Origin of the sequence: Pseudocitrobacter corydidari (genome assembly GCF_021172065.1) — a bacterium.
Lineage (GTDB): Bacteria > Pseudomonadota > Gammaproteobacteria > Enterobacterales > Enterobacteriaceae > Pseudocitrobacter > Pseudocitrobacter corydidari.
This window is the reverse complement of sequence record NZ_CP087880.1, coordinates 2,181,407-2,296,749: the sequence shown is the minus strand read 5'-3', so window position 1 is coordinate 2,296,749 and position 115,343 is coordinate 2,181,407. Positions and strand designations below refer to the sequence as shown.

105 protein-coding genes, 7 tRNA genes and 1 riboswitch (2 of these 113 running past the window's edge) are annotated in these 115,343 nt (G+C 53.4%); of the genes, 66 read left to right on the top strand and 46 right to left on the bottom strand.

Annotation, left to right across the window (positions count from 1 at the left end; translation table 11 throughout):
* Both G163CM_RS10680 and G163CM_RS10675 read left to right on the top strand, forming a co-directional pair.
* Positions 1-1,155, top strand: the 3' portion of a protein-coding gene (locus tag G163CM_RS10680) for an oligosaccharide MFS transporter (RefSeq protein ID WP_231828151.1). 111 nt of this gene lie to the left of the window's left edge; 1,155 of the gene's 1,266 nt are visible here — the last part of the coding sequence; its start codon lies beyond the left edge, outside the window; its stop codon occupies positions 1,153-1,155.
* 72 nt (positions 1,156-1,227) lie between these two features.
* On the top strand, positions 1,228-2,358 hold the full coding sequence (locus G163CM_RS10675) for a glycoside hydrolase family 88 protein (protein ID WP_231828364.1): 1,131 nt from the start codon (positions 1,228-1,230) through the stop codon (positions 2,356-2,358).
* Between the two features lie 197 nt (positions 2,359-2,555).
* Here the strand turns inward: G163CM_RS10675 and G163CM_RS10670 are convergent, their stop codons facing one another.
* Positions 2,556-3,839, bottom strand: coding sequence for a citrate synthase (locus G163CM_RS10670; protein WP_015965320.1), 1,284 nt, complete (start codon positions 3,837-3,839; stop codon positions 2,556-2,558).
* 204 nt (positions 3,840-4,043) lie between these two features.
* Entirely contained in the window at positions 4,044-4,151 is a 108-nt protein-coding gene (locus tag G163CM_RS23545; RefSeq protein ID WP_420851427.1) for a hypothetical protein, read from the bottom strand.
* Positions 4,152-4,477: 326 nt separating this feature from the next.
* Here G163CM_RS23545 and sdhC point away from each other — a divergent pair, with 326 nt between their 5' ends.
* The 8 genes from sdhC (at position 4,478) to sucD (ending at position 14,216) form a co-directional block, all read left to right on the top strand.
* Positions 4,478-4,882 carry a succinate dehydrogenase cytochrome b556 subunit gene (gene sdhC / locus G163CM_RS10665; RefSeq protein ID WP_015965319.1) on the top strand — a complete coding sequence of 135 codons (405 nt, stop codon included), beginning with the start codon at positions 4,478-4,480 and terminating at the stop codon, positions 4,880-4,882.
* A complete protein-coding gene (gene sdhD / locus G163CM_RS10660) occupies positions 4,876-5,223 on the top strand; it encodes a succinate dehydrogenase membrane anchor subunit (RefSeq protein ID WP_015965318.1) in 348 nt (115 codons plus the stop codon). The genes sdhC and sdhD overlap by 7 nt, the downstream gene beginning before the upstream one ends.
* Positions 5,223-6,989 carry a succinate dehydrogenase flavoprotein subunit gene (gene sdhA, locus G163CM_RS10655; protein ID WP_231828149.1) on the top strand — a complete coding sequence of 589 codons (1,767 nt, stop codon included), beginning with the start codon at positions 5,223-5,225 and terminating at the stop codon, positions 6,987-6,989. The genes sdhD and sdhA overlap by 1 nt, the downstream gene beginning before the upstream one ends.
* 15 nt (positions 6,990-7,004) lie before the next feature.
* Positions 7,005-7,721, top strand: coding sequence for a succinate dehydrogenase iron-sulfur subunit SdhB (gene sdhB, locus G163CM_RS10650; RefSeq protein WP_108473879.1), 717 nt, complete (start codon positions 7,005-7,007; stop codon positions 7,719-7,721).
* A gap of 284 nt (positions 7,722-8,005) precedes the next feature.
* On the top strand, positions 8,006-10,807 hold the full coding sequence (gene sucA, locus G163CM_RS10645; protein ID WP_231828148.1) for a 2-oxoglutarate dehydrogenase E1 component: 2,802 nt from the start codon (positions 8,006-8,008) through the stop codon (positions 10,805-10,807).
* Positions 10,808-10,821: 14 nt separating this feature from the next.
* Positions 10,822-12,036: a 2-oxoglutarate dehydrogenase complex dihydrolipoyllysine-residue succinyltransferase gene (odhB, locus tag G163CM_RS10640; RefSeq protein ID WP_231828146.1), complete on the top strand. Its 1,215-nt coding sequence runs from the start codon at positions 10,822-10,824 to the stop codon at positions 12,034-12,036.
* Positions 12,037-12,180: 144 nt separating this feature from the next.
* The gene (sucC, locus tag G163CM_RS10635) at positions 12,181-13,347 is read left to right on the top strand and encodes an ADP-forming succinate--CoA ligase subunit beta (protein WP_015965313.1); all 1,167 of its coding nucleotides are present in this window, start codon (positions 12,181-12,183) and stop codon (positions 13,345-13,347) included.
* Complete coding sequence (gene sucD, locus G163CM_RS10630) at positions 13,347-14,216, top strand: succinate--CoA ligase subunit alpha (RefSeq protein ID WP_015965312.1); 870 nt, start codon at positions 13,347-13,349, stop codon at positions 14,214-14,216. Before sucC ends, sucD begins: the two co-directional genes overlap by 1 nt.
* A gap of 98 nt (positions 14,217-14,314) precedes the next feature.
* Here the strand turns inward: sucD and G163CM_RS10625 are convergent, their stop codons facing one another.
* Positions 14,315-15,088, bottom strand: a complete 774-nt coding sequence (locus tag G163CM_RS10625) for a hypothetical protein (protein ID WP_231828143.1) — start codon at positions 15,086-15,088, stop codon at positions 14,315-14,317.
* Between the two features lie 423 nt (positions 15,089-15,511).
* Here G163CM_RS10625 and G163CM_RS10620 point away from each other — a divergent pair, with 423 nt between their 5' ends.
* A complete protein-coding gene (locus tag G163CM_RS10620) occupies positions 15,512-19,390 on the top strand; it encodes an inverse autotransporter beta domain-containing protein (RefSeq protein ID WP_338050290.1) in 3,879 nt (1,292 codons plus the stop codon).
* A gap of 33 nt (positions 19,391-19,423) precedes the next feature.
* On the opposite strand, the gene G163CM_RS10615 is transcribed toward G163CM_RS10620, so the two are convergent.
* A complete protein-coding gene (locus G163CM_RS10615; RefSeq protein WP_231828142.1) occupies positions 19,424-20,140 on the bottom strand; it encodes a GntR family transcriptional regulator in 717 nt (238 codons plus the stop codon).
* Between the two features lie 201 nt (positions 20,141-20,341).
* On the opposite strand from G163CM_RS10615, the gene mngA reads away from it, so the two are divergent.
* The 22 genes from mngA to pnuC all read left to right on the top strand — a co-directional run bounded on the left by mngA (position 20,342) and on the right by pnuC (position 37,690).
* Positions 20,342-22,255 carry a PTS 2-O-a-mannosyl-D-glycerate transporter subunit IIABC gene (mngA, locus tag G163CM_RS10610; protein WP_231828362.1) on the top strand — a complete coding sequence of 638 codons (1,914 nt, stop codon included), beginning with the start codon at positions 20,342-20,344 and terminating at the stop codon, positions 22,253-22,255.
* Positions 22,256-22,280: 25 nt separating this feature from the next.
* Complete coding sequence (gene mngB, locus G163CM_RS10605) at positions 22,281-24,923, top strand: mannosylglycerate hydrolase (RefSeq protein WP_231828140.1); 2,643 nt, start codon at positions 22,281-22,283, stop codon at positions 24,921-24,923.
* Positions 24,924-25,603: 680 nt separating this feature from the next.
* The gene (cydA, locus tag G163CM_RS10600) at positions 25,604-27,172 is read left to right on the top strand and encodes a cytochrome ubiquinol oxidase subunit I (protein ID WP_231828138.1); all 1,569 of its coding nucleotides are present in this window, start codon (positions 25,604-25,606) and stop codon (positions 27,170-27,172) included.
* 15 nt (positions 27,173-27,187) lie between these two features.
* Positions 27,188-28,327, top strand: a complete 1,140-nt coding sequence (cydB, locus tag G163CM_RS10595; protein WP_015965305.1) for a cytochrome d ubiquinol oxidase subunit II — start codon at positions 27,188-27,190, stop codon at positions 28,325-28,327.
* Positions 28,328-28,341: 14 nt separating this feature from the next.
* Positions 28,342-28,452, top strand: coding sequence for a cytochrome bd-I oxidase subunit CydX (gene cydX, locus G163CM_RS10590; protein ID WP_015965304.1), 111 nt, complete (start codon positions 28,342-28,344; stop codon positions 28,450-28,452).
* Positions 28,453-28,454: 2 nt separating this feature from the next.
* Positions 28,455-28,745 (top strand): cyd operon protein YbgE, encoded by a 291-nt coding sequence (gene ybgE / locus G163CM_RS10585; RefSeq protein WP_108473870.1) that lies wholly within the window; start codon positions 28,455-28,457, stop codon positions 28,743-28,745.
* 272 nt (positions 28,746-29,017) lie between these two features.
* Positions 29,018-29,422, top strand: a complete 405-nt coding sequence (gene ybgC, locus G163CM_RS10580; protein ID WP_015965302.1) for a tol-pal system-associated acyl-CoA thioesterase — start codon at positions 29,018-29,020, stop codon at positions 29,420-29,422.
* The gene (gene tolQ / locus G163CM_RS10575; protein ID WP_015965301.1) at positions 29,419-30,111 is read left to right on the top strand and encodes a Tol-Pal system protein TolQ; all 693 of its coding nucleotides are present in this window, start codon (positions 29,419-29,421) and stop codon (positions 30,109-30,111) included. Before ybgC ends, tolQ begins: the two co-directional genes overlap by 4 nt.
* 3 nt (positions 30,112-30,114) lie before the next feature.
* Entirely contained in the window at positions 30,115-30,543 is a 429-nt protein-coding gene (tolR, locus tag G163CM_RS10570; RefSeq protein ID WP_231828136.1) for a colicin uptake protein TolR, read from the top strand.
* Between the two features lie 82 nt (positions 30,544-30,625).
* Complete coding sequence (tolA, locus tag G163CM_RS10565; RefSeq protein WP_231828134.1) at positions 30,626-31,912, top strand: cell envelope integrity protein TolA; 1,287 nt, start codon at positions 30,626-30,628, stop codon at positions 31,910-31,912.
* Between the two features lie 132 nt (positions 31,913-32,044).
* The gene (gene tolB / locus G163CM_RS10560; RefSeq protein WP_015965298.1) at positions 32,045-33,337 is read left to right on the top strand and encodes a Tol-Pal system beta propeller repeat protein TolB; all 1,293 of its coding nucleotides are present in this window, start codon (positions 32,045-32,047) and stop codon (positions 33,335-33,337) included.
* 35 nt (positions 33,338-33,372) lie between these two features.
* Entirely contained in the window at positions 33,373-33,897 is a 525-nt protein-coding gene (gene pal / locus G163CM_RS10555; protein ID WP_015965297.1) for a peptidoglycan-associated lipoprotein Pal, read from the top strand.
* Positions 33,898-33,906: 9 nt separating this feature from the next.
* On the top strand, positions 33,907-34,701 hold the full coding sequence (cpoB, locus tag G163CM_RS10550; protein WP_231828133.1) for a cell division protein CpoB: 795 nt from the start codon (positions 33,907-33,909) through the stop codon (positions 34,699-34,701).
* Between the two features lie 164 nt (positions 34,702-34,865).
* Positions 34,866-34,941, top strand: a tRNA-Lys gene (locus G163CM_RS10545).
* 36 nt (positions 34,942-34,977) lie between these two features.
* A tRNA-Val gene (locus G163CM_RS10540) sits at positions 34,978-35,053 on the top strand.
* Between the two features lie 2 nt (positions 35,054-35,055).
* Positions 35,056-35,131, top strand: a tRNA-Lys gene (locus G163CM_RS10535).
* A gap of 139 nt (positions 35,132-35,270) precedes the next feature.
* Positions 35,271-35,346 (top strand) — tRNA-Val (locus G163CM_RS10530).
* A gap of 3 nt (positions 35,347-35,349) precedes the next feature.
* A tRNA-Lys gene (locus G163CM_RS10525) sits at positions 35,350-35,425 on the top strand.
* 47 nt (positions 35,426-35,472) lie between these two features.
* A tRNA-Lys gene (locus tag G163CM_RS10520) sits at positions 35,473-35,548 on the top strand.
* 32 nt (positions 35,549-35,580) lie between these two features.
* Positions 35,581-35,656: transfer RNA gene (locus G163CM_RS10515), tRNA-Lys, on the top strand.
* 247 nt (positions 35,657-35,903) lie between these two features.
* Positions 35,904-36,947 carry a quinolinate synthase NadA gene (gene nadA / locus G163CM_RS10510; protein ID WP_231828361.1) on the top strand — a complete coding sequence of 348 codons (1,044 nt, stop codon included), beginning with the start codon at positions 35,904-35,906 and terminating at the stop codon, positions 36,945-36,947.
* A 23-nt stretch (positions 36,948-36,970) separates the two neighbouring features.
* Positions 36,971-37,690 (top strand): nicotinamide riboside transporter PnuC, encoded by a 720-nt coding sequence (gene pnuC / locus G163CM_RS10505; RefSeq protein WP_231828132.1) that lies wholly within the window; start codon positions 36,971-36,973, stop codon positions 37,688-37,690.
* On the opposite strand, the gene zitB is transcribed toward pnuC, so the two are convergent.
* A complete protein-coding gene (gene zitB / locus G163CM_RS10500) occupies positions 37,687-38,631 on the bottom strand; it encodes a CDF family zinc transporter ZitB (protein WP_231828127.1) in 945 nt (314 codons plus the stop codon). The genes pnuC and zitB overlap by 4 nt on opposite strands.
* A gap of 110 nt (positions 38,632-38,741) precedes the next feature.
* Positions 38,742-39,122, bottom strand: a complete 381-nt coding sequence (locus tag G163CM_RS10495) for a YbgS-like family protein (protein ID WP_015965292.1) — start codon at positions 39,120-39,122, stop codon at positions 38,742-38,744.
* 316 nt (positions 39,123-39,438) lie between these two features.
* Between G163CM_RS10495 and aroG the strand changes: the two genes are divergently transcribed.
* The 5 genes from aroG to G163CM_RS10470 all read left to right on the top strand — a co-directional run bounded on the left by aroG (position 39,439) and on the right by G163CM_RS10470 (position 45,667).
* Entirely contained in the window at positions 39,439-40,491 is a 1,053-nt protein-coding gene (gene aroG, locus G163CM_RS10490; protein WP_015965291.1) for a 3-deoxy-7-phosphoheptulonate synthase AroG, read from the top strand.
* A gap of 166 nt (positions 40,492-40,657) precedes the next feature.
* Complete coding sequence (locus tag G163CM_RS10485; protein WP_231828125.1) at positions 40,658-42,829, top strand: TonB-dependent receptor; 2,172 nt, start codon at positions 40,658-40,660, stop codon at positions 42,827-42,829.
* 10 nt (positions 42,830-42,839) lie between these two features.
* Entirely contained in the window at positions 42,840-43,829 is a 990-nt protein-coding gene (locus G163CM_RS10480; protein WP_231828124.1) for an ABC transporter substrate-binding protein, read from the top strand.
* 15 nt (positions 43,830-43,844) lie between these two features.
* A complete protein-coding gene (locus tag G163CM_RS10475) occupies positions 43,845-44,903 on the top strand; it encodes a FecCD family ABC transporter permease (protein ID WP_231828123.1) in 1,059 nt (352 codons plus the stop codon).
* Entirely contained in the window at positions 44,900-45,667 is a 768-nt protein-coding gene (locus G163CM_RS10470; protein ID WP_231828122.1) for an ABC transporter ATP-binding protein, read from the top strand. The genes G163CM_RS10475 and G163CM_RS10470 overlap by 4 nt, the downstream gene beginning before the upstream one ends.
* A gap of 32 nt (positions 45,668-45,699) precedes the next feature.
* On the opposite strand, the gene gpmA is transcribed toward G163CM_RS10470, so the two are convergent.
* The 8 genes from gpmA to modE all read right to left on the bottom strand — a co-directional run bounded on the left by gpmA (position 45,700) and on the right by modE (position 54,591).
* Complete coding sequence (gene gpmA / locus G163CM_RS10465) at positions 45,700-46,452, bottom strand: 2,3-diphosphoglycerate-dependent phosphoglycerate mutase (RefSeq protein WP_015965286.1); 753 nt, start codon at positions 46,450-46,452, stop codon at positions 45,700-45,702.
* Positions 46,453-46,672: 220 nt separating this feature from the next.
* Positions 46,673-47,713 carry a galactose-1-epimerase gene (galM, locus tag G163CM_RS10460; RefSeq protein ID WP_231828121.1) on the bottom strand — a complete coding sequence of 347 codons (1,041 nt, stop codon included), beginning with the start codon at positions 47,711-47,713 and terminating at the stop codon, positions 46,673-46,675.
* A complete protein-coding gene (gene galK / locus G163CM_RS10455; protein WP_231828120.1) occupies positions 47,707-48,855 on the bottom strand; it encodes a galactokinase in 1,149 nt (382 codons plus the stop codon). Before galK ends, galM begins: the two co-directional genes overlap by 7 nt.
* Before the next feature lie 2 nt (positions 48,856-48,857).
* Positions 48,858-49,904 carry a galactose-1-phosphate uridylyltransferase gene (gene galT / locus G163CM_RS10450; RefSeq protein WP_231828119.1) on the bottom strand — a complete coding sequence of 349 codons (1,047 nt, stop codon included), beginning with the start codon at positions 49,902-49,904 and terminating at the stop codon, positions 48,858-48,860.
* Positions 49,905-49,913: 9 nt separating this feature from the next.
* Positions 49,914-50,930, bottom strand: coding sequence for a UDP-glucose 4-epimerase GalE (gene galE, locus G163CM_RS10445; RefSeq protein ID WP_231828117.1), 1,017 nt, complete (start codon positions 50,928-50,930; stop codon positions 49,914-49,916).
* A 251-nt stretch (positions 50,931-51,181) separates the two neighbouring features.
* Entirely contained in the window at positions 51,182-52,093 is a 912-nt protein-coding gene (locus G163CM_RS10440; RefSeq protein WP_420851441.1) for a DUF2167 domain-containing protein, read from the bottom strand.
* A 172-nt stretch (positions 52,094-52,265) separates the two neighbouring features.
* On the bottom strand, positions 52,266-53,735 hold the full coding sequence (gene modF / locus G163CM_RS10435; protein ID WP_231828114.1) for a molybdate ABC transporter ATP-binding protein ModF: 1,470 nt from the start codon (positions 53,733-53,735) through the stop codon (positions 52,266-52,268).
* Positions 53,736-53,802: 67 nt separating this feature from the next.
* Positions 53,803-54,591 carry a molybdenum-dependent transcriptional regulator gene (gene modE, locus G163CM_RS10430; RefSeq protein WP_231828113.1) on the bottom strand — a complete coding sequence of 263 codons (789 nt, stop codon included), beginning with the start codon at positions 54,589-54,591 and terminating at the stop codon, positions 53,803-53,805.
* 128 nt (positions 54,592-54,719) lie between these two features.
* Between modE and G163CM_RS10425 the strand changes: the two genes are divergently transcribed.
* From G163CM_RS10425 to modC, 4 genes are all read left to right on the top strand, one after another.
* Positions 54,720-54,869, top strand: a complete 150-nt coding sequence (locus G163CM_RS10425) for an AcrZ family multidrug efflux pump-associated protein (protein WP_015965278.1) — start codon at positions 54,720-54,722, stop codon at positions 54,867-54,869.
* 155 nt (positions 54,870-55,024) lie between these two features.
* Positions 55,025-55,801, top strand: a complete 777-nt coding sequence (gene modA, locus G163CM_RS10420) for a molybdate ABC transporter substrate-binding protein (RefSeq protein ID WP_231828112.1) — start codon at positions 55,025-55,027, stop codon at positions 55,799-55,801.
* Complete coding sequence (modB, locus tag G163CM_RS10415) at positions 55,798-56,487, top strand: molybdate ABC transporter permease subunit (protein WP_231828110.1); 690 nt, start codon at positions 55,798-55,800, stop codon at positions 56,485-56,487. The genes modA and modB overlap by 4 nt, the downstream gene beginning before the upstream one ends.
* A gap of 3 nt (positions 56,488-56,490) precedes the next feature.
* Positions 56,491-57,549, top strand: coding sequence for a molybdenum ABC transporter ATP-binding protein ModC (modC, locus tag G163CM_RS10410; protein WP_231828108.1), 1,059 nt, complete (start codon positions 56,491-56,493; stop codon positions 57,547-57,549).
* On the opposite strand, the gene G163CM_RS10405 is transcribed toward modC, so the two are convergent.
* Together G163CM_RS10405 and G163CM_RS10400 are read right to left on the bottom strand one after the other, a co-directional pair.
* The gene (locus G163CM_RS10405) at positions 57,550-58,368 is read right to left on the bottom strand and encodes a pyridoxal phosphatase (RefSeq protein WP_231828107.1); all 819 of its coding nucleotides are present in this window, start codon (positions 58,366-58,368) and stop codon (positions 57,550-57,552) included.
* A gap of 115 nt (positions 58,369-58,483) precedes the next feature.
* Positions 58,484-59,965, bottom strand: coding sequence for a UbiD family decarboxylase (locus G163CM_RS10400; protein WP_231828105.1), 1,482 nt, complete (start codon positions 59,963-59,965; stop codon positions 58,484-58,486).
* Between the two features lie 115 nt (positions 59,966-60,080).
* Here G163CM_RS10400 and G163CM_RS10395 point away from each other — a divergent pair, with 115 nt between their 5' ends.
* Both G163CM_RS10395 and pgl read left to right on the top strand, forming a co-directional pair.
* Entirely contained in the window at positions 60,081-60,965 is an 885-nt protein-coding gene (locus G163CM_RS10395; protein ID WP_231828104.1) for a LysR substrate-binding domain-containing protein, read from the top strand.
* A 198-nt stretch (positions 60,966-61,163) separates the two neighbouring features.
* Positions 61,164-62,159 (top strand): 6-phosphogluconolactonase, encoded by a 996-nt coding sequence (gene pgl / locus G163CM_RS10390; RefSeq protein ID WP_231828103.1) that lies wholly within the window; start codon positions 61,164-61,166, stop codon positions 62,157-62,159.
* Between the two features lie 145 nt (positions 62,160-62,304).
* Here pgl and G163CM_RS10385 read toward each other — a convergent pair whose 3' ends face one another.
* From G163CM_RS10385 to bioA, 3 genes are all read right to left on the bottom strand, one after another.
* Complete coding sequence (locus G163CM_RS10385) at positions 62,305-63,588, bottom strand: putative acyl-CoA thioester hydrolase (RefSeq protein WP_231828102.1); 1,284 nt, start codon at positions 63,586-63,588, stop codon at positions 62,305-62,307.
* Positions 63,589-63,754: 166 nt separating this feature from the next.
* A complete protein-coding gene (locus tag G163CM_RS10380; RefSeq protein WP_231828101.1) occupies positions 63,755-64,231 on the bottom strand; it encodes a kinase inhibitor in 477 nt (158 codons plus the stop codon).
* Positions 64,232-64,300: 69 nt separating this feature from the next.
* A complete protein-coding gene (gene bioA / locus G163CM_RS10375) occupies positions 64,301-65,590 on the bottom strand; it encodes an adenosylmethionine--8-amino-7-oxononanoate transaminase (protein WP_231828100.1) in 1,290 nt (429 codons plus the stop codon).
* Positions 65,591-65,674: 84 nt separating this feature from the next.
* Here bioA and bioB point away from each other — a divergent pair, with 84 nt between their 5' ends.
* From bioB to bioD, 4 genes are read left to right on the top strand one after another with little or no spacing between them, the layout of a single operon-like run.
* On the top strand, positions 65,675-66,715 hold the full coding sequence (bioB, locus tag G163CM_RS10370) for a biotin synthase BioB (RefSeq protein WP_015965267.1): 1,041 nt from the start codon (positions 65,675-65,677) through the stop codon (positions 66,713-66,715).
* On the top strand, positions 66,712-67,869 hold the full coding sequence (bioF, locus tag G163CM_RS10365) for an 8-amino-7-oxononanoate synthase (RefSeq protein ID WP_231828099.1): 1,158 nt from the start codon (positions 66,712-66,714) through the stop codon (positions 67,867-67,869). The genes bioB and bioF overlap by 4 nt, the downstream gene beginning before the upstream one ends.
* Positions 67,853-68,608, top strand: coding sequence for a malonyl-ACP O-methyltransferase BioC (gene bioC / locus G163CM_RS10360; RefSeq protein WP_231828098.1), 756 nt, complete (start codon positions 67,853-67,855; stop codon positions 68,606-68,608). Before bioF ends, bioC begins: the two co-directional genes overlap by 17 nt.
* Entirely contained in the window at positions 68,601-69,299 is a 699-nt protein-coding gene (gene bioD / locus G163CM_RS10355; protein WP_231828097.1) for a dethiobiotin synthase, read from the top strand. Before bioC ends, bioD begins: the two co-directional genes overlap by 8 nt.
* Here bioD and G163CM_RS10350 read toward each other — a convergent pair.
* Positions 69,265-69,987: an ABC transporter ATP-binding protein gene (locus tag G163CM_RS10350; protein ID WP_231828096.1), complete on the bottom strand. Its 723-nt coding sequence runs from the start codon at positions 69,985-69,987 to the stop codon at positions 69,265-69,267. The two genes, bioD and G163CM_RS10350, sit on opposite strands and share 35 nt — an antisense overlap.
* Positions 69,988-70,736: 749 nt before the next feature.
* On the opposite strand from G163CM_RS10350, the gene uvrB reads away from it, so the two are divergent.
* Positions 70,737-72,758, top strand: a complete 2,022-nt coding sequence (gene uvrB / locus G163CM_RS10345) for an excinuclease ABC subunit UvrB (RefSeq protein WP_015965262.1) — start codon at positions 70,737-70,739, stop codon at positions 72,756-72,758.
* A 136-nt stretch (positions 72,759-72,894) separates the two neighbouring features.
* On the opposite strand, the gene pmrB is transcribed toward uvrB, so the two are convergent.
* From pmrB to yvcK, 4 genes are all read right to left on the bottom strand, one after another.
* Positions 72,895-74,037 (bottom strand): two-component system sensor histidine kinase PmrB, encoded by a 1,143-nt coding sequence (gene pmrB, locus G163CM_RS10340; RefSeq protein ID WP_015965261.1) that lies wholly within the window; start codon positions 74,035-74,037, stop codon positions 72,895-72,897.
* Positions 74,038-74,039: 2 nt separating this feature from the next.
* A complete protein-coding gene (gene pmrA, locus G163CM_RS10335; protein ID WP_231828095.1) occupies positions 74,040-74,711 on the bottom strand; it encodes a two-component system response regulator PmrA in 672 nt (223 codons plus the stop codon).
* Between the two features lie 4 nt (positions 74,712-74,715).
* Positions 74,716-76,350, bottom strand: coding sequence for a phosphoethanolamine transferase EptA (gene eptA, locus G163CM_RS10330; RefSeq protein WP_231828094.1), 1,635 nt, complete (start codon positions 76,348-76,350; stop codon positions 74,716-74,718).
* Positions 76,351-76,426: 76 nt separating this feature from the next.
* A complete protein-coding gene (yvcK, locus tag G163CM_RS10325; protein WP_231828092.1) occupies positions 76,427-77,335 on the bottom strand; it encodes a uridine diphosphate-N-acetylglucosamine-binding protein YvcK in 909 nt (302 codons plus the stop codon).
* A gap of 225 nt (positions 77,336-77,560) precedes the next feature.
* Positions 77,561-77,696, top strand: a riboswitch (molybdenum cofactor riboswitch).
* Here yvcK and moaA point away from each other — a divergent pair.
* The 11 genes from moaA to G163CM_RS10270 all read left to right on the top strand — a co-directional run bounded on the left by moaA (position 77,684) and on the right by G163CM_RS10270 (position 84,133).
* The gene (gene moaA / locus G163CM_RS10320) at positions 77,684-78,673 is read left to right on the top strand and encodes a GTP 3',8-cyclase MoaA (RefSeq protein WP_015965257.1); all 990 of its coding nucleotides are present in this window, start codon (positions 77,684-77,686) and stop codon (positions 78,671-78,673) included. (Overlaps the previous riboswitch by 13 nt.)
* A 21-nt stretch (positions 78,674-78,694) precedes the next feature.
* A complete protein-coding gene (moaB, locus tag G163CM_RS10315) occupies positions 78,695-79,207 on the top strand; it encodes a molybdenum cofactor biosynthesis protein B (RefSeq protein ID WP_015965256.1) in 513 nt (170 codons plus the stop codon).
* Positions 79,208-79,210: 3 nt separating this feature from the next.
* Positions 79,211-79,696, top strand: coding sequence for a cyclic pyranopterin monophosphate synthase MoaC (gene moaC, locus G163CM_RS10310; RefSeq protein WP_231828086.1), 486 nt, complete (start codon positions 79,211-79,213; stop codon positions 79,694-79,696).
* Positions 79,689-79,934 (top strand): molybdopterin synthase sulfur carrier subunit, encoded by a 246-nt coding sequence (gene moaD, locus G163CM_RS10305; protein WP_015965254.1) that lies wholly within the window; start codon positions 79,689-79,691, stop codon positions 79,932-79,934. The genes moaC and moaD overlap by 8 nt, the downstream gene beginning before the upstream one ends.
* A 2-nt stretch (positions 79,935-79,936) precedes the next feature.
* Complete coding sequence (gene moaE / locus G163CM_RS10300) at positions 79,937-80,398, top strand: molybdopterin synthase catalytic subunit MoaE (protein WP_231828360.1); 462 nt, start codon at positions 79,937-79,939, stop codon at positions 80,396-80,398.
* Between the two features lie 270 nt (positions 80,399-80,668).
* Positions 80,669-81,373, top strand: a complete 705-nt coding sequence (locus tag G163CM_RS10295) for a Bax inhibitor-1/YccA family protein (RefSeq protein ID WP_108473825.1) — start codon at positions 80,669-80,671, stop codon at positions 81,371-81,373.
* A 138-nt stretch (positions 81,374-81,511) separates the two neighbouring features.
* Entirely contained in the window at positions 81,512-81,943 is a 432-nt protein-coding gene (locus tag G163CM_RS10290; protein ID WP_231828085.1) for a hypothetical protein, read from the top strand.
* The gene (locus tag G163CM_RS10285) at positions 81,903-82,310 is read left to right on the top strand and encodes a hypothetical protein (protein WP_231828083.1); all 408 of its coding nucleotides are present in this window, start codon (positions 81,903-81,905) and stop codon (positions 82,308-82,310) included. The genes G163CM_RS10290 and G163CM_RS10285 overlap by 41 nt, the downstream gene beginning before the upstream one ends.
* A 39-nt stretch (positions 82,311-82,349) precedes the next feature.
* The gene (locus tag G163CM_RS10280) at positions 82,350-83,066 is read left to right on the top strand and encodes a Bax inhibitor 1 family protein (RefSeq protein ID WP_231828082.1); all 717 of its coding nucleotides are present in this window, start codon (positions 82,350-82,352) and stop codon (positions 83,064-83,066) included.
* An 83-nt stretch (positions 83,067-83,149) separates the two neighbouring features.
* Positions 83,150-83,599 (top strand): hypothetical protein, encoded by a 450-nt coding sequence (locus G163CM_RS10275; RefSeq protein WP_231828081.1) that lies wholly within the window; start codon positions 83,150-83,152, stop codon positions 83,597-83,599.
* Positions 83,600-83,647: 48 nt separating this feature from the next.
* Complete coding sequence (locus G163CM_RS10270) at positions 83,648-84,133, top strand: hypothetical protein (RefSeq protein ID WP_231828080.1); 486 nt, start codon at positions 83,648-83,650, stop codon at positions 84,131-84,133.
* A gap of 80 nt (positions 84,134-84,213) precedes the next feature.
* Here the strand turns inward: G163CM_RS10270 and G163CM_RS10265 are convergent, their stop codons facing one another.
* The 3 genes from G163CM_RS10265 to G163CM_RS10255 are packed head-to-tail and all read right to left on the bottom strand — an operon-like array spanning position 84,214 to position 87,175.
* Positions 84,214-85,170, bottom strand: coding sequence for a lysylphosphatidylglycerol synthase transmembrane domain-containing protein (locus G163CM_RS10265; RefSeq protein ID WP_231828359.1), 957 nt, complete (start codon positions 85,168-85,170; stop codon positions 84,214-84,216).
* A 5-nt stretch (positions 85,171-85,175) separates the two neighbouring features.
* Positions 85,176-86,417 (bottom strand): cardiolipin synthase ClsB, encoded by a 1,242-nt coding sequence (clsB, locus tag G163CM_RS10260; protein ID WP_231828079.1) that lies wholly within the window; start codon positions 86,415-86,417, stop codon positions 85,176-85,178.
* Entirely contained in the window at positions 86,414-87,175 is a 762-nt protein-coding gene (locus tag G163CM_RS10255) for an endonuclease/exonuclease/phosphatase family protein (RefSeq protein WP_231828078.1), read from the bottom strand. Before G163CM_RS10255 ends, clsB begins: the two co-directional genes overlap by 4 nt.
* A 131-nt stretch (positions 87,176-87,306) precedes the next feature.
* On the opposite strand from G163CM_RS10255, the gene G163CM_RS10250 reads away from it, so the two are divergent.
* A complete protein-coding gene (locus G163CM_RS10250; protein ID WP_015965245.1) occupies positions 87,307-87,723 on the top strand; it encodes a YbhQ family protein in 417 nt (138 codons plus the stop codon).
* On the opposite strand, the gene G163CM_RS10245 is transcribed toward G163CM_RS10250, so the two are convergent.
* From G163CM_RS10245 to cecR, 5 genes are all read right to left on the bottom strand, one after another.
* Positions 87,685-88,791 (bottom strand): ABC transporter permease, encoded by a 1,107-nt coding sequence (locus G163CM_RS10245; RefSeq protein ID WP_015965244.1) that lies wholly within the window; start codon positions 88,789-88,791, stop codon positions 87,685-87,687. The genes G163CM_RS10250 and G163CM_RS10245 overlap by 39 nt on opposite strands.
* A 94-nt stretch (positions 88,792-88,885) precedes the next feature.
* Complete coding sequence (locus G163CM_RS10240) at positions 88,886-90,019, bottom strand: ABC transporter permease (protein WP_231828077.1); 1,134 nt, start codon at positions 90,017-90,019, stop codon at positions 88,886-88,888.
* Positions 90,009-91,748, bottom strand: coding sequence for an ATP-binding cassette domain-containing protein (locus G163CM_RS10235; RefSeq protein ID WP_231828358.1), 1,740 nt, complete (start codon positions 91,746-91,748; stop codon positions 90,009-90,011). Before G163CM_RS10235 ends, G163CM_RS10240 begins: the two co-directional genes overlap by 11 nt.
* Positions 91,741-92,733 (bottom strand): secretion protein HlyD, encoded by a 993-nt coding sequence (gene hlyD, locus G163CM_RS10230; RefSeq protein ID WP_231828076.1) that lies wholly within the window; start codon positions 92,731-92,733, stop codon positions 91,741-91,743. Before hlyD ends, G163CM_RS10235 begins: the two co-directional genes overlap by 8 nt.
* Positions 92,730-93,407 carry a transcriptional regulator CecR gene (cecR, locus tag G163CM_RS10225; protein WP_231828075.1) on the bottom strand — a complete coding sequence of 226 codons (678 nt, stop codon included), beginning with the start codon at positions 93,405-93,407 and terminating at the stop codon, positions 92,730-92,732. The genes hlyD and cecR overlap by 4 nt, the downstream gene beginning before the upstream one ends.
* Before the next feature lie 260 nt (positions 93,408-93,667).
* On the opposite strand from cecR, the gene rhlE reads away from it, so the two are divergent.
* The 3 genes from rhlE to ybiB all read left to right on the top strand — a co-directional run bounded on the left by rhlE (position 93,668) and on the right by ybiB (position 98,347).
* Complete coding sequence (gene rhlE / locus G163CM_RS10220; RefSeq protein ID WP_231828074.1) at positions 93,668-95,059, top strand: ATP-dependent RNA helicase RhlE; 1,392 nt, start codon at positions 93,668-93,670, stop codon at positions 95,057-95,059.
* Positions 95,060-95,208: 149 nt separating this feature from the next.
* Complete coding sequence (dinG, locus tag G163CM_RS10215; RefSeq protein WP_231828073.1) at positions 95,209-97,353, top strand: ATP-dependent DNA helicase DinG; 2,145 nt, start codon at positions 95,209-95,211, stop codon at positions 97,351-97,353.
* A gap of 31 nt (positions 97,354-97,384) precedes the next feature.
* The gene (gene ybiB / locus G163CM_RS10210) at positions 97,385-98,347 is read left to right on the top strand and encodes a DNA-binding protein YbiB (RefSeq protein WP_015965237.1); all 963 of its coding nucleotides are present in this window, start codon (positions 97,385-97,387) and stop codon (positions 98,345-98,347) included.
* A gap of 137 nt (positions 98,348-98,484) precedes the next feature.
* On the opposite strand, the gene ybiJ is transcribed toward ybiB, so the two are convergent.
* The 14 genes from ybiJ to G163CM_RS10140 form a co-directional block, all read right to left on the bottom strand.
* Positions 98,485-98,745 carry a DUF1471 family protein YbiJ gene (gene ybiJ, locus G163CM_RS10205; RefSeq protein ID WP_015965230.1) on the bottom strand — a complete coding sequence of 87 codons (261 nt, stop codon included), beginning with the start codon at positions 98,743-98,745 and terminating at the stop codon, positions 98,485-98,487.
* Positions 98,746-99,028: 283 nt separating this feature from the next.
* Entirely contained in the window at positions 99,029-99,295 is a 267-nt protein-coding gene (locus tag G163CM_RS10200) for a DksA/TraR family C4-type zinc finger protein (protein WP_231828072.1), read from the bottom strand.
* A 69-nt stretch (positions 99,296-99,364) separates the two neighbouring features.
* The gene (gene ybiX, locus G163CM_RS10195; RefSeq protein WP_231828071.1) at positions 99,365-100,042 is read right to left on the bottom strand and encodes a PKHD-type hydroxylase YbiX; all 678 of its coding nucleotides are present in this window, start codon (positions 100,040-100,042) and stop codon (positions 99,365-99,367) included.
* Positions 100,043-100,106: 64 nt separating this feature from the next.
* A complete protein-coding gene (locus tag G163CM_RS10190; RefSeq protein WP_231828070.1) occupies positions 100,107-102,395 on the bottom strand; it encodes a catecholate siderophore receptor Fiu in 2,289 nt (762 codons plus the stop codon).
* 279 nt (positions 102,396-102,674) lie between these two features.
* Entirely contained in the window at positions 102,675-103,685 is a 1,011-nt protein-coding gene (locus tag G163CM_RS10185; protein WP_231828005.1) for a fimbrial protein, read from the bottom strand.
* Positions 103,686-103,716: 31 nt separating this feature from the next.
* Entirely contained in the window at positions 103,717-106,191 is a 2,475-nt protein-coding gene (locus tag G163CM_RS10180; RefSeq protein WP_231828003.1) for a fimbria/pilus outer membrane usher protein, read from the bottom strand.
* 8 nt (positions 106,192-106,199) lie between these two features.
* A complete protein-coding gene (locus G163CM_RS10175) occupies positions 106,200-106,880 on the bottom strand; it encodes a fimbrial biogenesis chaperone (RefSeq protein WP_231827995.1) in 681 nt (226 codons plus the stop codon).
* A gap of 12 nt (positions 106,881-106,892) precedes the next feature.
* Positions 106,893-107,465: a fimbrial protein gene (locus G163CM_RS10170; RefSeq protein ID WP_231827993.1), complete on the bottom strand. Its 573-nt coding sequence runs from the start codon at positions 107,463-107,465 to the stop codon at positions 106,893-106,895.
* Positions 107,466-107,476: 11 nt separating this feature from the next.
* Positions 107,477-108,016, bottom strand: a complete 540-nt coding sequence (locus G163CM_RS10165; RefSeq protein ID WP_231827991.1) for a fimbrial protein — start codon at positions 108,014-108,016, stop codon at positions 107,477-107,479.
* Between the two features lie 34 nt (positions 108,017-108,050).
* Positions 108,051-108,623, bottom strand: a complete 573-nt coding sequence (locus G163CM_RS10160) for a hypothetical protein (RefSeq protein WP_231827989.1) — start codon at positions 108,621-108,623, stop codon at positions 108,051-108,053.
* Positions 108,624-108,639: 16 nt separating this feature from the next.
* Complete coding sequence (locus tag G163CM_RS10155; RefSeq protein WP_231827987.1) at positions 108,640-109,071, bottom strand: hypothetical protein; 432 nt, start codon at positions 109,069-109,071, stop codon at positions 108,640-108,642.
* A 750-nt stretch (positions 109,072-109,821) separates the two neighbouring features.
* On the bottom strand, positions 109,822-110,664 hold the full coding sequence (gene licT, locus G163CM_RS10150; RefSeq protein ID WP_231827985.1) for a BglG family transcription antiterminator LicT: 843 nt from the start codon (positions 110,662-110,664) through the stop codon (positions 109,822-109,824).
* Between the two features lie 164 nt (positions 110,665-110,828).
* Positions 110,829-112,136: an OprD family outer membrane porin gene (locus G163CM_RS10145; RefSeq protein ID WP_231827976.1), complete on the bottom strand. Its 1,308-nt coding sequence runs from the start codon at positions 112,134-112,136 to the stop codon at positions 110,829-110,831.
* 82 nt (positions 112,137-112,218) lie between these two features.
* A complete protein-coding gene (locus G163CM_RS10140) occupies positions 112,219-113,016 on the bottom strand; it encodes a histidine phosphatase family protein (protein WP_231827974.1) in 798 nt (265 codons plus the stop codon).
* Positions 113,017-113,461: 445 nt separating this feature from the next.
* On the opposite strand from G163CM_RS10140, the gene surE reads away from it, so the two are divergent.
* Both surE and bglF read left to right on the top strand, forming a co-directional pair.
* Positions 113,462-114,331, top strand: coding sequence for a 5'/3'-nucleotidase SurE (gene surE, locus G163CM_RS10135; protein ID WP_231827966.1), 870 nt, complete (start codon positions 113,462-113,464; stop codon positions 114,329-114,331).
* Positions 114,332-114,458: 127 nt separating this feature from the next.
* A protein-coding gene (bglF, locus tag G163CM_RS10130; RefSeq protein WP_231828357.1) for a PTS beta-glucoside transporter subunit IIABC crosses the window boundary here: on the top strand, positions 114,459-115,343 show its 5' end (the start). Its footprint extends 984 nt past the window's final position; 885 of the gene's 1,869 nt are visible here — the first part of the coding sequence; it begins with the start codon at positions 114,459-114,461; its stop codon lies beyond the right edge, outside the window.

The window sequence follows — 115,343 nt, the reverse complement described above, 5'->3', positions numbered from 1 at the left end:
GGCGATAAGGCCGGGCTGGACGGTGTGGAGATCGGAACGGTATTTGCGATTAACGGTGTTTTTGCCGTGGTGATTAAACCGGTGTACGGCTATATCATGGATAAAATGGGCATGAAAAAGCATCTGCTCTATTTTGTCTGCATTGTCTCGGCGTTAATGGCTCCCTTTTATATCTGGTGTTATCTGCCACTTTTACAAACGCACTTTATTAGCGGAATGATTGTCGGAGCGCTCTTTTTTAGCCTCGGCTGGTATGCAGGTGTGGCCGCCGAAGAGTCCTATGTCGATCGCTTTAGCCGTCTATATGATATGGAATTTGGCCGCATTCGTATGTGGGCGGCATTAGGCTGGGCCACGGCCTCCTCGTTCTCTGGCTACATCTACAATATGTCGCCGAAAATCAATTTTGTGATTAGCTCAGTATCTGCGCTTTGCATGTTTGCGGTTTTACTGACGCTTAAAGTGGACCATTTTGGCAAGGAAGATAACAACGTCCTGTCGAAAGAGAAAATTGTTATTGGAGATGTATTCCAGCTGCTGCGCAATCAAAAATTCTGGACGTTTGCGCTCTATATTGCGGGTGTTGCATGGATGATGTTTATTGCAGAACAACAATTCTCCCGCTATTTCGTTACCTTCTTTGATACAAAAGAAGAGGGTAATGCGATGTTTGGCTATATGAGTACCGCGCAGTCCGCCGCTGAGTTTTTTGGCATGATGCTGGTGCCTGCGATTATTAATCGCATTGGGGCTAAACAGGGGATGATACTGACCGGGCTCGTTATCAGCTTGAGATTAATAATTTCCGGACTGACGAACGACCCGCTAATTATTTGCCTGGTCAAACCGCTATACGGTATTGAAATTGCCCTGATTCTGGTTTCCGTCTTTAAGTACATCGCTGAACACTTTGACAAGCGGGTGAATGCCACGATGTATCTGCTGGGATATCAGGCGATGATTTACGTGGGCTCCGTGGTGGTTGCGCCGCCAGCCGGTTACGCCTATCAAAAAATTGGCTTCGAACATACCTATCTCATTATGGGCGTGATTACTCTGGTGTTTACCGGTATTTCCGCCATTACGCTATCGACCTGCTATCAACATAAAAAAACAACGACCGTGCCCGCTCATGGGCAGGAAGCGATTCATTAATCCTGGAGAATAAAAGCTGTGACTATTCGTAAAGAACCGATTGCCCCTGCAAAATTACATGATGGTGAACGCGTGGCTATTGCGCAGAAAATACGCGACGCCTTACCGGTAATATTATCTGCCATCGATCGTAATCGTGAGTATTTCGGTACGCGTTTTCCGGATGCTGCCTGTAACCAGGGCATTTATCCGATTATCGATAACCAGGAGTGGACAACCAGCTTCTGGACGGGGCAGCTGTGGCTGGCCTGGGAGTGGACGGGAAAGGCGGTTTATCGCACCCTGGCGGAGCAACATGTTAGTGATTTTGGCAAACGTATTGCGACTCGCGAACATACTAATCATCACGATCTCGGCTTTCTTTACAGCCTTTCGTGTATCGCCGCCCATAAATTAACCGGCAATCGTGAGGCAATGTATATTGCCCAACAGGCAGCAGAAGTGCTGATGGAACGCTATCACGATAAAAGCGGCATCATTCAGGCGTGGGGTGAACTGGATAACCCGGAACAGCAGGGGAGGATGATCATCGATTGCAACATGAATTTACCGCTGCTGTACCAGGCCAGTGCGGCGACAGGCGATGCGCGTTATGCCGACGCTGCGAAAACGCATATTGATCAGGCGCGGCGTTATATCGTGCGGGAAGATGGCTCCACGTTCCATACCTTTTACATGGACGTGCACAGCGGAGAACCCCGTTTTGGCAATACGCATCAGGGATTTTCTGACGATTCATGCTGGTCACGTGGGCAGGCCTGGGGCGTGTATGGCTTTTTGCTCAACTATCTCTACACGGGCGACGAGCGGCTGCTTGAACTCAGCCAGACGTTGGCGAACTATTTTATAAACCGCTTGCCGGAAGATCTGATCTGCTACTGGGATCTGGCATTGACCGACCCTCGCAGCGAAAAAGACAGTTCCGCCAGCGCGATCCTTGCATGCGCATTGCTGGAGTTAGTGAAGCATCTTCCGGTAACCCATCCGGACCGGGAAAGCTATGAAACGTTGGCGCTGAGGATGATATCGCGAATGCTCGACGGCTATCTCAACCAGGCACATCAGCCCGGTGAAGGTTTGCTAAAACACTCGGTCTATTACTTTAAAGGGGATATTGGCGTGGATGAGTGTTGCTCATGGGGCGATTACTTCCTGATGGAGGCACTGACCCGAGCGACGGCCTGCTGGCAGAGTTATTGGTAGAGTGGTGTTGCTGAAGAGTTAACCTGGTGCGGTTTCTTGCCGGATGGCGCTGCGCTTATCCGGCCTACATGGTTCCTGCAATATATTGTATTTACAATGTTTTGTAGGCCATGGAAGGCATTGATGTCGGCAAGGGCAACATGCACTTTGTCCGTAAATAAAAGCGCCCGCAGGCGCTTTTTTCACATCCAGACCGATTAATGCTTAAGGTCAGACTTAAAATCGCGTTTTTCGTAGCCGGTGTACAGCTGACGAGGACGGGCGATTTTCATGCCTTCGCTGTGCATTTCATTCCAGTGCGCAATCCAGCCCACGGTACGCGCCATCGCGAAGATAACGGTAAACATGGAGGACGGAATGCCCATCGCTTTCAGAATGATGCCGGAGTAGAAGTCTACGTTCGGGTAGAGTTTCTTCTCGATGAAGTACGGGTCGTTCAGCGCGATGTGTTCCAGCTCCATCGCCACTTCCAGCAGGTCATCTTTGGTACCCAGCTCTTTCAGCACTTCATGGCAGGTTTCACGCATCACGGTGGCGCGCGGGTCATAGTTTTTGTAAACACGGTGACCGAAGCCCATCAGGCGGAAAGAATCATTCTTATCTTTCGCACGACGCACGAATTCCGGAATGTGTTCAACGGAGCTGATCTCTTCCAGCATTTTCAGCGCCGCTTCGTTGGCGCCGCCGTGTGCCGGCCCCCACAGGGAAGCAATACCGGCCGCGATGCAGGCGAACGGGTTCGCGCCGGAGGAGCCTGCGGTACGCACGGTAGAGGTAGAGGCGTTCTGTTCGTGGTCAGCGTGCAGGATCAGAATACGGTCCATTGCGCGTTCCAGAATCGGGTTCACTTCGTACGGTTCGCACGGCGTGGAGAACATCATGTTCAGGAAGTTGCCCGCGTAGGAGAGGTCGTTGCGCGGATAAACAAACGGCTGGCCGATGGAATATTTGTAACACATCGCGGCCATGGTCGGCATTTTCGACAGCAGACGGAACGCGGCGATATCGCGATGACGCGGGTTATTCACATCCAGCGAGTCGTGGTAGAACGCCGCTAACGCGCCGGTGATCCCACACATCACCGCCATCGGGTGAGAGTCGCGACGGAACGCGTGGAACAGACGGGTGATCTGCTCGTGGATCATGGTGTGGCGAGTCACGGTGATTTTGAATTCGTCATACTCTGCCTGCGTCGGTTTCTCACCGTGCAGCAGGATGTAGCAAACTTCGAGGTAGTTAGATTCAGTGGCTAACTGGTCAATCGGAAAACCGCGGTGCAGCAGGATGCCTTCATCACCATCAATAAATGTGATTTTGGATTCGCAGGATGCGGTAGAGGTGAAACCAGGGTCAAAAGTAAAAATGCCCTTTGAACCAAGACTACGGATATCAATAACATCCTCACCGAGCGTGCCTTTTAGCACATCCAGTTCGATAGCAGTGTCACCACCGAGGGTGATTTTTGCCTTTGTATCAGCCATTTACGGTCTCCTTAGCGCCTTATTGCTTAAGACTGCCGGCTACCTGGTTTGCATTCATTTGATATTTCGACGTTACCAGTTTGTTATTTGGCTCAAGGCTCTGCTGCAGAGGTGATACCAGGGTACAGAGCAAATGGCGCTTGACGGTATGCGTCTAATCTACAGTGAAACAACAGCAAATCAGGGTATTAGCAGTCCGAGTATTCAAACCTGTCTATCACTAATAACTTTCCTGATAACTTTGGTCAATAGCACCACACTGTTACATAACTTATTATCAGGTGAAAGAGTGACCCCATAACTTTTGCGCATTATATGCTTTTTCAGGTGATGGTTGTAACAATAATGTTTAATATTTGTCAAATCACGTGATTAATTTTTAAAATATTGTTGTAATCGTGACGTTGATCACTGTTCAGCATAAAACCCGACAAACTATATGTAGGTTAATTGTAATGATTTTGTGAACAGCCTATACTGCCGCCAGGTCTCCGGAACACCCTGCAATCCCGAGCCACCCAGCGTTGTAACGCGTCGTTTTAGCATCTGGAAGCAGAGTTTTATATGACGCGAAGTTATAGATAAGGACGCTGTCTGACCCGCAAGCAGACCGGAGGAAAGGAAACAATAAGAACAGCATGTGGGCGTTATTCATGATAAGAAATGTGAAAAAACAAAGACCTGTCAACCTGGATCTGCAAACGATCCGGTTCCCAATCACGGCGATAGCGTCCATTCTCCATCGCGTCTCCGGAGTCATAACGTTTGTGGCTGTCGGTATTCTGCTTTGGCTGCTGGGCACCAGTCTTTCCTCTCCGGAAGGCTTCCTTTATGCGTCCTCCATCATGGGCAGCTTCTTCGTTAAATTCATTATGTGGGGCATCCTGACGGCGCTGGCTTATCACGCCATCGTAGGGATTCGTCATCTGCTGATGGATTTTGGCTATCTGGAAGAAACCCTCGAAGCAGGTAAGCGCTCCGCCAAAATTTCTTTTGTTATTACTGTCGTGCTTTCAATTCTTGCAGGAGTCCTCGTATGGTAAGCAACGCCTCAGCATTAGGACGCAACGGCGTACATGACTTCATCCTGGTACGTGCCACCGCCATCGTCCTGACTCTGTACATCATCTACATGGTTGGTTTTTTCGCGACGAGCGGCGACCTCACCTGGGAAGTCTGGAGTGGTTTCTTCTCCTCTGCGTTCACCAAAGTGTTCACCTTGTTGGCCCTGTTTTCTATCCTGATTCATGCCTGGATTGGCATGTGGCAGGTGCTGACCGACTACGTTAAACCGCTGGCACTGCGCATGGTGCTGCAACTGGCAATCGTTGTTGCGCTGGTGGTTTACGTCATTTATGGATTTGTTGTGGTGTGGGGTGTGTGATGAAACTGCCAGTAAGAGAATTTGATGCTGTTGTAATTGGTGCCGGTGGCGCGGGTATGCGTGCGGCACTGCAAATTTCCCAGAGCGGCCAGACCTGTGCGCTGCTCTCTAAAGTTTTCCCAACCCGTTCGCACACCGTATCCGCACAGGGTGGTATCACCGTTGCGCTGGGTAACACCCATGAAGATAACTGGGAATGGCACATGTACGACACCGTAAAAGGATCGGACTACATTGGTGACCAGGATGCGATCGAATATATGTGTAAAACCGGCCCGGAAGCGATTCTGGAGCTGGAACACATGGGCCTGCCGTTCTCCCGTCTGGACGATGGCCGTATCTATCAACGTCCGTTTGGCGGCCAGTCGAAAAACTTCGGCGGCGAGCAGGCGGCACGTACTGCGGCGGCGGCTGACCGTACCGGTCACGCACTGCTGCATACGCTTTATCAGCAGAACCTGAAAAACCACACCACTATTTTCTCTGAGTGGTACGCGCTGGATCTGGTGAAAAACGCTGACGGCGCGGTGGTCGGTTGTACCGCCCTGTGCATCGAAACCGGTGAAGTGGTTTACTTCAAAGCCAACGCCACCGTGCTGGCGACCGGCGGTGCAGGCCGCATCTATCAGTCCACCACTAACGCGCATATCAACACCGGTGACGGCGTCGGTATGGCCCTGCGTGCCGGTGTGCCGGTGCAGGATATGGAAATGTGGCAGTTCCACCCAACCGGTATCGCCGGTGCGGGCGTGCTGGTGACAGAAGGCTGCCGTGGTGAAGGTGGTTACCTGCTGAACAAACACGGCGAGCGCTTCATGGAGCGTTACGCCCCGAATGCGAAAGACCTGGCGGGTCGTGACGTGGTGGCGCGTTCCATCATGATCGAAATCCGTGAAGGTCGCGGCTGTGACGGTCCGTGGGGCCCGCACGCGAAACTGAAACTCGACCACCTGGGTAAAGAAGTGCTGGAATCCCGTCTGCCGGGCATTCTTGAGCTTTCTCGCACCTTCGCCCACGTCGACCCGGTTAAAGAGCCGATTCCGGTAATCCCAACCTGTCACTACATGATGGGCGGTATTCCGACCAAAGTGACCGGCCAGGCGCTGACCGTGAACGAGCAGGGTGAAGATGTGGTGATCCCTGGGCTGTTCGCGGTGGGTGAAATTGCCTGCGTATCCGTACACGGCGCTAACCGTCTGGGCGGCAACTCGCTGCTGGACCTGGTAGTATTTGGACGTGCGGCTGGCCTGCATCTGCAGGAATCTATCGCAGAGCAGGGCGCACTGCGCGATGCCACTGAAGAAGAGATTGACGCTTCCCTGGAACGTCTGAATCGCTGGAATGGCAACCGTGACGGTGAAGATCCGGTTGAAATCCGTAAAGCGCTTCAGGAATGCATGCAGCATAACTTCTCGGTATTCCGTGAAGGTGATGCGATGGCGAAAGGTCTTGAGCAACTGAAAGTGATTCGTGAGCGTCTGAAAAATGCCCGTCTGGACGACACTTCCAGCGAATTCAACACCCAGCGTGTTGAGTGCCTGGAGCTGGATAACCTGATGGAAACCGCTTACGCGACTGCTGTTTCCGCGAACTTCCGTACCGAGAGCCGTGGCGCGCATAGCCGCTTCGACTATCCGGATCGTGACGACGCAAACTGGCTGTGCCATTCCCTGTATCTGCCAGAGTCTGAGTCCATGACGCGTCGTAGCGTCAATATGGAACCAAAACTGCGTCCGGCGTTCCCGCCGAAGATTCGTACTTATTAATGCGGAGACAGGTCAATGAAACTCGAATTTTCAATTTATCGTTATAACCCGGATGTCGATGACGCTCCGCGCATGCAGGATTACACCCTGGAAGGCGAAGAAGGGCGCGACATGATGCTGCTGGATGCGCTTATCCAGCTGAAAGAGAAAGATCCAAGTCTGTCGTTCCGCCGCTCCTGCCGTGAAGGGGTTTGTGGTTCCGATGGCCTGAATATGAACGGCAAAAACGGTCTGGCCTGCATCACGCCAATTTCGGCGCTGGGCAATGGCAAACAGAAGATTGTTATCCGTCCGCTGCCTGGTTTACCGGTCATTCGTGATTTGGTGGTAGACATGGGGCAATTCTATGCACAATATGAGAAGATTAAGCCTTACTTGTTGAATAATGGGCAAAATCCTCCTGCTCGCGAGCACCTCCAGGGGCCAGAGCAGCGTGAAAAACTCGATGGGTTGTACGAGTGTATCCTGTGTGCATGTTGCTCGACGTCCTGCCCATCGTTCTGGTGGAACCCGGATAAGTTTATCGGCCCGGCAGGTCTGTTGGCAGCGTACCGCTTCCTGATTGACAGCCGTGATACCGAAACCGACAGCCGACTTGATGGCCTGAGTGACGCTTTCAGCGTATTCCGCTGCCATAGCATCATGAACTGCGTCAGTGTATGTCCAAAGGGGCTGAACCCGACGCGCGCGATTGGTCATATTAAGTCAATGTTGTTGCAGCGCAGTGCGTAAGTAATAACGCCCTTATCCGGCAAAAAGCGCCGGATGGCGGCGTAAACGCCTTATCCGGCCTACAAGTGAGTACCCGTAGGCCTGATAAGCGAAGCGCCATCAGGCGTAACAAAGATATGCAGGAAACCTCTAAAAACTGCCCCTGATTATGTTTGACAGTTTTTAAAGGTTCCTTCGCGAGCCACTACTTAGACAAGAGCTCGCAGGTGAACCCCGGCACGTACAGCCAATGTACGTGGTAGTATCCACGGCGAAGTAAGCATAAAAATGCTTAAGGGATCACGATGCAGAACAGCGCTTTGAAAGCCTGGTTGGACTCTTCTTACCTCTCTGGCTCGAACCAGAGCTGGATAGAACAGCTCTATGAAGACTTCTTAACCGATCCTGACTCGGTAGACGCTAACTGGCGTTCGACGTTCCAGCAGTTACCTGGTACCGGAGTCAAACCGGATCAACTCCATTCCACCACGCGTGAATATTTCCGTCGTCTGGCGAAGGATGCCTCACGTTACTCTTCTTCGATTTCCGACCCTGACACCAATGCGAAGCAGGTTAAAGTCCTGCAGCTCATTAACGCTTATCGCTTCCGTGGTCACCAACAGGCCAATCTCGACCCGTTAGGACTGTGGCAGCAAGATAAAGTGGCAGACTTAGATCCGTCTTTCCACGATCTGACCGAGGCCGATTTCCAGGAAAGCTTTAACGTAGGCTCATTTGCTATCGGCAAAGAGACGATGAAGCTGGGCGATCTGCTTGAAGCCCTCAAGCAAACCTACTGCGGCTCCATCGGCGCGGAATATATGCACATCACCAGCACCGAAGAAAAACGCTGGATTCAGCAGCGCTTCGAGGCAGGGCATGCCACCTTTACGGCGGAAGAGAAAAAACGCTTCCTGAGCGAACTCACCGCGGCGGAAGGTCTGGAACGCTACCTGGGCGCGAAATTCCCGGGCGCGAAACGCTTCTCGCTGGAAGGCGGCGATGCGTTGGTTCCGATGTTAAAAGAGATGATTCGTCACGCGGGTAACAACGGTACGCGTGAAGTGGTGCTGGGTATGGCGCACCGCGGTCGTCTGAACGTACTGATTAACGTGCTGGGTAAAAAATCTCAGGACCTGTTTGACGAGTTCTCCGGCAAACATAAAGAGCACCTCGGCACCGGTGACGTGAAGTACCACATGGGCTTCTCGTCTGACTTTGAAACCGACGGCGGCCTGGTGCACCTGGCGCTGGCGTTCAACCCGTCGCACCTGGAAATTGTCAGCCCGGTGGTTATCGGCTCCGTGCGTGCACGTCTGGATCGTCTGGACAACCCGAGCAGCAACATGGTTCTGCCAATCACCATTCACGGTGATGCGGCGGTTGCAGGGCAGGGCGTGGTTCAGGAAACCCTGAACATGTCGAAAGCACGTGGTTATGAAGTGGGCGGTACCGTTCGCATCGTGATTAACAACCAGGTCGGCTTTACTACTTCCAACCCGCTGGATGCGCGTTCCACGCCGTACTGTACCGATATCGGTAAGATGGTGATGGCGCCGATTTTCCACGTGAATGCGGATGACCCGGAAGCGGTCGCGTTTGTCACCCGTCTGGCGCTGGACTTCCGTAACACCTTTAAACGTGATGTCTTCATCGACCTGGTGTGCTACCGCCGTCATGGCCATAACGAAGCCGACGAGCCGAGCGCAACCCAGCCGCTGATGTATCAGAAAATCAAGAAACACCCGACTCCGCGTAAGATCTATGCTGACAAACTTGAGCAGCAGGGCGTCGCTACGCTGGAAGACGCCACCGAAATGGTCAACCTGTACCGCGACGCGCTGGACGCGGGCGAGTGCGTGGTGAAAGAGTGGCGTCAGATGAACCTGCACTCCTTTACCTGGTCGCCGTACCTCAACCACGAGTGGGATGAAAGCTACCCGAATAAGGTTGAGATGAAGCGCCTGCAGGAACTGGCTAACCGTATCAGTACGGTGCCGGATGCGGTCGAAATGCAGTCTCGCGTAGCCAAAATTTACGGCGATCGCCAGTCCATGGCTGCCGGTGAAAAACTGTTCGACTGGGGCGGTGCAGAAAACCTGGCATACGCCACGCTGGTTGATGAAGGCGTTTCTGTGCGTCTGTCTGGTGAAGACTCCGGTCGCGGCACCTTCTTCCACCGCCACGCGGTTATTCATAACCAGGCGAACGGCTCTACTTATACCCCGCTGCAGCACGTGCATAACGGCCAGGGCGAGTTCAAAGTGTGGGACTCCGTACTGTCTGAAGAAGCGGTGCTGGCGTTTGAATACGGTTATGCCACCGCAGAGCCGCGCACGCTGACCATCTGGGAAGCGCAGTTCGGCGACTTCGCTAACGGCGCGCAGGTGGTTATCGACCAGTTCATCTCCTCTGGCGAGCAGAAATGGGGCCGTATGTGTGGCCTGGTGATGCTGCTGCCGCACGGTTATGAAGGGCAGGGCCCGGAGCACTCCTCCGCGCGTCTGGAACGTTATCTGCAACTTTGTGCTGAACAGAACATGCAGGTTTGCGTACCGACCACCCCGGCACAGGTGTATCACATGCTGCGTCGTCAGGCGCTGCGCGGGATGCGTCGTCCGCTGGTGGTGATGTCACCGAAATCCCTGCTGCGCCACCCGCTGGCGGTCTCCAGCCTGGATGAACTGGCAAACGGCACCTTTATGCCGGCGATTGGCGAAATCGACGAGCTGGATCCGAAAGCGGTGAAACGCGTCGTGCTCTGTTCGGGTAAAGTTTATTTCGATCTGCTTGAGCAGCGTCGTAAGAACGAGCAGAAAGATGTCGCCATCGTGCGTATTGAACAGCTCTATCCGTTCCCGCATCAGGCGATGCAGGAAGCGCTTAAGCCTTTCGCTCACGTACATGATTTTGTCTGGTGTCAGGAAGAGCCGCTCAACCAGGGCGCCTGGTACTGTAGCCAGCACCATTTCCGTGAAGTCATTCCCTTTGGAGCGTCTCTGCGTTACGCAGGTCGCCCGGCCTCCGCTTCACCTGCGGTAGGTTACATGTCCGTTCACCAGAAACAGCAACAAGATCTGGTCAATGACGCGCTGAACGTCGATTAATTAAAGGATACACAATGAGTAGCGTAGATATTCTGGTCCCTGACCTGCCTGAATCCGTAGCAGATGCCACCGTCGCAACCTGGCATAAAAAACCGGGCGACGCGGTTGTTCGTGATGAAGTGCTGGTAGAAATCGAAACTGACAAAGTGGTACTGGAAGTACCGGCGTCGGCAGACGGCATTCTGGATGCAGTTCTGGAAGACGAAGGCACGACCGTAACGTCCCGTCAGATCCTGGGTCGCCTGCGTGAAGGCAACAGCGGTGGGAAAGAAACCAGCGCCAAGTCAGAAGCGAAAGACTCTACTCCGGCGCAGCGTCAGCAGGCGTCTCTGGAAGAGCAAAACAACGATGCGCTCAGCCCGGCGATTCGCCGTCTGCTGGGTGAACACAACCTCGAAGCCAGCGCTATTAAAGGCACAGGTGTCGGTGGCCGCATTACCCGTGAAGACGTAGAAAAACATCTGGCGAAAGCGCCGGCTAAAGCAGATGCCCCGGCAGCTGCAGCTGCGCCGGTTGCACCGCTGGCTGGCCGTAGCGAAAAACGCGTCCCGATGACTCGCCTGCGTAAGCGTGTGGCAGAGCGTCTGCTGGAAGCAAAAAACTCCACCGCCATGCTGACCACGTTCAACGAAGTCAACATGAAGCCGATTATGGATCTGCGTAAGCAGTACGGTGAAGCGTTTGAGAAGCGTCACGGCATCCGTCTGGGCTTCATGTCCTTCTACGTGAAAGCGGTTGTTGAAGCGCTGAAACGCTACCCGGAAGTGAACGCGTCTATTGATGGCGAAGATGTGGTTTATCACAACTACTTCGACGTGAGCATGGCAGTGTCTACGCCGCGCGGCCTGGTAACCCCGGTTCTGCGTGATGTTGATTCTCTGGGCATGGCTGACATCGAAAAACGCATTAAAGAGCTGGCGCTGAAAGGGCGTGATGGCAAATTGACAGTAGAAGATCTTACCGGCGGCAACTTTACCATTACAAATGGTGGTGTTTTCGGTTCTCTGATGTCTACCCCTATCATCAACCCGCCGCAGAGCGCTATCCTGGGCATGCACGCCATTAAAGATCGCCCGATGGCCGTGGATGGCAAGGTAGAAATTCTGCCGATGATGTACCTGGCTCTCTCTTACGATCACCGTCTGATCGATGGCCGTGAGTCGGTTGGTTTCCTGGTGGCGATTAAAGAGCTGCTGGAAGATCCGACTCGTCTGCTGCTGGACGTGTAGTAAGCATAAGATTCACCTGCCCGTAGGCCGGATAAGGCGTTTACGCCGCCATCCGGCGTTGATGCGATGCCTGATGGCGACGCTTGCGCGTCTTATCAGGCCTACGGCTTAAAACAATGATTACCTGAAGGATGGATAGAACACATGAACTTACATGAATATCAGGCAAAACAACTTTTTGCCCGCTATGGCTTACCGGCTCCGGTGGGTTATGCCTGTACTACTCCGCGTGAAGCAGAAGAAGCCGCTTCAAAAATCGGTGCAGGTCCGTGGGTAGTAAAATGTCAGGTTCACGCTGGTGGCCGCGGTAAAGCGGGCGGTGTGAAAGTCGTGAAGAGCAAAGAAGAAATTCGCGCTTTTGCTGAGCACTGGCTGGGTAAACGTCTGGTGACCTACCAAACGGATGCCCACGGTCAGCCGGTTAACCAGATTCTGGTTGAAGCAGCGACGGATATTGATAAAGAACTCTATCTGGGCGCGGTTGTAGATCGTTCCTCTCGTCGCGTGGTCTTCATGGCCTCTACCGAAGGCGGCGTGGAAATCGAGAAAGTAGCGGAAGAAACCCCGCACCTGATCCACAAAGTCGCACTGGATCCGCTGGCGGGCCCGATGCCGTATCAGGGTCGCGAGCTGGCGTTCAAACTGGGTCTGGAAGGTAAGCAGGTTCAGCAATTCACCAAAATCTTTATGGGTCTGGCGACCATCTTCCTTGAGCGCGACCTGGCGCTGATCGAAATCAACCCGCTGGTCATCACCAAACAGGGCGACCTGATCTGCCTCGACGGCAAACTGGGCGCTGACGGTAACGCACTGTTCCGCCAGGCTGACCTGCGCGAAATGCGTGACCAGTCTCAGGAAGATCCGCGTGAAGCACAGGCTGCACAGTGGGAACTGAACTACGTTGCGCTGGACGGTAACATCGGTTGCATGGTTAACGGCGCTGGCCTGGCAATGGGCACCATGGACATCGTTAAACTGCACGGCGGCGAACCGGCTAACTTCCTTGACGTTGGCGGCGGCGCAACCAAAGAGCGCGTAACCGAAGCGTTCAAAATCATCCTTTCCGATGACAAGGTGAAAGCCGTTCTGGTTAACATCTTCGGCGGTATCGTTCGTTGCGACCTGATCGCTGACGGTATTATCGGCGCGGTAGAAGAAGTTGGCGTAAACGTACCGGTTGTCGTTCGTCTGGAAGGTAACAACGCCGAACTCGGCGCGAAGAAACTGGCCGATAGTGGCCTGAATATTATTGCAGCGAAAGGTCTGACGGATGCAGCAGAGCAAGTTGTTGCAGCAGTGGAGGGGAAATAATGTCCATTTTAATTGATAAAAACACCAAGGTTATCTGTCAGGGCTTCACCGGTAGCCAGGGGACTTTCCACTCCGAACAGGCGATCGCTTACGGTACGCAGATGGTTGGCGGCGTAACGCCAGGCAAAGGCGGCACGACTCACCTGGGCCTGCCAGTGTTTAACACCGTGCGTGAAGCCGTAGAAGCAACCGGCGCTACCGCATCGGTTATCTACGTACCGGCACCGTTCTGCAAAGATTCCATTCTGGAAGCGATCGACGCAGGCATTAAGCTTATCATCACCATCACCGAAGGTATCCCGACGCTGGATATGCTGACCGTGAAAGTGAAGCTGGACGAAGCAGGCGTGCGCATGATTGGCCCGAACTGCCCAGGCGTTATCACCCCGGGCGCGTGCAAAATCGGCATCCAGCCAGGCCATATTCATAAGCCGGGCAAAGTGGGCATCGTTTCCCGCTCTGGTACCCTGACGTATGAAGCGGTTAAACAGACCACCGATTACGGCTTTGGCCAGTCCACCTGTGTGGGTATCGGCGGCGACCCGATCCCGGGTTCTAACTTCATCGATATCCTGAAAATGTTCCAGGAAGATCCGCAGACTGAAGCGATCGTTATGATCGGTGAGATCGGCGGTAGCGCGGAAGAAGAAGCGGCGGCGTACATTAAAGATCACGTCACCAAACCGGTTGTGGGCTATATCGCAGGCGTTACCGCGCCGAAAGGCAAACGTATGGGCCACGCTGGCGCCATCATCGCGGGCGGTAAAGGTACGGCAGACGAGAAGTTTGCTGCACTGGAAGCGGCTGGCGTTCGTACCGTTCGCAGCCTGGCCGATATCGGCGAAGCGCTGAAAGTCGTACTGGGATAAAAATCCTCTCCGCTCCCCGGTAAGCTTCGAGAAATATGAAGCAGGGGAGCCTTATATGTTCGATTTCGACATGGTTGGCCATCTTATGATGGCCTTTTTTATTTCAGCATCACGCTGAAGCCCGCATAAAGCGTGAACTGCGGCTGATAATCCCCTCTGTGCGCGACGGTCCACTGCGGTTCGACAAAACTATTGACGATATACCCGCCAATCGGCATCGCGCGCCCCACACCGAGTCCTACCGGAACATAGTAATCATCATTTTTCACGTTATACGTCCAGATACCGCTGGAACGCATATACCAGCCTTTTGACATTTTATAGATGACAAACGGCTGGAAGGTGGCGGTTTCAACGGCGTTGCGGTCATCATCACCGGCGAAACTTTTTTGCCATTGCACCAGCGCCACTTTTAACCATTTAGGCGATGTATCGACGGCGACTGCCGCCAGTCCGGTCTGCCACTGCCCGGTCCCCAGTTCATCGCGCGATGCTGTGTTGGCGGTAATCAGCGGCCCGACGCCCAGCATCACGCCTTTTTGCTTGAGCAGAAAAATATCGAACAGGTTGATATCACCCAGCCCGGTGTCATAACCACCGGAAACCTGCGGGCGCGTGGCGATGGGTGCCGTTAAGCGCAGAATTTGCGGCACCGGAATGAGATCGCCTGCGGCAACAGGCATGGTGGCACGCAGTAGCGTATCGTTGGTGTGCTGATCGCTGTCATAGAGGTTAGGCGTGTAGTAATCCTGAACGGATAATGATGTTGCCAGATGTAGCGGGTTGTTGGCTTTATCGACGGTGTCTTCGGCCCAGGCGTGCAACGTACAGCACAGTAACGCGGGCGCCAGCAGATATTTTACATGAACCATAGCGTATCCTTTCCTGAATTCCCTGAATAGGTGCGCATAAAATGCACACATTTTGCGGCGTGATTATAAAAACAGCAATGCGCCAGGGAGAATGAGAAAGATGTAATTCATTGTAAAATAAGAATTTACTATAAATTCCGGGTGATGGGATTGCCTGAAATCATTTGTCACTGTGATTTTTTTGGCGGCAATGATTCGCAGACTTCAGCATACGTCTGACCAGTTCCACGCGTGCGTCCCGTTCTTAAACATAACGATATTTTTTTTGACGATTATGGATTGTCTGATTGTGGCAGGCTAATTTACCTTTTAAAATCGCCAAATAATGGGTGTCATTTATTTTTCTGTTCAGTGCTGAGAACGGAAGGCTTGTCCGCGTTTATGTCTCCCGCATGTTTATTCTTTATTTCTGTTTAGCCGCAAATGCGTCTGTTAATTGATGGAGCGATTTTCCGTATGGTGGCGCGCTACCCACTTCGTATTAAGCATATATACCGTTTCTCTATTATTCTTTTTTTACAATCGGGATTGGCTACAGGGGCTTCTCTCTCAGATAAAAACGAAACGCTTTCCGTCAGAGATAGCGTCTATCATGCATTATACGAAGATCAAGAAAGTCGTGCCGAGGCCGTCGCGCAGGCAAGAGCTGGTGCGGGGGCGAAGCTTGCGCAGGCGCTTGGCCAGGATGCCTCCGCCGAGCGTATCAGCGCAATGGGGCAAAGTATGGCCTCTGGATTATTGAGTTCGGCTATTCAACAAAACCTGTCTTCTTTGGGTACTGCCAGAGTCAAAATGAATATAAGCAGTGCGAAACTCGACGGCAGTGAATTTGATTTTTTAATGCCGCTTCTTGAAAGTCGTCACCATTTATTCTTTTCCCAAACCGGGATAAGAAGAATTGATGACAGAACCATGGCTAACCTTGGCCTGGGTTATCGCTTCTGGCCCTCAGACGCCGAAATGCTTGGCGCGAATATATTTTATGACGATGACATCAGTCGTCAGCATAAGCGTCTGGGAACCGGGCTTGAATATGCCCGCGATTTCTTTCGCATCTCTGCCAATGGTTATTATCGTCTCAGCGGCTGGAAGCGTTCTCGCGATTTTAGCGACACACATGAACGCGTTGCAAACGGGGTGGATATCCGCACCGAGGCGTGGCTTCCGCAACTGCCTCAGGTGGGTGGAACGTTTTCCTGGGCGCGCTATTATGGCGATCGTGTCGGCGTTTTTGGCCCGGACGATCTACAAAACAATCCCCAGTTACTCACCGTAGGGGTGAACTATACCCCGGTGCCGCTGGCGGGAATTTCCGTGCAAAAAACGATGAATACGCGCGGCGGCAGCGATGCGTTTTCTGTCGCGCTGAATGTCTCATGGCAGCCAGGTGTTCCCCTCAAATCGCAGTTGGATCCGGACAACGTTCGCTTTCATCGCACACTGGCAGGTTCACGCTATGAGCTGGTGGACAGAAATAATTTTATTGTTCTGGAGTACAAAAAGGACCGCCTGTTTTCCGTCGCGCCACATCAAAAGATTTCCGGCGTTGAAAGCAGCCAGTTAACGCTAAATCTGGATATCACATCACGCTATGCGGTCACCGGCATTGGCTGGCAGGGCGAGGACTTTTTTACTGCCGGCGGCGATGTCGTTTATACAAACGGGGCCTATGTGCTTTCGTTTCCTGAATGGCAAACCAACGGCAGTAACCACTATCAGCTTGAAGGTCGGGCTATCGACGAAAAAGGCAATCTTTCGTCGCCTTTTCGCGTTGAGGTAGATGTGCTGCCGATGGACGTCAAAATCTCCCTGGCGGGGGATCTGAAAGGCGAAGAGGAACAAACGCTTGCGATGGGGCTTAATGTCCGAAGCCTTGGTGCGATAGGTAAAGTCGACTGGAAGGCGGCTGAATTTTTCGCTGCCGGAGGGAAGTTCATTCAGACGCGTGCCGCGACGGGCGATGCCCTGAGCCTGAACTACAGCGCTGTCCTGCCGCCTTATAAGGCCAATGGTGAAAATAGTTATCCTGTGGATGTGACGGTCACCGACAGTGCAGGAAATGTGTCCAACACCGCCTCGGCGCGCATCGTTGTTGAGCCGCGCACGATTGTCCTGTCGATGCCAGCCGTAGTGGCCGGTGACGAAGGGGAGCGTATTGCGCTGCCGTTGACCATTGATTCTAAAACGACCGTAACTCATCTGGAGTGGGACGCGCCCGAGCTTATCGCTCATGGAGGCAGCGTGAGTGTAGAAGAGGATAAGCTCTGGCTGACACTGCCCGCGTGGTCAGACGCAGGCGCAAATCGCTATACCATTACGGTTACCGCCAGCGACGATCACAATCACCGTTCAGCACCCGTAACCAGCCAGATCTCAGTGGCATCGGCGAGCATTACGCTTGCGCTGGATGAAAAGCTGCTGGGTAAATCTGGCGGTGATGTGGTCGTTACGCCGCGGGTTAGCACTCAGTCAGCGGTTGCTCGCATTGAGTGGCAGGGGGAGGGCTTTTTCAGCGCGGGTGGGCGTGTGGTGCAGGACGGAGCAAGCGGTTATCGGTTTACGCTACCGTTATGGAAAAAAGAGGGCGCGAATCGCTATATCCTTCAGGCCGTGGCGTGGGATAAACAGGGCCGTTCCTCTGCACCGGTAAACGTAAGCGTAGAGGTAGAACCTGTGAGCATTGCCGTGACGGCGCCCGATACGCTGTCGGGCCGCGAACAGGAGACAGTAGAAGCCTCGATAAACGTCGTGGCACAGGGGACAACGGTTAGTGACGTTCAGTTTAGCGCTGACGCGTTTTTCGCCGCTGGCGGTAAAGTTACTGGCACTCTGCCCGCTTACCAGTTGCTTATGCCTGCATGGCAGGCAAAGGGAAATAACCACTACACCGTCACGGTGAGTGCGAAAGACGCACAGGGCAATATCAGCGAGCCAACGACCCTGGCGATCAGCGTCACTCAGGCGCCGTTCACCCTTACTGCGGATACAGCGATCACGGGATTCGAGGCAAGTGTTACCGACATCACACCTGAGGTTCAAAGCCTGTATGGTGTAGCGCGTTATGAGATTGACGCCACCGAGTTCAAAAGCGCCGGCGGAAGTATCGCTGAAAAAGGGGGCACTTTCCGCCTGACGTTGCCGGGTTTTGTGGTGGGCGGTGAAAACAGCTACCCCGTTACTATTCGCGCTATCGATAAGAAAGGTACCGTTTCCGCACCGCTGGCGCTGAATGTCGTCGTCACCACTCGCCTGCTGGATGGCAGCGGCCAGTGCTCTGTCGTCGGTGGGGGTGAGGGCTACGCGGGTCAGATAGATAAAGAGAGTGTGAATTATCAGGAAGCGCGGGATTACGCCACGCTTAAAGCGTTGGTCGATGCCGGAACACCGTACATCTATATCCCCGGCGACGTTGAAATCGAACTTCCAGTGTCGCAAAACGCGCTGTTCATTAAAAACGGTACCACGGTATTTAGCGATCGCGGCGTAAACGGTAGCGAAGGTGCGCGGCTCAGCATTCCCTATTTGAGTGAAGAGACAAACAAGTTCCCGATTATCGTCATGGACAGCAATACCCGCATGTCGGGCATTCGCTATGAAGGGCCATACAAGGGGACGTTGACTCAAAACACGACAATTGGAATCCAGACCGTGGTGGGAGGGAAAAATGTCGAAGTGGATAATATGGAACTCTGGGGATGGCCCTGGGCTGCGGTCAGCGTAAAGACAGCGACTGATGTTCGGGTTCATCACAGCTATATCCATGACAACATCAAATCAGAACTGGGTTATGGCGTAGTGGTGCAAAATGGCAACGCGACGGCAGAGGTCGCCTGTAACCTTTTTAACAGTAATCGCCACGCGATTGCCGGCAGCGGTAAATCAGGCGAGGGCTACGCCGCGCATCATAATTTGGTGCTGAACGGCGGTGGACGCGGCGCTTATCACCAGTTTGACATGCACCTGTTCCCATCGGAAGGTGGGGCAGGGGCATTTATGGACGTGACCCAAAACTGGTTTGACTTTGGGCGCTACGGTACCAGCAACCGCTCCTCCATCGTGGTACGCGGGCAGCCATCCGAAGGCCCGATCACCGTCACTGATAACTGGTTCAGCCAGCCATGGAAAAACGGCACGCAGTATGCCGTTGATGGTGAATATGGCAAATGGGTACCCACGGTTGAATCCATTTTGGCGACTAATCAGTTTGACGTGAAGTTTAACTATCTGGAGAAAGGCAAAAATCAGTGCGTGATTGATTGGCTGAGTTCCAGCCAGAGTATTCATTGTTCGGCAATGGATTGATTGGCGACAGGCGCCGTACGTGGGTACGGCGCATTAATGCTGACGGTGGGCAACCAACGTAAAACGGTAATCGTCACTTTTAAAGGCATTGCGGCTGTATTCAAACACCCGGCCATCGCTCAGAAAACCGCGTGAGATTTTCTCCAGAATGGGTTTGCCTGGCGCGAGTTCCAGCGCGGCGATCGTTTCCGCGTCAGGAAGAATGGGGATCACTTCCTGTTCGCTGCGATCAATCACCAGCTTTTTCGTCTCTTCGATAAAATGGTACTTCGATCCTTCCATCACGCTCCAGGTGAGATCGGGAAACAGCGATAGCGGCATCCACGTCTCTTCCAGCGCCATCGGCTTTTGTTTCAGAAAACGCACACGTTTGATGTGCCAGACTTTCTCGCCATCCTGCAACTGAAGTTTTTCGCGCAGGCACTCATCCGCAGTAATCACCTCAAACACGCGTACTTCGCTGTGTGTTTGCACATGGCGATCGGCAATCTTCTCGTAAAAGCTGGTGAGTTGGTAGATATCGTAATTTACCCGCTCTTCTTTCACATAGCGTCCACTGCCCTGAATACTCTCAATCACCTTTTGCTCGGTGAGCTGTTTTAGCGCCTGGCGCACGGTGACCCGGCTCACCTCATATTCTGCCTGAAGCGCGGCTTCTGTAGGCAGGGCATCTCCGGCTTTTAACTCACCGCGGGCAATACGTTCGCGGATGGCATCGGCAATCTGGCGATAGAGAGGTTTCTGGCTCATAACGATTCCGTTCAATGACAACACAAAAATAAGACGATTTCGGCTAATTATGCGCGGTTACTGCGGATTGTAAATAATACAAATCAAATACAAATTATTCCGGTGAAGTGAAATTGATCACATAAAGGTATTGTTTTCCTGGGCAGAATGCGTGCTTTCTGCGCAGCGGTGCGCGGATTTAATGACACAGGAAGGAACGTGATGAATCTGATGGCGTTGACCCACCCGAACGGGATCTGCCTCAACGCACGGTTTGCCAGCCGTGATGAGGCAATTCGCGAACTGGCGCAGCGGCTGGCTGCGCTGGGAAAAATTTCTGACACCGACACCTATTTACAGGAGGTTTTTCAACGAGAAGCAATTGGCCCAACCGCGCTGGGAGAGGGGCTGGCGGTGCCGCACGGTAAAAGCGTGGCGGTAAAAGAAGCCGCCTTTGCGGTTGCCACGCTGGCCGAACCCTTACAGTGGGAAGGCGTCGATGGCCCGGAGAGCGTTAATCTTATTTTCCTGCTCGCTATTCCGCCATCAGAGGCAGGCTCAACGCATATTGAAATCCTCACTCAGCTCACCAGCGCACTGGTGGATGACGAAGTGCGCGCGTCGGTAATGGCGGCCAGCACACCGCAGGCATTATTGTCGGCGCTTTCTCAGACCACACCTGCAAAGGATGTGTCTGCCATTGATGATGCCCCATTAATAGTTTGCGTGACGGCCTGCCCCGCGGGTATCGCTCACACCTATATGGCGGCGGAATATCTGGAAAAAGCCGGAAAAAAACTTGGCGTGCGCGTGGTGGTAGAAAAGCAGGGTGCGAACGGGATTGAAGGGCGACTGACGTCAGAACAACTGGCCACGGCGCAGGCGGCGATTTTCGCCGCTGAAGTCGCGATTAAAGACGTGGAACGTTTTCGCGGAATTCCCTCGTTAAGCGTCCCGGTTGCCGAGCCCATCAGGCATGCGGAAACGTTGATACAACAGGCGCTGGCGCTGGAACCGGTTGAAGAAAAGCGAACGGATGCTATTCAGACGCCCACGCAGGTCGGTTTTAAAACGGAACTGAAACAGGCGTTACTCAGCGGCATCTCTTTTGCCGTGCCGTTGATCGTGGCAGGCGGGACCGTACTGGCTGTGGCGGTATTGCTTGCACAAATGTTTGACTTACAACATCTGTTTGATCAAGAGAACTCCTGGCTATGGCTCTACCGCAAACTCGGGGGAGGCATGCTCGGGATTCTGATGGTGCCAGTTCTGGCCGCTTACACCGCCTATTCTCTGGCCGACAAACCGGCGCTGGCACCGGGATTTGCCGCAGGGCTTGCCGCCAACATGATTGGTTCAGGGTTTTTAGGAGCGATTGCCGGTGGTTTGATCGCCGGGTATCTGATGCGTTGGGTAAAAAATCACATCCGCCTGAGCAGCCGCTTTAACGGTTTCCTGACCTTCTATCTCTACCCGGTCATTGGCACGCTGGCTGCAGGCAGCCTGATGCTGTTTGTTATCGGTGAACCCGTGGCATGGCTCAACAATAGCCTTACGGCCTGGCTGAATGGGTTATCCGGCAGCAATGCGCTGGTGCTGGGGGCCATTCTGGGTTTCATGTGTTCATTTGACCTTGGCGGGCCGGTGAATAAAGCCGCTTATGCCTTCTGTCTTGGGGCGATGGCAAATGGTGTGTATGGCCCGTATGCCATCTTCGCCTCCGTCAAAATGGTTTCCGCCTTTACCGTTACCGCATCCACGATGATTGCGCCGCGACTTTTCAAATCGTTTGAGATCGAAACCGGCAAATCCACCTGGTTGTTGGGCCTCGCGGGGATCACCGAAGGGGCGATCCCGATGGCGATTGAAGATCCGTTGCGGGTGATCGGCGCATTTGTGATCGGCTCGATGGCGACGGGCGCGATCGTCGGTGCGATGAACATTGGCCTGCAAACGCCAGGTGCAGGCATCTTCTCTCTCTTTTTATTGCAGGACGGCGGGCTGGGCCGCGTGATGGCTGCCGCTGGCTGGTTTGGCGCGGCGCTGGTGGGAACGGTGATTTCTACCTGCATTCTGGTGCTGTGGCGGCGTCAGGCGATTCAGGCCGGAACCTACAAAACACAAGCCATTGATTAACCTTTGACTAATTCAGGAAACGAAGATGAAAGCTGTATCTCGCGTTCACATTACGCCGCATATGCACTGGGACAGAGAGTGGTACTTCACCACCGAAGAGTCGCGGATTTTACTGGTTAATAATATGGCGGAAATCCTGGCCCGGCTGGAGCAGGATGACGAGTATAAATATTACGTGCTGGATGGGCAGACGGCGATCCTGGAAGATTACTTCGCCGTAGTACCGGAAAACCACGAGCGCGTCAAAGCGCTGGTTCAGGCAGGAAAACTGATTATCGGCCCCTGGTATACGCAAACCGATACGACCATTGTCGCGGGCGAATCCATCGTGCGCAACCTGATGTACGGGATGCGCGACTGCCTGGCGTTTGGCGAGCCGATGAAAATTGGTTATCTGCCCGATTCGTTTGGTATGTCCGGGCAGCTACCGCATATCTACAACGGTTTTGGTATCAAGCGGGCAATGTTCTGGCGTGGCTGCTCTGAGCGCCACGGCAGCGATAAAACCGAGTTTCTCTGGCAAAGCCCCGATGGCAGCGAAGTGGTGGCGCAGGTGCTGCCGCTGGGTTACGCCATTGGTAAGTACTTACCTGACGATGAAACAGGGCTGCGTAAGCGCCTGGATAACTATTTTTCGGTGCTGGAAAACGCCTCAATCACCAAAGAGATTTTGCTGCCTAACGGACACGATCAGATGCCGCTTCAGCAGAATATCTTTGCGGTGATGGACAAACTGCGCGAAATCTATCCACAACGTGAATTTGTGATGAGTCGTTTTGAAACGGTCTTCGAACAGATTGAGGCACAGCGCGATCGGCTGGCGATGCTGGAAGGGGAGTTTAACGACGGCAAATATATGCGCGTGCATCGCACCATTGGCTCGACGCGCATGGATATTAAAATTGCACACGCGCGAATTGAAAACAAAATCGTCAATATCCTTGAACCGCTCGCCGCGATGGCGTGGTCGCTGGGCTTTGACTATCACCATGGTCTGCTGGAGAAAATGTGGAAGGAGATCCTTAAAAATCACGCCCACGACAGCATTGGCTGCTGCTGTAGCGATAAAGTTCATCAGGAGATTGCCGCGCGTTTTTGGCTGGCGGAGGATATGGCCGACAACCTGATTCGCTTCTATCTGCGTAAAATCGTCGACAACATGCCTCCCTGCGAAAATGATCGGCTGGGGTTATTCAACCTGATGCCGTGGCCGCGCGATGAAGTTATCGACACCACGATTCGCCTGCGCGCCAGCCAGTTCCGGCTGGTGGATGAGCAGGGTGAGGCGGTGCCGTACGTTATTCGCGCCAGCCGCGAAATCGACCCCGGCTTGATTGACAGGCAGATTGTTCATTACGGGAATTATGAGCCGTTTATGGAGTATGACATCCAGCTGCGGCGCGTGCTTCCGGCGATGGGGTACGTTTCGCTGCGGGTGATTGCAGGTGAAAAGGGCGAGGTGAAAAACGTCTCTGCGGCGGCAAGTTCGATGCTGGAAAATGCGGCATGGCGTATCTCGCTCAACGCCGACGGTACGCTCAAAATGGAGGATAAAGAGAGCGGGCTGGTCTATGACCGGGCGCTGGAGTTCGAAGAGAGCGGTGATGACGGCGATGAATATGACTATTCTCCGCCGAGAGAGGACTGGATATTAACCTCTGCTGCCTATCCACATGAGGTAGAGATCGTGCAGGAAGGCTGGCGCAGCAAAGCGATTTTACGCAGTACGCTGGCTGTTCCACTCAATCTGGCCGAGCGCGCCGCCCGCAAGCGTAGCGGGTATGTTGAAATCGAAACCACCATTATGCTGAGCGACAACAGTAAGCGGATCGATTTTGACGTGCAGGTCGTTAATCAGGCCGACGATCAACGTTTACGCGTTCGCCTGCCCGTGCCGTATCGCGCGCAAACGGTGCTGACCGACACTCAGTTTGGTTCGATGATGCGCCCGGTCAAGGATGAAGCCATGCACGGGTGGGAAGACGAAGGCTGGAAAGAGGCTCCGGTACCGGTGTGGAATTTCCTTAATTACGCGGCCTTACAGCAGGGGGTTAACGGTATCGCGCTGTTTAGTGAAGGGCTGCGCGAGGTGGAAATCATCGGGGAAGAGAACAGCGCTTTTGCGTTAACGCTGCTGCGTGGGGTAGGGCTTTTGGGAAAAGAGGATCTGCTTCTGCGTCCCGGTCGGCCTTCGGGAATCAAAATGGCGGTACCAAATTCGCAGCTACGCGGCTCGCTGCACTGCCGCTTTAGCCTGTGGCCATTTAGCGGAACGCCGCTGAATGCGGGGGTGGCGCAGCAGGCACGAAGCTGGCTCACGCCCGTTCAGTGCTATAACAAAATTCCCTGGGATGCGATGAAGCTTAATCGCGCGGCCATTACCGTGCCGGAACACTACAGCCTTCTCACACTCTCGTCCGTCGGCTGTGCGCTCAGCGTGCTGAAGAAAGCAGAAGACAGGCCTGAACTGATCGTTCGGCTCTATAACCCGTCGGCGACGGAGGCCTCAGACGCGCAGATTACGTTCAATCAACATCAGGTGAAGAGCGTTGAAACGGGGATGGATGAACGACCGCTTGCAGGCGCAGAGGGGCATGATATTTGTCACGAGTCGGTGCGGTTCCTCCCTTGTCAGTCGCGTACCTTTAGCATCGCGCGCGTAAAATAAGTCCGTAGAGAGGCAAAAGCCGGTCTGGCCGACTTTTGCCTCTTTTTTGAATAATAAAGGCATGGTGTTAATTTTATCTGTATTTCAAGTGAATAAAATGTAATTATTCAAAAAGGGTTCAGGTTTCCTGGCAAAATACTGTGAGTTGGCTAACATTAACTATTCTGCATAGCTTCATTCCTCAAATTTTCTCTTCGGTTAAAAACTCTCGTCTCTTTTTTCGCATTATCCCTTCATGAAAATTATCCGAGATAATTTTTAAACATACATTTAACATGTAGTTCACCGATCACATCTAATAAAAACATTATTAACAAAAATAGATAAAGTTGATTTATATCAATACGTAAAAACTGGATATGAACCATAAAAGTGGTTAAATTGTCCTGGATCAAAGTGGCTGCAACCCGCCTGATTAGCTATAAATTGATCACCGTCGAAAATCGTAAATCTAATACAATAAAAACCTGTTTATTGTAAGGATATTACAGAGTAATATATTTTAGGGATCAATTGAGTTGTTTTTTAACGTATTTGTAACCTTTGCTCACCACTGATATCGGCTAACGCGAACGGTCAGCAGTGGGGGAGGGCGCAAATAAATTTGTATTGGGGCATGTGTATGAACCCTGTCCGCAGGTTCATTCTCGGAGTCTTCATGCGATGAGCAAGGAGTCAAGATGTTAGATATAGTCGAACTGTCGCGCTTACAGTTTGCCTTGACCGCGATGTACCACTTCCTTTTTGTGCCACTGACGCTCGGTATGGCGTTCCTGCTGGCCATCATGGAAACGGTTTACGTCCTTTCCGGCAAACAGATTTATAAAGATATGACCAAGTTCTGGGGCAAGTTGTTTGGTATCAACTTCGCACTGGGCGTGGCCACCGGCCTGACCATGGAGTTCCAGTTCGGGACTAACTGGTCTTACTACTCCCACTACGTGGGCGATATCTTCGGTGCGCCGCTGGCCATTGAAGGTCTGATGGCCTTCTTCCTCGAATCCACCTTTGTAGGTCTGTTCTTCTTCGGTTGGGATCGCCTGGGTAAAGTGCAGCACATGGCGGTGACCTGGCTGGTTGCGCTGGGCTCAAACCTGTCCGCATTGTGGATCCTGGTGGCAAACGGTTGGATGCAAAACCCAATCGCTTCCGACTTCAACTTTGAAACCATGCGTATGGAGATGGTGAGCTTCTCCGAGCTGGTACTGAACCCGGTAGCCCAGGTGAAATTCGTTCACACCGTGGCTTCAGGTTACGTCACCGGCGCGATGTTCGTGCTCGCTATCAGCTCCTGGTACATGCTCAAAGGCCGTGACTTCGCGTTCGCTAAGCGTTCCTTTGCTATCGCAGCAAGCTTCGGTATGGCAGCGATTCTCTCCGTTATCGTCCTGGGTGATGAATCCGGCTACGAAATGGGCGACGTGCAGAAAACCAAACTGGCGGCTATCGAAGCAGAATGGGAAACCCAGCCTGCACCGGCGTCGTTCACGCTGTTTGGTATTCCTGATCAGGATAAGCAGGAAAACCACCTCTCTATTCAGATTCCTTACGCACTGGGCATCATTGCGACCCGTTCTGTTGATAAACAGGTTACCGGTCTGAAAGATTTGATGGTGCAGCACGAAGAGCGTATCCGTAACGGGATGAAAGCCTACTCGCTGCTCGAACAGCTGCGTTCTGGCGCAACCGATCCGGCGGTACGTGAACAGTTTAACGATGTGAAGAAAGATCTGGGCTATGGCCTGTTGCTGAAACGCTATACGCCGAACGTGGCGGATGCGACGGAAGAGCAGATTGCCAAAGCGACCAAAGACTCTATCCCACGCGTCGCGCCGCTGTACTTCGCCTTCCGTATCATGGTGGCGTGCGGTGTGCTGATGCTGCTGATTATCGCGGCCTCCTTCTGGACCGTGATTCGTAACCGTATTGGTGAGAAAAAATGGCTGCTGCGCGCGGCGTTCTACGGCTTACCGCTGCCATGGATTGCTGTGGAAGCGGGCTGGTTTGTCGCCGAGTATGGCCGTCAACCGTGGGCAATTGGTGAAGTATTGCCAACCGCTGTGGCGAACTCTTCGCTGACAGCAGGCGATCTTATCTTCTCAATGGTGCTGATTTGCGGTCTTTACACGCTGTTCCTGGTGGCCGAACTGTTCCTGATGTTCAAGTTCGCACGCAAAGGGCCAAGCAGCCTGAAAACCGGTCGCTATCACTTTGAGCAGTCCACCGCGACTACTCAGCCGGCACGCTAAGACAGGAGTCGTCAAATGATCGATTATGAAGTATTGCGTTTTATCTGGTGGCTGCTAATCGGCATCTTGCTGATTGGTTTCGCAGTCGCTGACGGCTTCGACATGGGGGTGGGCATGCTCACCCGTTTCCTCGGTCGTAATGACACCGAGCGTCGAATCATGATCAACTCCATCGCGCCACACTGGGACGGAAACCAGGTATGGCTCATCACTGCCGGCGGCGCGCTGTTTGCTGCCTGGCCGATGGTGTACGCTGCGGCGTTCTCCGGCTTCTATGTCGCGATGATTCTGGTGCTGGCGTCTTTATTCTTCCGTCCGGTGGGCTTTGACTACCGTTCGAAAATTGAAGACACCCGCTGGCGCAACATGTGGGACTGGGGCATCTTCGTCGGTAGCTTCGTTCCGCCGCTGGTGATTGGCGTGGCGTTCGGTAACCTGCTGCAGGGCGTACCGTTCCACATCGATGAATACCTGCGTCTTTACTACACCGGTAATTTCTTCCAGCTGCTGAACCCGTTTGGTCTGCTGGCAGGTGTGGTGAGCGTGGGGATGATCCTGACGCAGGGCGCAACCTACCTGCAAATGCGTACGGTGGGTGAACTGCATCTGCGTACCCGCACCACCTCTCAGGTGGCGGCACTGGTGACGCTGGTGTGCTTCGCGCTGGCAGGCGTTTGGGTTTACTACGGCATCGATGGCTATGTGGTGAAATCGGTAATGGATCACACCGCTGCGTCTAACCCGCTGACTAAAGAAGTCGCGCATGAAGCGGGCGCATGGATGACCAACTTTAACAACATGCCGGCGCTGTGGGCGATTCCGGTACTGGGTGTGGTGCTTCCGCTGCTGACTATCCTGATGACACGTCTGGATAAAGGCGCATGGGCGTTCCTGTTCTCCTCACTGACGCTGGCGTGCATCATCCTGACCGCCGGTATCGCCATGTTCCCGTTCATCATGCCGTCCAGCACGATGTTTAACGCGAGCCTGACCATGTGGGATGCAACGTCCAGCCAGCTGACGCTGAGCGTGATGACTTATGTCGCTGCGGTATTCGTACCTATCATTCTGCTGTACACCACCTGGTGTTACTGGAAAATGTTTGGTCGTATCACCAAAGAAGACATTGAACGCAACACCCACTCTCTGTACTAAGTAAGGAGCTTAAAATGTGGTATTTCGCATGGATTTTAGGAACGCTTCTTGCCTGTGCCTTTGGGATAATCACTGCACTGGCGCTGGAACACGTCGAAGCGACCAAAGCAGGTGAAGAAAAATAGTGATGAAAATTATCGCAACGCTGTACGCGATAATGGATAAGCGCCCCCTGAGGGCGCTTTCCCTTGTTATGGCCCTGCTGCTGGCAGGTTGCATCTTCTGGGACCCGACGCGTTTCGCGGCGAAGACCAGTGAGCTTGAAATCTGGCACGGTTTTCTGCTGATGTGGGCCGTTTGTGCAGGCGTCATTCATGGCGTGGGTTTCCGCCCTCGCGCGCTCCACTGGCAAGGGATTTTCTGCCCGCTTATCGCCGATTTAGTCCTTCTTGCAGGTCTGATTTTTTTCTTCCTGTAACCAGGAAACATCCGCAAATATTTATGGGCTTGCAATAGCCCATAAAAATTTACTCTCCGTTTACCTCTCCCCATTCCAAACCACGATTACCGCGCGTATAGTAGCGAAGTTCAAAAGCTCAAAATTTTTTGCATTACCGGGATGTAAAGTGAATACAACGCTATATACAACGTCATTCGTGCTGCATCGAGGCGGCAAATCCGCGGATCCCCGGGAGCTTACATCAGTAAGTGAGCGGGGTGAGGGATGCAGCCAACGAAGAGGCAGTACGAATGAATAAGTATATATTTCGATGGCCGGTTCGGGTCTATTATGAAGACACCGACGCCGGTGGTGTGGTTTATCACGCCAGCTATGTCGCTTTCTATGAGAGAGCACGCACAGAGATGCTGCGTCATCATCATTTCAGCCAACAAGTGTTGCTGGAAGAGCGCGTCGCGTTTGTGGTGCGTAAAATGACGCTGGAGTATTTTGCGCCGGCAAGGCTCGACGATATGCTCGAAGTCCAGACGGAAATTACATCAATGCGCGGCACGTCACTCGTGTTCACGCAGCGGATTGTCAACGCTGAGAATAAAGTGCTGAACGAAGCTGAAGTACTGATTGTCTGTGTTGATCCACTCATCATGAAGCCTCGTGCGCTTCCCAAGTCTATTGTCGCGGAGTTTAAGCAGTGACTGACATGAATATCCTTGATTTGTTCCTGAAGGCTAGCCTTCTGGTTAAACTTATCATGTTGATTTTGATTGGTTTTTCAATCGCATCCTGGGCCATCATCATCCAGCGGACCCGTATTCTTAACGCGGCAGCGCGTGAAGCTGAAACGTTTGAGGATAAATTCTGGTCCGGTATCGAACTCTCTCGCCTCTATCAGGAGAGCCAGGGACGCCGCGATAGCCTGGCCGGTTCGGAACAAATCTTCTATAGCGGGTTCAAAGAGTTTGCCCGTCTGCACCGTGCAAACAGTCATGCGCCGGAAGCCGTGGTTGAAGGGGCGTCGCGTGCGATGCGTATCTCCATGAACCGTGAACTGGAAACGCTGGAAACCCATATTCCGTTTCTCGGCACCGTCGGTTCCATCAGCCCGTATATCGGTCTGTTCGGTACCGTTTGGGGGATCATGCACGCCTTTATCGCGCTGGGCGCGGTGAAACAGGCGACGCTGCAAATGGTTGCGCCGGGTATCGCAGAAGCGTTGATCGCCACGGCTATCGGTCTGTTTGCCGCAATCCCTGCGGTTATGGCTTACAACCGTCTGAACCAGCGCGTCAACAAACTGGAGCTGAACTACGACAACTTCATGGAAGAGTTCACCGCCATTCTGCACCGTCAGGCGTTTACCGTTAGCGAGAGCAACAAGGGGTAAGCCATGGCCAGAGCACGTGGACGCGGACGTCGCGAACTGAAGTCCGAAATTAACATCGTTCCGCTGCTGGATGTGTTGTTAGTGCTGTTGCTGATCTTTATGGCGACAGCGCCGATCATCACGCAGAGCGTGGAGGTTGATCTACCGGATGCAACCGAATCGCAGGCCGTTAGCAGCAACGATAATCCACCGGTGATCATCGAGGTTTCGGGTGTGGGTCAGTACAGCGTGGTGGTTGAAAAGGATCGCTCCGATCAACTGCCGCCAGAGCAGGTTATCGCTGAAGCGAAAAGCCGCCTGCAGGCCAATCCGAAAACGGTCTTCTTAATTGGGGGCGCGAAAAACGTGCCTTACGATGAAATAATTAAAGCGCTAAACCTGTTACACAGCGCCGGGGTGAAATCTGTCGGGTTAATGACCCAACCGATCTAACCTCTGCGTGTGGTTTGTAAGCGTTGTATGTGTATTGGCAACGCTTACAGGCTGACGGGCGAGCAGTTTTTGGGAACCGAGAGTGTCAAAGGCAACCGAACAAAACGACAAGCTTAAACGAGCGATAATTATTTCAGCAGTGCTGCACGTTATCCTGTTTGCAGCACTCATCTGGAGTTCGTTCGATGAGCACATGGATGCTGCGGCCGGTGGTGGCGGTGGTTCGGCTATCGACGCTGTGATGGTCGACCCTGGCGCCGTGGTTAAAGATTACGAGCAGCAGAAGCAATCCAGCGCTAAACAGCAGGCCGATAACGCCGCGAAGAAAGCGCAGCAGCAAAAAGAAAAAGAAGCCAAAGAAGCTGCCGAAAAAGCAGCGGCTGAAGCGAAAGAAAAAGCAGACGCTCAGGCGAAAGAGGCAGCAAAAGAAGCCGCCGAAGCGGCGAAGAAAGCCGAAGCTGACGCAAAGAAAGCGGCAGAAGAAGCGGCGAAAGCAGCAGCCGATGCCGCGAAGAAAGCGCAAGCCGATGCGGCCAAAGCGGCTGCTGATGCACAGAAACAAGCCGAAGCAGAAGCTGCGAAAAAAGCGGCTGCTGATGCGAAGAAAGCGGCAGAAGCGGAAGCGGCCAAAGCGGCTGCCGCCGCGAAAAAAGTAGCCGAAGCAGAAGCGGCGAAAGCGGCAGCTGAAGCGGCGAAAAAAGCCGAAGCCGAGGCTGCCAAAAAAGCGCAAGCAGAGGCTGAGAAGAAAGCCGCTGCCGCTGAAAAAGCAGCAGCGGAAAAAGCTGCCGCCGCCGAGAAAGCGGCAGCAGACAAGAAAGCTGCGGCTGAGAAAGCGGCTGCTGATAAGAAAGCAGCAGCTGAAAAAGCGGCTGCCGATAAAGCCGCTGCAGCGAAGAAAGCAGCAGCGGATAAAGCAGCTGCCGACAAAGCGGCTGCGGCGAAGAAAGCAGCAGCAGATAAAGCCGCTGCCGCTTCCGGCGTTGACGACCTGCTGGGCGATCTCAGCTCAGGTAAGAATGCGCCGAAAGGTAACACCAGTGGTACCGCTGGAGGCTCATCTCCTGCTAAAGGTAATAAGCCGGGGCAGGGTGGTGCGTCTCAGGCAGAAATCGCGTCCTATATCGCACAGGTTCAGGCCGCGATCCGTGGGCATCTCTATGACTGGGATACCTACAAAGGTAAAACCTGTACGCTACGTGTAAACCTGGCGCAGGATGGAACTGTATTGACCGTTAAACAGGAAGGCGGCGATCCGGCGTTTTGTCAGCAGATGCTGGCAGCAACCAGTCGGATGACCAAATTCCCCAAACCGCCTTCACAGGCTGTCTGGGAAACGTTCAAAAATGCACCGCTGGACTTCAAACCTTAAGTTATATTTTCCCTATGTAAATGGGGAAAATAAAGGCAGCGCAGTCGCAGGGTTTTGGTAGTTTTGTGTATTTGAGTTTGTTAACATTCTGCTAAATTATCGTGGGCTTTCCGTCCAGATAAGGGAGATATGATGAAGCAGGCATTACGAGTAGCATTTGGTTTCTTAATGCTGTGGGCAGCGGTGCTGCACGCAGAAGTACGTATCGAGATCACCCAGGGGGTGGACTCGGCACGTCCAATTGGCGTGGTTCCCTTCCAGTGGGCCGGGCCGGGCGCAGCACCTGAAGATGTCGGCGGTATCGTCGGCGCAGACCTGCGTAACAGTGGTAAATTTAACCCTTTAGACCGAGCCAAACTGCCACAGCAGCCAGGCACCGCGCAGGAAGTTCAACCTGCGGCATGGTCTGCGCTGGGTATTGACGCGGTTGTCGTCGGCCAGGTCTCACCTAACGCTGATGGCAGCTATACTGTTGCCTACCAGCTGGTTGATACCGGCGGTGCGCCGGGTACCGTTCTGGCACAGAACTCTTACAAAGTGAACAAGCAGTGGCTGCGTTATGCAGGCCATACTGCCAGTGACGAAGTGTTCGAGAAGCTGACCAGCATCAAAGGCGCGTTCCGTACACGTATCGCCTACGTTGTGCAGACTAACGGCGGTCAGTTCCCGTATGAACTGCGCGTCTCTGACTACGATGGCTATAACCAGTTCGTGGTTCACCGTTCACCGCAGCCGTTGATGTCTCCGGCATGGTCTCCGGATGGTTCCAAACTGGCTTACGTAACCTTCGAAAGCGGCCGTTCTGCGCTGGTTATCCAGACGCTGTCCAACGGTGCGGTTCGTCAGGTTGCGTCGTTCCCGCGTCACAACGGTGCGCCAGCGTTCTCTCCGGATGGCAGCAAACTGGCGTTTGCCCTGTCTAAAACCGGTAGCCTGAACCTGTACGTGATGGATATCGGCTCTGGCCAGATCCGTCAGGTGACCGATGGTCGCAGCAACAACACAGAACCAACCTGGTTCCCGGACAGCCAGAATCTGGCCTTTACCTCTGACCAGGCCGGTCGTCCGCAGGTGTATAAAGTGAATGTTAACGGCGGTGCTCCGCAGCGTATTACCTGGGAAGGTTCTCAGAACCAGGATGCGGATGTGAGCAGCGACGGTAAGTTTATGGTAATGGTTAGCTCCAATGGTGGGCAGCAGCACATTGCCAAACAAGATCTGGAAGCGGGTGGCGTACAAGTATTGTCGTCAACGTTCCTGGACGAAACGCCAAGTCTGGCACCTAACGGCACTATGGTAATCTACAGCTCTTCTCAGGGGATGGGATCCGTGCTGAATCTGGTTTCTACAGATGGGCGTTTCAAAGCGCGTCTTCCGGCAACTGATGGACAGGTAAAATTCCCTGCCTGGTCGCCGTATCTGTAATAATAAATAATTGAATTATTAAAGGAATCAAAGAAATGCAACTGAACAAAGTGCTGAAAGGACTGATGCTGGCTCTGCCGGTAATGGCGATCGCGGCGTGTTCTTCTAACAAGAATGCAAGCAACGATGGCAGCGAAGGCGGCATGCTGAACGGCGCTGGCACTGGTATGGATGCAAACGGCAGCGGCAACATGTCCTCCGAAGAGCAGGCTCGTCTGCAGATGCAACAGCTGCAGCAGAACAACATCGTATACTTCGATCTGGACAAATACGACATTCGTTCTGACTTCGCTGCAATGCTGGATGCGCACGCTAACTTCCTGCGTAGCAACCCGTCTTACAAAGTCACCGTAGAAGGTCACGCGGACGAACGTGGTACTCCTGAGTACAACATCTCCCTGGGTGAACGTCGTGCAAACGCTGTTAAAATGTACCTGCAGGGTAAAGGCGTTTCTGCTGACCAGATCTCCATCGTTTCTTACGGTAAAGAAAAACCTGCAGTACTGGGTCATGACGAAGCGGCTTACTCCAAAAACCGTCGTGCCGTACTGGTTTACTAAGAGAATTGCATGAGCAGTAACTTCAGACATCACATGTTGAGTCTGTCGTTACTGGTTGGCATAGCGGCCCCCTGGGCCGCTAATGCTCAGGCGCCAATCAGTAGTGTCGGCTCAGGCTCGGTCGAAGACCGTGTCACCTCCCTTGAGCGTATTTCTAATGCTCACAGTCAACTTTTGACCCAACTCCAGCAACAACTCTCTGACAACCAATCTGATATCGACTCCCTGCGTGGTCAAATCCAGGAAAGTCAGTACCAGATGAACCAGATTGTTGAGCGCCAGAAGCAGATCCTGTTGCAGATTGACAGTCTGACGAGCGGCGGCGCTGGCGCACAGACGCAACAGGCGTCCGGTGAGCAGGGTGGCAGCGCGACAGCGACGCCAGCACCGGCAGCCGACGCAGCGGCCTCTGGCGTGCCTGCGCAGACGGGTGACGCCAATACGGACTACAACGCAGCGATTGCACTGGTGAAGGACTCCTCTCGCCAGGACGACGCAATGGCGGCGTTTCAGAACTTCGTCAAAAAATATCCTGATTCAACGTATCAGCCGAATGCCAATTACTGGCTCGGTCAGTTGAATTACAACAAGGGTAAAAAAGACGATGCGGCGTACTATTTTGCCTCCGTGGTGAAAAATTACCCGAAATCACCGAAAGCGGCTGACGCGATGTTTAAGGTCGGGGTGATCATGCAGGACAAAGGGGATACTGCTAAGGCGAAGGCAGTGTACCAGCAGGTGGTTACGAAGTACCCAGGCACCGATGGTGCTAAACAGGCTCAGAAACGCCTTAATGGGATGTAATGCCTGAAGCATGACCAGGAATCGCGTTATTTCTGGTCATGCCGCATGAAACATAAGCACTTAAGTGATCTTCGTCGAAATATTTGTTGCGCTCAATTCTGAAATCAGTAATATATGCCGCCGTTGCAACGGGATATTAAACATCTCGAAAACAACGTAAAAGTGGGTCGTTAGCTCAGTTGGTAGAGCAGTTGACTTTTAATCAATTGGTCGCAGGTTCGAATCCTGCACGACCCACCACTAACTCAGTTAGTAAGCAGTATCCAGCGTAGTTTCGGGTGATTAGCTCAGCTGGGAGAGCACCTCCCTTACAAGGAGGGGGTCGGCGGTTCGATCCCGTCATCACCCACCACCGGGTCGTTAGCTCAGTTGGTAGAGCAGTTGACTTTTAATCAATTGGTCGCAGGTTCGAATCCTGCACGACCCACCACTTTAACATCGAATGACGATGTTAAGCGTGTAGGATAACGTTGCATAGCAACGGCCCGTAGGGCGAGGCGAAGCCGAGTCATCCTGCACGACCCACCATCATTTTGGTGGAAGCAGTTTGTAGTATCCAGCGCAGTATCGGGTGATTAGCTCAGCTGGGAGAGCACCTCCCTTACAAGGAGGGGGTCGGCGGTTCGATCCCGTCATCACCCACCACTCGGGTCGTTAGCTCAGTTGGTAGAGCAGTTGACTTTTAATCAATTGGTCGCAGGTTCGAATCCTGCACGACCCACCAATTTTAGATTGGTAACCGAGTAAAAATCTTTCAGGCAACACCCGAATGGGTCGTTAGCTCAGTTGGTAGAGCAGTTGACTTTTAATCAATTGGTCGCAGGTTCGAATCCTGCACGACCCACCATCCTGAATGATTAAGCAGTAAAATCCCGCAAGGGGTCGTTAGCTCAGTTGGTAGAGCAGTTGACTTTTAATCAATTGGTCGCAGGTTCGAATCCTGCACGACCCACCAATGTAAAAAGGCGCCCTAAAGGCGCCTTTTTGCTATCTGCGATTTATACGATTCGAACCTGCTGCAGGTTCGGTGTTGAGCGCAGCGCCACCCGACACCGCCCGCATAAAACTCTCCCTAAAATCTCCACGACTTTTCCCCTCATTTCAGCTATCTTGTTTAGCATATAAAACACCGGTGTCCGATTGATGCGTTTAATACGCCTGTTATCGGCAATTTCGTTAAGTGAGCAAAACGAGACAGCATGATGAGCGTGATGTTTGACCCAGAAGCCGCAATTTACCCCTTCCCGCCGAAACCGGTGGCCCTTAGCGTGGATGAGAAGCAGTTCTACCGTGAGAAAATCAAACGTCTGCTGAAAGAACGCAATGCGGTGATGGTGGCGCATTACTACACCGACCCGGAGATTCAGCAACTGGCGGAAGAGACGGGCGGATGCATCTCAGACTCTCTGGAGATGGCGCGTTTTGGTGCAAAGCATCCGGCAACGACTTTGCTGGTCGCCGGTGTGCGTTTTATGGGCGAGACGGCGAAAATCCTTAGCCCTGAGAAAACCATTCTCATGCCGACACTGCACGCGGAGTGTTCGCTCGATCTTGGCTGCCCCATCGAAGAGTTTAACGCCTTCTGCGATGCGCACCCGGATCGCACTGTCGTGGTCTATGCCAATACTTCCGCCGCAGTAAAAGCGCGTGCGGATTGGGTAGTGACGTCCAGCATCGCAGTTGAACTCATTGAGCATCTCGATAGTTTAGGTGAAAAAATCATCTGGGCACCGGATCGCCACCTTGGCAGTTATGTGCAGAAACAGACCGGCGCAGATGTGCTGTGCTGGAAGGGCGCTTGTATCGTCCATGATGAATTTAAAATTCAGGCGTTGGCGCGTATGAAAGCGTTGTATCCCCAGGCGGCCATTCTGGTACACCCGGAGTCACCCCAGGCGATTGTCGATATGGCTGATGCCGTAGGCTCAACCAGCCAGCTTATCAACGCCGCGAAAACGCTGCCGCACCCGCAACTGATCGTCGCGACCGACCGTGGGATTTTTTACAAGATGCAGCAGGCAGTCCCGGAAAAAGAGCTGCTGGAAGCACCAACGGCGGGGGAAGGCGCAACATGCCGCACCTGCGCTCATTGCCCGTGGATGGCAATGAATGGCCTGAAAGCGATTGCTGAAGGGCTGGAGCAGGGTGGTGCCGCGCATGAAATTCACGTTGACGAGACGCTGCGTCAGGGCGCGCTGGTGCCGCTGAACCGCATGCTCGATTTTGCGGCTACACTTCGGGGATAGCGTGTTAACCCTCTGGAGATAAAATGGATTTCTTTAGTACGCAAAACATTCTGGTACACATCCCTATCGGCGCGGGCGGTTACGATCTCTCGTGGATTGAAGCCGTCGGCACGGTAGCGGGGCTGCTGTGCATCTGGTTGGCAAGCCTTGAAAAAATCGTGAACTACTTTTTCGGGCTGGTTAACGTCACCCTGTTCGCGATTATTTTCTTCCAGATTCAGCTCTACGCCAGCCTGCTGCTGCAACTCTTCTTCTTTGCGGCAAATATTTATGGCTGGTATGCCTGGTCGCGGCAAACGCAACAACATGAAGCTGAACTGCAAATCCGCTGGCTACCGAAGCCGAAAGCCATCGGCTGGCTGGCGGCCTGCGTGGTGGCGATTGGCCTGATGACGGTTTACATCGACCCGGTGTTTGCGTTCCTGACGCGCGTGGCGGTAAACGTGATGCAGTTCTTCGGCCTGAATGTCACGCAGCCCACGCTGCAGCCTGACGCGTTCCCGTTCTGGGATTCCTGCATGATGGTGCTATCGATTGTGGCGATGGTGCTAATGACGCGCAAATACGTGGAGAACTGGCTGCTGTGGGTGATAATCAACGTTATCAGCGTGGTGATTTTTGCCCTGCAGGGCGTGTACGCGATGTCGCTGGAATATCTGATTCTGACCTTTATCGCGCTTAACGGTAGCCGAATGTGGATGAACAGCGCGCGTGAGCGAGGCTCTCGCGCGTTTTCTCATTAATGATGGTGATGATGCCCGTGCCCGGCTGTCGTCTCGTTGAGATGGCATTCCGGGCCGTTACAGGGCTGATACTCCATTTGAATAGTGGCGTGTTCAATTTGATAATGATGTTCAAGAAAGTGCTGAATACTGTCGAGTAGCGCATCGTGATCGTGCGGCGGCACCACCTGAACGTGCAGCGTCATGATCGGCTTTTCACCTACCAGCCAGACGTGAACATGGTGCACGTCGCGGACTTCGGGAATGGCCCGACGCAATTCGCGTTTCAGCGCCGGGACGTCCATGGATCGCGGCGCACCTTCCAGCAGTTCATTAACGCTCTCTTTCAGCAGCGACCACGCGCTACGCAACACCAGGCATGAGACCAGCACAGACAGAATTGGATCGATCGGCGTCCAGCCCGTCATCATAATCACCACCGCTGCCGCAATCGCGCCCACCGATCCCAGTAGATCGCCCATCACATGCAGTGCCGCCGCGCGGACGTTAAGGTTTTTCTCTTCGCTGCCGCGATGCAGGATCCAGAACGAAAGAATATTGGCAATCAAGCCTGTGACGGCAATGATCATCATGGTCGCCCCGGCGATGGGCTGCGGATGATAGAAGCGCTGAATCGCCTCCCAGACGATCAGAATGGTAATGACCACCAGGGCGATGGCGTTAACAAACGCGGCGAGGGTGGTGAGACGCAGCCAGCCAAAGGTATGACGGGCATTGGGCGGACGACGTGCAAAGTGGACGGCCAGCAGCGCAAACAGCAGCGCGGCGGAGTCGGTCAGCATATGTCCGGCATCGGCCAGCAGCGCCAGCGAGCCAGAAATGATCCCGCCGATGGTCTCCACCACCATAAATCCAGCGGTGATGATAAACGCCAGCAGCAGACGGCGGGCGTTTTTGTCCTCGGGAAGGTGAGGGGAAGCGTGCGAGTGTGAGTGCGCCATAATGTCATCCGTTTTTATGCTTTGGTTAACTGTATGACATCATACCTTTTTTGCGCCAACAAAATAAAAAGGAGAGCATGCGCTCTCCCGTTATCGACGTGCGTCCAACGTTACTGGGTTGTGCCGTCCGTTTTGGTGTCGGCATCGTTATTGATGCCATTACCGGTCTCAACTTTCTTGTTGATATCCGGACATCGGCCGTCTTTGCACATCGAGTTTTTATGCACTTCGTCTTTGGTCATGCCGTCATGACCGCTGGCCGAGCCATTCTGGTGCAGCATGGTGCCGCCAGAACCGGTATTGATCTGGCTATTATCGACACCATTCGGCGCAACGTTTTCTTTCGCATCAGGGGCGACCTGGCCGGCGTCAGCGGCGGCATTCGCCTGACCGTTATTACTTTGTGCGCCCGTATCGGCAGCCAGGGCCGCACCGCTGGCGAGGCTGAGCGTAGCGGTAAGGAGGAGTGTGGCCAGTTTAGTCGTTTTCATAAGGTGCTCCTGTTATGAATTCAGTACCGGATAGCATCTTCCGACGTACTTATGCCAGCGAGGGTGGCAGGCATGGTTGAAGATGTCGCCACAGGCCGCTTAGGCCAGTAGAGAATCTCGAAAAAATAATAAAACAGAGTCGTTACAGTTAAAAATTGTAGGTTAGATCTCGTTATTCGCTACTTTCTGGCGTTTTTTAGGCTAATTCCAGGATTATTCTGCGCAAAGTGTAAAACCCCGTTTACACTTTCTGGCGAAAGATATAGATTGAAGGGATTGCATTCAATCATATAAGTATGGCAACACTGGAACGAACATGAATTATCAGAACGACGATTTACGTATCAAAGAGATCAACGAGTTATTGCCTCCGGTCGCACTCCTTGAGAAATTCCCCGCCACAGAAAACGCGGCTAATACGGTTTCCCGTGCGCGCAAAGCGATTCACAAAATCCTGAAAGGCAACGACGATCGTCTTCTGGTGGTGATTGGCCCATGTTCTATCCACGATCCTGCAGCGGCGAAAGAGTACGCATCACGCCTGCTGGCGCTGCGTGAAGAACTGAAAGACTCGCTCGAAATCGTCATGCGCGTCTATTTTGAAAAACCGCGCACCACGGTGGGCTGGAAAGGGCTGATCAACGATCCACATATGGATCACAGCTATCAAATCAACGACGGCCTGCGCATCGCGCGTAAGCTGCTGCTCGATATCAACGACACCGGCCTACCGGCGGCGGGTGAGTTCCTTGATATGATTACGCCACAATACCTGGCCGATTTAATGAGCTGGGGCGCAATCGGTGCGCGTACCACTGAATCTCAGGTGCACCGTGAACTGGCTTCGGGCCTTTCCTGCCCGGTCGGTTTCAAAAACGGTACCGACGGCACCATGAAAGTAGCCATTGACGCCATCAATGCCGCAGGCGCGCCGCACTGCTTCCTCTCTGTCACCAAATGGGGGCATTCCGCTATCGTTAACACCAGCGGCAACGGCGACTGCCACATCATCCTGCGCGGCGGCAAAGAGCCGAACTACAGCGCCGCTCACGTGGCGAGCGTTAAAGAATCGCTGAAAAAAGCCGATCTGCCTGCGCAGGTGATGATCGACTTCAGCCATGCCAACTCCAGCAAGCAGTTCAAAAAACAGATGGAAGTGGGCGCGGACGTCTGCCAGCAGATCGCAGGCGGCGAGAAAGCCATTATTGGCGTGATGATTGAAAGCCATTTAGTGGAAGGCAATCAGAACCCGGACAACGGCGAGCCACTGGTTTACGGTAAGAGCATTACCGATGCCTGCATTGGCTGGGAAGATACGGAAACCATTTTGCGTCAGCTAGCAGAAGCGGTAAAAGCGCGTCGCGGTTAACCTAAAAAATCTCCTTGAAACCGGCCTTGAGCCGGTTTTTTTATGCTCGAAATATTATAACCATGAATGGTTAGTGAGCTAATTGTGCTATTTCAGTGTGATCTTGATCATAAATATTTGTATCCCTCGATCGTAATATAGAGTTTTATATAACGACTAATGATACATGAAAACTCAAATAACACTTGCTGCGCTTCTGCCAGCATTAGCGTCTTTGGCACCGCTTCACGCGCATGCCGCGTCCAGTTCCACTACTGAAGATGAAATGGTTGTCACCGGTAACACTGCGGCTGATACAACTGATTCTGCTGCCGGAGCGGGGTTCAAAACGAATGATATTGATGTCGGCCCGCTGGGGACTAAATCCTGGGTTGATACACCGTATTCTTCCACCACCGTCACCAAAGAGATGATTGAAAATCAGCAGGCGCAAAGCGTCAGTGAGATGCTGAAATATTCTCCGAGTACGCAGATGCAGGCGCGTGGCGGGATGGATGTCGGCCGCCCGCAAAGCCGCGGTATGCAGGGGAGCGTGGTTGCAAACAGCCGTCTTGACGGGTTGAACGTGGTATCGACAACGGCGTTTCCGGTTGAAATGCTGGAACGTATGGATGTGCTCAATAGTTTGACCGGGGCGCTGTATGGCCCGGCAAGCCCGGCAGGGCAGTTTAACTTTGTGGCGAAACGCCCAACCGAAGAGACGCTGCGCAAAGTCACGCTCGGTTACCAAAGCCGCAGCGCATTCACGGGTCATGCCGATCTGGGCGGTCATTTTGATGATGAAAAACGCTTTGGTTACCGCGTCAACCTGCTGGATCAGGAAGGCGAGGGCAATGTTGATGACAGCACGCTGCGCCGCAAGCTGGTTTCCGTGGCACTCGACTGGAATATTCAGCCGGGTACACAGTTACAACTGGATGCCAGCCACTATGAGTTTATTCAGAAAGGCTATGCTGGCAGCTTTAGCTACGGCCCGAACGTCAAGCTGCCTTCCGCGCCAAATCCAAAAGATAAAAATCTGGCACTGAGTACGGCAGGTAACGACCTGACGACCGATACCATCAGCACACGTTTGATTCACTACTTTAACGATGACTGGTCAATGAATGCAGGTGTGGGCTGGCAGCAAGCCGACCGTGCAATGCGTAGCGTCTCCAGCAAAATCCTCAACAGCCAGGGCGATATCTCACGCTCAATGAAGGATTCTACCGCCGCCGGGCGTTTCCGTGTGTTGAGCAACACCGCCGGGCTGAACGGCCATATCGATACCGGATCTATCGGTCACGACCTTTCTCTTTCTACTACCGGTTATGTCTGGTCGCTGTACAGTGCGAAAGGCACGGGTTCCAGCTACAGCTGGGGCACCACCAATATGTACAACCCGGACGGCATGGAAGAACAGGGCGATGGCAAAATCAGAACTGGCGGACCGCGCTATCGTTCCAGTGTGAACACTCAGCAGAGCATCACACTTGGTGACACAGTGACCTTTACTCCTCAGTGGTCAGCAATGTTCTACCTGAGTCAGAGCTGGTTGCAGACTAAAAACTACGATAAGCATGGCAATGAAACCAGTCAGGTGGATGAAGACGGTTTAAGCCCGAACGTGGCGCTGATGTACAAAATTACGCCTAACACCATGGCTTACGTTAGCTATGCCGATTCGCTGGAACAGGGCGGGACAGCACCCACGGACGATAGCGTGAAAAACGCAGGTCAGACGCTCGACCCCTATCGCAGTAAACAGTATGAAGTGGGGCTGAAATCTGACGTTGCCGGGATGAACCTGGGCGCGGCGTTGTTCCGCCTGGAACGTCCGTTCGCCTATCTCGACACGGATAATGTCTATAAAGAGCAGGGGAATCAGGTTAACAACGGCCTGGAACTGACCGCGTCCGGAAACGTATGGCAGGGGCTGAATATCTACAGCGGCGTTACCTTCCTCGATCCGAAACTGAAAGATACTGCCAGTTCTGCCACCCAGGACAAACAGGTTGTCGGCGTGCCGAAAGTGCAGGCTAACCTGCTGGCAGAATACAGCCTGCCGTCGATGCCGCAGTGGGTGTATAGCGCCAATGTTCATTACACCGGTAAACGCGCGGCGAACGACACCAACACGTCTTATGCCAGCAGTTACACCACCTGGGATCTGGGCACGCGTTACTCCACCAAAGTGAGTAACGTGCCGACGACCTTCCGCGTGGTGGTGAACAACGTGTTTGATAAACATTATTGGGCGTCTATCTTCCCGTCAGGCACCGATGGCGATAACGGCTCCCCGAGCGCGTTTATCGGCAGTGGCCGTGAAGTTCGCGCTTCCGTGACCTTTGATTTCTAACGGACAGATGATGAAGCTTTCTCATTTTATTCCGGTGCTGGCGCTGTTTCTGGCAGCCAGCCTGCACGCAGAAAATACGCACAAGGAGGTGCGTATTGCCTCGCCGTGGCCTGCGCAGAACACCATTATCACTATGCTGGGCTACGGCGATAACATTGTTGGCACCTCGATGATTGCCAAAAAAATCCCTCTGTTTCGCCAGAGCCTGCCGCGCATTGAAAATGTGCCGGTAGTGAGCGTGAACAGCGGTCACGAAATTAACCCGGAGCAAATTATTTCGCTGGGTGTAGATATGCTGTTTGTGCCGCATAACATGGTGGTGCCTCAGCAGGATTTTCTGAAACAGGCGGGTGTGCAGGTGCTGGCGTTTGAAGCAAATTCCATGCAGGCGCTGACCCATCGCGTGCAGCAGACGGCAGCAGTGCTGGGGCCGGATGCACAACAAAAAGCGCAGGCCTATCAACGCTACTTTGACCACAATGTGACGCTGGTTGCCGGGCGTCTGAAGGATCTCCCTGCATCTCAGCGCGTGTCGCTCTACCACAGCATGGGCAACCCGCTGACGACAACCGGCCGTCCGTCGCTGAATCAGGACTGGATCGATCTCGCGGGGGGAATAAACATCGCCGAAAACTGGTTTGGCAGTGGCAAACAGAATCGTTCAGGTGAAGTGGCGCTGGAAAAAATCGTTGCGGCTAACCCGGCGGTGATTGTGGCGATGAACAAGCGTGATGCCGATACTATTTTGACCTCTCCCCAGTGGGCCAGCGTTGATGCGGTCATTCATCATCGTGTGTACGTCAATCCGAAAGGAATGTTCTGGTGGTGTCGTGAGACGAGTGAAGAGGCGCTGCAATTCCTGTGGCTGGCAAAAACGCTCTACCCTGATCGCTTCACGGACGTCGATATGCGTAAAGAAACACGTGATTTTTATCAGCGCTTTTTTGGCCTGACGCTAAGTGAGGCGCAGGTGAACGATGTGCTGAATCCGCCGCGCTGAGACGGGATAAATACGATGACTGTTATGGAAAATCATCTGTCGGTTGAGCATCGCTACCGACAGGTGCTTTATCAGCGTCTGGCGATGCTGGCGGCGCTATTGATCGCCATTATTGCCTCATTGCTGCTGGATTTCACTCTTGGCCCGTCCGGTCTCTCGCTCCAGTCACTTGTGCAAACGCTCATACATCCTGCTGATGCCACGACCGGTATGCGCGTTATCGTCTGGGATATTCGTCTACCGTATGCGCTAATGGCCTTGTTAGTGGGCATGGGGTTGGGGCTGGCGGGCGCAGAGATGCAAACTATCCTCAACAATCCGCTTGCCAGCCCGTTTACGTTAGGCGTGTCGTCGGCAGCGGCCTTTGGCGCTGCGCTGGCTATCGTGCTGGGCATCGGTATTCCCGGTGTGCCAGAGAGCTGGTTTATTCCGGCAAATGCTTTTCTGTTTGCCCTGCTGTCAGCTCTGTTACTCGATACCCTGACGCGCTGGACGCGCGTGCCCACCTCCGGCGTGGTGCTGTTTGGTATCGCACTGGTTTTCACCTTCAATGCGCTGGTGTCCATCATGCAGTTCGTTGCCGATGAAGATACGTTACAGGGGCTGGTGTTCTGGACGATGGGTAGTCTGGCCCGTGCCTCCTGGGAAAAACTGGCGGTACTGGGGGCGGCGATGGCGATTGTCCTGCCGTGGTCGATGTATCGCGCCTGGCAACTCACAGCGTTACGACTGGGTGAAGAAAGAGCGATGAGTTTTGGGATAGATGTTCGCCGGTTGCGGCTGGGTTCGTTGCTGCGCATTAGCCTGCTGGCGGCACTTTCAGTGGCGTTCGTCGGGCCGATTGGTTTTATCGGGTTAGTTGCGCCGCATATTGCACGTCTGTTACTGGGAGAAGATCACCGCTTTTATTTACCGGGCAGCGTGTTGGTGGGCGGGCTGGTGCTGTCGCTGGCATCAATAGCATCGAAGAATATTATTCCTGGTGTGATCCTGCCCGTCGGTATTGTTACTTCGCTGGTAGGTGTGCCGTTCTTTTTAAGTATCGTGATGCGTCATCGGGGAAATATGTCATGAGCGGGCTAACGATAGAGGGGCTGAATGCAGGCTACGCAAAACGACAAATTATTGAGAATCTGAATGTAGCAACTCTAAGGCGTGGGGAGGTGACAATTTTATTGGGCCCGAACGGCTGTGGAAAATCGACGCTCCTGCGTGCGTTGGCCGGGCTTAACCGCGCCAGCGGTGAGGCACGATTAGATGGCGTAAATTTGCTGACGCTACCATTTGCCCAGCGGGCGGATAAGGTGGTGTTTTTGCCGCAATCTTTACCTCAGGGCGTGCATTTACAAGTGCTGGAGTCGGTGATTGTCGCCCAACGTGCATCGGGAGGTGAACCGGACCAAACGCAGGCTATCGGCCTACTGGAAGCGTTAGGGATTTCGCATCTGGCGATGCATTATCTCGAAAAACTCTCTGGTGGACAGAAACAGCTGGTGGGACTAGCGCAGTCGCTGATCCGTCGCCCCTCGCTTTTACTGCTGGATGAGCCGCTCAGTGCCCTCGATCTCAACTATCAGTTTCACGTAATGGACGTGATCCAACGCCAGACGCAGACGCGTAATATGGTCACACTGGTTGTCGTTCACGATATTAACATTGCGCTACGCCATGCGGCGCAGGTGTTGATGCTGAAACAGGGCAAACTGATTGCCAGCGGCGCACCGGAAACAGTCATTACCTCAGCAAGTCTGGCCGAAGTCTACGGCGTACGCGGGCGAATTGAACGTTGTTCGCAGGGAAAAGCGCAGGTGATTCTGGATGGGGTGATAGAAAAATAATCGGGCAGCCGTAGCTGCCCGATTGTGGCGAATTACTTCGCTTTACCCTGGTTCGCAACGGCTGCCGCTTTCGCAGCGATTTCGTCAGCATTGCCCAGATAGTAATGTTTAATCGGTTTGAAGTTTTCGTCGAACTCATACACCAGCGGAACGCCGGTTGGGATGTTCAGGTCGATGATCTCTTCTTCGCCCATGTTATCCAGGTATTTCACCAGCGCACGCAGAGAGTTACCGTGAGCGGCGATGATCACACGCTCACCGCTTTTAATGCGCGGCAGAATGGTTTCGTTCCAGTATGGCACAACGCGATCGATGGTCAGCGCCAGGCTTTCGGTCACCGGCAGCTCTTTGTCGGTCAGTTTGGCATAACGCGGGTCATGGCCCGGATAGCGCTCGTCATCTTTGGTCAGCTCTGGCGGGGTGATGGCAAAACCACGACGCCACTGTTTCACCTGGTCGTCACCGTATTTTGCTGCGGTTTCCGCTTTGTTCAGACCCTGAAGCGCGCCGTAGTGACGTTCGTTCAGTTTCCAGGATTTCTCAACCGGCAGCCACGCTTGATCCAGCTCGTCCAGTACGTTCCACAGCGTATGGATGGCACGTTTCAGCACAGAGGTATAAGCAAAATCGAAGGTGTAGCCTTCAGCCTTCAGCAGTTTACCGGCCGCTTTCGCTTCGCCAACGCCTTTCTCTGACAGGTCAACGTCATACCAACCGGTAAAGCGGTTTTCGTTGTTCCACTGACTTTCACCGTGACGAACCAGTACCAGCTTAGTTACAGCCATACTCTCACTCCTCAAGCTTTATTTGAATGATAACAATTCTCATTATATTGCCACGATCGACTCGACGGCAACGCTTATGCATAACCATAGCGAAAATAGCGGCTGAGTGTAAGGTGGTTGTGAATGCAGGGTTGTGAATTTGTCGGTAGTTGACGCTAAATCCAGCAAAATGCGCAAAAAATAACGACCGGATATCAGGGGGACATCCGGTCTGCGGCGGTTAATCGGCAATAAACTGATATTCCGTCAGGCTGACATACTCTTCGCCCGGCAGAAGCACACAGTCGGGCTGTGGCCATTCCGGGTGGTTCGGGCTGTCGGGCAGGAATTCGCTTTCCAGCGCCAGACCTTGCCACGCGGTATAAGGTTCGCTGCCGCGCGATGGGGTGCCGTCGAGGAAGTTACCGGAATAGAATTGCAGAGCAGGGGCGGAGGTATAAACCTTCATCTGCAATTTCTCATCCGGCGACCACAGGTGGGCGACAACCTGAGAAGCATCGCCTTTCGCCTGTAACAGGAAGGCATGATCGTAACCTTTTACTTTCTGCTGATCGCCGTCGGCCAGGAAATCGGCGGAAATAGCCTTCGGCTTACGGAAATCGAAGCTGGTGCCAGCCACGTCTTTCAGGCCATCATGGGGAATTCCCATTTCATCCACCGGCAGGTAGGCATCCGCCAGCAGTTGCAGCTTGTGGCTACGCACGTCGCTTTGTTCGCCGTTCAGGTTGAAGTAGACGTGGTTGGTCATATTCACCGGGCAGGCTTTATCGACCGTTGCGCGATACTCGATAGAAATACGGTTATCTTCCGTCAGGCGATAAAGTGCTGAGGCGTTGAGCGTACCCGGGAAACCCTGGTCGCCATCGTCGGAGGTCAGCGTGAACAGCACCTGGGTATCATTCTGATTGCTGATAGCCCAGCGACGTTTATCAAACCCTTCCGTGCCGCCGTGCAGCTGGTTTTCGCCCTGGCTTGGAGTCAGCTCATAGGTTTTACCATCCAGCGTAAAGCGACTTTTGGCGATACGGTTAGCGTAGCGACCAATCGACGCGCCGAAGTAGGCGGCCTGCTGGCTGTACTGTTCCGGCGAGGCACAGCCCAGCAGCGCTTCGCGAATAGAACCATCCGCCAGCGGAATACGAGCGGAGAGCAGCGTGGCGCCCCAGTCCATAAGCGTTACCACCACACCCTGCGCATTGCGCAGAGTGATAAGGCGATAGGGAAGGCCATCAGGGGCCAGGGTTGGCGTTTCGGTTAGCACTGTCCAGCTCCTTGTGAAGGTTTGCAGACGTAGAAGGTTTCTTTAATGCCGGTTTTCGCTTCATACTGGTCAGCCACGGCCTGCTGTACGGCATCCACCATCTCTTCTGGTACCAGTGCCACGATACAGCCGCCGAAACCGCCGCCGGTCATTCGCACGCCGCCTTTGTCGCCAATGGTGGCTTTCACGATCTCAACCAGGGTGTCGATTTGCGGTACGGTGATTTCAAAGTCGTCACGCATAGAGGCGTGAGATTCCGCCATCAGTTTGCCCATGCGTTGCAGGTCGCCTTTTTCCAGCGCTTCTGCGGCTTCTACGGTACGGGCGTTTTCGGTCAACACGTGACGCACGCGTTTCGCAACGATGGGGTCAAGCTGGCTGGCAACCGCGTTGAACTGATCCAGCGTCACGTCACGCAGGGCTGGCTGCTGGAAGAAGCGTGCGCCGGTTTCACACTGTTCGCGGCGCGTGTTGTACTCGCTGCCGACCAGGGTGCGTTTGAAGTTGCTGTTGATGATGACCACTGCCACGCCTTTTGGCATGGAGACCGCTTTTGTACCCAATGAGCGGCAGTCAATCAGCAGCGCATGATCTTTTTTACCCAGCGCGGAAATCAGCTGGTCCATGATACCGCAGTTACAGCCTACGAACTGGTTCTCGGCTTCCTGACCGTTCAGCGCAATCTGCGCGCCATCCAGCGGCAGATGATACAGCTGCTGGAACACGGTGCCGACGGCGACTTCCAGCGAGGCGGAAGAACTGAGGCCCGCGCCCTGCGGCACGTTACCGCTGATCACCAGATCCGCGCCGCCGAAGCCTGCGTTGCGTTTCTGCAGATGTTTCACCACGCCGCGAACATAGTTAGACCACTGCTGCGTGTCATGAGTGACAATCGGCGCGTCCAGAGAGAATTCATCGGTCTGGTTATCGTAATCGGCGGCGATCACGCGAACGGTGCGATCCTGACGCGGCGCGCAGCTGATTACCGTCTGGTAATCAATGGCGCAGGGCAGCACAAAACCGTCGTTATAGTCGGTGTGTTCGCCGATCAAGTTAACGCGACCAGGTGCCTGAATGACGTGGGTTGCAGGGTAGCCAAATTTTTCAGCAAACAGGGATTGTGTTCTTTCTTTCAGACTCATTGTTATTCTCCGGACTCGCGAAAATGGATATCACTGACCGCGCGCAGGCGCTCGGCGGCTTGTTCTGCCGTCAGATCGCGCTGGGTTTCTGCCAGCATTTCATAGCCAACCATAAATTTACGCACGGTGGCGGAGCGCAGCAGCGGCGGATAGAAGTGCGCGTGCAGCTGCCAGTGTGCATTTTCTTCGCCATTAAACGGCGCGCCGTGCCAACCCATGGAGTAGGGGAAGGAGCACTGGAACAGGTTGTCGTAGCGGCTGGTCAGTTTTTTCAGCGCCAGCGCCAAATCATCACGCTGGGCATCCGTTAAGTCGGTGATGCGCAGGATATGCGTTTTCGGCAGCAGCAGCGTTTCGAACGGCCATGCCGCCCAGTAAGGGACCACGGCCAGCCAGTGTTCGGTTTCTACAACGGTTCGGCTGCCGTCGGCCAGCTCGCGCTGAACGTAATCAACCAGCATCGGGGAACCCTGCTCGGCAAAATAGGCGCGCTGCAGGCGATCTTCACGTTCGATTTCATTTGGCAGGAAGCTGTTGGCCCACACTTGACCGTGGGGATGCGGATTAGAGCAGCCCATCGCCGCGCCTTTGTTTTCAAAGACCTGAACCCACGGGTAGGTTTGCCCCAGTTCGGCGGTTTGCTCCTGCCAGGTTTTCACCACGTCCTGCAACGCGGGTAGCGTTAATTCCGGCAGCGTTTTGCTGTGATCCGGAGAGAAGCAGATCACGCGGCTGGTGCCGCGCGCGCTCATGCAGCGCATCAACGGATCGTCGCTTTCCGGCGCATCAGGCGTGTCGGTCATCAGCGCGGCGAAGTCGTTAGTAAAAACATAAGTGCTGGTGTAGTCGGGGTTTTTGTCGCCCGTCACCCGGGTGTTGCCCGGGCATAAAAAGCAGTCCGGATCGTGCGCGGGCAGCGTCTGTTTTGACGCTGTCTCTTGCGCCCCTTGCCAGGGGCGTTTTGCGCGATGCGGTGAAACTAAAATCCACTGTCCCGTTAAAGGGTTATAACGGCGGTGGGGATGATCGACGGGGTTAAATTGCGTCATCACAAATCCTTAGTCTGGATATCCCTGAGGATGACGGGACTGCCAGTGCCAGGTGTCCTGCGCCATTTCATCGAGATTACGGGTTACGCGCCAGTTCAGATCCTTGTCAGCTTTGGTGGCATCGGCCCAGTAGGCCGGAAGGTCGCCATCGCGACGCGGAGCGAAATGGTAGTTAATCGGTTTGCCGCAGGCTTTGCTAAAGGCGTTGACCACGTCAAGCACGCTGCTGCCTACGCCAGCACCGAGGTTATAGATATGCACACCGGCTTTGTTCGCCAGTTTTTCCATTGCCGCTACATGGCCGTCGGCGAGGTCCATCACGTGGATGTAGTCGCGCACGCCGGTACCGTCAGGCGTGGGGTAGTCGTTGCCGAAAATCGCCAGTGATTCACGGCGGCCAACGGCAACCTGAGCGATATACGGCATCAGGTTATTTGGAATGCCCTGCGGGTCTTCACCCATGTCGCCAGACGCATGTGCGCCTACCGGGTTGAAGTAACGCAGCAGCGAAATGCTCCATTCCGGCTGCGCTTTTTGCAGGTCGGTCAGGATTTGTTCAACCATCAGTTTGCTTTTGCCGTACGGGCTTTGAGGGGTACCGGTTGGGAAGCTTTCAACGTAAGGGATTTTTGGCTGGTCGCCATAAACGGTAGCGGAGGAGCTGAAAATGAAGTTTTTGACATTCGCGGCACGCATGGCGGAAACCAGTCGTAGTGTTCCGTTGACGTTATTGTCATAATACTCCAGCGGTTTTTGCACCGACTCGCCAACAGCCTTCAGGCCCGCGAAGTGGATCACCGCCTCGATGGCGTGATCGGTCAGGATCGTGGTCATCAATGCTTCATCGCGAATATCGCCTTCCACGAACGTGGCCTGTTTCCCGCCCAGACGTTCGATCACCGGTAAGACGCTGCGTTTGCTGTTACACAGGTTGTCAAGAATGATGACATCGTGGCCCTGTTGCAGCAGTTGCACGCAGGTATGACTTCCAATGTAACCGCTACCACCCGTAACCAGTACTCTCATTTTTCGCTCCATTAGGCATATGGTATGTAATGAAGATAGCATACCAGAGAAGGGAAAAGTGTGACATGGGATAAATTAGTGGAATCGTTTACACTAAACGCATGAAAGTGGATCTCATTATTAATTCTTTATTTTCAGTTGGTTATGCTTAATCGTATAAATCTTAAAAATGTGCGGTGAAATTTTTGTGGAACAGCTTGATGTTGCGCCAGTGCAGTAAAGCCACACCGGCGCAGCAGGGGGAAGGCGAATTACTCGTCAGATTTTTTACGGAATACCAGATGCTTCAGCCCGGCGCCGAAAGCGACCACGGCAATGGCGGCAAGTTTCCAGAACTTGAGCAGGGTGATACCAATCATCGCCAGCAGGCCGATTTTCTTCGCGGCAATCCCGCCAATCAACGCCGCCAGGCCATATTCAGCCAGCTTATCGGTTTTGGCGTTATAGTCGCTGTAACGCTGACCTTCGTTAAAGTTCACGGCGTTAAGCAGCGTTTTCGTCAGAGGCTTGGCGGCCTCCACGCTACCACGATCGGTAATCAGGTTTAGCTCGAAATAACCTTCACGGCCCAGCAGATAGGTATTGTAATTCACACCTTGCTCTTTCACGGGCACGTTGCTGCCAATGTCTTTTAAGGCGGCAGACCAAATCAGACGGTGAGTCGCGGCGTCGTAGCTTGGTTTTTCAACCCAGCCAATGACTTCAATGGCCGGGATCCCTTTTTTCACACGGTCTTTATTGCCTTCTTTTGTGCCTTCGCGCAGGCTGCTGAGTAATTCATCGGCATCCCAGTCTTTCGCATCATCATCTTTGATATAACCGGAGTTGTCATAATCGATAGAAATAAAGCCATCGATGTTTTTATGGAAAACCAAACCATAAAAATTTTCATCGTCAACGTAATTTCCCAGTTCAGTCATAAATACGGACGACTCTTTCGGTGGGAAATAGACATAGTCCTTGGGTAATTGTATAGAGGCTTTTTTGCCCAATGGGATGGTCGCCGGGCCGGGAACCGCCACACGCTGCATCGCGGCAAAGGCAATCTCTGCGGGGTCTTCGGCCTGCTGCGGTTCAGATTGATTATCCGCAAAAACCTGAAAAGATAATGCCAAAAGAAAACTGAGAAATACGCAACGTGTACGGGGAAGTCTAAACGACAGATTCATATATTTTCCTGTAAGTAACACAGCCGACCTCATTGTCAGCGCTAAAAAATAAACGAGCACCGGGATTTTATTCCGGGCGCTAGCTTTTCACTTTTTAGTTTTTGTTAATGCAGGATTAAGGTTCTCTTTATATATAATTCGGGCCCCTCAATTGGGGCCCTGATATTTATATTTTACCTAACTGATAGCGGTACCCCTCGCCATCGGCAATAAATTCCAGCCGATGGGTAATGCAGTCTGGGGCATCTTCCGCATGGTGTGAGACAAACAGCAACTGCGTTTTCCCCTCGCTGATTAACACGTCGATAAAGCGGCGCACCACCTGGCGGTTGAGTGGGTCCAGCCCCTGCAACGGTTCGTCGAGGATCAGTAGCGTAGGATGTTTGACCAGGGCGCGGACAATCAGCGCCAGGCGCTGCTGGCCCCACGACAGGCTGTGAAAGGGCGCATCGGCGGTACGCGCATTCATACCGAGAATCGCGAGCCATTGATCGACCAGTTTGCGCTGTTTATCCGATACCGCCTGATAGATGCCAATGGAGTCAAAATAGCCGGAAAGAATGACGTTACGCACCGTGGTGCTGACGCGATAATCAAGATGCAGGCTGCTGCTCACGTAGCCAATGTGTTTTTTGATATCCCAGATGGTTTCCCCGCTGCCGCGACGTCGGCCAAACAGGGTGAGATCATTGCTATAACCCTGGGGATGATCGCCGGTGACCAGGCTTAACAGCGTGGATTTCCCCGCGCCGTTAGGCCCCACAATCTGCCAGTGCTCATTTGGCGCAACGGTCCAGCTCAGGTGGTTGATAATGGGCCGATCGTTATAGGAGACGACGCCATCGCGCAGCACAATGCGTGCTTCATCGTCGGCAAGGGACAACCGCGCAGAAGGGGCGTCAGGCTCGGGTAAGGCCATGCCAGATAGCTTTTCGCTGTGTGCCAGTTGAGCAACCAACGTTTGCGCCAGCAGCGCGGTTTTCTCGCCGGTTTCGCTGAGCGTACAGTCGGCCAGCACCCCGGCAAACGGCACAAAATTGGGGATATCATCAAAGCGGTTGAGGACCAGCACCAGCGTATAACCGGCTTCACTGAGGCTGGCGAGATGCTGCGCCAGCTGCTGGCGGGAGGCAACGTCGAGACCGTCAAACGGTTCATCGAGGATCAGTAAATCAGGTTCTGCCATCAGCGCCTGACACAGCAGGGTTTTGCGGGTTTCACCGGTCGACAGATATTTAAAGCGCCTTTCCAGTAAATGGCTGATGCCAAAACGGTCGGCAAGCGCCGCACAACGCGTGGCGTTTTTGACCTCATCCTGAATAATGTCTGCGGTGGTGCGGCCTGTGTCATCCTCACCGGGGCTGAGCAAATCCGTATTGTTGCGCTGCCATTCGTCGCTCACCAGTTTCTGCAATTGTTCGAAAGAGAGGCGGGTGATGCGCGTGAACTGACACTCGCGCGAACCGGAAAGCAGTGCAAGTTCCCCCGCCAGCGCACGGGCGAGGGCCGATTTGCCGCTGCCGTTGCTGCCGACAAACGCCCAGCTTTCACCGGCATGCAGCGTCAGGTGCTCAATTTTCAGCGTTTTTGTGTCGCTAAGACGAAACGTGCCTTGCGAAATTTGCAATGATGACATTGTGTATCCCATTTTTTGCAGCGATTTTTATCAGGGATACGTCTTTCACATCATGTTGTCAATGGCATCAGCACAACGTGGCGAGAATGATGCGGTCAGCGTTAAAATATGCTGTCACATGGGCCCCTTCTTCCAGTTCCGTGGCTTTCTCCAGCGGCAAGGTAGCGCACAGCGTCTGCCCGTCCGGGAGCGCCATCAGCACTTCACACTGTTCGGTGCCGAGCTGGATGTGGCTGATACGACAGGCCAGCTGATTATCCGCATCACGGGCCTGTGACGGATCGCGCGTAACGTTGACCCACGGCGCTTTCAGCAGGACCAGCACTTCTTTACCTTCATCCAGCCCAAGGCGCTCGCCGCTTTGCGCGGTGATGGCAACCTTCAGACGGGTTTCGCCGTCGGCGAGCAAAATATCCACATGCTGCTGCACCTGCTGGTGGTCGCGACGGGTCACGGTACCAAACCACTGGTTGCGGGCGCTGGTTTGCAGGGAAAAACGGGAAATCGCGGCCAGCAGGCTATCGAGGGGCAGGGCGTCATCATCACTCAGCACGTCGAACGCTTTTTGCTGAATTTGCGCCAGCAGGTCGTAAAGCTGAATCAGACGCTGGCCGTAACGTGTTAACACCGCGCCGCCGCCGCCTTTCCCGCCGGTGGCGCGATCCACCAGAGCCTGCTCGCTCAGGGTATTCATCTCATTGATGGCATCCCAGGCGCTTTTATAGCTGATGCCGGCGTTCTTCGCGCCCTGGCTGATAGAGCCGGTCTGCGCGATTTGTTTCAACAGCGAGATGCGGCGTGGGTCGGCAAACAGACGTTGCTGAAGCTTAAGGGTGAGGAGGATTTCTGCCTGCATAAAGAACGTCCTGAAAAAAGGGTTATTGTGACTTAAATGGCGGCAAGGGCAAAGCGCATCGCACAAAAGGGAGTGTTTTTCTCCTGAAGATGGTTACAATAAGGTAAACGTAATGTCTGGAGTAAACCATGTTAGAACTGCTGAAAAGTCTGGTTTTTGCCGTAATCATGGTGCCTATCGTAATGGCTATCATTATGGGGGCGATTTACGGACTCGGTGAAGTGTTCAACATCTTTTCTGGCGTCGGCCACAAAGATAACCGCCCGCAGAACCATTGATTTACCCCAACGCCCGGTCTTTACCGGGCGTTTTGCTTTCAAGCTTCCCGCCTGTTTGCCGATAATACCCCTTAAACGTAATGAATTAACGCTAGGAAACGATCTGGCTTGTCGCTATATTTGTCGCTATACAACGATATTTACAGGAGTTTCAAATGGCAGGTTCATGGTTACGTTTGGTTGCGGGAACAACGCTTGCGCTTTCAGTGGCAGGTCATGCGCTGGCGGATGATGGCAAAATCACCGTTTTCGCTGCGGCATCGCTGACGAACGCAATGCAGGATATTGCGAAAGAGTATAAAAAAGAGAAGAACGTGGATGTCGTCTCCTCTTTTGCCTCTTCTTCTACGCTGGCGCGCCAGATTGAAGCCGGTGCGCCGGCAGATCTCTTTATCTCTGCCGACCAGAAATGGATGGATTACGCGGTAGATAAAAAGTCGATTGATACGGCCACGCGCAAAACGCTGCTGGGCAATAGCCTGGTCGTAGTTGCACCTAAAGCCAGCGCGCAGGGCGATATTACCATTAATGGCAAAACCGACTGGACCCAACTGCTGAGCGGCGGACGTCTGGCGGTGGGCGACCCGGATCACGTTCCAGCGGGCATTTATGCGAAAGAAGCGCTGCAAAAACTGGGTGCCTGGGATACCCTGTCACCAAAACTGGCCCCGGCTGAAGATGTGCGCGGTGCACTGGCGCTGGTTGAGCGCAGCGAAGCGCCGCTGGGTATCGTCTACGGTTCTGATGCCGTTGCCAGCAAAGGCGTGAAAGTGGTCGGTACGTTCCCGGAAGATTCCCACCAGAAAGTGGAATACCCGCTGGCGGTTATCGACGGTCATAAAAATGCCACCGTCACCGCGTTCTACGACTATCTGCAAGGGCCGCAGGCATCAGCCATCTTTAAACGTTACGGATTTACCACAAAACAATGATATTGACGGATCCCGAATGGCAGGCGGTGTTGCTGAGCCTGAAAGTGTCATCTCTGGCGGTGTTATTCAGTTTGCCCTTTGGGATTTTCTTTGCTTGGCTGCTGGTGAGGCGTAACTTCCCCGGCAAAGCGTTACTCGATGGATTACTTCATCTGCCACTGGTGCTACCGCCGGTGGTGGTCGGTTATTTATTGCTGGTGGCGATGGGGCGACGTGGTTTTATCGGCGCCAGGCTGTATGACTGGTTCGGTTTGACCTTCGCCTTTAGCTGGCGCGGCGCGGTACTGGCCGCCGCGGTGATGTCCTTCCCGCTGATGGTGCGCGCCATTCGTCTGGCGCTGGAAGGCGTAGACATCAAACTGGAACAGGCGGCAAGAACGCTGGGCGCGGGGCGCTGGCGCGTGTTCTGCACCATTACGCTGCCGCTGATGCTACCCGGTATTATTGTCGGCACCGTGCTGGCGTTTGCCCGCTCGCTGGGCGAGTTCGGGGCCACCATTACCTTCGTCTCCAATATTCCTGGCGAAACGCGCACCATTCCTTCCGCCATGTACACCCTGATTCAAACGCCCGGCGGCGAAAGCGCGGCGGCAAGGCTGTGTCTTATCTCGATTGTGCTGGCGCTGATTTCCCTGATGATTTCGGAATGGCTGGCGCGCGTGAGCCGTCAACGGATTGGGGCGTAAAGCATGCTGGAACTGAATTTTAGCCAAACGCTGGGCACGCACTGCCTGACTATTCATGAATCGCTGCCCGCCAGTGGGATCACTGCCGTGTTCGGTGTATCCGGCGCGGGGAAAACCTCGCTAATTAACGCCATTAGCGGTCTGACTCGCCCCGAGAAAGGCCACATTGTGCTTAATGGTCGCGTGCTGAATGATGTCGAAAAGGGCATTTGTCTGGCACCGGAGAAACGTCGTGTCGGCTATGTCTTCCAGGATGCGCGGCTTTTCCCACACTATAAAGTGCGCGGAAATTTGCGTTACGGCATGGCTAAAAGCATGGAGAGCCAGTTTGATAAACTGGTGGCGCTGCTGGGGATTGAAGCACTGCTCGACCGTCTGCCGGGAAGCCTCTCCGGCGGCGAGAAACAGCGCGTGGCGATTGGTCGGGCGCTGCTCACCGCGCCGGAACTTTTGCTGCTGGATGAACCTCTCGCCTCGCTGGATATCCCGCGTAAACGCGAGCTGCTGCCGTATCTGCAACGCCTGGCGCGCGAGATTAACATCCCGATGCTTTACGTCAGCCACTCGCTGGATGAAATTCTTCATCTGGCGGATAAAGTGCTGGTGCTGGAAGCGGGACAGGTCAAAGCCTTCGGCAACCTGGAGGAAGTATGGGGCAGCAGCGTGATGCATCCCTGGCTGCCGCAGGATCAGCAAAGTTCGATTTTACGCGTCACGGTGCTGGAACATCATCCGCATTATGCGATGACCGCGCTGGCGCTCGGCGATCAGCATTTGTGGGTGAATAAACTCGAACGCCCGCTTCAGGCCTCCGCGCGCGTGCGCATTCAGGCGACGGATGTTTCGCTGGTGCTCCAGCCTTCCGCGCACACCAGTATCCGCAACGTGCTGCATGCCAAAGTGGTGCAGTGTTACGACAATAATGGGCAAGTGGAAGTGCAGTTAGACGTCAGCGGCAGAACGCTGTGGGCACGAATCAGCCCGTGGGCGAGGGATGACCTGGCGGTGAAGCCAGGCCAATGGCTCTATGCGCAAATCAAGAGCGTTTCGATTACCGCCTGATCACAGCAGGCGGGTATAGATAAATTCGGCGATGGTGTCAGTGGTGTTATCACCGATTACCACGTTGGCGCGCGCTTTCACCGCGTCGTCGGCATTACCCATCGCTACACCCATTCCAGCGGCTTCCAGCATGCTGATATCGTTAAAGTTATCACCAAACGCGATAACATCTTTCATCGATAATCCTTGCGATTCAACCCATTGAGTCAGACGTTTACCTTTGCTGTTGCCCTGGCGTGCGATGTCCACCTGATCGTGCCAGGACCATTCGCATTCCAGCTGCAATGACGCCTCGACCTGCTCACCAAATTTTCGCAGCTTCGGCAGGTCTTCATCCGTCAGGGCAAATTTCCAGACGTTTTTCACATCATGGGCGGCCTGCGCCAGCGAATCCACCTGCGTAAACGACGGACGCTGCGCTTCCGGCAAAGACTGCGCCCAGTTACTGGTGCGGATAACGTGCCCGGTGGGGTATTGATACATCATGGTGTCATCCACATACATCAGGCCGTGAATCTGATATTCATCCAGCATAGCGATAAGTTGCTGTGCTTTATCGACTGGCATAGGATCGGCTTCTAACACCTTTTTTGCATGATAATCATACAAATAAGTACCATTACAGCAAATTGCAGGCGTCTCTAACGCCAGTGCCTGATAAAACGGATGAATAGCAACGTGATGGCGACCGGTGACGATAAGCAATTGGTAACCCGCTTCTTTCGCGCGATTCAGCGCTTCCAGCGAGGAGGGTAGCAGCGTTTTTTTGGGGGTAAGAAGGGTACCGTCCAGATCCAGGGCAATCACACGTGCAGTCATAGATAGGGTCTCAAGTCAGATTAACATTCACTGTGCAGGATGGTACACCGACTCGACTGTGCAGCAAAATTGCGCGGGCAAATTCCGCATTGCCCGCTAAATGAGGTGGCGTCGATTATTTCTCAAACAGGTCCGGTGCCCATGGAGTGGGATCCAGTTCCATAAACGGCGCGCGTTCAAATTTCGCTTTTAGCGCCCAGGGCACCGTGCAGTCGTACACGGTTTTGCAGGTAATACCATTACCGCGAATCGAGTGGCTGTAATCTGGCGACTGGGATGGATCCAGCTGGTGACCTCTCAGCCCCGGTAAGTTGGTGATGCTGACATCGCCCTGCATGCGCGTGGTCATGGCCCAGAGGATGTCGTCGCTATCAAAGATGTCTACATCTTCATCGACGAGAATAATATTTTTAAGCTCCGAGTAGGTGGCCAGCGCGATGAGCGCAGCTTGCCCCTGGCGTCCTTCATCGGAGGCCTGGCGTTTTTTGACCTGTAAAATACCGAGGAATTTACCGCCGCCTGCCGTATGCGCGTAGACATTTTGCAGGAAACCCGGAATGGCCTCTTCCACGGCGTTGCGAATGCTGGCTTCCGTGGGTAAACCGGCAAGCGTTGTGTGCTCTTCGCCAGGCCCAACCAGCGTTTGCAGGATAGCGTGGCGACGCATGGTGACCGCTTTCACTTTTATCACCGGCAGAGAAGGGTTGGCTTCACCACAATAGCCCGGGAATTCCGGCATCGCATGGCCGGAGTCGGTGTGCTGGTCTTCCCGAACGCGAACGCCCGGCAACAACTCCCCTTCAATAATGATTTCCGCGCGGGCGATGGCTTTTTCATTGACCGCCACTCCCTGCACCAGTTCGACAGGCGTCTGGCGAAGCGAACCTGCCACACCTAATTCGTTATAGCCAAACGGCGTGGTGGGGGCTTCAAAGCAGGCACCGATATAAATGGCCGGGTCGAGCCCCATATTAATGGTCACCGGCAAAGGCTTACCGGCCTCTTCTGCTTTTTTCCTGAACACTTCAATGTGGCGTCCGGCGGCAAGAAACATCGACAGCTCATCGCGTTCCTGCACACACAGGCGATGGATGGTAACGTCTGTCAGGGACGCATCTTGCGGATCGCTGGCTAATACCAGGCCCAGGCAGAAAAATGGACCGGCATCAATCGGCGTATTGGTTGGCGCGGGCAGCAGTTTACGCAGATCAAAATCAGGATCATCAGCGTACCAGACTTGCTCCTGACACGGCGCCTGCTCTGCCGGAACGACTACCGGGGCGATGGGATTTTTGACCGCTTGACCCACATGCTGCGCCAGTTCAGAAGGTTTACAGCCCAGAAGCAGTGCGGCGCGTTCGCGGCTGGCGTGCATCCCAACCAGAATACGCGAATCAGGGTAGCCCTTAATGCTATTAAACATCATTGCCGGGCCAATTCGGGTAGGACGTTTTACCGTACCGCCCGCGCCGATATAGCGATACACCCCGGCCAGTTCCGCTTTAGGATCAACCGGATGGTCTGTTTCCCTGTATTGCCCTTCGTGTTGTTGTAACAGGGCGATGGCACTTCTCAAATCATTAATCTGCGGTTTCATACATCCTCCTTCTCATGAATGCCCCTATTTTTATGCCAGACTGAGATATCATCAATTGCATCATTAATGCTAAATTGATAAGAAATTTATTATCGATTTTTTAGAGGATGGGCTGTTGCAATTTCGACTGATGCGCCACTTTATTACCGTTGCCGAGGAGCTGCACATGCACCGGGCCGCCGAGCGCCTGAACATGGCGCAGCCAGCGCTGAGTCAGCAAATCAAAACGCTGGAGGAACGTCTGGGCGTTACGCTTTTTCATCGCGCACACCGACGTTTAACGCTCACCCCGGCAGGTGAGGCATTCCTGGAAAAATCAAAAATTGCGCTGAATATGGTGGACCAGGCTATTCTCGATGCCCGGCAGACCGCACGCGGAGAGCAGGGGGTTTTGAATCTTGGCTGCGTATCCAGTGCGATCTTTGACGGAAAACTGCCCGCCGTTTTACGCGACATACATGCTCAATGGCCAAATATTACTCTTTCGCTGACCACGGGAAATGTGCAAACGCTGTACGCCGCGCTGCAAAGTAATCAGCTGGATGTGGCTATCATCCGTGCGCCATTACCTCTGCTACCTGAAGCGCTGCAGTGTAAACCTTTCACGTCAGAGAAAACCGTCCTTGCGCTGCCTCGACACCATCCCCTTGCCGGTTCGGCAGCGCTGACGCTCACTTCTCTTAAAGAGGATAAATGGATTACGTTGCGCGATCCCGAAGGGATTGGTCTGGAGCAGTATTTTAATGATGCGTGCCGCCAGGCGGGCTTTCAGCCGAAAGTTGTGCAATACGCGACGGAGGTTTCCACCGTCATCAGTTTGGTTGCCGCCGGATTCGGCATTGCGTTATTACCGGCGTCAGCGACTGCCGTACGTCTGGAAAATGTGGCCTATATTGACATCATCGACAGGCTGGAAGAAAGCGAGCTCACTTTAGTGTGCCACCGGATTGTGCGCTCAGAAGTATTAAAAAAGTTTCTTGCGATACTTCAACGCCCGTGACCGACGGCGAGACGCTTAGAGGGGAACGGAGCGTCTATACTTTTAATCTTGCTCAAAGCAGAAGAAATGATGTGCTAAATTATTGATTTCCTTGTAGCGTTATAGTGAGTTGTATCGCTGATTGTCGCTTGAAATTCGCGCTTCGATATTTGTTAACCTATTGAAGCAGAATGGATTTCCATTTTCTGAGGTGTAGTCATGAAACAAACCGTTTATACCGCCAGCCCCGAAAGCCAGCAGATCCACGTCTGGTCGCTGGGCCATGATGGCAACCTGACGCTGGTTCAGGTGGTGGATGTACCGGGTCAGGTGCAGCCGATGGTGGTAAGTCCTGACAAACGTTATCTGTATGTGGGCGTGCGCCCGGAATTTCGCGTGCTGGCCTACCGCATTGCGCCGGACGATGGTGCACTGACCTTTACCGCCGAAGCGCCATTGCCGGGCAGCCCAACGCATATTTCAACCGATCGTCAGGGTAACTTTGTCTTCAGCGGTTCGTATAACGCAGGCTGCGTCAGCGTGACGCGTCTGGAAGACGGTATTCCGCGTGAAACGGTAGACGTTGTTGAAGGGCTGGAAGGCTGCCACTCGGCGAATATCTCCCCGGACAACCGCACCCTGTGGGTTCCGGCACTGAAACAGGATCGCATCTGCCTGTTTACCCTGAGCGACGATGGGCATCTGGTTGCGCAGGATCCGGCGGAAGTCACCACGGTAGAAGGTGCAGGCCCGCGTCACCTGGTGTTCCATCCGAATCAGCAGTACGCCTACTGTGTGAACGAGCTGAACAGTTCGGTTGATGTTTGGGAGCTGAAAGATCCGTATGGCAAAATCGAGTGCGTACAGACGCTGGATATGATGCCGCCAGACTTCTCCGATACCCGCTGGGCGGCAGATATCCACATTACGCCGGACGGTCGTCATCTCTACGCCTGCGACCGCACCTCCAGTCTGATTACTGTTTTCAGCGTCTCGGAAGATGGCAGTGTGCTGGCCGTCGAAGGCTTCCAGCCGACGGAAACCCAGCCGCGCGGTTTCAATATCGACCACAGTGGTAAATATGTGATTGCCGCCGGGCAGAAATCGCACCATATCGCGGTGTATGAAATTAAAGGCGAGCAGGGCCTGCTGGAAGAGAAGGGCCGTTATGCGGTCGGGCAGGGGCCAATGTGGGTGGTGGTTAACGCTCACTAAACGTTGAGCTTATGCTGAAAACAAAAAACCTCGCCGCGGCGAGGTTTTTTCGTTAACAAAGTGCGCTTTGTTCAATACATAGATAGCAGGGTCCATGTAGGCCTGATAAGCGTAGCGCATCAGGCAATTTTGCTAACCGTAGCGCTTACTGTTTCGGCTCTGCCAGCACTTTACTTCCCACGCCGCGGTTATTGAATTCCCACATGCGGTTGAAGTTACGGTCGTTCAGGTCACGCTGCACATTCCCATTATCGTCTTTCGCGCCAGTGTTACCTGCGAATGGACGTTTAGAGATTGCCGCGTCGGCCCACGGTTTTGCCATGTTGAAGCCTTCGTTAATTACGCTGTCGCGAATCACGACCTGACCGTTGGTGTTGCCATCGACGTCCAGAGAGCGGCCCAACTGTGCAACGTTATCGCCGGAAGCGGTAAAGCGGCTATTGATAGCCAGGAAGCCGTAGTAAATGTTTGCCTGGGTTGCCGGTGCGAAGACGTAGCCTTCCTGCTGAGTGCGAGAGTTCACCACGCGGAAGTCGGTATTATCAAACACCACTGCGCCACGGCCAGAAACGATGTCCACATCGCCTTCGAGGTAGCTGTTGCTCACCAGCGTACGGGTCTGACGATCGTTTTGCAGGCGGTTGTTGACGCTGCTGTTGGTCACAAAGAAGGTGTTCTGGCGACCCAGAATGTTCACCTTGTTGATTTGTACCTGATCGCCATCGGTGCGCAGAGCGACTGCCTGATGGGTACCGGCATCGACGCTGTCGCCGAGGTTGTTTTCAATGGTCAGGTTTTGCAGTTGCAGACCGTTGTTCTGCGACCAGAAGACCGCTGAACACATCACGCCAATGGTCGCGCTGCGTTTGCTCTGGCAGTTGTCATACATATACCAGGACGGTTTGCCCGGCATATATTTTCCGGCCGGGTTGACCAGATGACGCCAGGCGGCAGGGGCCATTTCGGAGTCGATCGCCAGGCCAATTTTTACGTCGAGCGGTTTTTCGCCCGTACCGTACAGCGTTACGCTGCCCGGTGCGGCAGGAACATAGACGGTGCCCTGATACTCGCCCGGCAGAATCGCAATGTACTGACGCTTGCTGCTGTGACGCGCAATGGCGGCATCGACGGCGGCCTGGATGGAGGTGTGCGTTACGCCCTGCTGGCCCGCTGCGCCAACCACGAAATCAGGTTGTGCCGGGGTGCTAATTGCAGACGGCGACCAGGCCGTGCCTTTAGGATCGAGAGCAGTGAAGTAACGCGCGGCAACGAAGTTTTGCGCTTCATCTGCGGATAAAACCGGACGGGATGACGTCCCCGGTGCGGCCTGTTCAGACGGGCGTTGATCCGCAGGGGTTGAGCTGCAAGCAGTCAGTGTCACGCCGAAAGCCAATGCCAGCGCCAGACGGGAAACCGATAAAGTGTTCATGTTGCTCCAGGCTAGTTGAGTAAAAGGGTTCCATTTAAACCAGCCTTTTTATACTAAGTTGAGCGAAACGGGAAGATGTGCTGCATAAAAAAGCGCAGTGACTGATGTAAAAGGTTTTTTAGAAAGGATTAGGGCCGGAATGCAGGGATACATTCCGGCAAACCGATTAGCTGAACAGAGCCGTAATTGACGCGCTGCCGAGGGTATGGAAATGGACGTTAAAGCCAACCATCGCGCCGCTGGCGTCTTCGTCAACGTCGATGTGTTCTACATCCAGCGCATGAACCGTAAAGATATAGCGGTGCGTTTCCCCTTTGGGCGGCGCAGCGCCGCCGTAGCCCGCTTTGCCGAAATCGGTGCGGGTCTGAACGGCGCCTTCCGGCAGTGCGGCAATACCGGAGCCAGCGCCCTGCGGCAGCACGCGCGTATCGGCAGGCAGATTCGCCACCACCCAGTGCCACCAGCCGGAACCGGTCGGCGCGTCCGGGTCGAAACAGGTCACCACAAAGCTTTTGGTTCCCGCCGGAACCTCATCCCACGCCAGATGCGGAGAGAGATTATCCCCTTCATAGCCCATGCCATTAAACACCTGACGCTGCGGCAGTTTTTCGCCATCACGCAGATCGTGACTGACTAAAATCATCGTTGCCTCCTTCCTTTAATTTACTGATTAATAAGCAGTATAGCGGGCAAGAGACAACCTTACCGTGCATTAATCGATAAAAAATGTGTCCGTTTCCAGCGCTGCACAGACTGCTCGCGTCAGGCGGCTGAGCTGTTCTGTGGAAATAATATACGGCGGCATCAGGTAGATGAGCTTGCCAAACGGGCGGATCCACACGCCTTGTTCGACGAAGAAGCGTTGCAGTGCCGCCATGTTCACCGGCTTGCGTGTTTCCACCACGCCAATCGCCCCCAGTACGCGAACATCCGCCACCTGCGCCATGGCTTTCGCGGGGGCCAGTTCACGACAGAGCTGTTCTTCAATAGCGGCCACCTGCTGCTGCCATTCGCCGCTCTCCAGAATCGCCAGGCTCTCCGTCGCCACCGCGCAGGCCAGCGGATTGCCCATAAAGGTTGGGCCGTGCATAAAGCAGCCCGCTTCGCCGTTGCTGATAGTTTCTGCCACCAGCCGGGTGGTGAGCGTGGCGGAAAGAGTCATGGTGCCGCCAGTGATCGCTTTCCCAAGGCAGAGAATATCTGGCGTGATGCCGGCATGTTCGCAGGCAAACAGTTTGCCGGTGCGGCCAAACCCGGTGGCGATTTCATCGGCAATCAGCAGAATACCTTCCCGGTCGCACATCTTACGAATGCGTTTCAGCCACTCAGGATGATACATGCGCATTCCGCCCGCGCCCTGAACAATCGGTTCGAGGATCACCGCCGCAATTTCATGACGGTGTGCGGCCATCAGGCGGGCAAATGCCACCATGTCACGTTCATCCCATTCGCCGTCAAAGCGGCTGGTCGGTGCTGGCGCGAACAGGTTTTCCGGCAGGTAGCCTTTCCACAGGCTGTGCATGGAGTTATCCGGGTCACAGACCGACATCGCACCGAAGGTATCGCCGTGATAACCGTTGCGGAAAGTCAGGAAACGCTGGCGAGGTTCGCCTTTGGCCTGCCAGTACTGCAATGCCATTTTCATCGCCACTTCCACCGCGACGGACCCGGAGTCGGCGAGGAAAACGCACTCCAGCGATTCAGGTGTCATCGCCACCAGCTTGCGGCATAACGCCACCGCGCTGGGATGCGTAATGCCGCCGAACATCACGTGCGACATCTGGTCAATCTGCGCTTTCATCGCCGCATTCAGACGCGGGTGATTGTAGCCGTGGATGGCGGCCCACCACGACGACATGCCGTCCACCAGCTGTTCGCCGCTTGCCAGCTGTAGCTCGCAGCCGTGTGCGGAAACCACCGGATACACGGGAAGCGGGGCGCTCATGGAGGTGTAGGGGTGCCAGATATGCTGTTGATCGAAGGCGAGATCGTCCGTTGTCATAATCGACTTGTAAACCATTTTGAAAAGTTTTAGGTTTACGAGTATAAACCGATCCGAAAATTAACAAAACCCCCGGAGAAGCCAATGGCTAACCCTTTACGCTGGACAATGTCGCAGGTCACCGAACTTTTTGAAAAACCATTGCTTGATTTGCTGTTTGAAGCGCAGCAGATCCATCGTCAGCATTTTGACCCGCGCCAGGTGCAGGTCAGCACCCTGTTGTCGATTAAAACCGGCGCATGCCCGGAAGATTGCAAATATTGCCCGCAAAGCTCGCGTTATAAAACCGGGCTGGAGAGCGAGCGCCTGATGGAAGTGGAGCAGGTGCTGGATTCTGCCCGCAAGGCGAAGCTCGCCGGTTCTACCCGTTTCTGCATGGGCGCGGCGTGGAAAAACCCGCACGAGCGCGATATGCCTTACCTTGAACAAATGGTGCAGGGCGTGAAAGAGATGGGCCTGGAGGCCTGTATGACGCTCGGTACGCTGTCCGACACGCAGGCACAGCGCCTGGCCTCGGCGGGGCTCGATTACTACAACCACAACCTGGACACCTCGCCGGAGTTCTACGGCAATATCATCACTACCCGCAGTTATCAGGAACGCCTCGATACGCTGGATAAAGTGCGTGATGCCGGCATCAAAGTCTGTTCCGGCGGGATTGTTGGCCTTGGCGAAACGGTCACCGATCGTGCGGGCCTGCTGCTGCAACTGGCGAACCTGCCGACACCGCCGGAAAGTGTGCCCATCAACATGCTGGTGAAGGTGAAGGGCACCCCGCTGGCGGATAACGAAGACGTTGATGCCTTTGATTTCATTCGCACTATCGCCGTGGCGCGCATCATGATGCCGACCTCGCACGTGCGCCTCTCCGCCGGTCGCGAGCAGATGAACGAACAAACCCAGGCGATGTGCTTTATGGCCGGAGCCAACTCGATTTTCTACGGCTGCAAACTGCTGACCACGCCGAACCCGGAAGAAGATAAAGATCTGCAACTGTTCCGCAAGCTGGGCCTGAACCCGGAACAAACCACCGTTACCGCGGGCGATAACGAACAGCAGCAGCGTCTGGAGCAGGCGCTGATGACGCCGGATACCGAAACGTATTACAACGCGGCGGCGGTATGAGCTGGCAGCAACGCATCGATAGCGCTTTAGCACAACGGCGTGAGGCAGATGCTTTTCGTCGTCGTGTACCGCTGGCTCAGGGCGTTGGGCGCTGGCTGGAGTACGAAGGTCAGCGCTATCGCAATTTTTCCAGTAATGACTATCTGGGGATGAGCCAGCATCCTAATGTGATCCGCGCCTGGCAACAGGGCGCGGAACAGTACGGCACAGGCAGCGGCGGCTCGGGCCACGTCACCGGATTCAGTCACGCCCATCGTGACCTGGAAAAAGAACTGGCCCAGTGGCTGGGGTATCCGCGCGCGTTGCTGTTTATCTCTGGTTTCGCCGCGAATCAGGCGGTGATCGCCGCGCTGATGAGTGAAAAAGACAGGATCGTCGCCGATCGTTTAAGCCACGCCTCACTGCTGGAAGCCGCCGCGTTAAGCCCGGCGGCGTTGCGCCGTTATCAGCACAACGATAGCCAGCATCTGGCGCGGTTGCTGAGCAGCGCCGTCGAAGGGCAACAGATGGTGGTCACCGAGGGTGTTTTCAGCATGGACGGCGATAGTGCGCCGTTGACGAACGTCGCAGAGGCGACCACGCAGGCAGGCGCATGGCTGATGGTGGATGACGCGCACGGTATCGGCGTGAAGGGCGAACAGGGGCGCGGAAGCTGCTGGCAACAGGGCGTGCGTCCTGAATTGCTGGTGGTAACCTTTGGTAAAGCCTTTGGCCTGAGCGGTGCGGCGGTGCTGTGTAGCGACTCGCTGGCCGACTATCTATTGCAGTTCGCCCGCCATCTGATTTACAGCACTTCGATGCCCCCGGCGCAGGCCGTGGCGCTGCGGGCATCTCTTGAGGTGATTCGCAGTGGCGAGGGTGATGAGCGGCGGGAGGTCCTGGCGCAGCATATCGCCCACTTTCGCGCGGGCGCGCAGGGGCTGGACTATCAGCTCACGCCATCGGAGAGCGCCATTCAGCCGCTGATTGTCGGGGAGAATGCGCGCACGCTGGAGCTGGCGAAAACGCTGCGTGAAAAAGGCTGTTGGGTGACGGCAATTCGCCCACCTACCGTACCCACCGGAACCGCGCGTTTGCGCTTAACGCTGACGGCGGCGCATACGCGTGAAGATATCGACACTCTGCTGGAGGTGCTGCATGGCGTCCGTGAATAAACAGGCGGTGGCGGCGGCCTTTGGTCGGGCGGCAGCGCATTATCACCAGTTTAACGAACTTCAGCGCCAGAGCGCGGCGCATCTGCTTGAACAACTCCCGGCGCGGGCGTTTGCCCGTGTGCTGGACGCTGGCTGCGGACCCGGTAGCTATAGCCGCTACTGGCGTGAGCGGGGGAGCGAAGTAACCGCGCTGGATCTCTCCGCTGCAATGCTCACGCAGGCGCGCCAGCAGCAGGCGGCACAGCACTACTTGCTGGCGGATATCGAAGCCATTCCCTTGCCTGATGCCGGGTTTGACCTGGTGTGGAGCAATCTTGCTGTGCAGTGGTGCAGCGATATCCGTATTGCGCTTGCCGAGCTGTATCGCCAGCTGCGCCCTGGTGGCGTGCTGGCCTTCACCACGCTGACCGCCGGATCGTTACCCGAGCTGAATCAGGCCTGGCTGGCGGTGGATGCGCATCCTCATGCGAACCGTTTCCTGCCGGAAGAGACGCTGCAACAGACGCTGGCGGGCTGGCCGCAGCACAGTAGTACACGCTCGATGACTCTGCTGTTTCCCGATGCCCTCAGCGCGATGCGCTCTCTGAAGGGGATTGGTGCCACGCATTTGCATCAAGGCCGGGCGCGCGAGCCATTAACCCGCAGCAAACTTCAGCAGCTGCAGCTGGCATGGCCGAAAGTTCAGGGGCAATGCCCGCTGACCTACCATCTTTTTTCTGGAGTGATTATTCGTGATTGAACGTTATTTTGTTACCGGCACCGACACGGAAGTGGGGAAAACGGTAGCCAGCACGGCGCTGCTACAGGCCGCCCGGGCACTCGGATACCGGACAGCAGGCTACAAACCCGTCGCCTCTGGCAGCGACGAAACGCCAGATGGACTGCGCAACAGCGATGCGCTGGCATTGCAGCGCAATAGCGTGCTGCCGCTGGCGTATGAGCGGGTGAACCCGTACACCTTCGCTGAACCCACGTCGCCGCACATTATCAGCGAGGTGGAGCAGCGCCCGATTGAGGCTGACGTGATGTCGGCGGGTCTTCGCACGCTGGAAGCGCAGGCGGATTGGGTGTTAGTGGAAGGTGCAGGTGGCTGGTATACGCCGCTGTCGCCCCATCTGACGTTTGCGGATTGGGTGCAACGCGAGCAACTGCCGGTGATTCTGGTGGTCGGAATGAAGCTGGGCTGTATCAATCATGCGCTGCTGACCGTGCAGGCCGTTAAGCAGGCGGGCCTGAAACTGGCGGGCTGGATAGCTAACGATGTCGAGCAGCCCGGGAAGCGTCACCAGCCCTATCTGGCGACGCTGCAACGGATGATTGATGCGCCGATGCTGGGCGAAATCCCCTGGCTGGGTACGACGCTGGCAGAGCATGACCTTGGACAGTATCTTGACCTCACAGCCCTGACTCGGGCGTCATCCACGCTTTAATCATCTGTTCATCCAGCTGTGCCACACCGCCCTGGGCCACGTTTCTGCCGCGATGCAGCAGGCAGAAACGGTCCGCCACCCGCTGAATAAACGGTAGCTGCTGTTCTGCGAGCAATATCGTTAGCCCAATCTCCCGATTCAGGCGCAGCAGTAAATCCCCCAGTCGATGAATAAACGCGTGGCCCACACCGCGCGTTGGCTCATCCAGAATCAGCAGCTGTGGCCGCGTCACCATCGCGCAGGCCAGGGCTAGCTGATACCGGTCATCTTCCGTTAATGCGCCCCCCTTAAGCTGCCTGAGCGCGTACAGTGACGGGAAGAGCGCATATATCTCAGGGCTTACCGTTCCGCTGCTTTCACCCGCTGCCTTGAGGGCAATCAGCAGGTTCTCTTCCACGCTAAGCTGCGAAAAAATACGTTTATCCTGAGGGACATAACCGATACCAAGCGTGGTGCGGCGTACGGGTGAAAGGGGCATTAAATCGCAGGGGAGCGAGCCGGTCTGTTGCCAAATCATGCTGCCGCTTTCAATAGGTTGATGCCCGGTAATACAGTTCACCAGCGTGGTCTTCCCCGTACCGGGAAGGCCGATTAAACAGGTGCACTCGCCGGAAGCCAGTTCGAGGTCGATGTTCCAGAGCGTGTGCTGGTTTCCGTAGAAATGATTGACTGCATGCAAACTCAACATCGTGTTCTCCTCAAGCTATAGGTCAGGGTCACGAAAGAAGATTGCAATTCTCTTGCCAGAACGGACTTTCCTCAGCATAACGGCTGATTTTTAAGAATTAACTTAAGAAATAGGGATGGATCGGAGAGAAGGGATGCACAGCGCTGGCGCAAAAAAACAGCGAGTGCTGAGCAAAATTTATACAAAAATGTGAGGGCTGTCACGCAGAAACCACATGATGATTTTCGCTGATAAAAATCAAAATTTAACGATAAAAAATTTTTACCCGTCGCTTTTGGGTCGATCGACGAAAACGCCCGAGTGACAGGGGATAGGGCCTCCAGACACTTATCCACTATTCCTGTGGATAACCTTGTGTATTAGAGTTAGAAAACCTGCGGAAGGCGAGAGAATACGCGGCTTGCCAGTAAATTGATGCGAAACGCGGCTTTTCAATCTTTTCTTTTATTATCAGTAAGATGAATAAAAGCAATGGTAGAGGGTGGCGCGCGACTCACTGACATAAAAGTTTAATGACACATATTGACAAATGTTAAAACAGAAAAAGTTCTGGGGATAACCTCCAGAGGGAGTTGTTTTATCCTGCCAGAGCGCAAATTTCAGCCGCTACGCATGGATTCAGCGTGGCGTAACAGCAATACCATAATGCGCTACTGTTTTTATATCCAGTATTTTTTGTTGGCAAATTTAGCGCTGGAGAGTAGAATTAATCACCTGCCCGATTAACCCGCCACCAGGTAGCTTTGTTCATGAGTAAACCGTTCAAATTGCATTCGGCCTTTCAACCCTCAGGCGATCAGCCTGATGCCATCGCGCGCCTGAAAGAAGGGCTGGAAGATGGTCTTGCGCATCAAACGCTGTTGGGGGTAACCGGCTCGGGGAAAACCTTCACCGTCGCCAACGTGATTGCCGATCTCCAGCGCCCGACGATGGTGCTTGCGCCAAACAAAACGCTGGCGGCGCAGCTGTATGGCGAGATGAAAGAGTTTTTCCCCGAAAACGCCGTCGAGTTCTTCGTCTCCTACTACGATTACTATCAGCCGGAAGCCTACGTTCCCAGTTCAGATACCTTCATTGAGAAAGATGCCTCGGTGAACGAACACATTGAACAGATGCGTTTGTCGGCGACCAAAGCCTTGCTTGAGCGTCGCGACGTCATCGTGGTGGCCTCCGTGTCGGCAATTTACGGGTTGGGCGACCCGGATCTCTACCTGAAAATGATGCTGCATCTGACGGTCGGCATGATTATCGACCAGCGCGCCATTCTGCGTCGTCTGGCCGAGCTGCAATACGCGCGCAACGATCAGGCATTCCAGCGCGGTACTTTCCGCGTACGCGGCGAAGTTATCGATATCTTCCCGGCGGAATCGGAAGACCTGGCGCTGCGCGTTGAACTGTTTGACGAAGAGGTCGAGCGCCTGTCGCTGTTTGACCCGCTAACGGGCCACGTAGAGGGCACCATTCAACGTTTTACGGTCTATCCCAAAACGCACTACGTCACCCCGCGCGAACGCATCGTGCAGGCGATGGAAGATATCAAAGACGAACTGGCTGAACGTCGCAAAGTGCTGCTGGAGAACAACAAACTGCTTGAAGAGCAGCGACTCAGCCAGCGCACACAGTTTGACCTCGAAATGATGAATGAACTGGGCTACTGCTCGGGCATTGAAAACTACTCGCGCTATCTCTCTGGGCGCGGGCCGGGCGAGCCGCCGCCGACGTTGTTTGATTACCTTCCGGCGGATGGCCTGCTGGTCATTGATGAATCCCACGTGACCATTCCGCAAATTGGCGGCATGTATCGCGGCGACCGGGCGCGTAAAGAGACGCTGGTGGAGTACGGTTTCCGTCTGCCGTCGGCCCTTGATAACCGTCCGCTGAAGTTTGAAGAATTTGAAGCCCTCGCGCCGCAAACCATTTACGTTTCCGCGACGCCTGGGAACTACGAGCTTGAGAAATCCGGCGACGAAGTTATCGATCAGGTGGTGCGTCCTACCGGCCTGCTCGATCCGGTGATTGAAGTGCGGCCGGTGGCGACGCAGGTCGACGATCTGCTGTCAGAAATTCGTCTGCGCACGGCCATTAACGAACGCGTACTGGTCACGACGCTGACCAAGCGGATGGCGGAAGATCTCACCGAATACCTTGAAGAACACGGCGAACGCGTGCGCTATTTGCACTCGGACATCGACACCGTCGAACGTATGGAAATCATTCGCGATTTGCGCCTTGGCGAGTTTGACGTGCTGGTGGGGATTAACCTGTTGCGAGAAGGCCTCGATATGCCAGAAGTGTCGCTGGTAGCGATTCTGGATGCCGATAAAGAGGGCTTCCTGCGTTCCGAGCGTTCGCTAATCCAGACCATTGGCCGTGCCGCGCGTAACATTAACGGCAAGGCGATTCTCTACGGCGATAAAATCACGCCATCGATGGCGAAGGCGATTGGTGAAACCGAACGTCGTCGTGAGAAGCAGCAGCGCTACAACGAAGAGCACGGAATTGTTCCGCAGGGCCTGAACAAGAAAGTGGTCGATATTCTGGCGCTGGGCGAGGGGCTGGCGAAAACGAAAACGAAAGGTCGCGGTAAGTCTCGCGGCGGTGTGCAGATTGTTGAAGCGGATCAGGCGCTGACGCCGAAAGCGCTGCAACAGCAAATCCAGTCGCTGGAGGCGCAGATGTTGCAACATGCGCAGAACCTGGAGTTTGAAGAAGCCGCCGAGATCCGCGATAAGCTTCATCAACTGCGTGAATTGTTTATCGCAGCGTCATAAGCTAAAAAAATGAGGCTGGCATCACACGAGGAAATGCCAGCCTTAATGTTCGCTTAATATCCAACATGGATACTGTCCACATCAACAAGAGGATAGTTCCATGTCTAATCTAAATGTTCAGCAATCTCTGACTCTGTTATTTTCCGGCCTGATTGTCGTCGGATTTCTCTGCCACTGGATTTTGACTTTCTAACTTCGGTTTCAGGTTTGCGGGCGTGAATGCAATCCATGCCCGCGTGCCGCTTCTCTCTTCCCGATTTTGCAAATAAAACGCCGCTTCGTGCAGCTGCGCAATTCGCGTGACAATACTTAACCCCAGCCCAATTCCGCCGTAGCGGCTATCCATTCGCACAAATGCCTGGCTCAGTTCGCCTACTTTTGATTCATCAATGCCTGGACCTTCATCTTCGACAATCAACATCGGCGTGGGCGATGCAGCAGCAGACAGCGTAATGGCGGAATGGGTTGGGCTGTAACGGTACGCGTTTTCGACCAGGTTACGCACCATCACCTTTATCAACGTGGCATCGCCGGCAACCGCGATATCGTGGACGTTTTCGCTTATCACCAGCGTCTGTTCGCGCCCTTTCAGCATGGATTCCAGCTCATCCTTCAGCGGCAAAATGACATCCGCCATTAACTCGACGCGCTGGTAGCTACCCGCAGAAAATGACTGGCCCACGCGCGCGAGTTGCAGTAGCTGGGCTACGCTGTTAGTCATTTGATCCAGACGCTGAATCAGCGGCCCAACGTTAATGGCATGCGCTTTTTCAATGAGTTCCAGATGTAAGCGTAAACCCGCCAGCGGGGTGCGGAGTTCATGGGCCACGTCGGCGGTGAATAATCGTTCGCGATCGAGCGTTTGCGTCAAACGCGCCACCAGTTGGTTGATGGCCGACGTTACCGCATCGACTTCCAGAACGGTTCTTTCCAGATGGATAGGTTGCAGGTTATCTGGCGTGCGCGCATCGAGCTCTTTTTGCAGGTCAGACAGCGGGCGGGTGATGCGTTTCACCGCTTTCATACAGACAAACAGCGCCAGGCCAATAATCACCAGGCTTGGCACCAGCAAACTGGCAACCGCTTCGCGAACCTCGTGCTGAATATGTTTAGCGTTGTTGTGGCCCTTCAGGATGCTGGCAACTTCCAGGTCAATCTGCTCTTTGCTTTCATGCCAGAGCCAGAACACGCTGATAACCTGAAAAACCACCAGAATAATACCGACGGTCAGTAATAGCTGGTGGCGCATCGGCCATTTTCGGATCGCGGAAAGAGGCATATTTAGTCGGTTACCTCGCTGTTTTCCAGCTGGTAGCCAAAGCCTCTGACTGTGCGAATACGTGACTTGCCGACTTTATCGCGCAGGTTGTGAATATGCACTTCCAGCGTATTGGTCGACGGCTCGTTGTCCCAGTTGTAGATATCGTTGTAGAGAATTTCGCGATGTACCGGGCTTCCGGCTTTCTGCATCAGGCGCGAGAGCAGGGCAAACTCTTTTGGCGTCAGCTCCAGCGGTTGTTCGTCCAGCCAGACCTGACGACGCGTGGTGTTAAGACGTAAGTTCGCCACCGTGATTTCGTTTTCGCCCTGATTATAATGGCGACGCAACAGCGCACGGATACGGGCGTTGAGCTCTTCCAGGGCAAACGGTTTAACCAGGTAATCGTCCGCGCCGGTGTCCAGGCCGCTGATACGATCGTCCAGGGTATCTCGGGCGGTCAAAATTAGCACTGGAAGGCTGCATTTTTCCTGACGGATGCGCGAGAGGAAATGCAATCCATCTTCGTCTGGCAGGCCCAAATCCAGCACGATCAAACTATAGAGCCCGGATTGCAGGCTGAGTTCCGCCTGACGTGCGGTGGTGACACCATCGCAGGCGTACCCTTCGCTTTGCATCGCCAGAATTAAGCCCTGCAATAACAGCGCGTCATCTTCCACGACTAAAATTTTCATTTCGTTATCCTCTGCACGTCTTGAGTATGTCATCAGCCGCGCGATATTCAGTGGTCTCTACGCCCAGTATACCCAACATCGTAGAGAAGAGATTATCCTGAGAATATTCATTTTGTGTCGATGCTTTTTTCAGACAGTCATAGTTCACGTCATAACGTTTCTGATAATCGTCGGACAGCCACAGCAGCATCGGGACATGTTTTTGGGTATCCGGCGCAATAGAATAGGGCAGACCGTGCAGGTAAATACCATTTTCACCCAGTGACTCACCGTGGTCTGAGAGATAAACCAGGCTGGTGGTGAATTTATCCTGTTTGGATTGCAGTAATTTAATCGCTTTATCGACGATATAATCAACGTACAGCACAGTGTTATCGTAGGTGTTTACCAGTTGCTCCTGAGAGCATGACTGAATTTCGTTGGTGTCGCAGGTTGGCGTGAATTTACGAAATTCCTTTGGATAACGGTTGTAATAGGTCGGGCCATGGCTGCCAATGGTATGTAACACAATCAGCCCATCACCGTTTAATTTATCAATATAGTTATCCAGATCGTGGAATAGCACTTCATCGTAACATTCGCCATCAATGCACTGACCTGGCAGGTTCAGCACGTTCATATTCTGATGCGGTACGCGGTCGCATGCGCCTTTACATCCGCCGTCGTTCTCATTCCACTGCACCTGAATACCTGCACGCTGCACGATATCCAGCAGGCCTTCCTGATGATGCGCCAGTTGCTCGTCATAGTGGGCGCGCGGCATATTTGAAAACATACAGGGAACGGAAACGGCGGTAGCGGTACCGCAGGAGGTTGTTTTCGGGAAATACACCACGTTGTCCTGCGCAAGCCGAGGATTAGTTTCACGCGAATAACCCCCGAGCGAGAAATCTTCACCGCGCGATGTTTCGCCGACAATAAGAATGGTCAGGTTTTTATGCGGCCCGTTTTTCATCGCTTCTTTCTGTTTTGCATCTTCGCCAATGCGTACCAGCGGCAGGTTATCCATTTTATTATGGGCGTACCAGGAGTTGATTGCGGTGATGCTGTTGGAAGGATTTAACGACTTCACCAGCTCTTTATTGTTGCGGAACAGTGAAGCGTAGTCTTTATAAAAGAAGGCCGCGACAATCACAATAAGTAAAACAGAAGCCAGCACCGAAGCGGCTCGCAGTCCCGCTTCACGCCATTTCCGTGTTGCCGGCTTTATTTTTATCCACCACGCCAGGGCGACGAAAAGCGCCGCGGTAAAAAGCAGTGTAAGAATCATCTTGCCCGACATCAGGGCATAACTTTCCGCCGGAGTGGTATCGAGAATATTGGTAATCATCGACCGGTCGATAATCACGCCGAAGGTCATAATAAAATATTGTGCCGATGCGCTGAGTAAAATAAACAGCGTCGTCAGCACTTTTTCCAGCCGCAGGAATGAGGCCAGCGCCAGACAAATCACCATCACCGAAAAGGCGACCAACGGCATCGTGAAGAAAACCAACCCATTATGGAAGGTATTCACCGGTAACAGGGACCATGCCTGGCGATAAAAAGCGACATTCAGCGCCAGCGCAATATAGAGCGCGAAAAGCAGAATATAAGTTAAACGGCTAACGGTCGGGCGATAGCGTAAAAAGCGCAACATAGCGATCTTCCTGTAAAAATGATGTTCGCTATGTTGCCGGGTGTTTTTTAAGACAACCTTAAGATTTTAAGGAAAGCTAACCTAATGCCTGAATCGCCTTTTCCAGCGCGTCGCGTAATAGCTGACGGTCGTGGCGATAGCGAATATCGCTGGCTTCCAATGGCTCCTGAATGACGACACGATTGCCAATATTAGCAGTATCTACTTTGGGGCCAACGACCACCGCATCAATCACCGGTTTCCCGACGTAGTGCTCCAGAATGTCGAGTTTTTTCGCAAGCGTCAGGCTGGCCGCCGCCGGGCTGAGTTCACGACCTAAATTGCCGATATACACCATAGGCGCAGGCGTGCGGCGCAGCGCCTGCGCCACGTCGCTCAACAATAATGCGGGCAGCAGGCTGGTATAAAAACTGCCGGGGCCAATCAGGATGAGATCCGCTTCGCCAATCGCCTGCACCGCTTCGCGTGTTGCAGATACCGAGGGCGAAAGCATCAGCTCCTGCGGCGGTAGCGGCAACTGATCGATATTCACTTCCCCGTAGACTTCATGGCCTTCCTGGTCGATAGCCATCAAATCGACCGGTTGTTCCGACATTGGAATTAACGAGGCTTCAACTTTCAACAGATTTCTTATTAAATTGATTGCCTCTAAAGGCCGCACGCTCAGGTGGTCCAGTGCCTTTAACATCAGATTTCCGAGGTTATGACCGGAAAGTTCGCCATTCCCGCCAAAACGGTACTCAAACATAGCGGACGCTACGCTGGGTTCGGTGATCAACTGGTTGATGCAATTTCGCATGTCGCCCCAGGCGATACCGCCTTCAGAGCGGCGAATGCGACCGGTCGAGCCACCATTATCGGTGGTGGTGACAATACCGGTTAAACGGGAGCCGAGGGAGGAGAGTGAGGACATCACTCGCCCCAATCCATGTCCACCCCCAAGGGCGACGACGCGATCGAGATCGGCCAGAGTGCGATTGCGCATACAACTTCCTTATGTTGGTACATCTGCTTACATTAGCGTAACTACTCCCAAAAGACGATGCCGCACCCCAGGCAAAATGACGTATATCAATGCAAAAGCGTGATTTATGCGTATTCTGTAGGGAAAGTGCACGATCATGTCGCTATATATAAATTTATATAGCGAGAGCGGAAAATGGCAAACTCGTCCATCTCGCGCTACTATCGGCATAACCCTTTCAGCAATAATGCTGAAAAACACTCTAGCCTCTGGGCCTAAGTCGAAAGATAAGGCGCTTTGGCCGTGATGTTTAACATCACCAGGGCGAAGGAAGAAATGACCTCGCCTCCCGTATTTGGAAAGGTGTCTATGGCTTCACAACTTACTGATGCGTTCGCGCGCAGGTTCTTTTATCTGCGTCTGTCGATAACCGATGTGTGCAACTTCCGTTGTACCTACTGTCTACCCAACGGCTACAAGCCGGGCGAAGTCACCAACAATGGCTTTTTGTCGCTGGATGAAGTGCGACGGGTTACCCGTGCCTTTTCCGCACTGGGTACCGAAAAAGTGCGTCTCACCGGCGGCGAGCCGAGCCTGCGTCGCGACTTTGTCGACATCATCGCAGCAGTAAGAGAAAACGCGGCCATCAAACAGATTGCCGTGACCACCAATGGTTACCGCATGGCGCGCGACGTTGCCGCCTGGCGTGAAGCGGGCCTTACGGCGCTGAACGTCAGCGTCGACAGCCTTGATGCGCGTCAGTTTCATGCAATTACCGGTCAGGACAAATTCCGCCAGGTGATGGACGGCATCGACGCCGCCTTCAGCGCGGGCTTTGAAAAAGTGAAGGTTAACACCGTGCTGATGCGCGACGTAAACCATCACCAGCTCGACACCTTTCTGGCGTGGATCAAACCGCGCCGCATTCAACTCCGATTTATCGAACTGATGGAAACCGGCGACGGCAGCGATTTGTTCCGCAAACACCATATCTCCGGGATGGTGCTGCGCGACCAGTTGCTCAAACGCGGCTGGATACATCAGATCCGACAGCGCAGCGACGGCCCGGCACAGGTCTTTTGTCACCCCGACTATGAAGGGGAAATCGGCTTAATCATGCCGTATGAAAAAGATTTTTGCGCCACCTGTAACCGTCTGCGCGTCTCTTCCGTGGGCAAACTGCATTTATGCCTTTTCGGCGACGGCGGCGTAGACCTTCGCGATCTGTTAGCGGCAGATGCCCAGCAGCAGGAACTCGAAGCACGCATTGCAGAAGCGTTAACCCATAAGAAGCAGACCCACTTCCTGCACCAGGGCAATACTGGGATCACCCAGAATCTGTCCTATATTGGTGGATAATTCGTTTTCAAGGAGTGTTAAATGAGTCAGGCGAGCACTGAATTTTTCCCGACCCGTATCGCTATTCTTACTATTTCCAGCCGCCGTGGCGAAGAGGATGATACCTCCGGTCATTATCTGCGTGATTCTGCGCAGGAGGCGGGCCACACGGTGGTCGATAAAGCGATTGTGAAAGAGAATCGCTATGCCATTCGCGCAAAGGTCTCCGAGTGGATTGCACGCGATGACGTGCAGGTGGTGTTAATCACCGGCGGCACCGGCCTGACCGATGGCGACCAGGCACCGGAAGCGCTGCTCCCGCTGTTCGACCGTGAAATCGAAGGTTTCGGCGAAGTCTTCCGTATGCTCTCTTTTGAAGAGATTGGCACCGCCACGCTGCAATCCCGCGCCATTGCCGGGATGGCTAACCGGACGCTGATTTTCGCTATGCCGGGTTCGACCAAAGCGTGTCGTACCGCGTGGGAAAATATTATTGCGGCGCAGCTCGACTCCCGCACCCGTCCTTGTAACTTCTACCCTCATCTGAAGAAATAAACGATGTCGCAACTGACCCATATCAACGCGGCGGGCGAAGCCCATATGGTGGATGTCTCCGCCAAGGCTGAAACCGTACGCGAAGCTCGCGCGGAAGCGTTCGTCACCATGCTGCCGGAAACCTTATCGATGATTATCGACGGTAGCCACCACAAAGGCGACGTGTTCGCTACCGCCCGTATCGCAGGAATTCAGGCCGCCAAGCGCACCTGGGACCTGATCCCGCTCTGTCATCCGCTGATGCTCAGCAAAGTGGAAGTGAATCTGCAGGCCGAGCCTGAGCATAGCCGCGTGCGTATCGAAACGCTGTGTCGTCTGACCGGGAAAACCGGCGTAGAGATGGAAGCGTTAACGGCGGCGTCGGTGGCGGCGCTGACGATTTACGATATGTGCAAAGCGGTGCAAAAAGATATGGTCATTGGCCCGGTGCGCCTGCTGGCGAAAAGCGGCGGCAAATCGGGCGATTTCAGGGTGGATAGCGATGATTAAAGTTCTGTTTTTTGCGCAGGTTCGCGAACTGGTGGGCACGGACGCGTTACAACTTCCGGCAGAGTTCGCCACGGTAGAGGCTATTCGTCAGCATCTGGCGGCCCAGGAAGGGCGCTGGGCGCTGGCGCTGGAAGAGGGCAAACTGCTGGCGGCGGTCAACCAGACGCTGGTCAGTTTTGATACGCCGGTTGCCGATGGCGATGAAGTGGCGTTTTTCCCACCGGTAACGGGAGGTTGATGATGAGCGAAACGCGCATTCGCGTCGGTCACGAGACGTTTAACGTGGGTGACGAATATGTCTGGCTTGCCGAGCGCGATGAAGATGGTGCGGTGGTCACGTTTACCGGCAAAGTTCGAAACCACAACCTTGGCGACAGCGTAAAAGCGCTGACCCTGGAGCACTATCCGGGCATGACCGAAAAAGCGCTGGCGGAAATCGTCGAAGAAGCGCGAGGCCGCTGGCCGCTGGGCCGCGTCACGGTCATTCACCGCATAGGCGAACTGTGGCCGGGAGACGAAATTGTCTTTGTAGGCGTCACCAGCGCGCACCGCAGCAGCGGTTTTGAAGCCACCGAGTTCATCATGGACTATCTGAAAACGCGTGCGCCGTTCTGGAAACGTGAAGCCACACCAGAAGGCGACCGTTGGGTAGAAGCCCGCGACAGCGATAAGCAAGCGGCAGGGCGCTGGCATAGCGCCTGATGGCGCTGCGCTTATCAGGCCTACAATACCAAATCCGACGGTTTCGTCTGCACAATGCCTGATGGCGCTTCGCTTATCAGACCTACAACACCAGGCCCGGCGGTTCCGTCTGCACAATGCCTGATGGCGCTGCGCTTATCAGGCCTACAAAACCAGACCCGGCGGTTTCACCCGCACGATGCCTTAACGCCTCCGTTTACTCCCTGTCGATGCACACCCGCAATATTTGCGATATCCTTGAGGTATTCCTTATATCATCAGGAGATTCTCATGGACCGATTCCCTCGTTCTGATTCAATCGTACAGTCCCGTTCCGGACTGCAAACGTATATGGCACAAGTGTATGGCTGGATGACCTGCGGATTGCTGCTGACGGCGTTTATCGCATGGTATGCGGCGAATACCCCAGCGGTGATGATGTTTGTCTTCTCCAGCAAAATCACTTTCTTTGGCCTGATTATTGCTCAACTGGCGCTGGTCTTTGTGCTTTCAGGGATGGTGCAACGCCTGAGCGCAGGTGTCGCCACCACGCTGTTTATGCTCTATTCGGCGCTTACCGGGTTGACGCTTTCCAGTATTTTCATTGTCTACACCTACTCCTCCATCGCTAGTACCTTTGTGGTGAGCGGTGGGATGTTCGGCATCATGAGCCTGTACGGCTACACCACCAAACGCGACCTTAGCGGCCTGGGGAATATGCTGTTTATGGCGCTGATTGGTATCATTCTGGCATCGCTGGTTAACTTCTGGCTGAAAAGCACCGCACTGATGTGGGCGGTGACCTATATCGGCGTCGTGGTGTTCGTTGGCCTGACCGCCTACGACACGCAGAAATTAAAAAATATCGGCGAACAAATCGATGTGCGTGATACATCCAGCCTGCGCAAAACCGCCATCCTCGGCGCGTTAACGCTGTATCTCGATTTCATCAACCTGTTCCTGATGCTGCTGCGGATATTCGGCAACCGCCGTTAATGGCTAATCATTCAAAAATCCCGGACTGGTTCCGGGATTTTTTTCGGATTCTGTTCACTGATAAAACGCACGATTGACGAAACATGGTTATTTGTATCTATGCAAACTGCTATTTTGTGATATGTCATAGATGAAATAATGAAAAAAAAGGGATGTCTGTGTTTATTAGCTAATTTATTTGTATTTTTTACAGTGATATATACATGCATATTTATAGCGGGTGAATATTCAAATATAGAGATAGCCAAAGAATTGCTCGCGGTTAAATGGTGTAAAAAACCGCCGCTAAAAATTGGCCAACAATATAGTTTCCCTCATTATGGCTTTTATCTTTTCCTTCGAGATTCATCCTCGGGGCAGGCCGAGATCGTGGGAAGAGTGTTGTATGCCAAAGTATTAATGGGCAGATATCGCCCTGATGACACGCCAGTTCTGGCGACAGCACCCGATCGCGCAACCGCGCGTAGGTTGTGGGGGCACCTGGCCTGCACTGAGAATGGCGATATGAAAATTGGGCAGGGAGAGAGCCATGTTATCTGGCATTACTGGAAAGAACAGCCGAGCAAGTAAAGGGTTACCTGTTCAGATGCTTATTTTTTTCCTCTGTGTGTTGATCGTCTGCTTTGGAATATTTGCGCACACTAAACTTATTCAGCGGACGTGGTTTCAGTGGTTTGGTGAATATGCAGTGAGCATTTATTACGACAATCAAAATGCGGACTCGCATGTTGAATTTGGACGAGCAGATGTTTATCTCGAAATCTACAAAGGGCGCTGGCATATGTTCTTTGACATACCCTGTTATCGGCAGCGGATTGCCAACCAGGTTGAAAACAATGAAATGTTGAATGAATGGGAGATCCCAGAAATGGATGATTACAGTTTTGTACTGAAAAATAACGCCCGCCAAACGCGCTATCGCCACTTTTGTCGCTGATTACGTTCACAAGAAAATCATCTTTATGGAGAATTGGGTGTGAATACTTTCTCTTCCATACGACTTAATCAGGTTTGCGCTGCGCCATCAAGTATGATGATTCGCATCTGGTTTTTGACTGCGGTTATGATGGGGTTGACGCCTGCTGTCGCGTGGCTGGCGATTATCTCAGGTGTGTCGAATCTTGACAGTCGGCCAGGGATGTTTATGTTCAATCTTGTACTTATCGTTCTGATTTCCGTCTGGCTAGATTTCAAAAAGGATAAATTCAGTACATTTCTTGCAAGTACGATTGGCCTGGCGTTGATTATTATGGTAGGCACTGCGCTATCGATGTTCTTTTCTTTTCAGTCGATAACCACCGTATTTGGTATTGTCGGCGCCATGTTTACGATTAACGCATTCCTGGGCCTGCTTTTGGGATGGAATCCGGATTCCCGATGGCTGATATTGCTGATGGCGGTCAGTGGGGTGTTTATCGCCATCGTGATCAACAGTGTGCTGGACAGCTATTTATCTGTATGGATCATGAGTTTTCTGGCCGTGCTGGTCTGGCCCATGGCGGTAAGTTACAAACTCGATGTGTTAAGTGGACTTTCGCGCAATTTGTTCGCGGGCGAATTTTCTACAATGTCTCGCTGTATGGTGTTGGGAAGTGTCATCACGTATTTAAGTGTGCTGAGCCTTTTCTGTCAGGTTGTGATTTTCTTGCTTGAGGCGTTGATAAGTTCGGGTATAGGGATGTGGGGATGGTGAAAATTTTACCATTGTTAAATGACCTGCGATGACAACAATCGATAAGCTGCCGCTGTTTATAATTCATAGTACAGATAATGAATATGGAAATATTTAAGGAAGGGGCCTCTTTCGAACACCAAATTAAAGAGGTTAAGGTAATATTATCACTAATCCAGACGAATCTAAAGGAAAGGCATCCCGGGATTCCACTACCCGTAGAACAATGGTGCTATGTCCTTTTGCCAGGAAGGATAGGCAGCGAACGCTGGAATGCGCTCATTGCAGCAGACTATCGCTGTCTTACACATCCGGATGGATATCAATGTGCAATCGTACTTTCAGCTGAAGAGTTATTTTCTAAGTTTATAATAGATACGTTATCCATACAAAATGATTTTAATTATTTAATGGCTTTTGCTTCAATGTCGCCATCAGATGATGAAAAGCTCTTGAAATGGATTAATGGCGTGTTGAATAATATATCCAGCGATCCATTGCCACCTTATCAACTTCTGACGTTAGAGAGTGGCTTGCTGATATCGTGTGGATAAAAAGAAAATTCTCCAGGATAAACCTGATGGATTATAAAAGGAATGGCAATGCGAATAAATAAAGATGATTATATTGAGTACAATGGTTTTACATTTATTGAAGCGAAAGTGAATAAAATTGCGCATTCCATAGAAAGATATCCTGCTGCTAGTAAAATCACGCAGTGTCGCAATTGCATGCTGGAGATATTACTCTTTTTTATTGTGGAAACGCTCGAACCTTCATTTGTTAAAGAAGCTTTTGATTCAGCATGGCGAGAACTTCAAAAAAATAAAAGAGATCTCTTTTTATTCGATAAAATAGCGAATGATCTGGATGCCTGGATCTGTGCAGATAATGGATGGCATAGAGTAGATGATGTCCATCTCTTACGGGCATGCGCCGTTTGGGATTTTATTTACTCGCAACGTAGGTTTAAGCAACCGGAAGATTTGAGCAACGCATTCGTTGATTTTATGGAGCGGATCTGTCGATTGATCGATAAATCCGAGGAAGATCGACTGTTAACTATTATTAAGAAATACTTCCCATAGGTATGAATGGCTAAAAAAGCGGAGTGCCCATCAGCAATAATAATATGTATTTTCGCATCCTTCTACCGGCTGAAGGTCTCTCACCCTCCAGCCTTCTCCTCATTCTTCTCCCGAATCCTTTTCGCCTGGCTCTCCAGCCCCAGATAACACACCAGCGCCAGCAGCAGCGGGATAAAGTAATACAGCACTCGCCACACCAGCAGCGCCGCAATTATCGTCCCGGAAGAGACTTCTTCACTGGCCAGCAGTGCGACAAATACCGCTTCCAGCACGCCGATTCCCGCCGGAATATGCACAATCACCGCCACCACGCTGCTTACCAGCAGCACGCCGAGCACGAAGAAATAATCAACGGCCTGGCCCATCAGCAGCCAGATGGTTGCGCCCATCGCCATCCAGTTCAGGCTGGAGATCGCCATTTGGGCGAGGGCGAACTTCCAGGTGGGTAGCACCAGCGTTTGTCCTTTAACAGAATAGTGGCGCTTTTTGGCAAATGCGCAAAATCCCAGATAAATTAGCACCGTCGCCAATAGCGCCGCGCCAAGTAGTCGCAGGGTGGTGTCGTTGATATACCAGTGCGGCGGCAGGTCAATTGCGCCACCGGTAAACATCACGCCCGCCAGTAATAAATAACCCAGCCAATTGGTCGAGATACTCAGGGAAAAGATGCGGGTAATGGTGCCGGGCTTCAGGCCAAGCCGCGAGTAGAGGCGATAACGCATGCCAATGCCACCAACCCAAGTGCTGAGCGTCAGGTTAAAGGCATAGCAGATAAACGACACTAACATCACCTGGCGTTTTGCCAGCTTATGCCCGCACCAGACGCGCGCCAGCAGGTCGTAGCAGCCATACAGCAGATAGTTGAATATCACCAGGCCTACCGCGCCCAGCAGCGCCAGACGATTGTAGTCGCGGATGACGTTCCACACTTCGTGCCAGTCAATTTTGCGCGCATAGAGCACCAGCAGCACCGCGACGGCAACCAGAAACAGCCAGGTGAGCGCGCGTTTAGTCCACTTCCACTGTTTTTTACTCATCCATTTCATTGACGGGCTCCCGAGTTTTCCGGCTCGACGCGGTCCTGCGTTTCCATCGTGGGCTGTGCGGGAGGAGGGACTTCCGCCAGTTTAGGTGTGTGCGCCGGTAGCCAACCGGCCATCGCCGGGAAATGGCGCAAGAAGTGGAACACCACCACGCCAATGCCGAGGTTTATCCAGCTGCGTTTGGGCACCATGCTTTCGTCCACGCGCTGTGAATCACGGGTAATTAAGGTATTCAGATTATCGCGCAGCGTCTGATTAAACTGACGATCATGAATCATCAGATTGGCTTCAAGATTCAGCGACAAACTTAACGGATCGAGATTGCTGGAGCCGACCGTCGCCCAGTGATCGTCCATCAACGCCACTTTGCCGTGCAACGGGCGGCGCTGGTATTCGTAGATGTGCACGCCACTGTTGACCAGATAACGATAAAGCAGCACCGCGCCCACTTTAACAATCGCCATATCCGGGTTGCCCTGAACCACCAGCTTGACGCGCACGCCGCGTCGCGCCGCCCGACGCATGGCGTGCAGCAGGCGATAGCCAGGGAAGAAGTAGGCATTGGCAATGATCACTTCGCGTTTGGCGGTCGCCAGCATGCGCAGATAGTGACGTTCGATATCGGTACGGTGCTCGCCATTGTCGCGCCACACCAGCAGTGCCTGCGCTTCACCGGGCATGCGGTTCTTTTCTGCGCGATGATGCCTGCGCCACCAGCGGCGTACCGGGGCATTTTCGGGCAGGTTTTCCAGTTCAAACTGAACGATGTCATCGACTACCGGGCCTTCCACACGTACCGCGTAATCTTGTTTAGCTTCCGGGCCATAATTCGACATATGTTCCGCGGAGTAGTTAATGCCGCCAATAAAAGCGATGCGCGCATCCACCACCACAATTTTGCGGTGCATACGACGAAAGAGGTTGGTGCGCATACCAAAAACACGCGGGCCGGGATCGTAATAGCGGAAAATGACGCCCGCCTCGGTCAGTTCGTTAACAAATTCATCGCTTAAATCGGGTGAGCCGTAGCCATCGAGCAGCGCCTCTATTTGCACGCCACGTTTTGCGGCGTGCAGCAGAACCGCATGCAGCTGTTTACCCACGTCGTCCTCAAACCAGATAAAGGTTTCAAGGATCACTTTACTCTGTGCCTGATCGATGGCTTTAAAGACCGCAGGGTAGTACTGATCGCCATTCTCCAGCAGGGTAATCTGGTTGCCTTCTCGCCAGGCGCATTTCATAGATGGATCTCCGCGCTAAGGGGCGCATGGTCTGAAAGGTGTCGCCAGCCACGTAAAGCAAGTTTGGTCGGTTTACTGGCATTAGCATTTTTCACATAGATGCGATCCAGTCGCAATAGCGGCAAACTGACCGGAAAAGTGCGCGCCGGGCGGCCTCTGGCGCGGGTAAAAATCTCTTCCAGCCCGGCCTGTGTTTTTAATGGATGGTTAGCTTTCTGCCGCCAGTCGTTGAAATCACCGGCCACCAGCACCGGTTCGCCCTGCGGCAGCGCATTGACAAAATCGGCCAGCATCACAATTTGCGCCTGACGCTGTTTTTCACCGAGGCCAAGATGCACGCAAATCACATGAATCGGCGTAGCAAGCTGCGGGGGCGCGATTCGGCAATAGAGCAGCCCGCGCTTCTCGCTGTCGCCGATGGAAACATCGTGATTTTCAAAATGTTCGATAGGATAGCGTGAGAGCACCGCGTTGCCATGATGCCCTTCCGGATAGACCGCATTTCGCCCATAGGCGTAATCGCTCCACATGGTGTCAGCGAGAAATTCGTAGTGGCTGGTATCTGGCCAGTTTTCGACGTGCAACGGATGCACTTCATGCGCCCCCAGCACTTCCTGCAGGCAAACAATGTCCGCGCCGACGGTGCGAACGGCGTCGCGAAGCTCCGGCAAAATAAAACGTCGGTTAAATGCCGTAAAGCCCTTATGGGTGTTAATTGTCAGTATTTTTACCGAAAAAGGCGTGCTGTTTGCGGACATTTGGCTCCCGTTATTTTTTTTATCCTGACTAAATAGTGTAGTCGGCGTCACAAAAAGATGCGGTGATACGGAATTTTCCGTAAAGTGGCGTACTCTGAATAGGCAAATAAAATCCTTCAGGAGAAGAAGCCATGAAGTGGCAACAACGCGTTCGTGTCGCAACAGGGTTAAGTTGCTGGCAGATTATGTTGCATTTGCTGGTTGTGGCGGTGCTGGTTATGGGCTGGATGGGCGGTGCATTAGTCCGCGTCGGCCTGGGCCTGTGTGTGCTCTACAGCGTAACGGTGATTCTGATGCTGGCATTACAGCGCCACCGTGAACAGCGCTGGCGTGATGTGGGCGATGTACTCGAAGAACTCACCACCACCTGGTATTTTGGCGCGGCAATTATCGCCTTATGGCTGCTGTCGCGAGTGTTACACAATAACTTCCTGCTGGCCCTTGCGGGGCTGGCGATCCTCGCCGGGCCAGCGTTGGTCTCTTTGTTAGTCAAAGAGAAAAAACGTAACTCAGGCGATCTTCCGGCGAAACATCGCGTACGCCACTGAGCCTGTCGTGGCCGCTATCACCAGTAGCGGCCACAAACTTCCCCACACAATCGTTAAGCTCGCGTCCTTCAGATAAATTTGCTTGGTGATATCCGTAAAGTGACGAATCGGGTTAATCCACGTCAGATTCTGCAACCAAACCGGCATGTTCTCCACGGGCGATACGTAACCCGACAGCAGAATCGCCGGCATCATAAAGACGAACACGCCGATAAACGCCTGCTGCTGGGTTTCGCACAGAGAGGAAATCAGCAGCCCAAAGCCTACCAGCGATAATCCATAGATAATCATAGTGAAGTAGAACAACGCCAGCGAACCGGCGAAGGGAATCTGATACGCCCAGATGCCGATACCCAGCACGATAGTGGCCTGGAAGGTGGCGACAATCAGCGCCGGAACCGCTTTGCCGATGAATATCTGCCAGGTCGCCAGCGGTGAAACCAGTAGCTGATCCAGCGTACCCTGTTCGCGCTCGCGGGCGACGGAGAGCGACGTTACGATCATCACCCCGATGGTGGTGATCATGGCGATCAGCGACGGCACCACAAACCATTTGTAGTCCAGATTCGGGTTATACCAGTTGCGCACCACCAGCTCGCTGTTGTTGGGTTTGGCCTGGCCGTCGGTTAACTCCTGCTGATAATCTTTGACGATCTGTTGCAGGTAATTAGCCGCGATTTGCGCGCTGTTAGAGTTTCGCCCGTCAAGAATTAACTGCATGGGCGCCTGCTGGAAGGTATCCAGATTACGCGAAAAATCCGCCGGAAAGCGCACCAGCAGCAGTGCTTTTTGGGTATCGATAGTGGGTTGGATCTCCTGCGGGCTTTTTAGCAGCAGAACATGAGTGAACGCTTTGGCGCGGGCGAAACGTTGTGTCAGCTCCACCGCGTGCTTGCCGTTATCTTCGTTGTAGATGGCGATGGTGGCATTGGTCACCTCAAGCGTCGCCGCAAAGGGGAAAAGAATCACCTGAATCAGCACCGGCAGAATCAAAATGGCACGCGTCTGCGGCTCGCGCAGCAGCGATTGCAGCTCTTTGCGGATTAATGTCCATAAACGATAAAACATGGTGTCGTCCTCATGTCGGGTGGCGCTGCGCTTACCCGACCTACGAATCGTAATTGTGTAGGCCGGATAAGGCGTAGCCGCCATCCGGCGAAGTTTAATCCAGCCGACGTTTCGTTTTCAGCCACGTCAGGCCGATAAACATCACCGCCGAAGCAATCAAAAACAGGGTATTAATCACCAGCACCACCGGAATATTGCCCGCCAGGAACAGGCTTTGCAGCGTGCTCACGAAGTAGCGGGCCGGGATGATATAGGTCACGATGCGAATCGCCGCAGGCATGCTGTCTATCTGGAAAATAAACCCGGACAGCATAATCGACGGCAGAAATGCGGCGTTCAGCGCGACCTGCGCGGCGTTAAACTGGTTGCGGGTGATAGTCGAAATTAACAACCCCATCCCCAGCGTGCTGAGTAAAAACAGGCTGGTAATGAAAAACAGCACCAGCAGCGATCCGCGATAGGGCACACCGAGTATAAACACCGACACCAGCATGCAAAGCAGCATCGCCAGCATGCCGAGGAAGTAGTAGGGGATCAGCTTGCACAGCAGCAACTCGACGCGGGTCACTTCGGTTGACAGTAGCGCTTCCATCGTACCGCGCTCCCATTCGCGCGCCACCACCAGCGACGTGAGGATCGCGCCAATTACCGTCATGATGATGGTCACCGCGCCGGGGATGATAAAGTGCTGGCTGATGGCAGCAGGGTTAAACCAGTAGCGAGTCTGGACATCAATGAGCGGTGTGAATGATTGCCCTTTGTCTTCCGCGCGTTGTGCCTGCCATAGCTGCCAAATCCCTTGCGTATAGCCCTGCACAAAGTTGGCGGTATTCGGCTCGCTGCCATCGGTGATCACCTGAATCGGTGCGTTTTCGTTGTCGCGTGCCATCTGGCTGTCGAAATTCACCGGAATGACCACTAACCCGCGAATACGCCCGGCCTGCATCATCTCAACCAGTTGTTGGCGATTATCGCTGATAGTAGCGTCAATATAGGGCGAGCCGGTCATAGCGTGGGTAAAATCAAGCGCCTCTTCGCTCTGCTGTTCCAGTAAAATCCCAACGCGCAACTTGCTGGAGTCGAGGTTGATGCCGTAGCCAAAGATAAACAGCAACAGCAACGGAATGACTACCGCAATCAGCCAACTGCTGGGGTCGCGGATGATTTGCCGGGTTTCCTTCACGCACAGCGCACGTACGCGTCGCCAGGAAAGGGTGCTATTGCGCATCGGCGTGCTCCTTATCCCAGTTGTGGATTAAGGTGATAAAGGCCTGCTCCATGGTCGGGTCGCGCTGTTCATCGTCGGCGGCCTGCCCTTTCAGGTCATCCGGAGTGCCGCTGGCAATCAGTTTGCCACGATACACCAGGCCAATTCGGTCGCAATACTCGGCTTCATCCATAAAGTGAGTGGTCACCATCACGGTCACGCCTTTCTCCACCATGCTATTGATGTGCAGCCAGAATTCACGCCGCGTGATGGGGTCAACGCCGGAAGTCGGTTCATCGAGGAACAGAATATCCGGCTCATGCATCAACGAGCAGGCCAGCGCCAGACGCTGCTTAAAGCCAAGGGGCAGGGCGTCGGTGGCATGGTTGGCGATGCTTTTCAGGCCAAAAGCTTCGCTCATGCGGGCGATTTTGTCATTCTGCGCCCGCCCGCGTAGGCCATAGACGCCCGAGAAAAAGCGCAGGTTCTGTTCCACGGTCAGGTTGCCGTAGAGCGAGAATTTTTGCGCCATATAACCTAAATGCTGACGTGCTTTGCCAGAGCTCACTTTCAGGTCCATATCCAGCACCAGCGCCTTGCCCGATGTGGGCACCAACAGGCCGCACATCATTTTGAAAGTGGTCGATTTCCCCGCACCGTTAGGGCCGAGCAGGCCAAAGATCTCCCCACGTTTGACGGCAAAATCCACATGGTCGGTGGCGGCAAAATCACCGAACTTCTTGGTGAGCTGTTTGGCTTCAATCACCGTCTCTTCCGGTGAACCCTCAACCGTATGCAGAATGGCGCCCAGCGGCGATTCCGAGGTTCCCGCGCCGCCCAGCAGGTCGATAAACGCATCCTCGAAGCGCGGCGTAGTTTCGTTTATCTCAATTTCTGGCATCTCAGGCGCGCGGCGAATATCGTCGGCGGTCGCCTCTTTTTTGAGGATCACGCGCACCGAGCGCCCCTGAATCATCCCGTCGCTCACCTGGGGTAATTTCAGCGTGCGCTGCAACAGGCGACGGTTGTTTTCCGTCGGGCTGCTCATCAGGAAACTGCGCCCGGCCATGGTTTTCGTCAGCGCCGTCGGCTCGCCCTGATAGAGCAATTCGCCTTCATTCATCAGCAGCACGTCGCGGCACTGCTCGGCTTCATCGAGGTAGGAGGTGCTCCACAAAATCAGCATCCCGTCGCCTGCCAGTTCGTGCACCATCTGCCACAGCTCGCGGCGCGAGATGGGGTCAACGCCCACACCCGGCTCATCGAGCAGCAACACTTTCGGCTCACCGACCAGCGTGCAGGCAAGCCCTAGCTTTTGTTTCATCCCACCGGAGAGTTTCCCCGCCAGCCGCCCGGTAAACGGCCCCAGCGCAGTAAATTCCAGCAGACGCGCGAAGGTTTTCTGTCGCGCCTCACCGGTGACGCTGCGCAGGTCGGCATAAAGATTGAGGTTCTCCATCACCGTTAAATCTTCATACAGGCCAAATTTTTGCGGCATGTAGCCCAGCATGCTGTGCAGCTCGCTGTCGTTCTCGATAGGATCGAGCCCCAGAACAGAAGCCGTTCCTTCGTCGGGCTTCAGCAGGCCCGCCAGCATACGCATCAGGGTGGTTTTCCCCGCGCCGTCCGGCCCCACCAGCCCGGTAACATAACCAGAGTGGATGGTACAGTTCAGCGGTGCGACGGCGGGTTTATCCATACCGGCGAAGCGTTTCACCAGCCCGTCGAGCTGGATGATCTCTTCACTCATGGCGTGACTCATCGTTGAACTTCAGCGTCACCGGCATCCCCTGGCGCAGCGTGTCGTCGGCATCGGTGACGATAATGCGCAGGCGATAAACAAGATCGGTACGCAGATCCGGCGTCTCAACGGTTTTCGGCGTAAATTCTGCGGTGGGTGACACGAAGCCGATTTTGCCGTGATACGGCTTATCCGGGCGACCATCGGTATAAAGTACAATTTCCCGCCCCGGCTGCGCCTGATTGAGGTTCTTCTCATCCACGTAGGCGCGGACCCACACCGGGCGCGTCAGTGAAAGGGTGAGGGCGGTGCTGCCTGCATTGAGCATGCTGCCGGGTTCTACCGCGCGGGTAAGCAATGTGCCGTCCGACGGCGCCACCAGCGTGGTGTCGTGCAAATCGAGCGTCGATTGCGCCAGCTGCGCCTGCGCCTGTTCAAGGTTGGCTTTCGCCTGGGCAATTTCCTGCGGACGATTCCCGGCGCGGTACTGGCTTAGTTTATCCTGCGCCGATTTCAGCGTTGCCAGCGCCTGGTCACGCGAAGAACGCGCATTTTCCAGATCGTTGGCAGAGATAGTGCGGCTTTTCCACAGCCCCTGCTGACGCGCGTAAAAGTTCTGCGCATAGTGATAGGCGGCCTGCGCCTGTTTCACGGCGGCGGCGGCCTGGGCAATCTCTTCTGCCCGATAACCCGCCATCATCAGGTCATATTGTGCCTGGGCGGTTGAGACATTGGCTTTCGCCTGCATTAGCGCGTTTTCATAGGGCGCTTTATCAAGCTTCCCCAGCGTTTGCCCGGCTTTAATGGCATCGCCTTCATCCACGGTTAATGACTGCAAACGGCCCCCGACGCGGAAACTCATATTGACGGTGCGAATATCCACGTTGCCGTAGAGCGTCAGCCCGTTGTCCTGGCGGCTCTGATACCACCAGGTTCCGCCAATGGCGGCAACAATCAGCACCAGCACCAGTGCAATAATGACCGGTTTCTTCATTGTTTCAGGCTCCTTTGCGTTAGTCCCTGCAAAATGAAATCGATGTGGCAGCTCACCACCTGGAAAATCTGCTCGGCTTTCTCGTCATCAAAACGGGCCCATCCGGCGCGCAGCAAAATGGTCTCGCGGCCCAGTCGAAATGCGAGGATCTCGCCGAGCAGGGCGTGCGTGTGCAGAATCGTTTGCGTGTCGTGCGGATCGCGCCCGGTATAGGCGGCAATCAGATGCGTAAGATGTGTATGCATCGGCGCAATCACCCGCTCGTGAATGTGCTGATACGCGGCGGTGGGCGAGAACTGTTCGCGTGAAATAAACTTACTGAGATTGACCGTATCCTCCTGCGTCAATAGCAGGATCATGTGCTTGCACGCGCGCAGAATCAGTTCGTGAATGGCGGCTTTATCAGGCTCTGTCTGGGCGAAGAGTTCCTCTGCGGCCTGCACGTGTGGGCGGAAATTCTCACCGATAAAGTCAGCAATCCACTGGGCGCAGGCGAGATACAAGTCATCTTTTGAGCCGAAGTAGTAGGTTATCGCCGCAATGTTCTGCCCGGCCTGCGCCGCGATATCGCGGGTGGTGGCGTGCAGCCCATACTCGCCAAACTGAGCGAGTGCGGCGGCGATGAGCTGGCTTTTGGCCTGCTCGCCTTTGGTGGTGATGGGAGTCGTATTCATCGCGTCACACAAAATTAATCAATCGATTGATTAACATTATGACTGAATTTTGAGCTTGTCCAGTCGCATACGCAAAAAACGGCGAAAACACAGAATTTTCACCACCTCGCAGGCCACCTGGCTGGAGAGATATTTTATGCGCCAGGTCACAAAAGCTGCTACACTCCGGCCCTTCATGACATTGTGGTTTTTGTCATTATCTGGTTTGTGATCCCCTCGAAAACTACACCGCATGCGGTCGGGGTGGGTGTGGAGTAATTATGTCTTTCGATTCCCTGGGGCTTAGCCCTGAAATTTTGCGTGCCATTGTTGAGCTTGGCTATCGCGAACCCACCCCCATTCAGCAGCAAGCAATTCCTGCGGTATTACAGGGCCGTGACCTGATGGCCAGCGCCCAAACCGGCACCGGTAAAACGGCAGGCTTCACCCTGCCGCTGTTGCAGCATCTGATCACCACTCAGCCGCATGCCAAGGGCCGTCGCCCGGTGCGCGCGCTGATCCTCACGCCAACCCGTGAACTCGCTGCGCAAATTGGCGAAAACGTGCGTGAATACAGCCAGTATCTGAACATTCGTTCGCTGGTGGTATTTGGCGGCGTGAGCATCAATCCGCAGATGATGAAGCTGCGCGGTGGCGTTGATGTGCTGGTGGCAACGCCGGGACGTCTGCTGGACCTCGAACATCAAAACGCGGTAAAACTCGACGGCATCGAAATTCTGGTGCTGGATGAAGCGGACCGTATGCTCGATATGGGCTTCATCCACGATATCCGCCGCGTGCTGGCAAAACTGCCGGCCAAGCGTCAGAACCTGCTGTTCTCGGCGACCTTCTCCGATGACATTAAAGCGCTGGCGGAAAAGCTGCTGCATAACCCGCTGGAAATTGAAGTCGCGCGTCGTAATACCGCCTCCGAGCAGGTGACGCAGCACGTGCATTTCGTTGATAAGAAACGTAAACGGGAATTGCTGTCACAGATGATTGGCCAGGGCGACTGGCGTCAGGTGCTGGTCTTTACCCGTACCAAACACGGTGCAAACCACCTGGCAGAGCAGCTGAATAAAGATGGCATCCGCAGTGCGGCTATTCACGGTAACAAATCTCAGGGCGCGCGTACCCGTGCGCTGGCTGATTTTAAATCTGGCGATATCCGCGTGCTGGTGGCAACCGACATCGCCGCGCGTGGTCTGGATATCGAAGAACTGCCGCACGTGGTGAACTACGAGTTGCCAAACGTGCCGGAAGATTACGTGCACCGTATTGGCCGTACCGGGCGTGCGGCGGCAACCGGTGAAGCGCTGTCGCTGGTTTGTGTTGATGAACACAAACTGCTGCGTGATATCGAAAAACTGCTGAAAAAAGAGATCCCGCGTATTGCACTGCCGGGCTATGAGCCAGACCCGTCGATCAAAGCGGAGCCAATCCAGAACGGTCGCCAGCAGCGCGGCGGTAACGGCGGTGGTCGTGGGCAAGGTGGTCGCCCGCAAGGGCAGGGGCAAAGCCAGGGGCGTGGGCAGCAACAGCCGCGCCGCAGCGAAAGCGGTGCGCCGAAATCTGACGCTAAACCGAAACAGTCTCGCCGCATTGGCGATGCCAAACCGGCAGGCGAGCAACAGCGTCGTCGTCGCCCGCGTAAACCGTCTGCTGCACAATAACGGTTTACCTGGCACAGGGCGGATAAGCAAAGCGCCTCTGCCCTGAAGCATATTTCTGAAGCCTGGCCGCAAGCCGGGCTTTATTTTTTGCCGCCCGCGTAAGAAAGTGCCACAATAGTGGCTGTTTATACAGTATTTCAGGTTTTCTCATGGCATTGACCGCTGCGCTGAAAGCGCAAATCGCCGCCTGGTATAAGGCGCTTCAGGAACAGATCCCGGACTTTATTCCCCGCGCGCCGCAGCGGCAGATGATTGCTGACGTGGCAAAAACGCTCGCCGGGGAAGAGGGGCGGCATCTGGCTATCGAAGCGCCGACCGGCGTCGGGAAGACCCTTTCTTATCTCATTCCCGGCATTGCCATTGCCAGGGAAGAGCAAAAAACGCTGGTGGTCAGTACCGCTAACGTCGCGTTGCAGGACCAGATCTACAGTAAAGATCTCCCGCTGCTGCGCAAAATTATCCCCGACCTTAAATTTACCGCCGCCTTCGGGCGCGGGCGCTACGTTTGTCCGCGTAACCTCAACGGGCTGGCGAGTACCGAGCCCAATCAGCAGGATCTGCTCGCGTTTCTGGATGACGACCTCACGCCGAACAATCAGGAAGAGCAGAAGCGTTGCGCGAAACTGAAGGCTGACCTCGACAGCTATAAATGGGACGGCCTGCGCGATCACACGGACATCGCGATTAACGATGATTTGTGGCGACGTCTGAGCACCGACAAAGCAAGCTGCCTGAACCGCAACTGCCTCTACTATCGCGAGTGCCCGTTCTTTGTGGCGCGGCGCGAGATTCAGGAAGCCGAAGTCGTGGTCGCTAACCATGCGTTGGTCATGGCGGCGATGGAAAGCGAAGCGGTGCTGCCGGAGCCGAAAAACCTGCTGCTGGTGCTGGATGAAGGCCATCATCTGCCGGATGTCGCACGCGATGCGCTGGAGATGAGCGCGGAAATTACGGCGCCCTGGTATCGTCTCCAGCTCGATCTTTTCGTTAAGCTGGTGGCGACCTGCATGGAGCAGTTTCGCCCGAAAACCACGCCGCCGCTGGCGATTCCGGAGCGTTTGACTGCGCACAGTGAAGAACTTTACGAGCTGATTGCCTCACTCAATAACATTCTGAATTTATATCTTCCGGCGACCCAGGAAGCGGAACACCGCTTTGCGATGGGCGAACTTCCGGAAGAGATCATGGAGATTGTCCAGCGGCTGGCAAAACTCACCGAGATGCTGCGCGGGCTGGCGGAACTGTTTTTAAACGATCTCAGCGAGAAAACCGGTTCGCACGATATCGTGCGTTTGCATCGGGTTATCCTGCAAATGAATCGCGCGCTGGGGATGTTTGAGGCGCAAAGCAAGCTCTGGCGTCTGGCGTCGCTGGCGCAGGCGTCCGGCGCACCGGTCTCTAAGTGGGCGACGCGCGACATGCGTGATGGTCAGATGCATCTGTGGTTTAACTGCGTGGGTATTCGCGTCAGCGATCAACTGGAACGCCTGCTGTGGCGCAGCGTGCCGCACATTGTGGTGACGTCCGCGACGCTGCGGTCTCTCAACAGCTTCTCGCGTTTGCAGGAGATGAGCGGGCTGAAAGAGAAAGCGGGCGATCGCTTCGTGGCGCTCGACTCGCCATTCAACCACGTTGAGCAGGGCAAAATCGTGATTCCGAAAATGCGCTACGAGCCGTTGATGGAAAACGAAGAGCTGCACATTGCCGAAATGGCGGCCTATTTCCGCGAGGCACTGGAAAGTAAAAAACACAAAGGCATGCTGGTGCTGTTTGCCAGCAACCGCGCGATGCAGCGTTTTCTGGAGCACGTCACCGATTTACGCCTTTTGCTGTTGGTGCAGGGCGACCAACCGCGTTACCGGCTGGTGGAATTGCATCGTAAACGCGTGGAAAACGGCGAGCGCAGCGTGCTGGTCGGGCTACAATCATTTGCAGAAGGCCTCGATTTAAAAGGTGAGCTGCTAAGCCAGGTGCATATTCATAAAATCGCCTTCCCGCCCATCGACAGCCCGGTGGTGATTACCGAAGGCGAATGGCTGAAAAGCCTGAACCGTTATCCGTTCGAAGTGCAAAGCCTGCCCAGCGCGTCGTTTAACCTGATTCAGCAGGTGGGGCGACTCATTCGTAGCCACGGCTGCTGGGGCGAAGTGGTGATATACGATAAGCGTCTGTTGACCAAAAACTACGGCCCGCGCCTGTTAAATGCGCTACCGGTATTTCCTATTGAGCAACCCCCGGTGCCCGATGTTAAAGTAAAAAGCAAAGCCAAAACGACCCGTCGCAAAAAACGCTAATCGGCACGCGACACCGGACAAGGAGCATCTGATGGATTTACGCAATGTGATTAAAGAGATTGGCCGGGGTAAAAACCATGCCCGCGACCTCGATCAGGACACCGCCCGCAGTCTCTATACCCACATGCTGAATGGCGATGTGCCGGATCTCGAAATGGGCGGCATCCTGATTGCGCTGCGCATTAAAGGGGAAGGCGAGGCCGAGATGCTGGGCTTCTATGAGGCGATGCAGCAGCACACTCTGCGCCTTAAGCCGCCGGTGGGTAAACCGATGCCGATTGTCATTCCAAGCTATAACGGCGCGCGCAAACAGGCCAACCTGACGCCGCTGCTGGCTATTTTGCTGCACAAAATTGGCTTCCCGGTGGTGGTACACGGCGTGAGTGAAGACCCGACCCGGGTTATCAGCGAAACCATTTTTGAACTGCTTGGCATTGAACCTACCCGCCATGCCGGGCAGGCGCAGGCCAAACTTGATGGCCATCAACCGGTTTATATTCCGGTGGGCGCGCTGTGTCCGTCGCTGGAAAAACAGCTTTCCATGCGCTGGCGGATGGGCGTGCGTAACAGTGCGCATACGCTGGCGAAGCTGGCAACGCCGTTCGCTGAAGATGCCGCGCTGCGCCTGTCGAGCGTCTCGCATCCGGAATATGTAGGGAAGGTCGCGAAATTCTTCTCGGATATCGGCGGGCGCGGGCTGCTGATGCACGGTACAGAAGGCGAGGTGTACGCTAACCCGCAGCGTTGCCCGCAAATCACGCTGATCGATGCGCAAGGTACGCGCATTGTGAGCGAACGGCAGACGGAAACAGCAAATGAAGCCGTGCCTGAAGGAAAAGATCCGGAAGTGACCGCGCGCTGGATTGAACGCTGCGTGGCAGGAAGCGAGCCGGTGCCGCAATCGCTGAAAATCCAGATGGCGTGCTGCCTGCTGGCGGCGGGAGAAGTGGCGTCGCTGGACGCGGGGCTGGCGAAGGTGGCGGAGTCTTATTAGTCGCCGAAAAAAAACAAAAAAAACCCGGCGTGGCATGCCGGGCGTCAAAAAGGGTATCAACAAGTTCAATGAGGGTTACAGCAGCCGCCAGTGGGTTAAGCTGGCGGGGTACAACTTCTGGCAGTTAAATTTTTCGGTTATTTGTAAATAACCGCAGTACCGCTAACTTTGTTGTTGGTGTTAGCAGAGGTGATGCTGTAAGCAGATGCGCCAGCCGCTTCTGCTTTCGCAGCCAGTTTTGCTTCCAGACCATCCAGAGTCGATGCGCCTTCCGCAGAAACAACACCAATTTTATTCATGTTCTGAGCCTGAGCCGCGCTTACCGCTTCAGCAGCGAAAGCACCAAAGGACAGGGTAGACAGGGCAATAGCAGCAACAGCATATTTGATAGTTTTCATTTTTAATCTCTCGCAGGTTATTTGTTCGGGGACGATGTTCTGTCGATGTGATGAGTATCACGTTTTATTGCGAAAGAATAAATCGAAGAGAATTGATAACCTTCATCAATAATTTTGAATAAGTATTAATTTACTGATTATTAATAAATTATTTTCGCTACGAATGGTTTCGGAGGGGGATAATAACCTGCTCGATGATTTAAGGCACTTTTTGCTACTTATTTAGCCGAAAAAGGTGGTCGTAAAGATAACCGTTTGCGCTGTATTTTCAGGTAGAGAACTGTCAACGAAGCTGGCTATCTTTCGATCCTCTGCGATTATATCCTGCAAATGTAGAGTTATGTAAATCTTTCTCCCGTTGGCAGTTCACGCACAATTGCACACCCGGAATAGCCTGCCGACGCGCCTCTGGAATCGGTTCCCCACATTCTTCACAAAATTTGGCGCTTTCACCCTTCGGCAGACCACTTCTTGCCCGCGCCACCGCATCTTCAATAGTGCTGTCGATTTGATCCTGCACGGCACCGTCGTTTGCCCAACCTGAAGCCATTGTCCACCTCCTGATTATTTATTGAGCTAATTATACTCAATATGGGGGCGTCTCGCGTACAGACAAGGCCTAAATCTCAGACCACTCGCGCAGCAGGTTGTGGTAAAGATTGAGCAACGACAGCACTTCTTCGGACTCACCATGACGGGCTTTTAGCGTCTGAATGTTGCGGTCGAGGTCGAACAGCATCGCGCGGCGTTTATCATCGCGAATCATTGACTGGATCCACATAAACGAAGCCATACGCACCCCACGCGTGACGGGCGTAACGCAGTGCAGGCTGCTGGAAGGGTAGAGCACCAGGTCGCCCGCCGGGAGTTTTACGCTGTGCTGGCCATAGGTATCGTTCACCACCAGTTCGCCGCCGTCGTAGCTTTCCGGGTCACTCAGAAAAAGCGTGGCGGAGAGGTCAGTACGCATCCAGCCGCTTTGCGGATGACTGCGCACCGCACCATCCACGTGAAAACCATAGGTTTCTTGCTGTTGGTAGCGGTTAAACAGCGGGGTGGAGAGAGTTTTGGGGAGCGCGGCGGCGAAGAAGAGTGAGTGCTGATTCAGTGCAGCCAGGACTCGCGCCTGAAGCGTGGCGTAGAGCGGGCTCTGGGTGTCAATTTGCTGATTGTTTTTCACCTGCGCGCCCTGTGCACCAACGGTTGCACGACCGTCAATCCACGGGGCGCGGGTGAGGTCCTCTACCATCTGGTGAAGTTCATCGGCGGTCAGTACGCCAGGAATGTGGTACATCATGATGAGGTGCTCCTTGCCTGATGCGCTGCGCTTATCAGAGAAGCGCAGCGCCCCGGCAATGTGATTAGAAGTGCACGTTCGCCGTTAACAGGAACGTTCTCGGCTCGCCTGGATGGTAACGGTAGCCGCTCTTGTTAATCGAGGCGACGTAATCCGTATCAAACAGGTTGTAGACGTTCAACTGCAAATCGAGATTGCTGTTGATGCGATAGCCCAGCTTGGCATCCGCTACCCAGTAGCCTTCGGTGTAGGACGGCGTACCGACGGCACCATCGCTGCCACGGTGCATGCTGCCCACGTAGCGCGCGCCTGCACCCACGGAGATATCGCTCGTAGCCTGATACTGCGTCCACAGGGTAAATGCGTGCTCCGGCGTGTAAGGCAGGGCAGAGCTTCCATCCTGCGCCACATTTGCGCCTTCCTGAATTGAGGCTTTCTGCTGGGTATAACCGCCAATGACCTGCCACTCCGGCGTGATGTTACCCGCGACGGACAGCTCATAGCCTTCAACGCGTTTTTTGCCGTACTGCGAATAGGTACCGTCGTCATTCTCAGCGACTTCATTTTCGATGTCGGTGCGGAACAGCGCGGCGGTCAGCAGCAGGCGCTTGTCAAACAGCTCCCATTTGGTACCCACTTCACTGGTTTTCGCTTTTTGCGGTTTGAAGTCGGTACGGTTGGCGCTGTTGCCGGTCCCGCCCTGCGCCAGCGCGAAGTTGCTGCCGCCCGGAGGCTGCTGGGAAATCGCGTAGTTGACATAGATATTGCCCTGTTCAGTCAGGTGATAGAGCGCACCCGCTTTCCAGTTCACCAGATTGCCGGATTTCGCCGTATCAACGGTTTTGATCGGCGATCCTTTCGGTGTGCCGGTTGGGCAGGTCAGCGCACCACGGCCAGAGCCGCCGCAGGCCGTTGAACTGTCGTATTCGGTGTGGTAGTTATCCAGACGAATGCCGCCGTTCAGTTCGAAATCATGAGTGATTTGCAGCGTATCAAAGGCGTAGATGCCGAAGGTATCGGTCTGGCCGTTGGCGTTGGCGCCGTTACGGTGCAGGCTGCCGACATTGATATTGCTGTTCGGGCTGTAGATATTCACCGGCGGCGCGGTAATGGCGTTCACGCCATAGTTAGTTTGCGTCTCGCGGGTGAACTCTACGCCAGTGCTGATATCGTGACCGACCGCACCGGTATAAAACTTCGAGGTCAGGTTGGTCTGGTTGGTGAGGATCTTGTTGCTCACGTCTTTGGTATTGGGCGTGCGCGTCCAGGTCCAGCTTCCCACGTTGTTCGGATCCGGCATGCCGATATTGCTGGCACCGCCCATCACCGCCGTCATCAAATAATCCTGCTTCACACGCGACCAGCGGGTGGTGTTGCGAATCGTCGTGGTGTCGTTGAAATCATGCTCGAAGCGCATAGTGGCGGTGTCGGTAGTGGAGTCGTCGTAATCGGAATCCGTACCGTAGAAGTTGCTGGTGTTCACCTTGCCGGAACCGTTAAGTGCGGAGGTGGCGGCATTCGGCGCAGAGTAGCCCGGCAGGCCGATAGTCGGGATACCGCCATCCGGGGTGTTGTGCTGGGTAACGTGCAGATAGTTCAGGTAAAGACGGTTTTCCGTTCCCAAACCGAAAGCGACGGAAGGCGCAACGCCGTAGCGTTCGTTCTGGACTTTATCGCGGCCCGCATCGTGAGTTTTCTCGCCCATCACGTTCAGACGCACGGCGGAGGTTTCGCCAATCGCTTCGTTAATATCGAGCGTGCCACGGCGGAACCATGCGCTGCCGATGCTGGCGGAGGCGTCGATTCCGGAATCCAGGCGCGGCTGTTTGCTGATCATATTGATCGAACCGGTTGGCGCGCTGCGGCCATAGTCGCTGCCCGACGGGCCTTTGATCACTTCCACCTGCTCGGTGTTGAACGTATCGCGTGAGACGCTGCCGATATCACGCACACCATCGATATAAATGCTGTTCGAGGTATCCGCACCGCGCATATAAATGGCGTCACCCGTCGATGAGCTACCGTTCTCCCCGGCAAAAAACGCACCCACGCCCGGCACGTTTTTCAGCGCATCGGTCAGGTTATTGACGCCCTGATCTTTTAACACCTGGTCGGAAATGACGGTAACGGTACGCGTGGTATCCGCAATGGGGCGGCTAAATTTCGGGTCAGCGGATTTCTGCGGCGCGTAGAGGGAAGGGGCCTGCGCCTCAACCACCAGCGTATCGCCGGGTTTTTGATCTTTACTGTTGGCGGCTACGGCCTGGCCGACCGGGGTTAAGCCGATACACAGGCCTGTAAAGAAGGTGAGCGAACTAAAGCTGTTGAACGGTAAATTGCGATTATTATCCATATTAATGAGCGTCTTATAATTTTTTGCGAGCTATTTTTACAATGGCAGCAGGGCACTTCTTTGCCCCGACCACGGCAGGTTTTTATAAATACGTTTGCGAATGATTGTGAGAAGCATTATCAAACGCGTAACTTTCTACCACTCATTTATGGAAAAATAAATACAATAATTTACATTTGCCCCTTTATTTATACATAAGCGCAGGGAGTGTGAGGGCATTGAGCAGAAAGCAGCGTGCGATGCCCGGTCGGGAAAACCGGGCGTAGGGGAAAGACCTAACTATTTATATTGCAGGGTAAAAGTAATCGTCGCATCGGCGTTGCCGGAGGTGACATCACTGCCGGTCTGGATGTAACGCGCGCTAAACGGGAATTCTGTCACCCCGGTTGCCGTGGTGGTATTCATGACCACAGCTTCATTTTGATTGACCGGTGTGCCGCCGTATAACAGCTGAATACCCACACCACTCGCCGCGCCGCTGCCGCTGTTAATGGCAAATGTGTCGGTCGCCGTGCCGCTGCCCTGGCCGCTAAAGGTGATGGTGGGTATCACGCCGGAGTCGCAGTTGGCGCCGATTTTAAAATCCGTGGCGGGCGTGGTATTACCGACGGCGGTGAAACTGCTTCTGTAGAACGACGGCATCTTTACGTCCACGGTGGGGGTCGTAATGCTACAGGCGAGGACGTTGACCGTGACCGCGCTCATGGTCATGTTCATTAACATCAGCCCATCGGCGAGTTTAAGCTCCGCGATGGAGTCAGCCTTAATGGTCCCGCCTTTGCGGATAGGGCCGGTTTGGTACAACGCTAATACGATATTCCCTATAGCAGATAACGTTGAAGCGGAGCCGCTATTCGAAGTCCAGGCGCTTCCTGACGTTGAGGGCGTAACCATGCCATCAATGTTGCCCGTTGTTTGGTTTCCGGCATACATATACAGATAAAGATTATCTATCCCCGTTGCCATATATCCCGATCGATTTGGTGAACTCCCTGCAATTGAAGATAACCGAGGCGTCCAGATAATATTATTGGTGCAACCTTCCCAAAGTGGGTCTGTTGTACTTCCCCCCATCGCCGACGCCAGCGTCGCGGCGGGCACTGTAACGGAAGTCAGCAAGCGCGGCCCCGTATCCGAAGGGTTCAGCGACTGCGTCAGCGCGGGCAGGGCAAAGTTCATGGTTCCGGTCTTCGCGCCATTGGCAAACGCGCACTCCGCGTAAGCGTCATGCGGCAAGCCTGTCCAGGCGAGCGCGACAACGGCCAGAGCGAGCACTTTCATTTTTGTCATAAATAGTCTTCCTGATGATTATTCACCTGCGCTACTCACACTCCACCGCGCCGGTATAGATATCTTTCGTCAGCACCAGACGCTCATAGTGAATGTGCACGCGACACTGCGTACCGCCTGCATCGGCGCTTAACACTTCGTCGTCACTCAGGCCGGTTATCCAGGCGTAGCCTTTGTCATCGACAATCCCTGTCGCGCCATTACTTCCCTGTAGCTCGGTACCCAGTGACAGCGGTTTGTGACGATAAAGCACCTGTAACCAGGCTTTACGGCCAATGTTGGTACCAAAGTTCGCCGCAATTGCGGTGCCGAACCCCGGCGTGGCCTGCGTTTGCGTCGATGTCAGGGTGGTAAAATCATCGGCAGTAGTAGAGTCGATACCGATACTGTTCTGACGATAGGCAGTCAGCGCCGGCACGATGGCATAGCCCCGGCCGTCGGTTTTCACGCCCGATTTGGTGGTTACCGAAACGTTGCTCGCACCCGGCGCGCTGATAATCGCAAACGGCTCTTTCGGCGAGATACTCTGCCCCAGCGTTACGCCGCCAGGATGGAACACCACTGCGCCGCTGGACCCCAGGCTGTATTGGCTGAAACCATTGTTATTGCGGCTGTAAGCCGCATTTACGGAGCCTGAACCACCATCATACTGAACGCGTGCGGCCTGGCCGGTTTGGTCCTGCGCCCAGGTTTGCGACAGAGAGTAGTTAAGGTTGCTCTCACGCAGCAGGCTTCCGCTGACCGTCGTCTGGTTTTGCGACAGCCCGCTGCGGCTGGTGATGTAACTGTGGTTGATGCGTGCCTGAGACGGCTGGCCCCACAGCGTGGAGAAGGGCAGTACCACATTCAGCGCCAGCACGTTGTCTTTGTAACGCGTACGATTCGTAATATCGGATGTCGAATAGCTGACGCCAGCGCTGACGCCGCGCCAGTTGACGTTATAGCTGGCATTGAGCGTTTTACTCTGATAGACGTTATCCCATGACTGCTGAGAGTAGTAATTAAAGGAGAATGAACCGAAGTCTGCGAGATCCTGATTCAGGCTCACCTGCCACTGACGCCGCGTGTCGCCGGGAAGATTGTCGGTGTCACGGGTAACGCCAAAGCGCGCCTGATAATCGGCGTAGTTCAGATATCCCCGGTCAATACTCTGCTGGTAAGAGGCCTGGAGCGTTGTAGCGGTGGTGGCGAAATATTTGCTGTAGTTGATGCGGGTGGCATAGCCCGATCCTGCATCAATGCGTTTAGCTTTCTTGTTCCGCGACGTATCCATCTCTAACGAAATGCCGCCGAAATCGCCCAGGCTTAACCCCAGGCCCGCCACGCCGGACTGGTAGCTGTCGCTTGCCATCGCGCCGCTGAATACGGTGACGGTATTTCCCACACCATACAGCCCCTCGGCCTGCACGAAAATATCGTTATCTCCGCCGCTGTTGCCATTGTCGTAGCTGCCTGACGACAGCTCATATCGCAGTTGTCCTTTGCGCACCATTTTCGGCGTCTGGGCGTAAGGCTGGATAAATTTCCTGACCTCGCCGGTGCTTTCGCGAACAGTCACTTCCAGATCGCCGCTGCTGTTATTGGGCACGACGTCATTCAGTTCGAAGCTGCCGGCAGGGATACTCTTCTGATAGATCAGGTTCCCTTCCTGGCGAATTTCGACGGTCGCCTGGCTTAGCGCAATGCCACGAATAATCGGTGCGTAGTTACGTTGACTGTCGGGCAACATCTCATCAATCGAAGATAAAGAGACACCTTTAAAGCCAAAGCTGTCGAATACGCGACCGGCGGTGGTGGTTTGCCCCATAATCAGGCGCGACATTAAAGAGAGAATATCGCGGCCAACGAAGGTTTGTGTCGGCTGCCAGCGCACGTCCTGGCCGCTGCTCTTTACCACGTTGGCGCTTTGCCGCACTCGCCAGGGGCCGAGGTTGATACCGTTATTCAGGGTGGCGAAATGCTGATCGTTATCGTCGGCGTCCGGTGAAACATTGCGCTGGCCGTTATAGTAGTAAGATAAAAAGAGGGCGGGCAGGCTCTCTTCGGTAACCGATGCGAGGAAGTTTTCTTTATCGTCCAGCAGGTATTTCTGCGGGATATCGAGCAGCAGTTTAGTGGCATTCGCGGAAAGCTTTACGCTGGCACCGGAGAGGGCGTGCTCGAAATGCATCTCCAGCGGCGTGTTTTCATCTTTTACCTCGTCAGAGGCGAAATGCGCAGGCGAAATACCCCAGCGGGTAATCATCTTTGGTGAAACCACAGGGCAGAGTTCGGCGTCGCATTTCACAAAACGAATCGCTTCGGTTCCTATTTTCTGCCCATTGAGGATCACGTCTACCGGGTAAGTCCCCGGTAGTTGCTGATCAACCTGTGAAAGCTGTTGCTTGGTATATTCCGTTAATTCGCTGCCGTTTGATTCCAGAGCAGAGAGATCAAACGACAGCGCGGCCCAGCCTTTTAACGGAGAACAAAGAAGCAATGCGTTTAACAGTAATTTTTTTTTCACGTGCGTAATCAGAGTTTCACTTTGTGTAATTCAGAGGCTCCGCCGAAATCGCTGATGACGTTATATTCCACGGACGTGACGCGCGCATTGTCTTTAAGTGTTACGGTATATTCCCCAAAAGGTGGGGCGTAGCTGATTTTCTCTGAGCGCCCGTTAACCATCAGTACGCCGAGATTGATAACATAGGGCGTCGGATTTCGCAGGGTGACTTTCCCCGGTTGCGCGGTGATCTCCAATTTTTTCCAGGCGTTGGCCGCGTCCTGGGCATTCAGAGATTTAGGGCGATAAATAAGCTTGATGACGCTTTTAGTTGCAAAGGTAATTTTGTTTTTTACCGAAGAATCAGTCGCCGGAATTGCTTTCACATTCAGAAAGAAAAGACTTTCTCTGTCGGACGGAAAGTTCTCGTTTAATGCTTTAATCAGCAGCGTGTTTTCGGATTCCGGCAGAAATTTAAACACCGGTGGCGTAATGATGAAGTTATTAGCGCGGGGACTGTCCTCATTTTCAGTCTGATTAATCCAGGACTGCACAAGATAATAGTCATCTTTACCACTGTTAATAAGACGTACCGTCGATTGACGATCGGATTCATTGTAAATCACCCGAGTCTGACCGAGAGAAAAGCCGGCATAAGCCGGCAGTGCAATCAGTGACGCGAGCAAAACAGAAAAAATGTATTTTTTCATATGCTCTATCTTTTAGTTATAGCGGGCGGTCCAGGTCAAAGTGGTATCTAAATCACCGCTTTTAACAGTATCTGCAACAGCGACAGCCTGGGCATCAAAAGTCCACTGAAACATTGGCATGACACCTGTACGATTTGGAACTGTAGTGGTCGATTCCTTATTCGGCGCTAAAGGAATGCTGGCTACTGTTGATCCAACAACTACTGGCGTCGCCTGTACTTTTAATGCAACACCTGCGGCTTTGCCGGTGCCTGAGGCAATTTTAAATAGTGAAGGATCGCTGTCGTCTGGATCGCCCTCAACGGTAAGATAAATGCCCGTCATATTTGCGTTTCCAGAACAGTTTATCAACATCGTTGAACTTTTCCCTAACGGAGAAGTATCTCCTATCCCGGTATAATCTTGTGCATAGGTACTAGGAATGACAACGTTAACAGAATCAGCGCCACTTACGGAACAAGCAGATGTGTAAACTGAACCTTTCACAGTGATTGTTCCGGTCTGACTAGCGACAGGTATTTCCGCAGAAATGGCGCTAAAGCTCATTAAAGAGAACGATGCAATTATAAAAGCATATTTTTTCATATTTTTTTCTTTTAGTTGTAAGCCAAAGTATATGTGAACACTGTATCTAACAGACCAACACTCGGAGATGTCATGTAAGAAACTACACGAGCAGTCATTTGTCCGTTAAAATTCCCCGAACTATCTGTTGTCAATGTTTTCTTGGTATTAGGCGCTAAAAGCGTATCATCGCCAGGTCCATACAGGAAAATATCAAAACCTTTCGCATTGGTAGTTTCTGTTGCCATAGAGTAAGATGAGGTTGTTTGACCAGCGGTACCCGCGACGCTAAACGATAACGCCGTATTAGCAGGACATCCCGTCAGCTCAAGATTTATAGGATCACTTTTTGGCCCCATATCACCGACCGCTGTATAACTCCTCGAGGTAGTAGGTGCCAGCTGGATTACCATATCTTTTACTTGAAGAGTGCAGCCTTTATCGATGATTTTACCACTGATATTCAGCATGCCCGTTGGCATAACCGATGCCGCAACCTCAGCAGCATTCGCATGCCCTGACGCCATCATTACTAACAAACTACACAAGGCAGGTTTCAAATTGTTTTTCATGTTGTCTTCTTCACTAAGTAGTGTCTATACAGGTTTAAATTTTCTTCTCAGATAACAGGAGAATCAGCTGCTTTAACTCAGTTGCATTTTGCAAAAACAACTTCCTCCTTATGTAATACAGTTTGTTGATCTCTTTCCTTGTTAAATCCTTATAGGTGTTGCTCATCCCATCGTATAGCGTGAGAATAAACTCCAGTTCAGCATCACTCATCCTCTCAGAAAGTGCCTTGAGAATAAGGCAGCGCAGATTACCGGTGCTGAACGTCGATTTTCTCTTCCCCGCGCTGCGGCAAATCGATTTCAAACCAAGAATATCGGTTATCAGAGAAAAATCTTTCATATAACTGTTAGACACAATGCGCGAGGGAACCAGGTAATGCACGTTGCTTTCTATCCCTCTTAATTTTAATTTAGGGTATAGCCAGCGGATGTCATCATGGTTTCCATGCAGCGCATCAATCAACAAGTTTGCGTTCTTCAAAATGGTCGCACAGACCAGAAACTGCAGCCGATTGTCAAAAAAGATGACATCGTCTTTATCTTCAACTAACGAGTTAACGGCAAATCGGACCGCGCTATTGTGTGTATAAACGAATAGTTGCGCCAATGTTCCCTTTCTCCCTTTACGTGATATCCGTTAAATTGGCGGTTTCCATCACATAAAATTTTTTAATACTGTCCTGGTCGATAACGTAACCTTTGCCCTCGAAACGTTTCAGAGGCGCACGGTCATAGCCCACGCTAAGAAAGGCCGCATGGATCTGACGAATCATTGCCCAAAGATAAGACTTCGAGCAGCGTAGACCATTATTTTCAAAAACCTGCTGGTAGAGAGTTTCGTCAGCGATATATTTCGCTTCCGCATGTTCAAGCAGATAATTGAACAGCCTGGCTTTGGTTTCACCTAATCGTTTAATTTTGCCATTTTTAATGTTGATTAGCGTTCTGGTGGATATTCTGTACTCCAGCGTATCGTAGAGCATATAGCCGTAGAGCTTTATCTCAGGCACAGTTGCCCCCTCCCGATTTGCTACCTTTGAAAACTGATTATCCATTCCTGACACATTACTTAACCCGACCAATTGCAGCGAACTATACTGGCGATGAAAAGACCGGACAATCAGAGTGACTTATCAATATAAAGTATCGAAACTATTGATTTATGCAGATAATTATACTGCTTTAATGGTTTTTACAGCTATATAATCTAATTGGTTATGTGAATGTTACCGGTATAAACATCGTTTTGATTCAATTCGGTAACAGTCTTTTTAACTAAAATCACCATAAAAAGTGGAATTTAATCACAATCATGAAATCAAAATTCATTTATAACAATGTGTTACATGACTCTCTAAACTGTAAGCATTGTATGTCATCAAATTTATTTTAGGAATAGTCAAAAAAATGTTTACTAAAACATGCAAAATTTTCGTAACATAACGATAAAATTTGATAAAAAACAAAGCGTAATCCTTACGAAAAAGCATGTGTTTCATGACGTTATAAAACGATGTTATAGATCAATGTTGTTGCATAGACTTTTGTCAGCTTTTACCGGGTGATATCAATATTTGTCACTCAGTCAGCCAAAAAGGGTGAAAACTTTCGAAGTAAAGATTTGTATAGGGAAAATAGATTTAACGGTGGGTTTTGGCGATGACTTTTTGTTGAAAACGATCTAAAAACATCTACAAATGTAGAAGAAATAGCGGCGAGACGTATTTTGGATAATCTTCTCTGCCCAATGAGCAGAGAAGATGATGAGAAATGAAATTCACAATGTGGATAATTCAACAACTGTGTTAGTTGTGGCGAAGCGTATCTTTGCGAACCCGTTCAATATGAATAGTTAAAAACATTATCTCTTCCGTGGTCAGCTCACGCTGATAGGTGTTACGGATATGCAGCGCTATTTTTTCCGCACACTTCCAGGAGAGGGCATAGTTCTCTTTTACGGCATCGTGCAGGGTTTCATCATCATCGGGTACTACGTTACGCGACAGCATGCGTTGGGCAAAAAACTTCAGGTGGGTAACAAACCGTTGGTAGCTTAACGTGGTGGTGTCATATTCCAGCCGTAGCTGATATTTCACTAACTGTAGAATCTCCTGCATCACCTGAGTGATATGCATAACTTCCGGCATTTCACTGTTCAGCTGCCCGGTCACCAGGTGCAGGGCAATAAATCCCGCTTCATCTTCCGGTAGCTCGACGCCAAGTCGCTGGGCGATTATCGCCCGGGCCTCATTACCCAGTTCAAACTCGCGAGGATAAAGTCGTTGCGTTTCCCACAGCAGGGCATTCTTAATCGCTAAACCTTTCTTTTGTCGCTCGATGGCATAGTGGCAGTGATCGGTCAGGGTGATATAAAGGCTTTCCTGCAGTTTTCCTAACCGGCTACGTGCCAGGTCAATAATACGGTCGCAGGTCGTAATCACTTCTAACGGAATTTGGCTCAGGAGTTCGCCCAGGCGCCGGGTCAATTCGTCACTCTGTAAAGCAAAAACCTTCTCGATACGTGAGGTATCCAGTGTGTCGCCTACGCGTTTCTGAAAGGCTAAACCGCGCCCCATGACGACCTGTTCGCGTTGCTGCGCATCCAGAATAACCACGACATTATTATTCAATATTTTTGCGATGATCATCGGACCCCCAAAAATGAAAAAACCTGATCCATGATAATCGCTGGAAATCAGGTTTTGTTAGCTAAAGCTGTCACAATCCGCGGCGCAATCTATCACCGAATGCTTCCCTTTAAAAAATTAAGGGCAAAAAACGTGAGCTTGATCCGCCGTGTACCTCTTTTGGATCAGAATAACCTGAAGCGATATTCCATAATGACTTCTGCCGACAGCGTATGGGTGCGGGTATAATGGCCATTGGTGAGCACCGGTGTTTTACCGCTCGCTTTATATGACCAGCCAGGCCCGAACATCGCCCAAAACGTAAAGTTCTTGAAGTACGCATCGGTAGGCGCCCAACGGGTAAACGCGTTGATCTCCCCGCTGCGCACATGATTGCCTCTATAATTAAATTGCGCGATATTCCCAACCAGGCCGACGCCCAGATCGGGCGTTAAACGATATTCAGTCATGTTGGCAAACATCAGTTCACCATCGCGCAGATAATCGTCACCCGCATAGGCCATTGAGATAAACGTACCGCGCGAGTTCTTACTCATATGACGCGGATAAAATCCTACTTCATTGGCTTTCTGCGCGTCGGTATAGCCGATCCCCGTTTTACTGCTCCAGCGCTCGCCTTTCCAGGTCGCATCCATCGCAAAGTGCCAGGCGTTATTATCGAAGTCACGTTTATTTGCCGGCATCGCGCGATACTCTTCCTGCGCATGCGTGGCGTAAATTTGTGTGCCGATTGTCCAGTCAGATGTCGGACGAAGCTGCGTGAACAGGATGTGGCGCTGTAAATAGTTTTTGCTTTCGCCCCATGCATACTGTGCATCGAACCCGTCACTTTTCCAGAGAATTTCGCCGCTTGTCAGATAGCCAATATCTTTACCGGTGTTGGTCTGAAACTGTTTTTTATCCGGCGAGTTTCGGTCCATGGAATTTTCCACCCAGGCGCCGCGCAGGGTAAGGTGGCCATAGCTCGCGCCTCCGCTAATGCCTGAGTAGGTCGTCGGGGAGAGGCGCGTTGACGTCGAAATGACGCCATAGTTTTTCAGCATCTGCCATCCCCAGCGGGCATTGAGCTGCAAATCCTCAATAGCATATTTCAGCTTAATGTTTCGTTGACCGAACTTAGAATACCCCTCGGCATTTTTTTTATTGTTTCCCGTTCCGTTGTTATACAGTACGCCACGGGAGTTAAAATAATCACTGGCGCCTAGTTTGATGGCGCTATAATAAGTGACGTCAAAACCAATGATATCGGCAAAATATCCAGATTGATAATCCGCTGCAAAGCCTTGCCCCCAAGCGTTATGCACATGTTTGGGGTTGGCATTTTCTTCTTTCAGGTATTTCCAGTAGTTCTTTGCTGAGAGCGTGAGCTGTGAGTCTGTGAAAAATGCATCATTTAAGAAAGCGTTCTCGCTTGCCCAAACGGGCGAAGAAAGCCCGCACGTTAAAAACGTGAGAGTAATGTACTTAAGCATCATCCGTTCCCGAAAAAGGACCGTCGCAGCAATTTAGACAGAGGAGACACTGCTGACGGCCAAAATAAAAGAGACTAAGCGTTTATTTGTTGCTGAGCGCCTTTTTACCCGCCTCGACGTACTTCATCGTACCAATTTCAGGTACGCTATATTTGCCATCTTTATAGGTAATTTTGACCACGGCGGCGTTGGCGAGCGGCAGATTTTTGGCCGGGTTATCGGTCAGGTCGGAGATCATAATCTGCATTGATGTGCCGGACGAGATGGCCAGAATATTTTTGTCGCCTTCTTTTTTCGCCGTTTCAACAATGGTGTTCAGGGCTGCCTGAGTGCGGGTTTTCACCTGTTCATAGTTTTCAGCCAGATGCTGCGGGTCTGCTTTCGCCAGCGCATTCTGGTTATCTTTTACCGGCAGCGTGCCTGATTTCATTGCGCTAAACAGGGCCTTAGCATCGGCCATCCCTAATTCATGCGCGCCGGCATTCGCCATATCTTTGTTATAGCCACCTTCAAAGCTACCAAAAAAGGCTTCGCGTAAACCTTCCAGCTCGGTGAGATGATAATTTGTTACACCCGCCTGCTGAAGAATAACCGCCATCGTTTCGCGCTGACGCCCGGCGTCGCTGGAATAAAAACGATCGAATTTAATCTCTTTCAATCCTTCGCCTAAATAACGGGCAACCTCTTTACCTTCTGGTGTGAGCGGTGAGTCAGCCCATCCCTGAACGCGATCTAACGTATTAAGTAGTGTTTTTCCATGACGGGCAAAATAGATATTGATCGCCTCATCCTGGCTGTTTTTATCATTACTCTGCGCCATGAGTGCGGGGCTTGCAGTAGCGGTAACCACCATTAACACACCAAGTAACCATTTTTTCATCGTTGCATCGTCCTTTTTTGTAGCCAAAAAAAAACCTACGTACTCTTCTCGTTCCCAATACAGGAGGAGAGAAGAAAACGTAGGTTTTGCCTGTTGAAACAGTAACAATCCAGTTGCTGCGGACATTACCACTAATATTTTTTCCGTGCATCTGATTTATAACGGTGATGTATATAAATGTGATCGTCCTCATATCCGTAATATTGGCTTACTTAATATCTAAGAGCATGTGAGTGAAAGGGTAATTAGGCAGGTAAGGGTGATCGCTATCACAAAAAATCATTTCACCCTCTGGACGGAATCGTCGACACGACGTATTTTCGTTAGCAACTCGGGATTGTTACTGATTCAGGCAAAACCTAAGGCACTTTCTGCACACGTTGCAGCAGGGGCCTTAGGTTTTTTTTTGCATTGTATTTATCCCTCAGGGATAACAGGAGCTACGATGAAGATAACGTTAATTGCCGCCGCGCTGATCTCCGCGATAAGTTTTACGGTTTCTGCCGATCCGCTAAAAATTCTGATTGTGAATGATGATGGCTGTGAATCTCCCGGCAGCATTCAGCTGCAGGAAAAGCTTGCGCAAAAAGGTTTTGATGTCTGGATGGTTGCACCGGCGACCAATCAAAGTGGTATTGGCTCTGCGATAACGTTTAAAACCGGTAAGGTTTTTGACGTTAAAAAAATCGCTGATAAACGTTACTGCTTCCCGGGTACCCCAGCGGACTCCGTCGATTTTGGCCTGCAGGGGTTGTTGAAAGATAATCCCCCCGATTTGGTTATTTCTGGCGTTAATGATGGCCCGAACACCGGGATGGCGCAGGTGAATTCCGGTACCGTGAGCGCCGCCGCACGCGCTATTCGCTACGGTTTCCCGGCGATTGCCGCCAGCATTGGATACATCTACACCGAAGATGAAATGAAAAATAAATGGCCAAGTACGCATAAATACTGGCCTGATGCGATTGATTACGTCGTTGAGGTGGTGGGGAAACTTAACGACAAACCGGTATCCAACAGCGCTTTATTACCGAAAGGCTCCGGGTTAAGCATTAACTATCCGCCGTTGCCAAAAACACAAATTAAAGGCGTTCATTTTGTTGAAAACGAAATGTTCCCTACGCCGCAGATCGGCTATGACATTTTGCCTGACGGTACCGCAAAGCAGACGATTAACCCGGCCTCTTTAAACAATGTTCAGAATGACACCGATTCGGGCTGGTTAAATAAAGGCTATATCACCTATACGCTGATTGATGGCGCGTGGAATGCCCCGCAATATCAGGCGCAGTATGAAAAGGCGTTGAAAAAATAGTTCTACCTCGCGTCGGAAGACACCTAAAGGATTGTTACTGCTTAGGCAGGCAAAACCTGATACATCAGTGGAGTGGCTTCGCTGATGATCAGGTTTTTTTATTTTAGTACGGATGACATTGATGAAAATGAAATATGAAGATCTGGCTCAGGATATTCTCCGCCACGTAGGTGGGCGCGAGAACGTGAGCAGCCTGGTACATTGCGCCACCCGTCTACGCTTCAAGCTGAAGGATGATGGCAAAGCGGACGCCGACGCGTTGAAGAAGAATCCGGACGTCATCATGGTAGTGGAAAGCGGCGGACAGTTTCAGGTCGTCGTCGGCAATCACGTTCATGATGTCTGGCAGGCCGTGTGCAAGGTTGGCGGCATCACAGACGATGCGCCTGGCGATAAAGAAAAGTCGGATAAAAAGAGTGGCGTGCTGGCGGCGTTTATCGACATGGTTTCCGGTATTTTCACCCCGTTCCTGGGGGTGCTGGCTGCCTGCGGGATCATGAAAGGTTTCCTCGCGCTCAGCGTCGCCTTTGGCTGGCTTAGCGAAACCGGAGGAACCTGGCGCATTTTGTTTGCCGCCAGCGACAGCCTGTTTTATTTCCTGCCTATCGTACTGGGCTATACCGCCGGGAAAAAGTTTGGCGGAAATCCCTTTATTACGATGGTGATCGGCGGTGCGCTGGTACACCCGATGATGGTCGAGGCGTTTAGCCTGAGCGGCGATAACGCGGCGCTGCATTTTCTGGGCATTCCGGTGGTGCTTATCAATTACACGTCGTCGGTTATTCCGGTGATTTGTGCCGCGTGGTTTGCCTGCTGGCTGGAAAAACGCTGTAACGCGCTCTTCCCCGCGGCGGTTAAAAATTTCTTAACCCCGCTGGCGTGTCTGGCGATTACCATTCCGCTGACGTTCCTGGCGATTGGTCCTCTCGCGTCTGGGCTTGGCGAGCTGCTCGCCACCGGCTTCCAGGCGGTGTACAAGTTTGCGCCGTGGCTGGCGGGCGGCATCCTCGGC

What these genes read in the sequence shown, in the direction of transcription:
- mngB (WP_231828140.1), top strand. Translation starts at nt 22,281, where the DNA reads ATGAAAGCTGTATCTCGCGTTCACATTACGCCGCATATGCACTGGGAC.
- modE (WP_231828113.1), bottom strand. Translation starts at nt 54,591, where the DNA reads ATGCAGGCAGAAATCCTCCTCACCCTTAAGCTTCAGCAACGTCTGTTT.
- G163CM_RS10385 (WP_231828102.1), bottom strand. Translation starts at nt 63,588, where the DNA reads ATGAACACTTTATCGGTTTCCCGTCTGGCGCTGGCATTGGCTTTCGGC.
- G163CM_RS10155 (WP_231827987.1), bottom strand. Translation starts at nt 109,071, where the DNA reads ATGGATAATCAGTTTTCAAAGGTAGCAAATCGGGAGGGGGCAACTGTG.
- modC (WP_231828108.1), top strand. Translation starts at nt 56,491, where the DNA reads ATGCTGGAACTGAATTTTAGCCAAACGCTGGGCACGCACTGCCTGACT.
- pmrA (WP_231828095.1), bottom strand. Translation starts at nt 74,711, where the DNA reads ATGAAAATTTTAGTCGTGGAAGATGACGCGCTGTTATTGCAGGGCTTA.
- sucC (WP_015965313.1), top strand. Translation starts at nt 12,181, where the DNA reads ATGAACTTACATGAATATCAGGCAAAACAACTTTTTGCCCGCTATGGC.
- bioA (WP_231828100.1), bottom strand. Translation starts at nt 65,590, where the DNA reads ATGACAACGGACGATCTCGCCTTCGATCAACAGCATATCTGGCACCCC.
- G163CM_RS10295 (WP_108473825.1), top strand. Translation starts at nt 80,669, where the DNA reads ATGGACCGATTCCCTCGTTCTGATTCAATCGTACAGTCCCGTTCCGGA.
- bioB (WP_015965267.1), top strand. Translation starts at nt 65,675, where the DNA reads ATGGCTAACCCTTTACGCTGGACAATGTCGCAGGTCACCGAACTTTTT.
- G163CM_RS10165 (WP_231827991.1), bottom strand. Translation starts at nt 108,016, where the DNA reads ATGAAAAACAATTTGAAACCTGCCTTGTGTAGTTTGTTAGTAATGATG.
- rhlE (WP_231828074.1), top strand. Translation starts at nt 93,668, where the DNA reads ATGTCTTTCGATTCCCTGGGGCTTAGCCCTGAAATTTTGCGTGCCATT.
- G163CM_RS10170 (WP_231827993.1), bottom strand. Translation starts at nt 107,465, where the DNA reads ATGAAAAAATATGCTTTTATAATTGCATCGTTCTCTTTAATGAGCTTT.
- modB (WP_231828110.1), top strand. Translation starts at nt 55,798, where the DNA reads ATGATATTGACGGATCCCGAATGGCAGGCGGTGTTGCTGAGCCTGAAA.
- nadA (WP_231828361.1), top strand. Translation starts at nt 35,904, where the DNA reads ATGAGCGTGATGTTTGACCCAGAAGCCGCAATTTACCCCTTCCCGCCG.
- G163CM_RS10185 (WP_231828005.1), bottom strand. Translation starts at nt 103,685, where the DNA reads ATGACAAAAATGAAAGTGCTCGCTCTGGCCGTTGTCGCGCTCGCCTGG.
- G163CM_RS10275 (WP_231828081.1), top strand. Translation starts at nt 83,150, where the DNA reads ATGGAAATATTTAAGGAAGGGGCCTCTTTCGAACACCAAATTAAAGAG.
- G163CM_RS10255 (WP_231828078.1), bottom strand. Translation starts at nt 87,175, where the DNA reads ATGTCCGCAAACAGCACGCCTTTTTCGGTAAAAATACTGACAATTAAC.
- G163CM_RS10625 (WP_231828143.1), bottom strand. Translation starts at nt 15,088, where the DNA reads ATGGTTCATGTAAAATATCTGCTGGCGCCCGCGTTACTGTGCTGTACG.
- G163CM_RS10670 (WP_015965320.1), bottom strand. Translation starts at nt 3,839, where the DNA reads ATGGCTGATACAAAGGCAAAAATCACCCTCGGTGGTGACACTGCTATC.
- galE (WP_231828117.1), bottom strand. Translation starts at nt 50,930, where the DNA reads ATGAGAGTACTGGTTACGGGTGGTAGCGGTTACATTGGAAGTCATACC.
- galK (WP_231828120.1), bottom strand. Translation starts at nt 48,855, where the DNA reads ATGAGTCTGAAAGAAAGAACACAATCCCTGTTTGCTGAAAAATTTGGC.
- cydA (WP_231828138.1), top strand. Translation starts at nt 25,604, where the DNA reads ATGTTAGATATAGTCGAACTGTCGCGCTTACAGTTTGCCTTGACCGCG.
- uvrB (WP_015965262.1), top strand. Translation starts at nt 70,737, where the DNA reads ATGAGTAAACCGTTCAAATTGCATTCGGCCTTTCAACCCTCAGGCGAT.
- G163CM_RS10190 (WP_231828070.1), bottom strand. Translation starts at nt 102,395, where the DNA reads ATGGATAATAATCGCAATTTACCGTTCAACAGCTTTAGTTCGCTCACC.
- pnuC (WP_231828132.1), top strand. Translation starts at nt 36,971, where the DNA reads ATGGATTTCTTTAGTACGCAAAACATTCTGGTACACATCCCTATCGGC.
- G163CM_RS10290 (WP_231828085.1), top strand. Translation starts at nt 81,512, where the DNA reads ATGAAAAAAAAGGGATGTCTGTGTTTATTAGCTAATTTATTTGTATTT.
- cydX (WP_015965304.1), top strand. Translation starts at nt 28,342, where the DNA reads ATGTGGTATTTCGCATGGATTTTAGGAACGCTTCTTGCCTGTGCCTTT.
- mngA (WP_231828362.1), top strand. Translation starts at nt 20,342, where the DNA reads ATGAATCTGATGGCGTTGACCCACCCGAACGGGATCTGCCTCAACGCA.
- G163CM_RS10380 (WP_231828101.1), bottom strand. Translation starts at nt 64,231, where the DNA reads ATGATTTTAGTCAGTCACGATCTGCGTGATGGCGAAAAACTGCCGCAG.
- G163CM_RS10470 (WP_231828122.1), top strand. Translation starts at nt 44,900, where the DNA reads ATGAGCGGGCTAACGATAGAGGGGCTGAATGCAGGCTACGCAAAACGA.
- G163CM_RS10485 (WP_231828125.1), top strand. Translation starts at nt 40,658, where the DNA reads ATGAAAACTCAAATAACACTTGCTGCGCTTCTGCCAGCATTAGCGTCT.
- sucD (WP_015965312.1), top strand. Translation starts at nt 13,347, where the DNA reads ATGTCCATTTTAATTGATAAAAACACCAAGGTTATCTGTCAGGGCTTC.
- moaC (WP_231828086.1), top strand. Translation starts at nt 79,211, where the DNA reads ATGTCGCAACTGACCCATATCAACGCGGCGGGCGAAGCCCATATGGTG.
- G163CM_RS10620 (WP_338050290.1), top strand. Translation starts at nt 15,512, where the DNA reads ATGCGTCTGTTAATTGATGGAGCGATTTTCCGTATGGTGGCGCGCTAC.
- G163CM_RS10145 (WP_231827976.1), bottom strand. Translation starts at nt 112,136, where the DNA reads ATGCTTAAGTACATTACTCTCACGTTTTTAACGTGCGGGCTTTCTTCG.
- G163CM_RS10495 (WP_015965292.1), bottom strand. Translation starts at nt 39,122, where the DNA reads ATGAAAACGACTAAACTGGCCACACTCCTCCTTACCGCTACGCTCAGC.
- G163CM_RS10250 (WP_015965245.1), top strand. Translation starts at nt 87,307, where the DNA reads ATGAAGTGGCAACAACGCGTTCGTGTCGCAACAGGGTTAAGTTGCTGG.
- gpmA (WP_015965286.1), bottom strand. Translation starts at nt 46,452, where the DNA reads ATGGCTGTAACTAAGCTGGTACTGGTTCGTCACGGTGAAAGTCAGTGG.
- tolR (WP_231828136.1), top strand. Translation starts at nt 30,115, where the DNA reads ATGGCCAGAGCACGTGGACGCGGACGTCGCGAACTGAAGTCCGAAATT.
- G163CM_RS10425 (WP_015965278.1), top strand. Translation starts at nt 54,720, where the DNA reads ATGTTAGAACTGCTGAAAAGTCTGGTTTTTGCCGTAATCATGGTGCCT.
- moaD (WP_015965254.1), top strand. Translation starts at nt 79,689, where the DNA reads ATGATTAAAGTTCTGTTTTTTGCGCAGGTTCGCGAACTGGTGGGCACG.
- zitB (WP_231828127.1), bottom strand. Translation starts at nt 38,631, where the DNA reads ATGGCGCACTCACACTCGCACGCTTCCCCTCACCTTCCCGAGGACAAA.
- dinG (WP_231828073.1), top strand. Translation starts at nt 95,209, where the DNA reads ATGGCATTGACCGCTGCGCTGAAAGCGCAAATCGCCGCCTGGTATAAG.
- sucA (WP_231828148.1), top strand. Translation starts at nt 8,006, where the DNA reads ATGCAGAACAGCGCTTTGAAAGCCTGGTTGGACTCTTCTTACCTCTCT.
- bioF (WP_231828099.1), top strand. Translation starts at nt 66,712, where the DNA reads ATGAGCTGGCAGCAACGCATCGATAGCGCTTTAGCACAACGGCGTGAG.
- G163CM_RS10175 (WP_231827995.1), bottom strand. Translation starts at nt 106,880, where the DNA reads ATGAAAAAATACATTTTTTCTGTTTTGCTCGCGTCACTGATTGCACTG.
- cpoB (WP_231828133.1), top strand. Translation starts at nt 33,907, where the DNA reads ATGAGCAGTAACTTCAGACATCACATGTTGAGTCTGTCGTTACTGGTT.
- G163CM_RS10475 (WP_231828123.1), top strand. Translation starts at nt 43,845, where the DNA reads ATGACTGTTATGGAAAATCATCTGTCGGTTGAGCATCGCTACCGACAG.
- G163CM_RS10140 (WP_231827974.1), bottom strand. Translation starts at nt 113,016, where the DNA reads ATGAAAAAATGGTTACTTGGTGTGTTAATGGTGGTTACCGCTACTGCA.
- clsB (WP_231828079.1), bottom strand. Translation starts at nt 86,417, where the DNA reads ATGAAATGCGCCTGGCGAGAAGGCAACCAGATTACCCTGCTGGAGAAT.
- sdhD (WP_015965318.1), top strand. Translation starts at nt 4,876, where the DNA reads ATGGTAAGCAACGCCTCAGCATTAGGACGCAACGGCGTACATGACTTC.
- G163CM_RS10480 (WP_231828124.1), top strand. Translation starts at nt 42,840, where the DNA reads ATGAAGCTTTCTCATTTTATTCCGGTGCTGGCGCTGTTTCTGGCAGCC.
- G163CM_RS10265 (WP_231828359.1), bottom strand. Translation starts at nt 85,170, where the DNA reads ATGAGTAAAAAACAGTGGAAGTGGACTAAACGCGCGCTCACCTGGCTG.
- G163CM_RS10245 (WP_015965244.1), bottom strand. Translation starts at nt 88,791, where the DNA reads ATGTTTTATCGTTTATGGACATTAATCCGCAAAGAGCTGCAATCGCTG.
- moaA (WP_015965257.1), top strand. Translation starts at nt 77,684, where the DNA reads ATGGCTTCACAACTTACTGATGCGTTCGCGCGCAGGTTCTTTTATCTG.
- modF (WP_231828114.1), bottom strand. Translation starts at nt 53,735, where the DNA reads ATGTCATCATTGCAAATTTCGCAAGGCACGTTTCGTCTTAGCGACACA.
- odhB (WP_231828146.1), top strand. Translation starts at nt 10,822, where the DNA reads ATGAGTAGCGTAGATATTCTGGTCCCTGACCTGCCTGAATCCGTAGCA.
- G163CM_RS10615 (WP_231828142.1), bottom strand. Translation starts at nt 20,140, where the DNA reads ATGAGCCAGAAACCTCTCTATCGCCAGATTGCCGATGCCATCCGCGAA.
- moaB (WP_015965256.1), top strand. Translation starts at nt 78,695, where the DNA reads ATGAGTCAGGCGAGCACTGAATTTTTCCCGACCCGTATCGCTATTCTT.
- G163CM_RS10400 (WP_231828105.1), bottom strand. Translation starts at nt 59,965, where the DNA reads ATGAAACCGCAGATTAATGATTTGAGAAGTGCCATCGCCCTGTTACAA.
- surE (WP_231827966.1), top strand. Translation starts at nt 113,462, where the DNA reads ATGAAGATAACGTTAATTGCCGCCGCGCTGATCTCCGCGATAAGTTTT.
- G163CM_RS10350 (WP_231828096.1), bottom strand. Translation starts at nt 69,987, where the DNA reads ATGTTGAGTTTGCATGCAGTCAATCATTTCTACGGAAACCAGCACACG.
- pal (WP_015965297.1), top strand. Translation starts at nt 33,373, where the DNA reads ATGCAACTGAACAAAGTGCTGAAAGGACTGATGCTGGCTCTGCCGGTA.
- galT (WP_231828119.1), bottom strand. Translation starts at nt 49,904, where the DNA reads ATGACGCAATTTAACCCCGTCGATCATCCCCACCGCCGTTATAACCCT.
- G163CM_RS10200 (WP_231828072.1), bottom strand. Translation starts at nt 99,295, where the DNA reads ATGGCTTCAGGTTGGGCAAACGACGGTGCCGTGCAGGATCAAATCGAC.
- ybgE (WP_108473870.1), top strand. Translation starts at nt 28,455, where the DNA reads ATGAAAATTATCGCAACGCTGTACGCGATAATGGATAAGCGCCCCCTG.
- eptA (WP_231828094.1), bottom strand. Translation starts at nt 76,350, where the DNA reads ATGTTGCGCTTTTTACGCTATCGCCCGACCGTTAGCCGTTTAACTTAT.
- pgl (WP_231828103.1), top strand. Translation starts at nt 61,164, where the DNA reads ATGAAACAAACCGTTTATACCGCCAGCCCCGAAAGCCAGCAGATCCAC.
- sdhA (WP_231828149.1), top strand. Translation starts at nt 5,223, where the DNA reads ATGAAACTGCCAGTAAGAGAATTTGATGCTGTTGTAATTGGTGCCGGT.
- aroG (WP_015965291.1), top strand. Translation starts at nt 39,439, where the DNA reads ATGAATTATCAGAACGACGATTTACGTATCAAAGAGATCAACGAGTTA.
- sdhB (WP_108473879.1), top strand. Translation starts at nt 7,005, where the DNA reads ATGAAACTCGAATTTTCAATTTATCGTTATAACCCGGATGTCGATGAC.
- bioC (WP_231828098.1), top strand. Translation starts at nt 67,853, where the DNA reads ATGGCGTCCGTGAATAAACAGGCGGTGGCGGCGGCCTTTGGTCGGGCG.
- hlyD (WP_231828076.1), bottom strand. Translation starts at nt 92,733, where the DNA reads ATGAAGAAACCGGTCATTATTGCACTGGTGCTGGTGCTGATTGTTGCC.
- G163CM_RS23545 (WP_420851427.1), bottom strand. Translation starts at nt 4,151, where the DNA reads ATGCGCAAAAGTTATGGGGTCACTCTTTCACCTGATAATAAGTTATGT.
- cydB (WP_015965305.1), top strand. Translation starts at nt 27,188, where the DNA reads ATGATCGATTATGAAGTATTGCGTTTTATCTGGTGGCTGCTAATCGGC.
- tolB (WP_015965298.1), top strand. Translation starts at nt 32,045, where the DNA reads ATGAAGCAGGCATTACGAGTAGCATTTGGTTTCTTAATGCTGTGGGCA.
- ybiX (WP_231828071.1), bottom strand. Translation starts at nt 100,042, where the DNA reads ATGATGTACCACATTCCTGGCGTACTGACCGCCGATGAACTTCACCAG.
- pmrB (WP_015965261.1), bottom strand. Translation starts at nt 74,037, where the DNA reads ATGCCTCTTTCCGCGATCCGAAAATGGCCGATGCGCCACCAGCTATTA.
- yvcK (WP_231828092.1), bottom strand. Translation starts at nt 77,335, where the DNA reads ATGCGCAATCGCACTCTGGCCGATCTCGATCGCGTCGTCGCCCTTGGG.
- ybiB (WP_015965237.1), top strand. Translation starts at nt 97,385, where the DNA reads ATGGATTTACGCAATGTGATTAAAGAGATTGGCCGGGGTAAAAACCAT.
- G163CM_RS10405 (WP_231828107.1), bottom strand. Translation starts at nt 58,368, where the DNA reads ATGACTGCACGTGTGATTGCCCTGGATCTGGACGGTACCCTTCTTACC.
- ybiJ (WP_015965230.1), bottom strand. Translation starts at nt 98,745, where the DNA reads ATGAAAACTATCAAATATGCTGTTGCTGCTATTGCCCTGTCTACCCTG.
- G163CM_RS10285 (WP_231828083.1), top strand. Translation starts at nt 81,903, where the DNA reads ATGTTATCTGGCATTACTGGAAAGAACAGCCGAGCAAGTAAAGGGTTA.
- modA (WP_231828112.1), top strand. Translation starts at nt 55,025, where the DNA reads ATGGCAGGTTCATGGTTACGTTTGGTTGCGGGAACAACGCTTGCGCTT.
- moaE (WP_231828360.1), top strand. Translation starts at nt 79,937, where the DNA reads ATGAGCGAAACGCGCATTCGCGTCGGTCACGAGACGTTTAACGTGGGT.
- G163CM_RS10270 (WP_231828080.1), top strand. Translation starts at nt 83,648, where the DNA reads ATGCGAATAAATAAAGATGATTATATTGAGTACAATGGTTTTACATTT.
- cecR (WP_231828075.1), bottom strand. Translation starts at nt 93,407, where the DNA reads ATGAATACGACTCCCATCACCACCAAAGGCGAGCAGGCCAAAAGCCAG.
- G163CM_RS10240 (WP_231828077.1), bottom strand. Translation starts at nt 90,019, where the DNA reads ATGCGCAATAGCACCCTTTCCTGGCGACGCGTACGTGCGCTGTGCGTG.
- sdhC (WP_015965319.1), top strand. Translation starts at nt 4,478, where the DNA reads ATGTGGGCGTTATTCATGATAAGAAATGTGAAAAAACAAAGACCTGTC.
- ybgC (WP_015965302.1), top strand. Translation starts at nt 29,018, where the DNA reads ATGAATAAGTATATATTTCGATGGCCGGTTCGGGTCTATTATGAAGAC.
- licT (WP_231827985.1), bottom strand. Translation starts at nt 110,664, where the DNA reads ATGATCATCGCAAAAATATTGAATAATAATGTCGTGGTTATTCTGGAT.
- G163CM_RS10235 (WP_231828358.1), bottom strand. Translation starts at nt 91,748, where the DNA reads ATGAGTGAAGAGATCATCCAGCTCGACGGGCTGGTGAAACGCTTCGCC.